The organism is Metapseudomonas resinovorans DSM 21078 (assembly GCF_000423545.1).
Lineage (GTDB): Bacteria > Pseudomonadota > Gammaproteobacteria > Pseudomonadales > Pseudomonadaceae > Metapseudomonas > Metapseudomonas resinovorans.
Genome location: NZ_AUIE01000025.1, coordinates 1 through 113690 on the forward strand (window position 1 = coordinate 1; position 113690 = coordinate 113690).

The following is a 113690-nucleotide window of genomic DNA, read 5'->3' on the forward strand; positions in this document are numbered from 1 at the left end:
CCATCCTGGCCCGCTTCATACACCACGACCACTCTGGCGGACGCCGGCAACGCCCAGAGCGCGCGCGTCTCCGCGATCGTTTGCACCACCTGCTCCAGGCGCGCCAGGGGCTGCGGTGCGTCGACTGTCTTCAGCCGGGGGTTGCGCCGGGCATCGCTCAGCGCCACTTTCCAACTGGCCTTGGCCAACTCCAGCGCCACTGCCAGGACCGGTTCATTCGCACTATGCTGTTCAACGTAGGCCGTTCGCATGTCGATTCCTCCTCTGGGCCAAACCTTCTATCCCCCGGATTAAGAATCGGCGTGCGGGCGGCCTTTGCATAGGATCTACGTACCGCATCGCCCTTTCTGCTCCCCCTTCGTCGGAACCCATGGCGGCACTCCGCCGTGCGACCTATGTTCCAGCGTGGGGCGCCTGCTTCGCCCCCCTGCCTGGTCGCGCAAGGAGGTGACGCCATGAACAGTGTCAAAGATGTTCGTCCCGCAGTCCTCGACCTGATCGGCAACACCCCGCTGGTGCGGGTCAGCCGCTTCGATACCGGGCTCTGTACGCTCTTCCTCAAGCTCGAATCCCAGAATCCCGGCGGCTCGATCAAGGACCGTATCGGTGTCGCCATGATCAACAGCGCCGAGCGCGATGGCCGGCTCAAACCCGGCGGCACCATTGTCGAGGCGACCGCCGGCAACACCGGCCTGGGACTGGCCCTGGTGGGCCGCGCCAAGGGCTACCGGGTGGTGCTGGTGGTGCCGGACAAGATGTCCACCGAGAAAGTGCTGCACCTCAAAGCCATGGGTGCCGAGGTGCACATCACCCGCTCCGATGTCGGCAAGGGCCACCCCGAGTATTACCAGGACCTGGCGGGGCGCCTGGCCGCGGAGATACCCGACGCGTTCTTCGCCGACCAGTTCAACAACCCGGCCAACCCGCTGGCCCATGAGAGCACCACCGGGCCGGAAATCTGGCAACAGACCGGACAGGATGTGGATGCCATCGTGGTCGGCGTCGGCTCGGCTGGCACCCTCACAGGACTGACCCGCTACTTCCGTCGGGTGCAGCCCGCCCTGGAAATGATCCTTGCCGACCCGGTAGGTTCGGTGATGGCCGAGTACGTGCGAAGCGGGACCTTGGGCGCGGTCGGTTCATGGGCGGTGGAGGGAATCGGCGAAGACTTCGTGCCATCCATCGCCGACCTGTCCAGTGTTCGTCACGCCTATTCCATCAGCGACGAAGAGAGCTTCGCCCACGCCCGCGAACTGTTGCGTGCCGAGGGTATTCCTGGCGGTTCCTCCACTGGCACCCTGCTGGCGGCGGCGCTGCGTTACTGCCGTGAACAGCAGACCCCGAAGCGCGTGGTCAGCTTCGTCTGCGATACCGGCACCCGCTACCTGTCCAAGGTCTACAACGACCAATGGATGACCGACCAGGGTCTGCTGGCGCGCAAGCGATATGGCGACTTACGCGACATCATCGCGCGGCGTTTCGAAGACGGCCGGGTGATCAGCGTGGGGCCGGACGACACCCTGCTCACGGCGTTCCAGCGCATGCGCCTGGCAGATGTATCTCAGCTACCGGTGCTCCAGGGCGACGACCTGGTGGGGGTGGTCGACGAGTCCGACATCCTGCTCGGTGTGCATGCTGACGCGACGCACTTCCGCCAACCAGTGGCGAGCGTCATGACCACGCGCCTGGAGACGCTGGCGCCGGACGCCAGCCTGGCTGAACTGCAGGCCGAGTTGGACCGTGGCCTGGTGGCCATCATCGCCGATGCGTCCGGTTTCCATGGCCTGATTACCCGTTCCGATCTGCTCAACCACCTGCGGAGGACCCTCGCATGAGCCAGCAGGACGATACCCTCCGGCGCGCCTTCGCCACCCGCGTGATCCATGCTGGCCAGGCCCCCGACCCTTCCACCGGGGCCATCATGCCGCCGATCTATGCCAACTCCACCTACGCCCAGGAAAGCCCCGGCGTGCACAAGGGCCTGGACTACGGCCGTTCCCACAATCCCACGCGCTGGGCCCTTGAACGTTGTGTCGCGGATCTGGAGGGCGGTGCCCAGGCCTTCGCGTTCGCCTCCGGGCTGGCTGCCATCGCCACGGTGCTGGAACTGCTGGACAGTGGCTCCCACATCGTCGCCAGCAATGACCTCTACGGTGGAACCTTTCGCCTGTTCGAACGGGTACGCCGGATCAGCGCCGGACACCGCTTCAGCTTCGTCGACTTCAGTGACATCGGCGCAATCGGTGCGGCGCTGACCGACGATACGCGCATGCTTTGGGTGGAAACCCCGAGCAACCCCCTGCTGCGGCTGGCCGATCTTGAGGCCATCGTGGAGCTTTGCCAGGCGCGCGGCATCATCCTGGTGGCGGACAACACGTTCGCCAGTCCCTGGGTGCAGCGCCCGCTGGAACTGGGCTTCGATGTGGTCGTGCACTCCACCACCAAGTACCTCAATGGCCACTCCGACGTGATCGGTGGCATCGCCATCGTCTCCGGCGAAAGTCGCTGCGACCTGTTGCGCGAGCGCCTGGGCTTCCTGCAGAACGCGGTAGGCGCCATCGCCGGTCCCTTCGACGCCTTCCTCACCCTGCGCGGGGTGAAGACCCTGGCGCTGCGCATGGAGCGCCACTGCAGCAATGCCCTCGAACTGGCCTACTGGCTGGAGCAGCAGCCGCAGGTGGCGCGGGTCTACTACCCCGGCCTGCAGTCCCATCCGCAGCACGCCTTGGCGCGGCGGCAGATGCATGGCTACGGCGGCATGATTTCACTCGATCTGCGGGCCGACCTGGCAGGCACCCGGCGCTTCCTTGAAGCGGTGCGCATCTTCACCCTGGCGGAGAGCCTGGGCGGCGTGGAAAGCCTGATCGAGCACCCGGCGATCATGACCCATGCCAGCATCCCGGCGGAGATCCGCGCCGAGCTGGGCATCGGCGATTCGCTGGTGCGGCTGTCGGTCGGAGTGGAGGATGTGGATGACCTGCGCGCGGACCTGGCGCAGGCGTTGGGGAGGGTTTGAAGGCTGCCATTCAGGATCGACCCCGCGCTGGCTGATGGCTTTCCCCCTCACCCCAACCCTCTCCCTCAGGGAGAGGGGGCAAGAGCGGTGCGCGTTGTTAGCCAGGTGCGGGTCACCCCCCCCTCCCGTTCAGGGAGAGGGGCAGGGCTTCAGTTCCCAGGCACCAACTTCAGCGTCTCTTGGCTATTGGCCTTCACCTCATCCGCGGCGAAGTGCATCGGCACGTACTCACCGCGCAGGTACGCCTCGGCCTGGTCTTTGTAGTGACGGTCGAAGGGCACGCCGCTCTGGCCCACCGGGTTGATGCCCAGGGCATGTTCGGCGTCGGCCAGGTCCACCAGGCGTCGCGTCGAGGGGCCATAGAACACCTCCCAGGGCGCCGGGCCGACGCGGTGGGACAGGTTGTTGGGTACCTCGTGGCCGCCCGGTGCGGCGAAGGGGCCGACATTGAACAGCAGGTTCAGCGGCTTCTGCTGGCCCAGCGGATGCGCGTGGGTCAGGGTGTGGCCGGTGCCCCAGAGCCATTTCGAGCTGTCTTCGCCGAGGGTCTTTTTCAGGTGCGCGAGGCTGGCCTGCCAAGCGACCTTGACCACCTCCGCGCGGCTTTCCTTCTGCGGCGTATCGCGCTTGTCCCACCAGGGCGAGCCGGCGTCGTCCGCCAGGCGCGGCAGGGCGGTGTCGAGCACGCGGGTCTGCAGCAGGCTGTCGAAGAAGGCGTCACCCAGTTCGTCGCGCATGGCCGCACTGGCCAGTTCAAAGGTGAGCTGGTTGAACAGGGTGGCGGCCACCGAGTCCAGCGCGTGGTCGCCGTCCCAGCCTGCCAGTTGTTCCACCAGCGCTTTCTCCCGGTCGTCGGCCGCCGCCGCGCGCAGCTCGTCGAGCAATGGCGCCAGCAGGCGCGGGCCGTAGCCGGTGCCGGTTTCCAGTTGCAGTGCCTGGCTGTTCTGCACATCCCACTTGACCCCGGGCTTGGCGAGGCGCTCGTTCAGGCGCTGACCGCGGTCCGGCAGGTTGTAGTAGCCGGGAATCGCCACGCCCGTGGGCGACAGAGGCTGGTAGTTGGCCGAGACAATGTAGCCACGCTCCGGGTTTTCCTCGTGCGGGTTGGCGCTGAACGGCAGATAACCGGGCTTGTCCGCCTCGTGGGTGCTGCCGTCGAGGATGAAGGTGGGGTTCACGCCCTCCGGCCGCTGGGGCAGCTTGGCCGAGGCCCACCAGCCGATGTCGCCACTGGCGTTGGCCCAGATGATGTTGAGGCCGGGCGAGTGGATTTTCTCGGAGGCGGCGCGGGCCTGGTCCAGGCTGCTGGCGCGGTTGAGGTCGTAGAAGGCGTCGAGGATGGGGTTCTCGGTTTCGAGGAAGGCCCACCACATCGCGATTGGCGTCTTGCCGGCAGCGGCGCCAAGAGCATCGTTGATGATCGGGCCGTGGGGCGAGCGACGCAGGGTCAGCTTTACGGGTTCGCCATCCTTGACCGTGATGGTTTCCTCGCGACTTTCCAGGTTCACCCACTGGCCCTGGTACCAGACCTGGTTGGGGTTGTCCGGGTTGCTCTTCTCGGCGATCAGGTCGAGGTCGTCGTTCTGGAACATGGTCAGGCTCCAGGCGAACTGCCGGTTGTGGCCGAGAGAGGCGACCGGATTGAGGGCCTGGTGGTGGCCGTAGAGCTCGAAGCCCGGATAGGCCAGTTGCGCCTCGTACCACACGGCCGGCACGGCGAAGCGGATGTGCGGGTCGCCGGCCAGCAGTGGCTTGCCGCTGGCGGTGTGGCTGCCGGACACGGCCCAGGCGTTGCTGCCCTCGAACTGCGGCAGGCCGGCTTCCACCAGCGCCTGCTGGCTGAGCTGGGCGAGGCGGTTGAGGTCCTGCCAGTCGGCGCTGGCCAGGGGCTGGCTGATCACGCCTTCGGGGTGCCAGTCGACATCGAAGGCGGTCAGGTAGTCGGCACCCAGCTCGTCGCGTACATAGGTCATCACCGGTTCGGTGCGGAAGGCGGCGGCGAAGCTGTAGGCCATGTAGCCGGCCACGGAGAGGGTGTCGGCGACGGTGAAGGGGCGCTTCTCGATGCCCAGCAGGTCGAACTCCAGCGGCGCCGGGCGGTTGTCCTGATACTGGTTGATGCCGTCGAGGTAGGCCTGCAGTGCCTTGGTCGCCGGGCTGTCCTTGTCCATCTTGAGGGCGTACTCGTCAGCGTGGGCGCGAATGCCCAGGGTGCGGAACAGGCGGTCGGTGTCCACCAGGCGGGCGCCAAGGATTTCCGCCAGTTCGCCACGGGCCAGGCGGCGCAGCATTTCCATCTGGAACAGGCGGTCTTGGGCATGGACGAAGCCCAGGGCGCGGTACATGTCGGCTTCGTTGGCGGCCTGAATGTGCGGCACGCCGCGCTCGTCGTAGTGGACGGTCACCGGAGCCTGGAGATGGGCCAGGGAAAGTTCGCCGTCGCGCACGGGCTTCTTGCTCTCGCTGTACCAGGTGGCGCCGGTGGCGGTCGCGGCGATGATGACGGCCAGGGCAGTCAGGGTGCGTTTCATGCACGAATCTCCTTGTTGTTATGGTCGCGGCATTCTCCCCAAGCCGACCTTCGCGGGCATTGACCGGCGACCTGCAAGCTGAAAGTCTTCGGTCAATTCCGAGGAGCCGCCATGTCCAACGCTGAGCCCGATGTTGCCAGCTTCGTTCCGCTGACCCATTCCGCCACCTTGCGCCGTCTGCTCTACGAGGCGCTGGCGGAGCTCGGCCTGGACCCGGGGAAGATCTATCTCGGCGTCAACCAGCACCGTCGCCTCGGGCCGCCGCCGGTGGACGGCCGCCTGCGCCACGACGATGCGCCGCAGTTCTGGCTGGCCGCGGACACGCTGATCGGCGACCCCGATATCGGCCTGCACCTGGGCGAGGTAATGAAGCCGCGCCTGCTCGACGTGGTGGGCTACCTGCTGCTGGCCAGCCGCGACCTGGGCGAGGCGCTGGCGAGCTTCCTGCGCTTCCAGCACATCCTTTCCGGTGGCTTCGTCGCCCAGTTGCAAGTAGCGGGGGCGCAGGCGCGCCTGGTGATCGACCTCAACTACCTGGGATTCTCTTCCCTGCGCCAGCAGATGGAATGCCTGGCGCTGTTGTTCACCAAGCTGTTGGGCTTCATCACCGACGGCGAATTTCGCCTGGAGGGCGTGCAGTTCCGTCATGGGCGACCGGCGCGGGTGAGCGAGCACCAGCGACTGTTTGGCCTGCTGCCGGCATTCGGTTGTGAGCATGATGCGTTGCTGTTCCCGGCGGCGTTGCTGAAACGCCCCTCGCGCACCGCCAATCCGGAACTGCATCAGGTGCTCTGGCAACATGCGGAGACGCAGCTGGATGCGCTGGTGGGCAACGACCTGCTCAACCGTCTGCGCTACCTGCTGGGTGTACGCCTCGGCCAGGCGGATTGCTCACTCGAAGCCTGCGCCGCCGAACTGGGCTTCAGCGGCGGTGCCCTGCAGCGGGCCTTGGCGGAGCAGGGCAGCAACCTGCGGCGGGTGCGGGAGTCGGTACAGCAGGTCCGCGCGGTGGAACTGCTGCAGGACGGCAAGGCGATGCGTGAGGTGGCCCGGGCCTGCGGTTTTTCCGAGCTGTCGCCGTTCTACCGGGCCTTCCGTCGCTGGTACGGGATGCCACCGGAGGCCTATCGGGAGCGTCTGCGAGCGGGTTAGGACGGGCTCCGCCAGGCACAGAAGCAACCTGCCGCCAGGGTGCTGCTGGCGCTCACCGGGCGGTTGTCGAGCAGGGCCTCGAGAATCGGCTCGATGAAGCTGTTGGCCGAATTGCACACGGCGCCTTCGCTGTAGGGGCCGAAGTAGGCCAGATGGCCGTCGCGGTCCCAGATGCCGACAGCGGGCACCGCCGGCAGTTGCCCGGCGCCGGGCACCTCGACCAGGGGTTGCAGGGCTTCCAGGCCAGGCGGCAGTTGGCCCTTGCTGCCGGGCTTTTGCAGCGCATGGAAGGTCACGCCCTGGGGGACGAAGCGCTGGATCAGCTCGGCCAGGTGTTGCTGGTTGCCGGCATTGCAGGGGCAGGCCGGGTCCCAGAAATGCACCAGGCGGATCGGTCCCGGTCCGGCGAGCTCGGCCGGCAGGCGCAGTTGCTCGCCGGAAAAGACCGTGGCCTGGGTATTGAAGGGGCGGACATAGCGCGACTCGTACCAGCGCAGGGCCAGCAGGATGGCGCAGACGCAGGTGAGGAGGACGAGGCTGGTGATCAGTGTCTTGGGCTTGGGTGCACGCATGGTGAAAGGCCTGTGCGGGGGCGCGTAGCTTGCCACGTTGCGCCGGGCAGCAGAATATCGGCAGCCGGCCAGGGACCCAGGTGGTCCTGTGGATAGCGTTGCTTCACTCAGGGAAAACCCGATGCCAGACCCGTTCCAGCCCGATCTCCTGCGTCCTCTGTTGCGACCCTTGGCCGCAGGCGCTGCCGACTTGCGCCAGGCGCAGAGCTATCGCGCGTTCTACCGGCTGGATTTCGCCACGCGCCATCCCGGCGTACAGAGCCGTCTGGGCTGTGTCGAGGTGGCCGGGTACTCCCTGGTCACCCAGCTCTGGCTGCCGCCCGAGCCCCGCGCCAGTCTGGTGATGCTGCACGGCTACTACGACCACATGGGGCTCTATGGGCATCTGGTGGACTGGGCACTGGGCATGGGCTTCGCGGTGATCGCCTGCGACCTGCCGGGCCATGGGCTATCCAGCGGCGCGCGAGCCAGCATTGGTGATTTCGCCGAGTATCAGGCCACGCTCCAGGCGCTGCTGGGAGAGGCTGCCGCCCTGAACCTGCCGCAACCCTGGCACCTGGCTGGGCAGAGCACTGGCGGTGCCATCCTGCTGGACTACCTGCTGACCGGTGCGCCGCGTCCGGAGCTGGGCGAGACCCTGCTGTTCGCCCCGCTGGTGCGGCCGCGCGCCTGGGGCTGGTCGAAGTTCAGCTACCAGCTGATGCGACATTTCGTCGAAGGCATTCCACGGCGCTTCAGCGTCAACTCCAGCGACGCCGAGTTCATCGAGTTCGTCCACCACAAGGACCCGCTGCAGCCGCAGACCCTGCCCACCGCCTGGGTGGGAGCTCTGGCGCGCTGGGTGCCGTGTATCGAGAACGCGCAACGCAGCACGCGCCGGCCCCTGGTGATCCAGGGGAGCGGTGACATGACAGTGGATTGGCGGCACAACCTGCGGGTGCTGGCGGATAAGTTCGATCGGCCGGAGGTGCTGATGCTGGAAGGGGCCGGCCACCATCTGGTGAACGAGGCGCCAGCCTATCGGGAGCGGTACTTCGGGTTCTTGCGGGAGCGGCTGAGCTAGCCCGGAGTCGTTGTCCGACGGCTCAGAGGCCCTGCTGTGCGGAGGCGTCCTGGCCGACGGCAAGGCCAGCGCGCACGGCAGCCAGGGCGGCCTGATAGTAGGCCTTGCCATCGGCGGATTCGGCGAAGGTGACGAACTCTTCCAGTTCCGGATCGGACAGTTCGCGGTAGACATAGAGCAGGGTGTTATCCAGGTCGTTGCCAATCTGCTCCATCAACCGCTGGCGCTGGCCGTCGATCATGCCCTGGGCCTGGCCGCTCCCCAGCAGGCCGGGGAGCATCTGGCTCAAGCTGTCAGCGGCGACGCCGGCCAGGGCAAGGCTGACTTCGGCGCCGGCTTCGCGGGCCGGCAGTGCCTGGGCCAGGTGGCGGATCAGCAGGCGTCGCGTGGCGTCGGCCTCTATGCGCGGCAGGCCGTTGACATGCAGGGCCAACTGGTCGCGTCGGGTGGCCAGGGTTTCGGCGGCGATGACCTTGCGTCCCAGAGGCGACTGGAAGAAGGCCAGGGCCGGGCGCGGGTCGTGCAACTGGCCGCGGAGGGCAGCCTGGGCGCGCTGGTCGATGGCCTCGGGCTGGAAGCGGCGGTTGCTGTTGTCCACAAGGGCCTGGTAGACCGCCGGCGGCAGGGTCTTCTGATAGCGCTGCTGAGCCGCTGCAAGGGCGTCGTTGAAGTGCGCACGCTGTTCTGGCCAGCCGGCCGCCTGGTAAAGGTTGGCGTGATCGTCGGCCAAGGCAGGCAGGCCGAAGAGGAGGAGGGTAACGGCGAAGAGCAGGCGCATGAAAACTCCTTGATGACGCAGTCCGCTGTTCGTATCGGACCCACTCGTACGGCATCGGTTCGGCGGGGGAAGGCGTTGGCGGTGGGCAGGTGAGGCGGGGTTGAGCGTGCGGCTATTCTCAGCGGACTTGGGCTTTATTGTCGAGGTGTCGGAAACTGCCGCAAGTCATGTAGGCGATGTCCTATGCGCTGGTAGAATGCCGCCATCATGACTGCACCTGCCGAATCCCCGCTGACCGCCCTTATCGTCGACGACCTGGCCAATCAGGGCTGGTCCCACCAGCACCTCGTGTTGCCTGCTGACCTCACTACCGCCTTGGCCGAAGAATGCCGCGCCCGCTCCGCTGCCGGGAGTCTTGCGCCGGCTTCGGTCGGCCGTGGCGAGGGACAGCAGATTCGCGAGGGGGTGCGTGGCGACCGTATCCACTGGCTGGAGCCCGGCCAGTCGGCCGCCAGCGACGCTTACCTGGCGCTGATGGACGAGCTGCGCCAGCGGCTCAACCGTGAGCTCTACCTGGGGCTGGAGGATTTCGAGTGCCATTTCGCCCTCTATCCTCCCGGCGCCTTCTACCAGAAGCACCTGGACCGCTTCCGCGACGACGACCGTCGTGCGGTGTCGGTGGTGGCGTACCTGAATGCCGATTGGCAGCCGGATCAGGGCGGCGCTCTGCGCCTGTACCTGGCCGACGGCGAACATGACGTGCAGCCCGAGGGCGGCAGTCTGGTGGTGTTCCTGTCCGCCGAGTTACCCCACGAAGTCTTGCCGGCGAACCGTGAGCGGCTGTCCCTGGCAGGTTGGTTCCGGCGGCGCGGCGGAGCGCTCTGAGCGCCGGGGGCTAGTGGCCCCAGACCCGGAAGTTGCCGCGCAGGTCGGTGATGTCGCGGATTTCCAGGCTGCCAAGCCGGCTCTCGCCAATGTGCATGTCGGCGGCGACCCGCACGCGGATGCGTTGGGCCGGGATGAAGCTGGCCTGCAGTTGTTCGTTGATGGTGGTCAGGTCGGGCAGCTCCAGACGGATCTGCTGGGTACCTGAAGCGGACTTGACCACGTCCAGCTTGAGCGTCGGCTGGTCGGCGCCCAGCGCAGGGACGGTCAGGCCCAGTTGCGCCGGACCCAGGGGGAAGTTGCCACCAGCTCCGTTGGGGCAATCGCCGGGTTTCAGGCAGCCGTTGTCGATGCGCACGTTGCGCAGCGACAGACTGCCGCCATCGTCGTTCCAGCTGATGCTGTCGATGCGGGCCATCACGTCCAGGCGCAGGTTGATCCCGGCCTGGCCACTGATCTCGCTGAGGGCCTGGTTGTCCAGGGATTCCAGGGCGGCCTGGCCGGTACCGCTGAGCAGGGCGGTGCCGCAAGCCAGGGCAAGGCGGAGGTTGTGTGTTGTTCTGCGCATGGCACGCTCCTGTGCAGGTTGCGCGCAGAGTCTGGAGCGCCGCGTGAGCCACAGCCAGTGACGCAGGGCGCTTCCCGTCTAAGGATGGGGAAGCTCGTCGGCTTCCCCAAGAAGTGGCTTGGCAGTTGTCCGCTCAAGGCCCTACCTTCGATCAGTGCCCGGTTCGCGCCAGCGGAATGGGTGTTACCCGGGGTGACCTCAAGTGTCGCCCCTTTGGAGAAGAGGATGCAGAAGATTCTGGTCAGCCGTTGCTTGTTGGGGCAGCGGGTGCGTTATGACGGCGGCACACACGGGCCGTTCGGTGTGCTGGAGCGCTGGCAGGTGGAGGGCCGCATCGTGCCGCTCTGCCCGGAGGTGGCCGGTGGACTGCCGACACCGCGGGCACCGGCAGAGATTGCCGGCGGCCGTGGTGCTGCGGTGTTGGACGGCGAGCTGCCGGTGCTTACCGACGACGGCCAGGATGTGACGACCGAATTCGTTGCCGGGGCGCGCATCGCCCTTGAACTGGTGGCCACCTACGGTATTCGCATCGCGCTGCTCAAGGCGCGCAGCCCCTCCTGCGGCAATCGCGAGAACTATGACGGCAGCTTCAGCGGCGTTCGTGTCGCTGGCGAGGGCGTCACCGCTGCGGCCTTGCGCCGCGTCGGTGTCGAGGTGTTCAGCGAAGAGGAACTGGCCGAGGCGGCAGCGCGCCTGGCCGAGTTGGACGACGCCTGAGGCTCAGCGCGAGGCAGCGGCCGGTGCCTGGCTGAGGTCCTTGCCCAGCCATTGCTCGGACAGCGCGCCGAGCCTGCGCTCGCTGCGGAGCTTGGTCAGGGCGCGGTTCAGGCTGTCGCGGAAGGCCGGGTTGCCCTTCTGGAAGGGAATCGTCATGGGGGCCGCGGCGCCGCTTTCGCCTACAGCTTCGGCCTGGGGGAAGAGGTAGGGCTCGCTGAATTCCAGGGTGTCCTGGCCTTCTTCCGACGGCTCGAACTGGTCCAGGGCAATGTCGTAGCGGCCGCTCTGCAGGCCGTCCGGCATCTTGCCGCCGTCGTCCACCACGAAGTCCGCCTCCACGTTCAGCTCCGTTGCCAGGGCGCGACCCAGTTCGACGTCGAAGCCGACCAGCTTGCCGCCCTCGCGGTAGCTGTAGGGCGGATTGTTGTCTTCCAGGGCGATGCGCAGGCTGCCGCGTTCCCAGATATCGTCGAGCAGTTCGGCCTGGGCGAGGGGGCTCAGCAGGGCGAACAGGGCGGGCAGGCAGTACAGCAGGCGCATGGGGAACTTCCTCGTTTCGTTATGATTTCTTCGGCTGGCGCGGGGTGCAGCGCATGCTCGGACAGCAAGTGAACCTATCTGGTTGCATAGGGTCTGGTGTCTGGTTCACAAAAACATGGAGATGTGTAATGAGGACTTCGTCTTTCCTGAGCCTTGGCGCCCTTCTGCTTGGCGCCGCTACCGCCACCCAGGCTGCCGTTCCACGTACCCCCTCGCCCGAAGGCGCGCAGGTGTACTTCATCGAACCGGCAAATGGCGCCACTGTCGGCCAGACCTTTACCGTCAAGTTCGGCCTCAAGGGCATGGGCGTCGCGCCCGCCGGCGTGGATGCGCCCGCCACCGGCCACCATCACCTGCTGATCGATCAGGACGCCGCGCCGGCGATGGACATGCCGTTGCCCATGACTGACAACCTCCGCCATTTCGGCAAGGGCCAGACGGAAACCCAACTGACCCTGCCGCCCGGCAAGCACAGCCTGCGGCTGCTGGTAGGCGACAGGAACCACGTACCGCTGGACCCGCCAGTGATTTCGGAAACGATCACGGTGACGGTCAAGTAACGACGTCGGAAACGAGAAAGGGAGGCCGAAGCCTCCCTTTTTCATGTCCGGCGAAGTATCGCCGATGCGCAGCGGCCCCTTGTTAGAAGAGGACGCGGCTGCGGATGGTGCCGTTCACGTGCTGCAGTTTCTCGAGGGCGAGGTCCGAGTACTCGGCATCGACGTCGATCACCACGTAGCCAACCTTCTCGTCGGTCTGCAGGTACTGACCGGAGATGTTGATGCCGTTGTCGGCGAACACCTTGTTGATCTCGCTCATCACGCCCGGCACGTTCTCGTGGATGTGCAGCAGGCGGTGCTTGCCCGGGTGGGACGGCAGGGCCACTTCGGGGAAGTTGACCGAGGACACCGAGGTACCGTTGTCGCTGTACTTGACCAGCTTCTCGGCCACTTCCAGGCCGATGTTGGCCTGGGCCTCGGCAGTGGAGCCGCCGATGTGTGGGGTCAGGATCACGCGGTCCAGGCCACGCAGCGGGCTCTCGAACTCTTCGTCGTTGGACTTGGGCTCGACCGGGAACACGTCGATCGCGGCGCCGATCAGGTGCTCGTCCTTGATGGCTTCGGCCAGGGCGTCCAGCTTCACCACGGTGCCGCGGGCGGCGTTGATCAGGATGCCGCCTTGCTTGATGGCGCGGATCTCCTTCTCACCGATCATCCACTGGGTGGACGGCAGCTCGGGCACGTGCAGGGATACGATGTCGGACATGCCGAGCAGTTCGTGCAGGTTGCCCACCTGGGTGGCGTTACCCAGCGGCAGCTTGGTCACGGTGTCGTAGAAGAACACCTGCATGCCCAGGGCCTCGGCCAGGACCGACAGCTGGGTGCCGATGGAGCCGTAACCGACGATACCCAGCTTCTTGCCACGGATTTCGAAGGAGTTGGCTGCGGACTTGATCCAGCCGCCGCGGTGGCAGGAAGCGTTCTTCTCCGGGATGCCACGGAGCAGCAGGATCGCTTCGGCCAGCACCAGTTCGGCGACCGAGCGGGTGTTGGAATAGGGGGCGTTGAACACCGCGATACCGCGCTCGCGAGCGGCACTCAGGTTGACCTGGTTGGTGCCGATGCAGAAGCAGCCGACGGCGATGAGCTTCTTGGCGCAGTCGAACACCTCGTCGGTGAGCTGGGTACGCGAGCGGATGCCGATGAAGTGGACGTCGGCGATCTTCTCTTTCAGTTCATCACCCGAGAGGGCGCCCTTGAGGTACTCGATATTGGTGTACCCGGCGGCCTTCAGGGTGTCCACGGCATTCTGGTGGACGCCTTCGAGGAGAAGGAACTTGATCTTGCTCTTTTCGAGAGAGGTCTTGCTCATCTGCGTACCTATGTATCCCGGTAAAAATGACAGAAGCGGGCCGTGGGGGGACTTGGCTGCTACCCGGAAAATCGGCTGGAGAGCACGATTCGCGGGGTGCGTATGCTAGCATGATCTCCTTTTCCCTTGCTCGGTTGCGACCTGAATCGTTCTCAGGGCGACCATGAATGATTTGAGAGTTCCGCTGATGACCAACGTTGCCCTGATCGAAGAGCTGAAGACCCTGGTTGAGCCCGGCAAGGTGCTGACCGACGCCGCGTCCCTGGAGGCTTACGGCAAGGACTGGACCAAGCATTTCGCCCCGGCCCCCAGCGCCATCGTCTTCCCCAAGAGCATCGAGCAAGTACAGGCCATCGTTCGCTGGGCCAACCAGCACAAGGTCGCGCTGGTCCCCTCTGGTGGCCGTACCGGCCTCTCCGCCGCGGCTGTAGCAGCCAATGGCGAAGTGGTCGTCGCCTTCGACTACATGAACCAGATACTCGAATTCAACGAGTTCGACCGCACCGTGGTCTGCCAGCCGGGCGTGGTTACCGAGCAGCTGCAGAACTTCGCCGAAGAAAAGGGCCTGTATTACCCGGTGGACTTCGCGTCTGCCGGTTCCAGCCAGATTGGCGGCAATATCGGTACCAATGCTGGCGGGATCAAGGTTATTCGCTACGGCATGACCCGGAACTGGGTAGCCGGCCTGAAGGTGGTCACCGGCGCTGGCGACCTGCTGGAACTGAACAAGGACCTGATCAAGAACGCCACCGGCTACGACATGCGCCAGCTGTTCATCGGCGCCGAAGGCACCCTGGGCTTCGTGGTGGAAGCCACCATGCGCCTGGACCGTGCGCCGAAGAACCTCACCGCCATGGTCCTGGGCTCGCCTGACCTGGACTCGATCATGCCGGTGCTGCACGCCTTCCAGAGCAAGCTGGACCTGACCGCTTTCGAGTTCTTCTCCGACAAGGCCATGGCCAAGGTCCTGGCCCGCGGCGACGTGCCGGCGCCCTTCGAAACCGATTGCCCCTTCTATGCGTTGCTGGAGTTCGAGGCCGCCAGCGAAGAGATCGCCAACGACGCCCTTGCCACTTTCGAACATTGCGTCGAGCAGGGCTGGGTGCTGGATGGCGTGATGAGCCAGAGCGAGCAGCAACTGCAGAACCTGTGGAAGCTGCGCGAGTACATCTCCGAGACCATCTCCCACTGGACCCCGTACAAGAACGACATCTCCGTCACGGTTTCCAGGGTGCCAGCGTTCCTGCATGACATCGACGCCATCGTCGAAGCCAACTATCCGGACTTCGAAGTGGTCTGGTTCGGCCATATCGGCGACGGCAACCTGCACCTGAACATCCTCAAGCCGGACAACCTGTCCAAGGACGAGTTCTTCGCCAAGTGCGCCACCGTGAACAAGTGGGTGTTCGAGACCGTGCAGAAGTACAACGGCTCCATCTCCGCCGAGCACGGCGTGGGCATGACCAAGCGTGACTACCTCGGCTACAGCCGCTCGGAGCCGGAGATCGCGGTGATGAAAGCGATCAAGGCGGTGTTCGATCCGAACGGGATCATGAACCCGGGGAAAATCTTCAATTGAGCAGACAGGCGGTGGAGCGATCCACCGCCTGTTTCGTATGGATACCGTTCAGGAGTCGGTAAATGAGCTACCAGCATCAGTATGTCGATGGCACCTCGATCCACTTTTCCCTGGGCAAGGTGGTCTGCGTCGGCCGCAACTACGCCGAGCACGCCAAGGAACTGAACAACCCCGTGCCCACCGAGCCGCTGCTGTTCATCAAGCCGGGCTCCTGCGTGGTGCCGCTGGCCGGTGGCTTCAGCATTCCCCAGGACCGTGGCGCGGTGCATTTTGAAGCGGAAATCGCCGTGCTGATCGGCAAGCCGCTGTCGCGCCACCCGGACGAAGAGGAAGTGCGCGACGCCATCTCCGGCTTCGCCCCCGCCCTGGACCTGACCCTGCGCGACGTGCAGGCGAAGCTCAAGGAGAAGGGCCTGCCCTGGGAAATCGCCAAGAGTTTCGACGGTGCCTGCGTGCTGGCGCCCTTCGTGCCGGGCGACGCGCCCGAACAGTTGGACGACATTGGCATTCGCCTGACCATCAACGGCGAAGTCCGCCAGGATGGCAACAGCCGTGACATGCTCAACCCCATCCTGCCGCTGATCCAGCACATGGCGGGTCACTTCAGCCTGCAACCGGGCGACGTCATCCTCACCGGTACCCCGGTGGGCGTCGGCCCGCTGAACCAGGGCGATGACCTGGTGCTGGAACTGGTTGGCCACAGCCGCTTCGAAAGCCGGGTCATCTGATCCGGCCGACCGGCGGAGATGCATTTCACGGAACTTTCACTGGCATATGGCTATCTCTTAGCCACCCTTTCGTTGAGTAGTATCCGATGCCGCTCCGCCTCCTGCCGTTCATCCGCCGCCGCAGGCTGATGCTGGGACTGGTCGCCGCCTTCGCCGGGACCACCGCCCTGACTAGTTACATGCACTGGGACGACCGCGCCCTGGTCTGGCTGGGTGAGCAGCAACTGACCCAGGAACAGCGCGCCGACAGCATCTGGCTGCCGGGCTACAGGGCCGTGCTACAGGGCAAGCCACTGGCTGGCCTGGAGAACGACGAAACCTCGGACCTGGCCTACAACCCGGTTACCGGTACCCTGTTCACCGTCACCGGCAAGTCACCGACCCTGGTGGAGCTGAGCCGAGACGGCGAGGTGCTGCGCAGGATTCCACTGAAGGGCTTCTCCAACCCCGAAGGTGTAGCCGTGCTGGAAGGTGGCCATGTTGCGGTGACCGATGAACGCCGCCGCACCTTGTCGATTTTCGAGCTGGACCCGGAAACCCGTGAGTTGAGCGCCGGTAGTACGCCTGAGTTCGACCTCGGTTTCCCCGACTCGGGCAACAAGGGCTTCGAAGGCATCGCCTGGGACCCGGCCCAGGGCCGGCTAATTCTCGGCAAGGAGCGTGGCCCCGTTGCGTTGTTCAGCCTCGGCAGCGACGGCAGCGAAGCCCACGGCGACGTACTTCGACCGCTCCCCAGTTATGGCCTGGGTATGCGCAATCTCTCCGCACTCAGCATCGATCCGCGCACCGGCCATCTGCTGGTGCTCTCCGCCCAGTCCAATCTGCTGCTGGAGCTGGACGAACAGGGCGAGCCTGTCAGCTTCATCAGCCTGCTCGGCGGCATGAATGGCCTGGAAAGCCGCATCCCCCGCGCCGAAGGCGTGGCCATGGACGAGAGCGGCGACATCTACGTCGTCAGCGAGCCGAACCTGTTCTACGTGTTCCGCAAGCAGCTGGTGGCCAGCGCCGATCCGAGTTAGGGCGCCCCACCGTTAAGCTTCGCTTAAGGCGCTTTTAAGCCTCGTTTCAGCCAGCCGCCCTAGCCTGATCCCGTCAACCAAAACCACACGGGATCACGTCCATGAAAACCAAATACCTCGCCCTGCTGGCCGCGCCGCTGTTCTCTACTGCCGTCATGGCCAGCAGCTACACCGGCCCCGGCGCCACGTCCCAGATCACCACTGTCGCGGCCGCGCTTGAGGCCGCCGATGATGCACCGGTGGTGCTGCAGGGGCAGATCGTCAAGCGCATCAAGGGCGACATCTACGAGTTCAAGGACGCCAGCGGCACCATGAAAGTGGAGATCGACGACGAAGACTGGCCGCCCATGTCCATCGACGACAAGGCCACCGTCAAACTGACCGGCGAAGTGGACCGCGACCTGATGGGCCGCGAAGTGGATGTGGAGTTCGTCGAGCGGGTGAACTGAGTCATAGGGCGAAGATCATGCTCGGGACCTGTAGGGGCGAATGAATTGGCTATGTCTGAGTTTTAGCTGTTGCGAGACGGCAACCGGCAATCGGCGAGCGTGAGTGCGGGTAGGAGCCAGCTTGCTGGCGAAAACGTCCGCATTCGCTAGCAAGCTAGCTCCTACAACAGATTCATTCGCCAAGGGCTGCAGCGCACCCCCCCCTACGGGAAACCCGGGCAGACCTTCGGCCTGCTTGGCGAATGAATTCGCCCCCCACACGAAAGCCTCTCACGCCACGCTTTCGAACCCCTGCAGCACATTGATCGCGTTAATGCCGATCTCCTCCACCGCATAGCCCCCTTCCATAACAAACAGCGTCTGCAGGCCGAGCTTGCCGATGATTTCGCCCATGCGCAGGTAATCCGGGCTGTCCAGCTTGAATTGCGAGATGGGGTCTTCCTTGAAGGTATCCACGCCCAGCGATACCACCAGCGCGTCCGGCGCGTATTCGGCGATCTGCCGGCAGGCGTCGGCAAGAGCCAGGCTCCATACCGACCAATCGATTCCCGAGGCCAGTGGGTAGTTGAAGTTGAAGCCCTCACCCGCGCCCACGCCTTTCTCGTCCGCGAAGCCCAGGAAGTAGGGGTACTCGAAGCGCGGATCGCCGTGGATGGAGGTGAAGAGCACGTCGGCGCGGTCGTAGAAGATGTCCTGGGTGCCGTTGCCGTGGTGGTAGTCCACATCCAGCACAGCAACCCGCTTCGCTCCGGCATCCAGCATGGCCTGCACGGCGATGGCCGCGTTGTTCAGGTAGCAGTAGCCGCCCATGTAGTCGGCGGCGGCGTGGTGGCCCGGCGGGCGGCACAGGGAGAAGATGCCGCGGGCGCCCTTGTGCAGCTCCGCCTGGCCGCTGAGCGCAACGTTGGCCGAGCTGGTGATGGCCTGCCAGGTGCCGGCGGTGATGGGGGCACCAGCGTCAAAGGAGTAGTAGCCCAGGCGACCGTCGATATCGGTGGGTTCTACCTGCCGAAGGCGCCGGGTCGGCCAGGCGATCGGCAGCATGTCATGACTACGGCCCTTGGCCTGCCAGTCGCCCCAGGCGTTCTTCAGAAAATTGACGAAGCCTTCACTGTGCACGCGCAGGATGGGCGATAGACCGAAGTCGGTCGGCGCCTGGATGGCGCCCAGGTTCACCGCCTTGGCGCGGTCCAGCACCATGTCGGCGCGGCTCGGCTTCTCGAAGCAGGGGGTGAACTGGCCACCGATCAGCTCGTGCTTGCCGTGGTGCAGGTGGTGGTCGTCGGAATAGATCGTCAGCATCAGCGTCTCCTTTCGGCTAGCGGGTCATCGGGTTCATTCGTGTTCGGAAAACTGCACCTGCGGCGCCTTGCGGCGGAAGCCGCCGGTCTGCACGGCGAGGTAGACAAGGCCAATGGCGAACCAGCCGAGGCCGATGGCCAGGGTCAGCCCCGACAGGCTGGTCCAGAGCCAGGCGATCAGCGCGAAGCCGATCAGTGGGACGAGCCCGTAGCGCAGCCAGTCGCCCGGCTGGCGCGGGCGGCCGTCGAACAGGTGGGTGCGGATCACCGCCAGGTTCACGGCGGAGAAGGCCACCAGGGCGCCGAAACTGATCATCGAGGCCAGGGTGGCGAGGTCGATCACCACGGCCAGCAGCGATACCAGCGACACGATCAGGATAGCCACGGTCGGGGTGTGGAAGCGCTCCGACAGGGTTCCGAACAGGCGACGCGGCAGGATGCCGTCGCGGCCCATGCTATAGAGGATGCGCGAAACCGACGCCTGGGAAGCCAGCGCCGAACCGGCAGCGCCTGCGACGTAGGTGGCGGTGAAGAAGGCGGCGAGGAACTGGCCACCAGCCTGCAGCATCACTTCGTTGGCGGCGGCATCCACATCCTTGAAGCTGCTGCCGGGGAACACCAGTTGCGCCATCAGCGACAGCACGAAGAACAGCACGCCGGCGCTGAGGGTGGTGATGATGATCGCGCGCGGGATGTCGCGCTTGGGGTCGCGGGCTTCCTCGGCCAGGGTCGAAACCGCATCGAAGCCGAGGAACGACAGGCAAAGCACCGCTGCGCCGGCCATCAACGGTGCCAGTCCGGGTTGGCTGCCGTCGCCGACGAAGGGCGCGGTGAAGTCGATGGGGGCGCCGAACAGGCTCTTGCCAGCCATGGCGAGGAACACCAGGACGAAGATCACCTGGGCGGCCACGATCAGGTTGCTCATGCCCGACACTGAGCTGATGCCGAGGACATTCAGCACGGTCACCAGGCCGATGGCGCTGACCACGAAGGCCCAGGCGGGCACCTCGGGGAAGGCGATATTGAGGAAGAGGCCGATCACCAGGTAGTTGATCATCGGCAGGAACAGGTAATCGAGCAGAAGTGACCAGCCGGCCAGGAAGCCCGCGCAGGGGCCGAAGCTCAGGCTGGTGTAGGAGTAGGCAGAGCCGGCAATGGGGTAGCGGCGGACCATGAAGCTGTAGGACAGGGCGGTGAAGATCATCGCCAGCAGGGTCACCACGTAGGCCAGGGCGGTGCGCCCGCCTGTCATTTCGGTGACCACGCCGTAGGTGGTGAAGATGGTCAGCGGCACCATGTAGACCAGGCCGAAGAACACCAGGGCGGGTAACCCGAGTATCCGGCGCAGGGCCGTGCCCTGGGCGCTGTGGGTGAATTCGTTGGGCAGGCTGCCGCTGTTGTCGAGGCGGGCGGACGGGCTGGACATTGTTTTCTCTCCGATTTACTGCGCGCCGCAGGGCGGCGCCTGGTTCGCAAGGCGAGCCATCCAGGCACGTGCTAGGCCGGGTCCGTTGCGCATCCGGCTGTGCGCGGGCAGTCAGTAAGGGTGGAGTTGGACGAAAGGTGGAGGGGCGGTGTGAAGCGCATGTGCACGGGACATTTGGGTATCTCTCTAGCCGTTGTTCTTGTTGGATCGGCACCCGCCTGTGGGGCACCTGCTAGCTGCATGCGCTTCGATTCTGTCAGCGGGGGGAGCGGGGTAGAACCCCGCAAAGGGTCAGAATGGGATCGAAATGGCCAACATGGTTGGCCGGTTGATTCAGTTGAGTAGGATGGGTGGAGCCTGCGATACCCATCACCATCGTCGATGGGTATCGCTTCGCTCCACGCCATCCTACGGGCTATGGCTGGCGACTTATTTCTTCAGCTTGGTCCACACCTTGCTGCGCAGGCTCAGGGCCTTGGGCGAGCAGAGCTTGAAGGTCCGCAGGCGGTCCAGCTTGTCCTGCGGGGTGTTGATGGCCGGGTCGTCGAATAGCTCTTTCTCCATGAACTTGTCCGAGCCGTCGATGGCGTTGTTGTACTTGGCGAAGTTGGAAGCGGCGGCGATGTTTTCCGGCAGCATCATCCAGTTGATGAAGGCGTGGGCTTCCTCGACGTTCACGGCCTCCTTGGGAATCACGAAGTTGTCGATGAAGACGTGGATGCCTTCCTTCGGATAGACGTAGACCAGGCTGTCGCGCTGGGCGTGGGCACGGTGGAAGGCGCCGTTCCACTGCATGTGCATCGCCACTTCGCCGGCCGCCATGCGCTCGATGGTGCCGTCGCTGTTGTACATGGCCAGCAACGGCTTCTGTGCCAGCAGCAGGTCCTGGATCTTCTTCGCGTCCTTCGGGTCCTCGGTGCACTGATCGATGGACAGGTAATGGGACGCGGCGATGTAAAGGTCTTCGATGGAGTTCAGCGCCACGACCTTGCCCTTCAGCTCGGCCGGCGGTTCGAAGAAAGGCTTCCAGCTCTCGTCGAGCTTGCCGCCCGGCACCTGCTTGCTGTCATAGCTGTAGCCGGTGGTGCCCCAGAGGTACGGCACGCTGTAGTCGTGGCCGGGGTCGAAGTCGAGGGTCTGGAAGTTGGTCTTGAGGTTTTTCAGGTTGGGCAGCTTGCTCTTGTCGAGTTTCTGCAGCAGTCCGTCGCCGGCCATGATCTGGATGAAGCTGTCCGAGGGCACCACCACGTCGTAGGCGCCGCCCCCGGCCTTGAGCTTGGCCAGCAGGGTTTCGTTGCTGTCGTAGGCGTCCAGGGTGGCCTTGATGCCGGTGTCCTTCTCGAACTTCTTCAGCAGCTCCGGCGGAAAGTAGTCCGACCAGTTGGCAAAGTGCAGGGTCCCTGCGGCCTGGGCGGAACCGGTCAGGCCGGTGGCGAGCAGTACAGCGAGTGCAAGCGGGGTACGGCGGGTCATGGTCAAGCTCCTTGCTGGTCGAAAGCGGGTCAGCGCTTGCGCTGCCCAACGTAGTAGGACAATGCAACGAAAGCTATGGAAATCACGAGGATGATCGAGGATATCGCGTTGATCTTCGGCGAAATGCCCATCCGGATCGAGCTGAAGATGTACACCGGCAGAGTCGTGGCGCCGGCTCCGGCGACGAAGTAGGTGATGACGAAGTCGTCCATCGAGATGATGAAGGCCAGCATGGCGCCGGAAAGGATGCCCGGCATCAGCAGCGGGAAGGTCACCTTCCAGAAGGCTTTCCAGGGCGACGCGTAGAGGTCGGCGGCGGCTTCGGCCAGGCGCGGGTCCATGCCCTCCAGGCGGGCACGGATCGGCAGGTAGGCAAAGGGGATGCAGAACACCACGTGGGCGATGAGGATGGTGAAGAGCGAGAGCTTCAGGCCGATGAAGGCGAAGAACATCAGCGTAGCCACGGCTGTGACGATCTCCGGCACCAGCAGCGGCAGGCCGAGTACGCCGCTCATCAGCGTCTGCCCACGGAAAGCGCGGCCGCGCATGCCGAGGGCGGCGAGGGTGGCCAGGGACGTGGCGATCAGCGTGGCGAAGGTGGCGACGATCAGCGAGTTCTTCGCTGCCCGGACGATTTCCGGATCGTTGGCCACCACCGAGTACCACTTCAGGCTGAAGCTTTCCCAGATGGTCGCCGACTGCCCGCTGTTGAAGCTGAGCGCCACCAGCACCAGGATCGGCACGTAGAGGAAGGCGAAGAACAGCCAGGCGGTGGGGCGTACGCCGGCGAAGCGCCAGAGCGGATTGCGCATGTTCATGGATGGCCTCCGGCGGCCTGCTTGAAGCGCAGGCTGTAAAACAGCATCGCCAGCAGCACGAAGCCCAGCAGGGCGAAGGACAGCGCCGCGCCCAGCGGCCAGTTGTGGGAGGCGCCGAACTGCAGCTGGATCAGGTTGCCGATCATCAGCGACTTACCGCCCCCGAGCAGCTCGGGAATGATGTAGTTGCCGAGCGAGGGGATGAACACCAGGATCGCGCCGGCGACTATGCCGGGCATGGCCAGCGGCACGATGACCCGGCGCAGGGCCTGGAAGCGGTTGGCGCCGAGGTCGAAGGCTGCTTCCACCAAGCGCCAGTCAAGCTTTTCAAGGCTGGTGTAGATGGGCAGCACCATGAAGGGCAGGAAGGTGTAGAGCAGGCCGATCACCACGGCCACGTCGGTGTAGAGCAGGCCCAGGGCGCCGTCGGATAGGCCGAAGACACCCAGTCCGCTGTCCACCAGGCCTCCGTTGCGCAGCAGCAGGATCCACGCATAGACCCGCACCAGCAGGTTGGTCCAGAAGGGCACGGTGACCAGGAACAGCAGCAGGTTGCGCTTGCGCTCGCTCTGCAGCGCCAGGTAGAGCGCAGTGGGGAAGCCGATCAGCAGGCAGCCTGCGGTTGTCAGGACCGAGAGCCAGAATGAGCGCTGGAAGATCTGCAGGTAGTCGGTGTTGAACACCAGGCTGTCGTCCAGGTCGCGCTCGTAGAGGAAGTTGACGTAGGCCTCCAGCGAGTACTGGTCCCACTTCACGCCACCGTAGTCGCCCGGCACAAGGATCGATACCAGGAACATGATCCCCAGCGGCAGCACCAGGAACACCAGCAGGGCGAGCATGGCCGGGCTGGTCAGCAACAAGCGCCGGCGCAACTGACGGCGTTCGGCCTGGGCGCGCAGGGTGCTCATTCGACCAGCACCCGGATGGCTTCGCTGGGCACCTGTACCCGCACCTTCTCGCCGCCGGAATAGGCATTCAGTGCGCCGTTGCGGTTCTGCTGGCGGACGCGGAAGCCGCTTTGCCCGGCAATGTTGAGGTGGTAGACGGTGTCGGTGCCGACATACACGACGTTCTCGATTTCGCCCGCCAGGTTGCCCTGCTCGTCCAGGCAAGTGCGTTCCGGGCGGATCGCCAGGGTCACGGTGCCACGGCGCGGGCTGAAGGCGCTGAGCAACTGACCGTCGGGCAACAGCACGCCGCGCTCCAGGGCTTCGCCTTCGAGGAAGTTGGTTTCGCCGATGAAGTCCGCAACCGTGCGGTTTAGCGGTGCTTCGTAGATTTCCGACGGGGTGCCGACCTGGAGGATGCACCCCTTGCTCATCACCGCGATGCGGTCGGACATGGTCAGGGCTTCTTCCTGGTCATGGGTGACGAAGATGAAGGTGATGCCCGTTTCATGCTGCAGGCGCTTGAGCTCGATCTGCATGTCCTTGCGCAGCTTCTGGTCCAGCGCCGAGAGCGATTCGTCCAGCAGCAGCACCTTGGGCTTGTTGGCCAGTGCGCGGGCCAGTGCAATGCGCTGCTGCTGGCCGCCGGAAAGCTGGTCGGCGCGGCGCTTGCCCACATCCGGCAGCTTCACCAGTTCCAGCATGCGCTGCACCGTCTGCTCGACCTCGTCGCGACCCAGGCCACGCATCTCCAGGCCGAAGGCGATGTTCTGCGCCACCGTCATGTGCGGGAACAGGGCGTAACTCTGGAAGACGGTGTTGACCGGACGGCGGAACGGCGGGAGGCCCTGCATCGGTTCGCCGTAGAGGCGGATGGCGCCGGAACTGGGTTGCTCGAAGCCCGCGATGAGCCGCAAGAGGGTGGTCTTGCCGCAGCCGGACGGGCCGAGGAGGGTGAAGAACTCGTTGGCGCGGATTTCCAGGGAAACATCGTCGAGGGCCTTCACGCCCTGCCCCGGATCACCGAACTCCATGCACACACGTTCGACGCTGATCGCGCTAGTCATGTTGATCACAAGCTCTAAGGGTTTGTTCTTATTGGGCTTTTCTTTTTCTGCTGGTGAAGCGGCCCTTGTTTGTCCCGATTCTGTCAGCAGCTCCGCTCCGAGAAGAACGATAGATCAGGTCAAAAGGAGATATTTTCGGCCAAGTTGCAGGCTGTGATGGACGTCGCTCTTGGCATATATCTGTAGGGGCGATTTCAATCGCCAAGCAGGCCGAAGGTCTGCCCTGCAGGGTCAGCCGGGACAGCTGCGCTGTCCTTGGTGAGTGAATTCGCTATGTCTGCATGACGAGTTGCAAGCAGCTGCATTGCCCGTAGGAGCTGGCTTGCCAGCGAATGGCCCGGTTTCGCTGGCAAGCCAGCTCCTACAAGGCTCTCGGCCCGCTGGCAAATCTCTCGCAACAGCTAACGCAGACATAGCTAATGAATTCGGCCCTACAAGATGAGTGGGCCTAGCGCCGATACAGGCTCGGCGTCTGCCCGCTCCAGCGCTGGAAGGCATGGCGGAAGCTCGCGGTTTCGCTGTAGCCGAGTTGCTCGGCGATCAGGTAGATCGGCAGGTCGGTCTGCACCAGCAGTTGGCGCGCCTTGTCGTAGCGCACTTCGTCCAGCAGGCGCTGGAAGCTGGTGTTCAGCTGCTGTAGGTGGCGTCGCAGGGTGCGTTCAGAGCGGTGCAACTGGCGCGCCACGCTATCCAGGTCGCAGGCTTCACGCAGATTGCCGGCCAGGTGTTGGCGAATCTGGTCGAGCACGTCGTGGCGGCTGTTGAGCTGAGCGTTCAGTTTCAGGCACTGCTGCATGCCGTAGTGGCAGGTCACCGGGTCACTCAGTGGCAAGGTCCGATCCAGCAGGACCGCGTCGAAACACAGGGCATTGCGAGAGGCGCCGAACTCTATCGGGCAGCCGAGCATTTTTTCGTAGCTCGCGGCGTGCAGGGGCGGTCGATAGGCCAGGCAGACCCGCGTCGGATGGATGCCTTCGCCAAGCAGGTCCTGCACTACGGTGAGGAGCGAGGTCAGGCAGAGTTCGCTGTTGAACACCGTCAGCTCTGGCGCGTAGCGATAGCCGCTGGCCGCCAGGCATGCCTCGTCGCCGTCCACGTCCAGGCTCAGCTTGAAGTAGGTGCCCAGCAGCGCTGGATGGCCGAGCGCCAGGGTGAGGGCGTCGCGCAGCGTGCGGCTGGCGAGCATGGTGTAGCCAAGCATGCCGTAGGCCGAAACATGCATGCGCAGGCCGAGGGACAAGCCCAGCGCCGGGTCCCGCGTGCAGGCCAGGGCGTTGGCGAAGACGCGTAATTCCTGGGCGTGGCTGATGAGCTTTTCGGGGGTGTCGAGGTCCGCGCAGGCGACACCGCTGCCGTCCAGCAGGCGCGCACGATCGATGCCGCTGCTAGCCAGGGTGGCCACGGCCAGGGCGATGGTGTGCAACGTGGTGAGTGCGCGCTCTTCCGGTAGCAGCGAGGTGGCCATGTCCGTCCCCTTTTGTAACGCCCGCTACATCTAGTTCGCGGGCTTTAAGCTTCAATTCAGGTAGTAGTCCCGTGCGCTCTGTATCCTTCGGCGCGTCCTGAACCCCAGAGTCCTGATCAATGCGCTCACTCCTGACCCCGTGGCGGCTGGTTGCCGCTGTTCTGCTCCTGCTGCTGGTGCTGCTTGGTGTTGCCGCCCAGCAGTTCCGACTCTTCGAGCGGGGTCTGTTCGTCCTGCAAGAATGGCGCCACGCCTCCGAATGGCGGGAGCGCTCCATCTGGCTGCCGGACTACCGGGTGGCCATCGAGGCCAAGCCTATCGAGGGGCTTTCGGACGACGTCTCAGCCCTGACCTACGATCCGGACCGCCATAGCCTCTTCACGGTCACCAACCAGCGACCGGAACTCATCGAGCTGTCCCTGGACGGGAACCTGATCCGCCGCATCCCACTGGTAGGGTTCGGCGACCCGGAGGCCATCGAGTACATCAGCAAGGGTGTCTACGTGATTACCGACGAACGCCTGCAACGCCTCATCAAGGTGCGCGTCGACGAGGGCACCACCACCATTGATGCCAGCGAGTCCCAGCAGCTTTCATTGGGCATCGGATTGTCCGGCAACAAGGGCTTTGAGGGCTTGGCCTACGATTCCATCGGGCAGCGCCTGTTCGTGGCCAAGGAGCGCGACCCGGTGCAAATCTACGAGATCCACGGCTTCCCCCATACCAATTCGGACAAGCCGTTCGCGGTGCATGTGGTGGACGATCCAAAGCGCGATGCCCGCCTTTTCGTGCGCGACCTTTCCAGCCTGCAATACGATGAGCGCAGCGGCCACTTGCTGGCGCTGTCGGACGAGTCGCGGCTGGTACTGGAGCTGAATGCCGATGGGCGCCCAATCAGTACGCTGTCGCTGCTGCGCGGCATGCACGGCCTGCAGCGGTCGGTGCCCCAGGCCGAAGGGGTTGCCATGGACAACGATGGCAACCTCTACCTGGTCAGCGAACCGAACCTCTTCTACGCGTTCCGCAAACAGGCCGGCGACTGATCAGCTCTCGTCGTTGAGGGCGGCATCCGGGGCGTTGTTCTTCACCGAGTCGATGCCTGCGCTGGCGCTGGCGGCACTGGCGTACATCTGGCTCTGGCCGACGACCTGGCCGTTGGTGGCCTTGAGCACGAAGTAGAACTTGCCGTTGCTGGCAGTCTTGCTTTCGAAGGCCCCCTCACGAACCGCGTTCTTGCGCACTGATTCGATGCCGTTCAAGGCAGAATCCTTGGCCTTGTACAGTTCGCTGGTGAGGATGGTCTCGCCGTTGCCGGCGTTGAGATTGAAGTGGAACTGGCCATCATTGGCCTTCTTCAGGTGGAATTTCCCGGCCATGGGGCGTCTCCTGATCCGGTGGCTGTGGACGGCGCCGAAGGGCGCCGTAGCCAACAAATCTAGACGGTTTCCCGCAGACCGGGAGGCGGCTCAGGCAGTGAGGCTCTTCACGCCATCCTTGGTGCCGAGCAGCAGCAGGTCCGCCGGGCGGGCGGCGAACAGGCCGTTGGTGACCACGCCGACGATGTTGTTGATCTGCTCTTCCAGCTTTACCGGGCTGTCGATCTGCAGGTTGTACACGTCGAGGATGATGTTGCCGTTGTCGGTCAGCACACCTTCACGGTAGACCGGATCGCCACCCAGCTTCACCAGCTGGCGGGCGACATGGCTGCGGGCCATGGGGATGACTTCCACCGGCAGTGGGAAAGCGCCGAGCAGCGGAACCAGCTTGCTCTCGTCGGCGATGCAGATGAAGGTCTTGGCCACTGCGGCAACGATCTTCTCGCGGGTCAGTGCGGCGCCGCCGCCCTTGATCAGTTCGAGGCGCTCGTTGCTCTCGTCGGCGCCATCGACATAGAACTCGAGGTCGCTGACGCTGTTCAGGTCGTACACCGGGATGCCATGGCCCTTCAGGCGCTGGGCGGTGGCTTCGGAGCTGGCGACTGCACCGTCGAAGGCCATCTTGTGTCGGGCCAGCAGGTCGATGAAAAAGTTGGCGGTGGAGCCGGTGCCGACGCCGACGATGCTCTTCTCATCGAGCTTGGGGAGGATGAAGTCGATGGCGGCCTGGGCGACGGCCTGCTTGAGCTGGTCCTGGGTCATGCTGTGGAGGTCCGGTTGGGGGAGAGTCGAAGGCGCGAATTATAGCCGGTCGGTGGGGCAAAACCCCGCATTCTCTGTGGTCGCCCGACGAATCCCTGCGGTAGACTCGCGGCTTCCGTGAAGCGCCCGCCAGTGAAGCCCGATGCTCGAAGAATACGTGAAGAAGACCCTGACCTCGCGCGTCTACGACGTCGCCGTGGAAACCCCGCTGCAGTCTGCCCGCCAGCTCACCGAGCGCCTGGGCAACCAGATTCTCCTCAAGCGCGAGGACCTGCAGCCGGTCTATTCCTTCAAGATCCGCGGGGCTTACAACAAGATGGCCCAGTTGACCCCCGAGGAACTGGCCCGCGGCGTGGTCACCGCATCGGCCGGCAACCATGCCCAGGGCGTGGCCCTGGCGGCTCGTGAACTGGGCATCAAGGCCACTATCGTGATGCCGCGCACCACTCCGGAGCTGAAAGTGCAGGGCGTACGCGCCCGCGGCGGCAAGGTGGTGCTGCATGGCGATGCCTTCCCCGACGCCCTGGCCCATTCGCTGAAACTGGTGGAGGAGAAGGGCTACGTCTACATCCACCCCTACGATGACCCGGAAGTGATCGCTGGCCAGGGCACCGTGGCCATGGAAATCCTCCGCCAGCACCCGGGGCGTCTGGACGCCATCTTCGTGCCGGTGGGTGGTGGTGGACTGGTGGCCGGCATTGCCGCCTTCGTCAAATACCTGCGCCCCGAGGTGAAGGTGATCGGCGTCGAGCCGGACGATTCCAACTGCCTGCAGGCCGCCATGGCCGCTGGTGAACGCGTCGTGCTCAGTCAGGTCGGGCTGTTTGCCGATGGCGTTGCCGTTGCGCAAATCGGCCAGCACACCTTCGACATCTGCAAACAGTACGTGGATGAAGTGATCACCGTCAGCACGGACGAGATCTGCGCGGCAATCAAGGATATCTACGACGATACCCGCTCCATCACCGAGCCCGCCGGCGCGCTCGCCGTTGCCGGGATCAAGCGCTATGTGGAGCGCGAAGGCGTGCGTGACCAGACCCTGGTAGCCATCGACTCCGGCGCCAACATCAACTTCGACCGCCTGCGTCACGTGGCCGAGCGCGCCGAACTGGGCGAGAAGCGCGAAGCCATTATCGCTGTGACCATCCCCGAGCGACCGGGCAGCTTCAAGGCCTTCTGCGAGGCCATTGGCAAGCGCCAGATCACCGAATTCAACTACCGCTACAACACCGACGCCGAGGCGCACATCTTCGTTGGCGTGCAGACTCACCCGGAAACCGACCCACGCGCGGTGCTGGTGGAGACTCTGCGCGGCCAGGGCTTCCCGGTGCTGGACCTGACCGACAACGAACTGGCCAAGCTGCATATCCGCCACATGGTCGGCGGCCATGCGGTACGCATCAGTGACGAGATGGTGTTCCGCTTCGAGTTCCCCGAGCGTCCAGGCGCGCTTTTCAACTTCCTCAACAAACTCGGCGGGCGCTGGAACATCACGATGTTCCACTACCGCAACCACGGTGCTGCCGACGGCCGCGTCGTCGCTGGCTTGCAGGTGCCGCTCGAGGAGCGTTCCCTGGTGCATGCCGCACTGGACGAGATCGGCTACCCCTATTGGGATGAGAGCGACAACCCGGCCTATCAACTCTTCCTCGGCTGAGACTGGCGCTGGGGCGCAGGAACGGGCTGCTGCTAGGCTTTCTGGCAGCCGCTCATGCTGACAAGGACCTGTTCCATGGAAAACTACCTTCTGTTCCGCATTCTCCACGGCCTGGCCACGCTGCTGTTCTTCGGTGGCCTGGCAGGGCTGGCCTGGTATGGCTGGCGCAGCTTCCGCTCCGGCGACTCCGCGCTGATCGGCCTGAGCCTGCGACGCATTTTGCTGATCGGCGTGCCGCTGCTGATCCTTGCTGCGGTTTCCCTGCCGGTCAGTGGCTGGTGGATGGTCAACTTGGCCGGACTGCCGTTGGGCCAGGCCTGGCTGCTGGGTGGGGCCATCCTCTATCTGTTTGGTTGCATTGCCTGGCTTCTGCTGTTCGGTCGCGTCGCGCGGCTGCGTGAGCAGGCCCTGGCCGAAGGGGGCGCGGCGTCGGCCGCAGTGCAGCGCAGCCTCAAGTTCGGCGCAGCCTATGGCCTGATCGGCCTGTTGCTGTTCTTGTCCGTGCTGGCGTTGATGCTGGCCAAGCCGCTCTGATGCGGTGCTCGCTCCGGGTATGACCCTCTATTTCCTGCTCAAGACCGCCCATGGCCTGCTGGCTGCCGTGCTGCTCGGTACGGCATTGGCTGGGCTGTTCTTCGCTTTTCGTGCGTGGAAAAGCGGTGAACTTCAGCAGTTAGCTGCCACCTTCGCCTCGCTGGTGAGGTTGGAGATCTGGTTCATCGGCAGCTCTGCCGTATTGCTGCCGTTGAGTGGCCTGGCCCTTGCCAAGGTGGGGGGCTGGCCCATGGGGCAGCTCTGGCTGCTTTGGAGTGCCGGGCTTTACCTGTTGGCGGCACTCTGCTGGCTGCCGCTGCTGTGGCTGCAGGTGCGCATCCGCAATCTGGCGCGCCGGGCGTTGCGAGACGGCGAACCCATCGCCTCGCAGGTTGCTGGCCATGTGGCATTGCGCTGCTGGCTGGCGATCGTGGCGCTGGTACTGCTGGTGGCGGTCTACGTGTTGATGGTGGTCAAGCCGCTCTAGCCGCGCAGGGACATCACAGGCCAGCCGCGTCGTTCGGCTTCGGCGCGTAGCTTCTGGTCCGGGTCCACGGCGACCGGATAGGTCACCTGCTCCAGCAGCGGCAGGTCGTTCAGCGAGTCGCTATAGAAGCAGCTGTCATCCAGATTGAGACGGTTCTCTGTGAGCCAGCGTGCCAGGCGGGTTACCTTGCCTTCGCGAAAGCAGGGCACGTCGGTGGTGCGCCCGGTGTAGCGGCCTTCGGCCATTTCGCACTCGGTGGCCAGCAGGGTTTCGACGCCCAGGCGCTGGGCGATGGGGGCGGTGACGAAGCGGTTGGTGGCCGTGATGATCAGCAGCTTGTCGCCAGCGGCGCGGTGCTCGGCCAGAAGGGCTTCGGCCTTGGGCAGGATGATGGGTTCGATGCAGTCGCGCATGAACTCGCGGTGCCACTGGTCGAGTTGGGCCATTTCGGTGCGGCCGAGGATTTCCAGGCTGAAGTTCAGGTAGTCCTGGATATTCAGGCGGCCAGCCAGGTAGTCCTGATAGAACTCATCGTTACGCGCCTTGTAGGCAATTCCGTCGAGGATGCCGCGCTCGCACAGGTAGTCGCCCCAGGCATGGTCGCTGTCACCGGCCAGCAGTGTGTTATCGAGGTCGAATAGAGCCAGGCGCACGTCGTGGTTCCTTACTGCAGAGCTTCGGAGGGCGGCCAGAATAGCTGCTTTCGCAGGGGCTGCCCATTGCGCGAAAGGCTCGCATTGCTGCGTTTGCGGCCTTTATGGAACAATGCCGGAACATGCGTTTGCGAGGTTGAGTGCCGTGATCGATTCCGATGGTTTTCGCCCAAATGTCGGCATCATTCTCGCCAATGATGTCGGGCAGGTGCTTTGGGCCCGGCGTATCAATCAGGATGCTTGGCAGTTCCCGCAAGGCGGGATCAATCCGCGGGAGACGCCTGAAGAGGCTCTTTTCCGGGAATTGAACGAAGAAGTTGGCCTGGAAGAGCAGGATGTGAAGATTCTTGCCTGCACTCGCGGCTGGTTGCGCTATCGTCTGCCCCAACGCCTGGTGCGCACCAACAGCCAACCGCTGTGCATCGGCCAGAAACAGAAGTGGTTCCTGCTGCGTTTGCAGTCGGACGAGAACAAGGTACGGATGGACCTGACCGGCAAGCCCGAGTTCGATGGCTGGCGCTGGGTCAGTTACTGGTACCCGTTGGGTCAGGTGGTGACCTTCAAGCGTGAAGTCTATCGCCGAGCCCTCAAGGAACTAGCACCGCGCCTCCTGGCGCAAGACTGACCCGGAGAAAGGCTGCCTAGCCATGCTCAACACGCTGCGCAAGATCGTCCAGGAAGTGAACGCCGCCAAGGATCTGAAGGCGGCGTTGGCGATCATTGTGCAACGGGTCAAGGAGGCCATGGGCAGCCAGGTCTGCTCGGTCTACCTGCTGGACCCGGAGACCAACCGTTTCGTGCTCATGGCCACCGAAGGCCTGAACAAACGCTCCATTGGCAAGGTCAGCATGGCCCCCAACGAAGGCCTCGTCGGCCTGGTGGGCACCCGTGAAGAGCCGCTGAACCTCGAGCACGCCGCCGATCACCCCCGCTACCGTTACTTCGCCGAAACCGGTGAAGAGCGCTTCGCCTCCTTCCTTGGCGCGCCGATCATCCACCACCGCCGGGTGATGGGCGTCCTGGTGGTGCAGCAAAAGGAGCGACGCCAGTTCGACGAGGGCGAGGAAGCCTTCCTCGTCACCATGAGCGCGCAGCTCGCTGGTGTTATCGCCCATGCCGAGGCCACCGGTTCCATCCGCGGCTTGGGACGCCAGGGCAAGGGCATTCAGGAAACCAAGTTTGTCGGTGTGCCGGGTGCTCCTGGCGCTGCCGTGGGCAAGGCCGTGGTGGTGCTGCCGCCAGCGGACCTGGAAGTTGTGCCCGACCGAACGGTCGATGACATCGAAGCCGAGGTCGAGCGCTTCAAGCAGGCCTTGGAGGCGGTGCGCGAAGACATGCGCCGGCTATCCAGCAAGCTGGAAACCCAGTTGCGCCCGGAAGAGCGCGCGCTCTTCGATGTTTACCTGATGATGCTCGACGACGCCTCCATCGGCATGGAGGTCAAGCGCGTGATCCGCACCGGCCAGTGGGCCCAGGGTGCGTTGCGCCAGGTGGTGATGGAGCACGTCACCCGCTTCGAGCTGATGGACGACGCCTACCTGCGCGAGCGTGCTTCCGACGTCAAGGACCTCGGTCGCCGGCTGCTCGCGTACCTGCAGGAGGAGCGCAAACAGAACCTGGTCTACCAGGAGAACACCATCCTGGTGAGCGAGGAGCTGTCACCGGCCATGCTCGGCGAAGTGCCGGAAGGCAAGCTGGTGGGGTTGGTGTCGGTACTGGGTTCGGGCAACTCCCATGTCGCCATCCTCGCCCGCGCCATGGGTATCCCAACTGTGATGGGTGTGGTCGACCTGCCGTATTCCAAGGTCGACGGCATCGAAATGATCGTCGACGGCTACCACGGCGAAGTCTTCACCAACCCCTCGACCGAGCTGCGCAAGCAGTACAGCGACGTGGTGGAGGAGGATCGCCAGCTGGTCAAGGGCCTGGAGGCATTGCGCAGCCTGCCCTGTGAAACCCTCGACGGTTATCGCATGCCTCTCTGGGTCAACACCGGCCTGCTCGCCGACGTCACCCGCGCCCAGGAGCGCGGTGCCGAGGGCGTAGGCCTGTACCGCACCGAAGTGCCGTTCATGATCAACGAGCGCTTCCCCAGCGAAAAGGAGCAGCTTGCCATCTACCGCGAGCAGCTCGCCGCTTTCCATCCGCTGCCTGTGACCATGCGTACCCTGGATATCGGCGGAGACAAGGCGTTGTCCTATTTCCCGATCAAGGAAAGCAACCCTTTCCTCGGCTGGCGCGGCATCCGCGTTACCCTCGACCACCCGGAAATCTTCCTGGTCCAGGTGCGTGCCATGCTCAAGGCAAGCGAAGGCCTGGACAACCTGCGCATCCTGCTGCCGATGATCTCCGGCACCCGTGAGCTGGAGGAGGCCTTGCACCTGATCCACCGAGCCTGGGGCGAAGTGCGCGACGAAGGCGTGGACATTCCCATGCCACCGATTGGCGTGATGATCGAGATCCCCGCTGCCGTCTATCAGACCAAGGAGTTGGGACGCCAGGTGGACTTCCTTTCGGTGGGCTCCAACGACCTGACCCAATACCTGCTGGCGGTTGATCGCAACAACCCGCGCGTGGCTGACCTTTACGACTACCTGCACCCGGCGGTGCTCCAGGCGTTGAAGAAGGTGGTGGATGACGCGCACGCCGAGGGCAAGCCGGTGAGCATTTGTGGCGAGATGGCCGGTGATCCGGCGGCTGCCGTGCTGCTGTTGGCCATGGGTTTCGACAGCCTGTCGATGAACGCTACCAACCTGCCGAAAGTGAAGTGGTTGCTGCGCCAGGTCACCATGAGCAAGGCCAGGGAATTGCTGGCGCAACTGATGGCCATCGACAACCCGCAAGTTATCCACAGCTCGTTGCATCTCGCCCTGCGCAACCTGGGCCTCGGTCGGGTGATCAATCCGGCGTCGACCATTCAGGCCTGAGGCCAGGACGCACGCGTTTGCAGTGCGCGGGCCACGGCCCGCACAGAGGTCCCAACCGGGTCGCTGACCCGCAGGAAGCTTATGGACAAGCTCGAGCCCCTCGACCACTGCTACGGCACCACCCGCGAAGAGATCGAGCGCACCCTGCGCTTCGCCCTGGATATCGTCAGCGATGGTATCTGGGACTGGAATATCCGCACCAACCACGTCAAGCGCAGTCCCGGCTGGTACTCCATGCTCGGCTATCCCCCGGACAGCTTGCCGGAGGATGTGGATACGTGGAAATCGGTGATTCATCCCGGCGATTTCGAGCGGGTGATGCGCAACTTCCAGGCCTACCTGGACGGCGCAAGCCTGATCTATGCCGAGGACTACCGCTGCCGCTGCCGTGATGGCAGCTATCTGTGGGTCAGCGATCACGGGCGCTTCGTCGAGTTCGACGAGACGGGCAAGCCGACGCGGATGATCGGCGCCCACCGGAATATCCACCGGCGCAAGATGGCTACCCTGGAATTGCAGCGCAAGAACGACGAGCTCCTGGACCTCAATCGCACGCTGGAGGCCCTGGTGGACGCGCGAACCGAGGCGCTGCGCCAGGCCAATGAAGCGCTGGCCCTGCAGGTGGCGACGGCTGTGCGTCTCAGCGAGACGGACCCCCTGACCCAGATTTCCAATCGCCGACACTTCGAACGCAACCTCCACAGCGAGTGGCAGCGTTTCCAGCGCCATGGGCATGTCACGGCGTTGCTGATGTTCGATCTGGATCACTTCAAGCGCATCAACGACAACCATGGCCACCAGATCGGTGATCGTGCCCTGGTTGCCGTCAGCCGCACCGTGCGCGCGGCGCTGCGGGAGGAGGACTGCTTTGCCCGTTGGGGCGGCGAGGAGTTCATCGCCCTCTTGCCAGACACAGACCTGGGCGCGGCGCTGCATCTGGCGGAGCGCCTGCGGCTGCTGGTGGGGAGCGCTGATCCGGGGCTGCCGTCAGGGCTGACCGCCAGTTTCTCGGTGGCCGCCATGCAGGCCGGGGAAGGTATCGAGTCCCTGCTCAAGCGCCTGGATGATGGTCTCTACCGTGCCAAGCAGCGGCGAAACTGCATCGAGTCGTGCTGACTCACTCATGCGCATAAGAAACAGCCCGCAGGGTAGCGGGCTGTTTCGTGTAGCGGGATCAGGCCTGGAAGATGACCCGGCCGTCCACCAGGGTGCAGCGCACCTTGCCCGGCAGGCAGTGGCCGATGAAGGGGCAGTTGTCGCCCTTGGAGTTCCAGGTTTCCCCGGCCAGGGTCGAGGCCTGGGGATCGAACAGCACCACATCCGCCGGGGCACCCACGGCCAGTCGGCCGGCAGGCAGGCGCAGGCTGCGGGCCGGGCCGGCGGTGAGGCGGGCGAGCAGGGTGGGCAGGTCGAGCAGGCCATCCTGAACCAGGGTCATGGCCAGTGGCAGCAGCAGTTCCACGCTGCTGATGCCAGGCTCGGTGGCGCCGAAGGGTGCGAGCTTGGCATCCGGCTCGTGGGGCTGGTGATGACTGGCGATGGCGGAGATCACGCCGCTCTTCACGGCTTCACGCAGGCCGTCGCGGTCGGCTCGGGTACGCAGCGGCGGTTGCACGTGGTAGAGGCTGGAGAAATCGATCAGCGCCTCATCGGTCAGGATCAACTGGTACATGGCCACGTCGGCGGTCACCGGCAGGCCCCGGGCCTGGGCCTGGGCGATCATCTCGGCGCCACGGGCACTGGTGATCTGGCTGAAGTGGGCACGCACACCGCTCTGTTCCACCAGCAGCAGGTCGCGGGCGAGGGCCACGGTCTCGGCGGTTTCCGGAATGCCGGCCAGGCCGAGGAAGCTGGCGGTAGGGCCCTCATGGGCCAGGCCGCCCTCGGCCAGGGAAGCGTCCTGGGAGTGGAAGACCACGGTCAGGTCGAAGGTAGCCGCGTATTCCAGCGCGCGGCGCTGGACGCGGTTGCTGGCGAAGGTGGCCAGGCCATTGCCAAAGGCCACGCAGCCCACGTCGCGCAGGGCCACCAGCTCGGATAGCTGCTCACCAGCCAGGCCCTTGGTCAGGGCGCCAATGGGGAAGACCTTGGCGTGGCCGGCTTCCTGGGCGCGGTCGAGGATCAGCTCGGCGACGGCGGGCGTGTCCAGCACGGGGCGGGTCAGGGGTGGGCAGCAGAGGCTGGTCACGCCTCCACTGACGGCGGCCAGGGTTTCGCTGGCGATATTGCCCTTGCGGCTGTAGCCGGGTTCGCGCAGGGCGACGGACAGGTCCACCAGGCCGGGCGCGGCCACGAGGCCCTTGGCGTCGAGGGTCTTGTCCGCCTCGAAGTTCGCTGGAGCCTGGCCGATGGCGGCGACCTTGCCACTTTCGAGGAAGAGGTCGGTGACCTGATCGTGGCCGCTGGCCGGGTCGATCAGGCGAGCGCCGAGGATATGGGTACGCATCAGTTCAGCTCCTCGGCTTCCTGGTTCATTTGGCGTTGCGCGGCCTGGCCGCTCATCGCCATGGAGAGCACCGCCATGCGCACGGCGATGCCGTAGGTGACCTGGTTGAGGATCACGGACTGGGCACCGTCAGCCACTGCGGACTCGATTTCCACGCCACGGTTGATCGGGCCGGGGTGCATGACGATGGCATCCGGTTTGGCCAGGGCAAGGCGCTGGGTACTCAGGCCGTAGAGCTTGTAGAACTCACCTTCGCTGGGCAGCAGGCCGCCCTGCATGCGTTCGCGCTGCAGGCGCAGCATGATCACCACGTCCACATCCTTCAGGCCTTCGGCGAGGTCGGTGTAGACCTTAACGCCGTACTGCTCGACGCCTACGGGGATCAGGGTCTTCGGCCCGATCACGCGGATGTCCGGGCAGCCCAGCGTGCGCAGGGCGAGCATGTTCGAGCGGGCCACGCGCGAGTGCAGGACGTCGCCGACGATGGCCACCGAGAGGTTCTCGAAGCTGCCCTTGTGGCGACGGATGGTGAGCATGTCGAGCATGCCCTGGGTCGGATGTGCGTGGCGGCCATCACCACCGTTGATGATGGCCACGTCCGGGCACACGTGCTCGGCGATGAAGTGGGCGGCGCCGGAGTCGGCATGGCGCACCACGAACATGTCGGCAGCCATCGCCTCCAGGTTGCGCAGGGTGTCGAACAGCGTCTCGCCCTTGCTGGTGGAGGAGGTGGAGACGTTGAGGGTGATGACGTCGGCGGACAGGCGTTGTGCCGCCAGCTCGAAGGTGGTGCGGGTGCGGGTGGAGTTCTCGAAGAACACGTTGCACACCGTCTTGCCGCGCAGCAGCGGGACTTTCTTCACCGCACGGGCGCCGACTTCGAGGAAGGAGTCGGCGGTGTCGAGGATTTCCGTCAGCAGCTCGCGGGGCAGACCGTCGAGCGAGAGGAAGTGGCGCAGCTGGCCCTGGTCGTTGAGCTGCAGCGGGCGCTTGGCGTCTGTCGGCATGGGGCAGGCCCTGAAAGGTTACGAGAAATCGAAAGGGTCAGGCGGGTGAAGCGAGGTCCTGACGCTCGAGGGTGAGCGGCGCGGGGCCGAGCAATTTTACCCGTTCCGTGGCGCCCAGGGACAGGGTTGCGCCAACCACGTCCGGGCGGACCGGCAGCTCCCGGGCGTTGAGGTCGAGCAGGCAGACCAGGGTTACGCTGGCTGGGCGGCCGTAGTCGAAGAGCTCATTGAGGGCTGCGCGCACCGTGCGCCCGCTCATCAGTACGTCGTCGATCAGCACCAGATGCTGGCCTTCGATCTCGAAGGGCAGTTCGGACGGTCGCACCTGCGGGTGCAGGCCGTTCTGTGTGAAGTCGTCGCGGTAGAAAGACACATCCAGGGTGCCCATGGGGCTCGACTCGCCCAGTTGCTCCAGCAGGGCCTGTGCCACCCATACGCCGCCGGTGCGGATGCCGATGTAGCGCGGCTCGGCGATGTTGCGGGACTTGAGGTGGGTTTGCAGGTCGCTGGCCATCCTCGGCAGCAGTTCGGCGGGGTTGGGCAGGGTCATCGGCGGTCCTCGCTTAAGAAGTTGCGGAGTTTTCGGCCAGCCAGCCTTCCAGCAGCAGCGCGGCGGCCAGGGCATCCACCGGGCGCTCGCGGTAGCCGTCGCGCTGGCCTTGGGCCAGGCGTTGGCCCTTGGCCTCGAAGGTGGTCAGGCGCTCATCGTGGGTGAATACCGGCAGATTGAAACGGCCGTTCAGGCGTCGGGCGAATTTCTCCGCGCGCGCGCTCATTTCGCTGGCGGTGCCGTCCATGTTCAGCGGCAGGCCTACGACGATGGCGTCGGGCTGCCATTCGCGGATCAGTGCTTCCACCTGCTGCCAGTCCGGCACGCCGTTCTGTGCTTTCAGCACTTTCAGCTCGCGAGCCTGGCCGGTTACCGCCTGGCCAACGGCAACGCCGATCTGTCTGGTGCCGTAATCGAAGCCAAGTAACAGGCGCAGGGGCTTGGATTCGGCCATCAAGCGTGCCCGGCCTGGGCCGTGAGCAGGCTGAGGTTCACGCCCAGTCGTGCCGCGGCAGCCGAAAGGCGCTGCTCGGTCGGCGTGTCGAAGAGGATGGCCATGTCTGCTGGGCAGGTCAGCCAGGCGTTTTCGCTCAGCTCAACTTCCAGCTGGCCAGCGTCCCAGCCGGCATACCCGAGGGCTACCAGGCTCTTCTGCGGGCCGCCGCCATCGGCGATTGAGAAAAGCACGTCCTGGGAGGTGGACAGGGCCAGCTCGCCCAGCTCCAGGGTGGCCTGGAACGTCTGTCCGCTGGGGTGCAGGACGAACCCGCGGTCGGTTTGCACCGGGCCGCCGGAGTAGATCGGCAGGCCCTGGCAGCGGGCCGGCGGGGTGTAGTCAGGTCGCAACTGTTCCAGTACGTCGCTCAGGCTCAAGCCGTTGGGGCGGTTGATCACCAGGCCCATGGCGCCCTGCTCGTTGTGTTCCACCAGATAGGTGACGGTCTGGGCGAAGTTCGGATCGGCCATGTGCGGCATGGCGATCAGGAAGTGGTGTTTGAGGTAGCTCGGTGCGCTTTTCATGTCGGCTAGTTTCAGTCTTAAGACGGCAGGCTTCAAGCGGCAAGGCGATGGCTTGAATCGGTGCCCCTTGGTTGAAGCCTAGAGCCGATTGTGCGCGGCCGCCCTCAATTGCTCGACAGGCGGTCGCCGCGCTCGAAGCGCCAGGTGCGAATGATCTCCAGGCGGTCGATGTCCGCGAGGTCGCCGGTGAAGGGCGCGAAGGGGGCCGCGAGGCGCACGATGCGCATGGCGCCCTGGTCCAGTACCGGCTGGCCGGAGGATTCCAGTACCTGCACTTCGAACAGGGTGCCGTCGCGGTTGATCGACACCAGCAGACGCAGGTTGCCGTAGATGCGCTGCCGGCGGGCCTCATCCGGGTAATTGAGGTTGCCGACGCGCTCGATCTTCTTGCGCCACTCCTCTTTGTACCAGGCGCCTTTGTCGCGCATGGTCGAGGCCGCGTTGAGGCGGTGTATGCGCGGGCGCTTGGCATAGAGCTGGCGCTCCTTGTCCAGTTCCGCTTCCAGGCTGGCGATTTCGGCGGAGAGCTGCGAGCTGTCAAAGGTCGGCGCGGGCGTGGTCTCGGGTTGCGGCTTGCTCTGTTCGCGCTTGATCGTGGTTTTCTGCGGCTGCGGGCTTTTGGTGGCCACGGCGGCCTTGGGGGCTTCTTTCTTCGGTGCCTGGGGCGGCGCGGCCGGCGGAGTGGCTTTGCGGATTTCCTTGTCCTGGAAGGGCGCCTGCTCGGTGGTCTTGGGCGTGGCCTTGTGTTCCAGGGTGCCACTGCCCTGCTGGTTGGCCTGGGCGAGGAAGTCGGCGTTCTTCGGCTTCTCCTCGCTCTTGAAGGTGGCGAGGGTGATTTCCAGGGTCTTGCTGATCTGCTGCGGGTCGCCAATGGTGAAGCCAACCCCGAGGATCAGCGCAACGTGCAGCACGGCGGCGAGGAACAGGGTAAAGCCCAGCCGATCCGCCGGGCGGACGCCGGCGGACAGTTGGGGCGGGGTGTTCACGGCTGCGTTCATCGCCAGTCAGCTTGCTTCAGATAGCGGCGCAGTCTGCCGAGCGTGCGCATAAAAGTCTATGAAGCACTCCGCGCCTCGAGCTTGATGGCGATCGCATCCATCAAACGTTCGCCGATGCGCGTGTCATAGGCCTTGTCGATCTCGCGGATGCAGGTAGGGCTGGTGACATTGATCTCCGTGAGGTGGTCGCCGATCACGTCCAGTCCGACGAACAGCAGCCCTCTTTCTCGCAGGGACGGGCCGACGATCGCGGCGATTTCGCGGTCGCGCTCAGACAGCGGTCGGGCCTCGCCACGGCCGCCGGCGGCCAGGTTGCCGCGGGTCTCGCCCTGGGCGGGGATGCGCGCCAGGCAGTAGGGCACCGGCTCGCCATCGATCATCAGGATGCGCTTGTCGCCGTCCTTGATCGCGGGCAGGTAGCGCTGCGCCATGATCTGCTGGCTCCCGTGGGCGGTCAGGGTCTCGAGGATCACCGAGAGATTGGGATCGCCGGCGCGGTGGCGGAAGATCGAGGAACCGCCCATGCCATCAAGGGGTTTGAGAATGATGTCACGCTGTTCTTCGGCAAACTCGCGCAGAATGTCCGCTCGTCGGCTGACTACGGTCGGCGGTGTGCACTCGGGGAACAGGGTGGCGAAGAACTTCTCGTTGCAGTCACGAAGGCTCTGCGGGCGGTTGACCACTAGCACGCCGTCCCGTTCCGCTTGTTCCAGCAGGTAGGTGGAGTAGACGAACTCGTTGTCGAAGGGCGGGTCCTTGCGCATCAGGATCACGTCCAGCTCGGCCAGCGGGATATCGGCCTCGGCCTCCAGCTCGAACCAGTGTTCGGGGTCGAGGAAAACCTTCAGGGGGCGCGTGCGAGCGCGAGCTTCACTGTTTTTCTGGTATAGGTCCTGCTGCTCCATGTAGAACAGCGACCAGCCGCGTTCCTGGGCGGCCAGCAGCATGGCCAGGGAGCTGTCCTTCTTGAAGGAGATTTGCGCAATGGGGTCCATGACGATCCCGAGGCGAACGCTCATGGGGGTTCTCCGCAACAGGTTTCAAGGGGCGCGCCACAGCGGGCGGGCCGGTTGGATAAGGCGCTCAGGGTGGCGCCGGCATTGATTGCGGTCAAGGAAAAATCCTTCCCCTAAAGGGGAAGAATCGCAGATGCGGGGGCCGTGTAGCTTGCGTCTGGAGACTGTGCTAAAAAGGCCCGACGATTGGGTCGCAGCCCGTCGGTTGTAGGGCCTCAGGCACATATATAAAGCAGAATAACGACTCACCGAGGCGATGGTAGGGCGAACATGGAACAGCATTCCGAGGGTTTGAAGGTCATGGTGATCGACGATTCGAAAACGATTCGTCGTACCGCCGAGACGCTGCTCAAGAAAGTGGGGTGTGAGGTCATCACTGCAGTTGATGGTTTCGACGCCCTGGCCAAGATCGCCGATTCCCACCCGAACATCATCTTCGTCGACATCATGATGCCTCGCCTGGACGGTTATCAGACCTGCGCCCTGATCAAGAACAACAGTGCTTTCAAGTCCACCCCGGTGATCATGCTGTCTTCCAAGGACGGCCTGTTCGACAAGGCCAAGGGTCGCATCGTCGGTTCCGATCAGTACCTCACCAAGCCTTTCAGCAAGGAAGAGCTGCTCGGCGCGATCAAGACTCACGTCCCCGATTTCACCCCGGTGGAGCAAGCCTCCTGAAGTCCGGCCTGATGGCCGGTGAAGCCTTTCCATATGGGGAACACCATGGCTCGTATTCTGATTGTTGATGACTCGCCGACCGAGATGTACAAGCTGACTGCCATGCTCGAGAAGCATGGCCACCAGGTACTCAAGGCCGAGAATGGCGCTGATGGCGTGGCCCTGGCCCGCCAGGAGAAGCCAGACGCCGTCCTGATGGACATCGTGATGCCCGGCCTCAATGGTTTCCAGGCAACCCGTCAACTGACCAAGGACGCCGAAACCAGTCATATCCCGGTGGTTATCGTTACCACCAAGGACCAGGAAACCGACAAGGTCTGGGGCAAGCGCCAGGGCGCGCGTGACTACCTGACCAAGCCGATCGAAGAAGACACGCTGATCAAGACGCTGAACGCGGTACTGGCCGGCTGATTGCCGCGCCGGACCCCGAACCATAACTATTAGAAACAGGCCAAGGCCGGTCGCCATGTCGGATTCGCAGACTCCCTTCCAGCTCCTCTACGAGATCGACCAGCGCTGTCGCGCGCTGGCGGCGGGCTTGCCTGCGCAACAACAGGTGGTGCAGAGCTGGAGCGGTATCGGCTTCCGCATGGGGGAACGCCTGTTCGTGGCACCCATGGGCGAGGTCAGCGAAGTGCTGCACGAGCCGCGCCACACGTTGCTTCCCGGTGTGAAGACCTGGGTCAGGGGCGTCGCCAACGTGCGCGGACGCCTGTTGCCGGTGATGGACCTGTGCGGCTTTTTCGGTGGCGACCTGTCGCCCCTGCGCAAGCAACGCCGGGTGCTGGTGGTGGACCACCAGGAAATCTTTGCCGGGCTGATCGTCGACGAAGTCTTCGGCATGCAGCACTTTCTGGTGGATGCCTTCAGCGAGGAGTTGCCCCCGCTGGAGGCCAGCATCCAGCCCTTCATCCATGGTGTTTTCCATCGCGAGCAGCCCTGGTTGGTGTTCAGCCCGCACGCGCTTGCACAGCACCAGGCGTTCCTCGAGGTAGCGATCTAGGTTCTACGCGGGGCGCCTGGCGTCCCGTACCGGTCCCGGGTTAGAGCTTCCGGGACCCTGGCTTCAAGGTTGGGCCGGCTTTGCCGGCCCTTTGGCGTTACATGGGAATAGAGTGGTTGGTCCAGGCGGGGGCCCGATAATGAAAAGACTAAACGCAGGCAATCTTTTTTCCGGGGTGCGTAGCACGTCGCTGATCGCCGGACTCTTCGTAGTCCTGATCATCGCCATCGTGCTGCTGTTCGCGAACTTCGCGTACCTCAACACCCAGGCGAACTACGACAAGGAATACATCAGCCACGCAGGTGAACTGCGCGTGCTGTCCCAGCGTATCGCCAAGAACTCCAGCGAGGCCGCGGCGGGCAAGGCCGAAGCCTTCGCCCTGCTGAAAGACGCGCGCAACGACTTCGAGAAGCGCTGGAACTTCCTGCTGAAAGGCGACGCCGCCACCGGCCTGCCGGCCGCGCCTGCCGCCGTGAAGGGCGAGATGGATGTCGTACAGAAGGACTGGGACAGCCTGCGCAAGAACGCCGACGCCATCCTCGCCAGCGAGCAGACCGTACTCTCGCTCCACCAGGTAGCCGCCACCCTGGCCGAAACCATCCCGCAACTGCAGGTCGAGTACGAGGAAGTCGTGGACATCCTCCTCGAGAGCGGCGCACCCGCCAGCCAGGTGTCGGTAGCCCAGCGCCAATCGCTGCTGGCCGAACGTATCCTCGGCTCGGTGAACAAGGTGCTGGCGGGTGACGAAGACTCCGTCCAGGCCGCCGACATGTTCGGCCGCGACGCCAGCCTGTTCGGCCGCGTACTCAATGCCATGCTCGAAGGCAACGCGGCGATGGAGATCTCCCAGGTCACCAACACCGAGGCCCTGGAGCGTCTGCAGGAGATTTCCGAACTCTTCGAGTTCGTGTCCGGCTCCGTGGACGAAATCCTCGAAACCTCGCCCGAACTCTTCCAGGTGCGTGAATCCGCCAACACCATCTTCACCGGCTCCCAGACCCTGCTGGACAAGGCCTCCGCCCTGACCACCGGCTTCGAGAACCTGGCAGGCGGCCGTGGCCTGAACACCCTGGCTGGCTACGTACTGGGCGCCCTGGCCCTTGCCGCGGTCATCCTGATCGGCCTTGTGATGGTGCAAAGCACCCGCAGCCGACTGGCCGAAACCGCCGCGAAGAACGAACGTAACCAGGCGGCGATTCTGCGTCTGCTGGACGAAATTGCCGACCTCGCCGACGGTGACCTGACCGTAGCCGCGACCGTGACCGAGGACTTCACCGGTGCGATCGCCGACTCCATCAACTACTCCATCGACCAGCTCCGCGAGCTGGTGGAAACCATCAACCTGACAGCCGTGCAGGTGGCCGCCGCCGCCCAGGAAACCCAGGCCACTGCCATGCATCTGGCCGAGGCTTCCGAGCACCAGGCCCAGGAAATCGCCGGCGCCTCTGCCGCGATCAACGAAATGGCCGTGTCCATTGACCAGGTATCGGCGAACGCCTCTGAATCTTCGGCGGTAGCGGAACGTTCCGTAGCCATCGCCAACAAGGGCAACGAAGTGGTGCACAACACCATCACCGGCATGGACAACATCCGTGAGCAGATCCAGGACACCTCGAAGCGGATCAAGCGCCTCGGTGAATCGTCCCAGGAGATCGGTGACATCGTCAGCCTGATCAACGACATCGCCGACCAGACCAACATCCTCGCCCTGAACGCCGCGATCCAGGCGTCCATGGCCGGTGATGCGGGCCGTGGCTTCGCCGTGGTAGCGGACGAAGTACAGCGCCTCGCGGAACGTTCCTCCGCGGCGACCAAGCAGATCGAGGCTCTGGTGAAGACCATTCAGACCGACACCAACGAGGCGGTGATCTCCATGGAGCAGACCACCTCCGAAGTGGTCCGGGGTGCCCGTCTGGCCCAGGACGCCGGTGTGGCCCTGGAAGAGATCGAGAAGGTATCCAAGACCCTCGCGGCGCTCATCCAGAACATCTCCAACGCCGCTCGTCAGCAAGCGTCCTCCGCTGGCCATATCTCCAACACCATGAATGTGATCCAGGAGATCACCTCGCAGACCTCCGCTGGTACCACCGCCACCGCGAAGAGCATCGGCAACCTGGCGAAGATGGCCAGCGAGATGCGCAAGTCGGTTTCCGGCTTCAAGCTGCCGGAAACTCAGGACATAGCCTGACCAGGGGAGGCGCCGCGGCCTGAGGTCGCGGCACGACGGCCATGAATCAAGGGCACGACAGCATGCAGCCAGGCGGTGTCTGGGCCTTGAAACCCCTGGCCGATATGACGACAGCGGAATTCCAGGACTGGCAGAAGCTGCTCGAGGAACGCACCGGCGTGGTGGTCAATGACCAGCGCCGCTCCTTCCTCCAGACCAATCTCAGTGCGCGTATGCGCGAACTGGGCGTGCAGGACTACGCCAGCTACTACCGCCAGGTCACCGATGGGCCGCGAGGCGCGGTGGAGTGGTCGACCCTGCTGGATCGCCTGACGGTGCAGGAAACCCGGTTCTTCCGGCACCCGGCCTCCTTCGAACTGCTCGCCGAGTACCTGTGCGGGCGCGTCGAACGGGACCTGGAGCGCCCCTTGGAAATCTGGAGCGTGGGCTGCTCCAGCGGTGAAGAGCCCTATTCCCTGGCCATGGTGGCGGCCGAGGCGCTCAGCGGTACCGAACAGCCGGCGTATTTCGGCGTGACCGGCACCGACATCAGCCTCAGCGCCCTGGCCAAGGCCCGCGAGGGCCTGTATGGCGCCCGGCGCCTGGAACAACTCGAAGCGGCGCTCGCCGAGCGCTACTTCGAGGCCCAGGACGATGGCCGTTACAAGATAGTGCCGAGCCTGGCCGCACGGGTGTGCTGTGCACGGCTCAATGTGCTGGAACTGGCCAAGGCGCCAATGTCCGGCATGGACGTAATTTTCTGTCAGAACCTGTTGATCTACTTCCGCCGCTGGCGCCGCCGGGAAATCCTCAATCGCCTGGCCGAACGCCTGGCGCCAGGGGGGCTGATGGTGCTAGGCGTGGGGGAAGTGGTGGGTTGGCAGCATCCGGACCTTGAGCCGGTGCCCAATGAACAGGTTCTGGCATTCACCCGGAAGGGATAGCAGACGGCTATGACTGATCGGCACGACTACGTCGCCCTCGAGTGGGTAAAGGGCGAGATCGCGGAAACCCTGAAGCAGGCTCGACAGGCCCTGGAGGCCTTCGTCGAGAACCCGCAGGACCCGACGCGCATGCGTTTCTGCCTGACCTATATCCATCAGGTCCAGGGCACGCTGCAGATGGTCGAGTTCTACGGCGCGGCCCTGCTCGCCGAGGAAATGGAGCGATTGGCCCAGGCGCTGATGGAAGGCCGCACGGCCAACCGTGGCGAGGCGCTGGAAGTGCTGATGCAGGCCATCCTGCAGCTACCGCCGTACCTGGACCGTATCCAGAGCGCCCGCCGCGACCTGCCGATGGTCCTGCTGCCGCTGCTCAATGACCTGCGTGCCGCCCGTGGCGACAACCTGCTGTCCGAGACCAGCCTGTTCGCTCCGGACCTCTCCGGCATGCTGCCGGCGCTGTCCATGGACACCCTGGCGCGCATGCGCACGGCCGAACTGCCGGTGCTGCTGCGCAAGCTGCGGCAAATGCTGCAGACCGCCCTGGTGGGCGTGATCCGCAACCAGGACCTGGCCGCCAACCTGGGCTACATGGCGCGCGTCTTCGCCCGTCTCGAGTCCCTCTGCCAGGACGCGCCGCTCGGCCCGCTCTGGCAGATCGCCTCAGGCCTGGTGGAGGGGCTTGCCAACGGCTCCGTGGTCAACGGCTCCTCGGTGCGCAACCTGCTGCGCCAAGTGGACAAGGAACTCAAACGCCTGCTCGAGCAGGGTGCCGATGGTTTCAACCAGGCGGCACCGGAAGAGCTGGTGAAAAACCTGCTGTTCTACGTGGCCAAGGCCCCGGCCCAGTCGCCGCGTATCCGCGCCCTCAAGGAGCGCTACCGCCTCGACGAAGCCCTGCCGGATACCGCCGTGGTGGATGAGGAGCGTGCCCGCCTCGCCGGCCCTGACCGCGACGCCATGCGTTCGGTGGTCACCGCCCTCTGCGAGGAACTGGTACGGGTCAAGGACAGCCTCGACCTCTTCGTGCGCAGCGACCGCAGCGGCGTCGCCGAACTGGATTCCCTGCTGCCTCCGCTCAAGCAGATTGCCGACACCCTGGCGGTACTGGGCTTCGGTCAGCCGCGCAAAGTCATTCTCGACCAGATCGACGTGATCCACGGACTCTCCCTTGGTCAGCGTGAGCCCAGCGATGCGGTGCTGATGGATGTCGCCGGTGCACTGCTCTACGTCGAAGCCACCCTGGCCGGCATGGTCGGGCCGGCGGAAGAGGGCGCGGCGGAAGAAAGCCACCTGCCCACCACCGACGTGGCGCAGATCCACCAACTGGTGATCAAGGAGGCGCGCAACGGTCTGGAGCAGGCCAAGGACGCCATCATCGAGTTCATCGCCTCGCAGTGGAACCACGAGCACCTGGCCCGTGTGCCGGAGCTGCTGACCCAGGCCCGAGGCGGCCTGGCAATGATCCCGCTGCCGCGCGCTGCCGCCCTGCTGGAAGCGTGCAACCGCTACATCCTGGAACAGCTGCTGGCACGCAAGGCCGTGCCCAACTGGCAGAGCCTGGACACCCTGGCTGACGCCATCACCAGCGTCGAGTACTACCTCGAACGACTGTCCGAAGACCATGCCGCCCAGGGCGACATGATTCTCGACGTGGCCGAGGAAAGCCTGGACACCCTGGGTTATCCGCTCAAGGAAAAGCCCTCCATCCTCGACCGCGTAGAAGAGGAGGAAGCCCCGGCGCCCCTGGCTGACCCGATACAGGAAATCGAAGTACTGGCCGCTGAAGAGTCGGAGTTGCACCAGCACCTCGATCCGGAAGACGAGCCGGAAGCCGTCATGCCCGAGGCGCTGGCCTTCGAGCCGGCCGCTGGGAGCCTCGACTTCGACCTGGATGCGCCGCTGGACTTGGCGGCAGCCCCCGAGGGCGAGCTGCTGGTTTCTGACGACAACTGGAGCCTGGGCGAGCCGGACGTTGAACCGGCTGCCGTAAGCATCGACCTCAGCCTGGACGCACCGCTGGAGGTTTCTACCGCCGCCGCTGCACCGGCTGCCGAGGGTGAGTTGCTGGTCTCCGATGACAACTGGAACCTGGGCGAGCTGGACGTTGAACCGGCTGCCGCAAGCATCGACTTCAGCCTGGATGCGCCGCTGGAGCCCGCAGCAGCAGAGAGCGAGCTGCTGGTTGCCGACGAGACCTGGAGCCTGGAGGCGCTGGACGCTGAACCCGCTACCGAAACCATCGATCTCAGTCTGGATTCCCCGTTCCAGCCCGATGCCGTCGCCGCCCTGGAACCCGAGCTGGAACCGGCGCTGCGAATAGAAGGTGAAACCCTGCCCAGCCTCGATCTGGATGAGCTGGACAGCCTGCCGAGCGTGACCGAAGTAGCCGGGGCCGAGGACGAACTGCTCGACTTCAGCCTGGATACCCCGCTGGAGTTCGGCGAGGGACAACCGCTACCGAGCTTCGACCTGGCCGATCTGGAAGAGCTGCCGCCAGCGCTGCCGGGCGACCAGCCCGCCCTCGACCTGTCGCTGGACACCTTCGATGCACTGCCCAGCCTTGATCTGGATGAGCTGGACAGCCTGCCCGCCGCCGAGCCGGTGGTCGAGCTGGAAGCCCTGAACCTTGAAGACCTGCCGGCCCCCCTGGAGTGGGACGAGGCGGCCCTCGCCGAACTCGGTCTGCCGGAAGTCGACCTGCCCAGCGCGCCGCTGGAAGAGCCGGTAATGGAACCTGCCGCAGAGCGACCGCTGTCCCTGGCCGACGTCATGGCGGTTCCGGTGCCGGCCTTCAATCCGCCGGCGCGCGACGTGCCGCCGAGCCTGCTGCCGCCGCCCGCCGACGAGGAACCGGTGGACGACGAGCTGCAGGAAGTCTTCATCGAAGAAGCCGGTGAAGTGCTGGAAACACTGGCCGACTACCTGCCGCGCTGGCATGCCGACAGCAACGACCGCGATGCCCTGGGCGAAGTGCGTCGTGCGTTCCATACCCTCAAGGGCAGTGGGCGCATGGTGCGAGCGCTGATCATCGGCGAGCTGTCCTGGTCGGTGGAAAACCTGCTCAATCGCGTGCTGGACCGTAGCATCGAGGCCGCCGAACCTGTGCACCAGGTCGTCCAGGATGTGGTTGACCTGCTGCCTGCCCTGGTCGAGGAGTACGCCGCGAAGGCCCAGCGCCAGCGCGATGACGTCGACCAGCTGGCCGCCACGGCCCATGCCCTGGCGAAGGGGCAGATCCTCCCAAAATCTGAAGCCCCGGGTTCAGAGCAGGCCATCGAGCCCGCGGGCGAGCCGCATGCTCCTGTCATCACGGAATCCGGTGAGGCCCTGGACCCGCAACTGCTGGAAATCTTCCGCAACGAGGCGGAGCTCCACCTGGATACCCTCGCCGGTTTCGTCAAGGCCTGCGACCAGGAACTGCCCCAGTCGGTCAACGATGACCTCCAGCGCGCCTTGCACACCCTCAAGGGCAGCGCGCACATGGCCGGCATCCTGCCGATCGCCGAAATCGCCACGCCCCTGGAGAAGCTGGCCAAGGAGTACAAGACCAACCTGCTCCGCATCGACCTCTCCGAGGCCGAACTGCTGCGCGAGGCACTGAACCTGCTGCGCAAGGGCGTGGATCAGCTGGACAGCACGCCGCTGGCCTCGATCCCGGGTGCCGGGGCGTTGCTGGAGCGCATCCAGCAACTGCATCAGCACCGCCTGGACGCCGCCAATGCCGCACGCCGCGACGACAAGGGCGAGACCCGCGACCCGCAGATGATTTCCCTCTTCCTCGCCGAAGGCATGGATATCCTGCTGGACGCCGAGGACCTGCTGCGCCGCTGGCGTGAGCACCCGTCCGAGCGTCAGGAACTGGGGGCGTTGCTGGAAGAGTTGAGCACCCTCGGCCGTGGCGCCGAGATGGCCGAACTACCGCAGATCGAAGAGCTTTGCGAAGCGCTGCTGGATGTCTATGGCGCTGTGGACGAAGGCAGCCTGCCGGTCAGCGAACGCTTCTTCAGCGAAGCCGAGGCAGCCCATGAAGCCCTGATCGGCATGATGGATCAGGTGGCGGCAGCCCTTGAAGTGACCCCCCAGCCCGAGCGTGCCCAGGCCCTGCGCAACCTGCTGCAGGACGTCGTCGACCCGCTGGCCCTGTCCCTGTTGGAACCCGGTATCCCTGACCTCGAAATCGAGGAGCTGGACGCGGGCTGGCCACACGCCGAAAGCCGCCCGCTGCAGTCTGATCGGGTGGAAGAGCCCCAGGCGCTGCAGGACGTGGCGCTGCCCGAACTGGCGTCCTTCGACCCCGACGAAACGTCCGAGACCGAACGGCTGGACGAAGTACCTGCTGCCCTGGACGAGGAGATGGTGTCCATCTTCCTCGAAGAGGCGGTGGATATTCTCGACAGCGCCGGCAAGGCCTTGGAACGCTGGCTCGGCGAGCCGGAGAACAACCCGGCGCTGCTGGCCCTGCAACGTGACCTGCACACCCTCAAGGGCGGTGCGCGTATGGCTGAGATCCGTCCAATCGGCGACCTCGCCCACGAACTGGAGTCGCTTTACGAAGGTCTGGTAGACCGCCGCTACAGCCACTCGCCGCGCCTCGCCGGCCTGCTGCAGCATAGCCATGACTGCCTCGCCTCGTTGCTGGAGCAACTGCAGGCGCGCCGATCCCTGAGTGATCCGTTGCAGCTTATCCAGGACATTCGCGGCTTCCGCCAGGGTGGCGCGCAGAGCCTTTCGGCCGCCGTGGTGCAGCCACTGCCCACGTTCGATGCATTCGACGACGAAGATGCCGGGGACGACGACATTGTCGAGCTGTGCGAGCCCTTTGACGCAGCCAATGACGAGATGGAAGAGGCGGCGGACGACGTCGCCACGGAACACCTCACCGAGTTGTCCCTGGCCGAGCTGCTGGACGTCCGGACTGACGAACAGCCGGTGACCCAGGCTGCACCGCTGCCCGAGGTCCAGGTCTTCAACAGCGACCAGGACCCGGAGCTGGTGGAGATATTCCTCGAGGAAGGCTTCGACATCCTCGACAGCGCCGGTGCCGCCCTGCAGCGCTGGATCGATGACCCGGACAACAGTCTCGAGATAGAAGCCCTGCAACGGGACCTGCATACGCTGAAGGGCGGTGCCCGGATGGCCGAAATCGGTCCCATCGGCGACCTCGCCCACGAACTGGAATTCCTCTACGAAGGCCTCTGTGGTGGCCGTCTGCGTGCCAGTCCGACGCTGTTCAACCTGCTGCAGGCTTGTCAGGACCGCCTGAGCGAAATGCTCGACGCGGTGCGTGCGCGTCGCCCGTTGCCGGACGGCCAGGCACTGATCGAAGCCATCCAGCGCTGGCGCGCCAATCCCAGCGAGCAGCTGAGCATGCCCAGCGCCGTGCATCTGCAGCCGGCAGTCGAGGACGACCGTGATGCCGTGGCTGAGGCGGACATCCTCGATATCTTCCTGGAAGAGGCAGACGACCTGCTGGAGGCCATGGAAACCGCCATTGGCCGCTGGGAAGAGGCACGCGAGGACGGTGCCCAGATCGATGAGCTGCTACGCGTGCTGCACACGCTCAAGGGCGGTGCGCGACTGGCCGGGCAGAAGCGCCTGGGCGACCTTGCCCACGACCTGGAACACCACCTGATCGAGGCGCAGCAACAGGGGGCGCCCTGGCCGGAAAGCCTCTTCCTTGACGTGCAGTCCGGCTATGAAGGCTTGCAGGCTGAATTGGATGAACTGCGTCAGCAGCTCGACCAGAGCCTGGCCGAAGACCTGCCGACGCCGCCCCAGGCGCTGACCCTGACAGAAGCGCCGCAGTTGGCCAGCCCAATTGTCGCGGCCAGCGTTCTACCGCGGGTTGTCAATGAAGAGCGCGTCCTGCCCTTCGTTCGTCGAGCCCGGGAAGCCGCCCAGGACGCCGCTGCTCGTCGTGCGCCCCAGGAACTGGTAAAGGTGCCGGCGGAGTTGTTGGAGGGGCTGGTCAACCTGGCCGGTGAAACCTCCATCTTCCGCGGCCGGGTGGAGCAGCAGGTCAGTGACTTCAGCTTCACCCTGAGTGAGATGGAAGCGACCATCGAGCGGGTGCGTGACCAACTGCGCCGTCTCGACACCGAGACCCAGGCGCAAATCCTCAGCCGTTATCAGGCTGAGGCGGAGCGCGCCGGCTACGAGGACTTCGACCCGCTGGAAATGGACCGTCACTCGCAGCTGCAGCAGCTGTCGCGTGCGCTGTTCGAGTCCGCATCCGACTTGCTCGACCTCAAGGAAACCCTGGCGGCGAAGAACCGCGACGCGGAAACCCTGCTGCTCCAGCAGGCACGGGTGAACACCGAGCTGCAGGAAGGCCTGATGCGTACCCGCATGGTGCCCTTCGACCGCCTGGTGCCGCGCCTGCGTCGTATCGTCCGGCAGGTGGCCAGCGAGCTCGACAAGCAGGTGGAATTCGTCGTCGGCAACGCCGAGGGCGAGATGGACCGCACCGTGCTCGAGCGTATGGTGGCGCCGCTGGAACACATGCTGCGCAATGCCGTCGACCACGGCATCGAGGTTCCCGAGGCACGTCGCGCCTCCGGCAAGCCGGAAAGCGGCACCATCCGCCTGAACCTTGGTCGCGAGGGTGGCGACATCGTCCTGACCCTGGCTGACGACGGCGCCGGTATCAAGCTCGAAGCCGTGCGCCGCAAGGCCATCGAGCGCGGCATGATGGATGCCGAGTCCGACCTTTCGGATTACGAGGTTCTGCAGTTCATCCTCGAACCGGGCTTCTCCACGGCCGACAAGGTCACGCAGATTTCCGGCCGGGGCGTCGGCATGGACGTAGTGCACTCCGAGGTGAAGCAGCTCGGCGGCACCATGAGCATCGACTCCACCCCTGGCGAGGGCAGCCGTTTCCTCATCCGCCTGCCGTTCACCGTGTCGGTGAACCGTGCGCTGATGGTGCTTTCCGGCGAAGACCTGTATGCCATCCCGCTGAACACCATCGAAGGCATCGTGCGGGTCTCCCCTTACGAGCTCGAGGCCTACTACCAGCCCGATGCACCGCGATTCGAGTACGCCGGCCAGAACTACGAGTTGAAGTACCTGGGCGATCTGCTGGGCAACGGCCAGCACCCCAAACTGGTGGGCCAGAGTCTGCCGCTGCCGGTGATCCTGGTGCGCTCCAGCGAGCATGCCATGGCCGTGCAGGTGGACTCCCTGGTGGGTTCCCGCGAGATCGTGGTGAAGAGCCTTGGCCCGCAGTTCGCAGGGGTCCACGGCATCTCCGGCGCCACCATCCTCGGCGATGGACGCGTGGTGGTGATTCTCGACCTGCTGGCGACCATTCGCTCGCGCCACGCCCACCTGGTACAACCGCAACTGCGCTCGGCCAGCGCCAACCTGCTGCCGGCCGACGTGGACGTGGAGCGTCCGCCGCTGGTGATGGTCGTGGACGATTCGGTGACCGTACGCAAGGTCACCAGCCGTCTGCTGGAGCGCAACGGCATGAACGTGCTCACCGCCAAGGATGGGGTCGATGCCATCGGCCTGCTGCAGGAGCAGCGGCCGGACATCGTGCTCCTGGATATCGAAATGCCGCGCATGGACGGCTTCGAGGTGGCTACCCTGATCCGCCACGACGAGCGCCTGAAAGACCTGCCGATCATCATGATCACCTCGCGTACCGGTGAGAAACACCGCGAGCGCGCCATGGCCATCGGCGTCAATGACTACCTGGGCAAGCCCTACCAGGAGTCGCTGTTGCTCGAAACTATCCAGCATCTGGTCAAACGGACATGACAGAGAAGACATCCGCACGCATTGCCGTGCTCGCCGACACCTCGCTGCAGCGCCATGTGTTGCAGCAGGCCCTGACCGGCAACGGCTACCAGGTCGTGCTCAACAGCGATCCGGCCCGCCTGGACGAAGCGGCGCTGAGCGCCTGCGAGGCGGATCTCTGGCTGGTGGACCTGGCCCTGTCCGAGGATTCGCCCCTGGTGGACAGCCTGCTGGAGCACGCCAGTTCTCCCGTGCTGTTCGGCGAAGGCCATGCCCCCGAGCGCCATTCAGAGCATTACCCGCGTTGGGAACGGCGTCTGTTCGGCAAGCTGAAAAAGCTGGTGGGCGATCCGGCGGTGGCCGTGGGGCCGAGCCTGGAAACCCTGCTGGCCGAGGCCCAGCGCCCGACACGCCTGGAACTGCCCAAGGTGCTTGCCGATACCCCGCTGGTGGCGGGGGAGCCCGCGCGCCAGGTCTGGCTGCTGGCTGCCTCCCTGGGGGGGCCGGCGGCGGTCAAGGCGTTCCTCGATGCCTTGCCCGGTGGCCTGCCGATCGGCTTTCTCTACGCCCAGCACATAGACCCCAGTTTCGAGGGCGCGCTGCCGCAGGCCGTGGGCCGCCATAGCCAGTGGCACGTCAACCAGGCCCGCCACGGTGATACCGTGCGCTGCGGCGAAGTGGTGGTGGTGCCCATCAGCCGTGAACTGAATTTCTCCGACGACTGCCGCATGCAGATGGGCGAACGCCCCTGGCCGGAACCCTACAGCCCGTCCATCGACCAGGCCATGCTCAACCTGGCCCAGCATTACGGCGCCCAGTGCGGCGTGATCGCCTTCAGCGGCATGGGCAGCGATGGCAGTGCCGCAGCCGCCTACCTGCGCCGTCAGGGCGGGTTGATCTGGACCCAGAGTGCCGATACCTGCGCCTGTTCAAGCATGCCGGACAGCCTGCGTGAAGGCGGCTACAGCACCTTCGGCGGCGACCCGCGCGAGCTGGCCGCCAAGCTGGTCGAACATCTGGCTGCGCAGTGCAGCTAACCCAGGAATTCTCATGAGCCAAGCCGTTACCACCCAGAACAGCACCGCCAGCCTGACCGGGCTGCTGCTGCCGCTGTCCGACCGTACCCTGCTGGTGCCCAACGTGGCCCTGGCTGAGCTGATTCCCTACCGCGCCCCCCAGTCGAGCTCGGGGTTGCCCGCCTGGCTGCTGGGCCAGGTAGCCTGGCGCGACCTGCGCCTGCCGCTGCTGTCCTTCGAAGGCGCCGCCGGCGGCGAGGTGAAGATGGGCTCAGGCGCGCGGGTCGCGGTACTCAATGCCCTCGGCGGCCGCCCTCACGTGAAGTTCATCGCCTTGCTGCTGCAGGGGATCCCGCGTTCACTGAAGCTGGAAGCAGACCTGCGCCGGGCCAACGCGCCGCTGTCGGTGCTGGAGCTGGATGCGGTGCAGCTGGGCACTGATGTGGTGAAGATCCCCGACCTGGCGGGACTGGAGCAGATGCTGGCGGATGCCGGCCTGATCTGACTCGGACGAGCAGGGGCGGTTCGTAGGAAGTGGCGGGGCGGCGCTCCGCTTGAACCTGCGAAACCCACCAGCAGCGGTCGATGGATTCGCTGCGCGCTACGCCGTCCTACGGGCGCTCCGATTCAGAAATCGCCCCAGAGCTGCTGCGCCACGCTGAGCGCCACCACCGGCGCCGTCTCGGTGCGCAGTACCCGCGGCCCCAGTCGTGCCGGGTGGAAGCCCGCCGCCTTCGCGGCATCCACTTCGGCCTCGGACAAGCCGCCCTCTGGGCCGATCAGGAAGGCCAGGCTGCTCGGCCTGCCATGGCCGGCCAGGGGCTCGGCCACCGGATGCAGGACCAGCTTGAGATCCGCCTGCACGTCGCGCTGCCAATCGGCCAGCGTGACCGGTGAATGGATCACCGGCAGTACCGAGCGGCCGCACTGCTCACAGGCGCTGATAGCCACCTGACGCCAGTGCGCCAGGCGCTTGTCGGCGCGTTCGTCTTTCAGGCGCACTTCGCAGCGCTCGCTGACGATGGGGCTGATCTGGGCGACACCCAGTTCGGTGGCCTTCTGGATCGCCCAGTCCATGCGCTCGCCGCGCGACAGGCCCTGGCCCAGATGCACCCGTAATGGCGATTCGGCCATGCCGGTAAAGGCTTCGCGCAGCTCTACCCGCACCGTCTTCTTGCCGACCTCGATCAGCTCGCCCAGGTATTCCTGGCCGGAGCCGTCGAACAGTTGCACGGGGTCACCGGAGGCAAGCCGCAGCACGCGGCCGATGTAGTGGGCCTGGGCTTCGGGCAGGTTGTGTTGGCCGAGGGCGAGTGGAGCGTCGATGAAGAAGCGGGAGAGGCGCATGGGCGTTCGGGCAAAGGGAGGACAGGCGCGCAGTTTAAGGCCTGGCGCGCCGTCCGTGTTACCCGTCAGCCCGGATCGCGATGGTTCGGGTGGAGGTCGGCGGCAACGTGCACGCTCACCGACTCGCGGGTGGCGATGTCGATGCCTTCACTGGCCACCTCGGCGAGAAAGTCGATCTGCTCCTCGGTGATCACGTAGGGCGGCAGGAAGTACACCACGTTGCCCAGGGGACGCAGCAGGGCGCCGCGCTCCAGGGCGTGCTGGAAGACCTTAAGGCCGCGGCGTTCCTGCCAGGGGTACGGCGCCTTGCTGGCCTTGTCCTGGACCATCTCGATGGCCAGCACCATGCCGGTCTGACGCACTTCGGCCACGTGCGGGTGGGCCGCCAGGTGCGCGGTGGCGGTGGCCATGCGCATGGCCAGTTTGCGGTTGGCGTCGATCACCCGATCCTGCTCGAAGATATCCAGCGTTGCCAGGGCGGCGGCACAGGCCAGTGGGTTGCCGGTGTAGGTGTGGGAATGTAGGAACGCGCGCAGGGTCTGGTAGTCGTCGTAGAAGCCCTGGTAGACGGCTTCGGACGTGAGCACGGCGGCCATGGGCAGGTAGCCGCCGGTCAGCGCCTTGGACAGCACAAGGAAGTCCGGTGCGATGCCGGCCTGCTCGCAGGCGAACATGGTGCCGGTTCGGCCGAAGCCGACGGCGATCTCGTCGTGGATCAGGTGCACGCCGTAGCGGTCGCACGCGTCGCGCAGCAGCTTGAGGTACACCGGGTGGTACATGCGCATGCCGCCGGCGCCCTGGATCAGTGGCTCGACAATCACCGCCGCGACTTCTTCATGGTGTTCGGCCAGGGTGCGCTCCATATGGGCGAACATGGCACGGGAGTGTTCTTCCCAGCACATGCCCTCGGGCCGCAGGTAGCAGTCGGGGCTCGGCACCTTGAGGGTGTCCAGCAGCAGCGACTTGTAGGTTTCGGTGAACAGCGCCACGTCGCCCACCGACATCGCCGCCACGGTTTCGCCGTGGTAGCTGTTGGTCAGCGTGACGAAGCGCTTCTTGCGCTCCAGGCCCTGGTTGCGCCAGAAGTGGTAGCTCATCTTCAGGGCCACTTCGATGCCGGAAGAACCGTTGTCGGCATAGAACACCCGGTCCAGCCCCTTCGGCGTGAGCTTCACCAGCCGCTCGGACAGCTCCACCACCGGCTGGTGGCTGAAGCCGGCGAGGATCACATGCTCCAGCTGGTCCACCTGGTCCTTGATGCGCTGGTTGATGCGCGGGTTGGCGTGGCCGAAGACATTGACCCACCAGGAGCTGACGGCGTCCAGGTAGCGCTTGCCCTCGAAGTCCTCCAGCCAGACGCCTTCGCCGCGGCGGATCGGCACCACCGGCAGGCGTTCGTGATCTTTCATCTGGGTGCAGGGGTGCCAGAGCACGGCGAGGTCGCGTTGCATCCAGTCGGCATTGAGGCCCATGGGTCGTTCTCCTGTAGCGATCGGCGAAGCCTATGCAATGAGGCCGGCCCGGACAAGCAGGACGCACCCAACCGCCCGGAAGGCACGTCTGGCCCGGCCGTTGGGGCTGGCGTATCCTGCGCGCCAATTTCGTACAACGCTGTTTCACCGGGGGAATCTTCATGCCTGCAGCCTGGCGCGTCTTGGCGCTGATCATCGTGGGAGGGCTCAGCGCGACGGCGCTGGCCAAGGACAAGCAGCCGACGGCCATCGTCATCGGCGGTGGCATGGCGGGCCTGACCTCGGCCTACGAGCTGCAGCAGAAGGGCTGGCAGGTCACCGTTCTGGAGGCCAAGCCGAGCATCGGTGGCCGCTCGGGCCTGGCGGCCAGCGAGTGGGTCGGCAGCGCCAAGTTGCAGCCCAGCCTCTACCGCTACCTGGACCAGTTCAAGCTGAAGGCCGTGCCCGCGCCGGATTACGTGCGCAATCCGGGCTACCTGGTGAACGGCCGTTACTTCTCCGAGGCCGACCTGCTCAAGGAATCCCCGAGCACGGTGGAGGGCCTGAAACGCTTCGACAAGAGCCTGGACGACCTGGCCGCCTCGATCGAAGACCCACTCAAGCCGCTGGTCAATCACACGCTGCAAACCCTCGACTCCATCAGCGTCGCCCGCTGGCTGGAGAAGCTGAGCCTGCCACCCACCGCGAAGGCCCTGGTGGAGCAGCGCATCCGCTCCCGTTATGACGAACCCTCGCGCCTGTCGCTGCTCTACCTGGCCCAGCAGGCCCGCGTCTATCGCGGCCTGCCGGATACCGAGATGCGCGCCGCGCGCCTGCCCGGCGGCAGCCAGGGCCTGGCCCAGGCCATGGCCAAGCAGATCAAGACCATCAAGACCAACGCCCGCGTCTCGGCCATCGTGCAAGAGAAGGACGGCGTCGCCGTCAAGGTCGGGGGTGCCGGCTACCACGCCGATTACGTGGTGCTTGCCGTACCGCTGCCGGCCCTGGGCAGGATCAGCATGACGCCGTCCCTCTCGGCCCTGCAGCTGCGCGCGCTGAAGGACATCAACTATGGCTGGCGCGACCAGATGCTGCTGCAGTTCAAGAAGCCGGTCTGGGGCAAGAGCCGACTTTCCGGCGAGGTCTACAGCGACCAGGGGCTGGGCATGCTCTGGGTCGAACCGGCCCTCAAGGGCGGCGCCAACCTGCTGATCAACCTGTCCGGCGACAACGCGCGCCTGATGCAGGCCTTCGGCGACCGGCAGATGGTCGACCAGGTGCTGATCCGCTTCGACAAACATTTCCCAGGCGCCCGCGAGCAATTCAAGGGCTTCGAGGTGCGTCGCTATGGCAAGGACGCCCTGGCGGGTGGCGCCTACCTGGCTTACGGCCCCGGCGAAATCAGCCTTTACTGGCGCATGTGGGAGAAGCCCCTGGGCCGCGTGGTATTCGCCGGTGAGCACACCGACGCGCTTTATCCAGGCACCCTCGAAGGCGCCCTGCGCAGCGGCCAGCGCGCCGCCGCCCAGGTCATCGACCTCAAGGCCGGCAAGGCCGTTGGCCCGGTGGAAGCAGAAACCGAGAGCATGCCCGAAGCGACACCCAAGACGCTCACCAAGGACGAGAAGAAAGGCTTCTTCTCCCGTCTGTTCAACTGAGTTGTATCCCCGGTGGCGAGCTCATCGCCGCCGGTCCCCCCCTCCTCATACCGTTCGGTCGCGGCTGACGAGCTATCAGGCTTTTCTTTCGACAAAAGTCTGCAAAGTCCCACTCGTTATAAAGATCGTTTTACTCGATATTTCAAAGCAAAATTTTCCGCTTTAATTCGATAGATTTACCGCTAGGCTTTATCACTCGCTTTTACCCAGCTTGTGTTTTCCAAGGATGTCCTCCATGCAATGGCGTAATTCCCCGTCCCGCTTCGGCCTGGTCAGCATTCTTCTGCATTGGGGGGTGGCCATCGTCTTCGTCGGCCTGTTCGCCCTGGGCCTGTGGATGGTCGGTCTGAACTACTACAGCAGCTGGTACAAGACCGCCCCGGACATTCACAAGGGCGTCGGCATCCTGCTCTTCCTGGTGATGCTGGCACGCATGGCCTGGCGCTTCATCAGCCCGCCGCCGCCGGCCCTGCCGAACCATGGACCGATGACTCGCCTGGGCTCCAAGGTCGGCCACCTGGTGCTTTACGTCGGTCTGTTCGCCCTGATGATTTCCGGTTACCTGATCTCCACGGCCGAAGGTCGTGGCATCGCCGTATTCGGCCTGTTCGAAGTACCGGCCACCCTGACCGCCATTCCCGATCAGGAAGATGTGGCCGGCGCCATACACGAATACCTGGCCTGGGGGCTGCTCATCTTCGCAGGCGTCCACGCCCTGGCCGCCCTCAAGCACCATTTCATCGATCGCGACGCGACCCTGACCCGTATGCTCGGTCGCGCCGCCAAATAACGCTGCAACCTCTCAACAAGGAGATTCACCGATGCTGAAGAAAACCTTCGCTGCGCTCACTCTCGGTGCCGCACTGTTCGCTGGCCAGGCCATGGCCGCCGACTACGTGATCGACAAGGAAGGCCAGCACGCCTTCGTCAACTTCAAGATCGGCCACCTGGGCTACAGCTACATCTACGGTACTTTCAAGGATTTCGACGGCACGTTCAGCTTCGACGAGAAGAACCCTGAGGCCAGCAAGATCAAGGTCACCTTGAAGACCGCCAGCGTTGATACCAACCACGCCGAGCGTGACAAGCACATCAAGAGCGGTGACTTCCTGAACGTCAGCAAGAACCCCACCGCCACCTTCGAGTCCACCGCGGTCAAGTCCACTGGCCAGGGCACTGCCGATGTAACCGGCAACCTGACCCTCAACGGTGTGACCAAGCCGGTCGTCATCAAGGCCAAGTTCGTCGGCCAGGGCGACGACCCGTGGGGCGGCTACCGCGCCGGCTTCGAAGGCTCGACCACCATCAAGTTGAAGGACTTCGCCATCCAGAAGGACCTCGGCCCGGCCTCCCAGGAAGCCGAGCTGATCATCTCCTTCGAGGGCGTGCGTTCCTAAGCGCGCTTTCCCGCAGTACCAGAACGCCGGCCTTGAGCCGGCGTTCTGCTTTGTGGGCAGAAAACTGACCTTGCGGGAGATTCCATGTCAACGCCTTGGCCACGTAGGGTGGATGACGCCTTTCCATCCACCAGCGGCGTTATGCCGAACGGCTGAAGCTCATCCTTCGGCGTCGGGGGGCCTGTGAGCGAATTCATTCGCGACTGAAATCGCTCACACGGGGGAATGCGCTCCTCACGGAAACGAAAACGCCGGCACTGGGCCGGCGTTTTCATGAGCAGCTGAAACTCAGCGATTGCGGGTCAGCAATGCCGGTTTCTCGCCGCGCGGGCGGTTGCTCTGTTGCAGTTCGTCCAGTTGCTCCGGCGTTGGAAAGCGGTCGGTGCGGGACTCTTTCATGATGATCTTCGGTGCCGGCTTGTTGGCCCGTGGGTCCTGCACGGCCGGCTCGTCGCGACCACGAGACACCAGTTGATCTTCGCCACGGCGCGGGCCGTTGCCACGGCCTTTGGCGGGCTTGCCCTGGCGCTGCTGGCCTTGTTTCTGGCCCTGCTTCTGGCCACCACCACCCTGGCGCGGAGCCGGGTTGCTGCCCTGGCTACGGCTCTGACCGCCGCCGCCACTGCGGCCCTGACCCTGACCTTGGCCCTGCGGACGCGGTGCCTGGCCTTGGCCCTGACCGCCACGGCGCTGATTGCGGCCCTGGTTCTGGCCCTTGGGTGGGTAGGGGCTGACGTAGTCGACGCGGTTACCGAAGTTGTCCACCTCGTCATCGAGGAACTCTTCCGGATCGCGATCTGAGTTGGACTGCTGCGGACGTGCCTGCTTGGGCTGTTGAGGCTGGGGCTGGGGCTGTCGTTGGCCGGCAGCCTGTTGGCCTTGCTGGCCTTGCTGGCCTTGCTCCTGGCCTTGGCCCTTACCCTTGCCACGGCGGCGATTGCGGCTCTTGCGCTCCTTGCCTTCGGCACTTTCGCCGGTGGCGTCCTTGGACTCACCGGCAGCCTGGTGTGCCGGTGCCTTGCCTTCGCGCTTGGGCTTGTCGGCGCGCGGCTGGCGTTCGGGGCGCGATGGGCGCGCTTCGGGGCGTTCGGCTTCGACTGTCGCCGGGTCGAAGCCCTGGGTGTCGCCGTCCGGGATCTTCTGCTTGGTCAGGCGCTCGATGGCCTTCAGCAGTTTCTCTTCATCCGGTGCTACCAGGGAGATGGCTTCACCGCTACGGCCGGCACGGCCGGTACGACCGATACGGTGCACGTAGTCTTCTTCGACGTTGGGCAGCTCGAAGTTGACCACATGGGGCAACTGGTCGATGTCCAGGCCGCGGGCGGCGATATCAGTGGCGACCAGGATGCGCACGTCGTTGGCTTTGAAGTCCGCCAGGGCCTTGGTGCGCGCGTTCTGGCTCTTGTTGCCGTGAATCGCGGCAGCGGCCAGGCCGTGCTTGGTGAGGTATTCGGCGAGCCGGTTGGCGCCGTGCTTGGTACGGGTGAAGACCAGTACCTGCTCCCAGGCGCCGACCGTGATCAGGTGCGCCAGCAAGGCGCGCTTGTGGCTGGCGGGGAGATGGAACACGCGCTGCTCGATGCGCTCCACCGTGGTGTTCGGCGGGGTTACCTCGATGCGTTCGGGGTCATGCAGCAGCTTGTTGGCCAGGTCGACGATGTCTTTCGAGAAGGTCGCCGAGAACAGCAGGTTCTGGCGTTTGGGCGGCAGCTTGGCGAGGACCTTCTTCACATCGTGGATGAAGCCCATGTCGAGCATCCGGTCGGCTTCGTCGAGCACGAGGATTTCCACATGGGAGAGGTCGACTTTGCCCTGTCCGGCCAGGTCGAGCAGACGGCCGGGGCAGGCCACCAGCAGGTCCACGCCCTTGGACAGGGCCTGCACCTGGGGATTCATGCCGACACCGCCGAAGATGCAGGCACTGGTCAGGCTCAGGTCACGGGCGTAGAGCTTGAAGCTGTCGTGTACCTGGGCCGCCAGTTCGCGGGTGGGGGCCAGTACCAGTACGCGCGCCTGGCGCGCGCCGTGGCGCTGGGATTTGTCATGGTGACCGTTGGGGAACAGCAGTTCCAGAACGGGCAACGCGAAACCGGCAGTCTTGCCGGTACCTGTCTGGGCAGCAACCATCAGGTCGCGGCCTTGCAACACGGCGGGAATGGCCCGCTGTTGCACGGGGGTGGGCTGGGCGTAGCCGGCAGCTTCGACGGCGCCGACCAATGCCTCGGAGAGACCGAGGGAAGCAAAGGACATGGGAAATCCTGTGTAGTTCTAAGGGGCTGGCCCAATAGGGTGATCGTGTCTGGCTAGAATCGCGGCGATGGCGCGCGGTCCCGACCGGTCCTGCTGGCCGAAGGGATGGCTCAGCGTCCGGGCGTATGCCTGACGGAGCGCCGAGTATAACAGCTCCTCGACAATGTACAGCCCTTGTGGTGCTCAACGGTTACTGGAGATGTCTCCACCGGGCTCCTGGTAGCGGGCTATCAGCTGTGCATATTCGGGTTCCTGCTTGAAGCGCCGCAGCGCTTCGCCGAAGCGCTCGGCCAGGCCTTCCAGGCGCGGCAGACGGCGAAATGCGAGGTACAGGTGGTCGCGGCTGATCACTTTGGCGTGCTGACCGACCTCGTCTTCGAGCCCCATCTGGCGGAGCAGGAATTGTCCTGCCCGGCGGTCGTTCACCACCAGGTCGACCCGGTCGCGCACCAGCTTGCCGAGGTTGGCCTCGTGGGTGGGGGCTGGCTCGCGGATGAACAACGGCGAGGTGCGGAAGGCCTGGTCGGCGTACCAGTAGCCGGGGGAGACACCTACTTTCAGACCCTGAAGATCGGCCAGGCGCTGGAAGGGATAGGGCCGTTGCCGGGCGTAAAACAGCACGAACTCCACCTGCGACAACGGCTCGCGGGGAAAGGCCATCTGCTTCTCGCGTTCCCGGTTCTGGAAAATATCCAGCACCGCATCGGCCGACCCGCTCTCCAGCTCCACCAGGCAGCGCTTCCAGGGCATCAGACTCCATTGCACCTCGATTCCCAGACGCTGGAACACGATGGCGCTGGCCTCGTAGTCCAGGCCGCGGGGCTGGCCGTTCTCCTCGTAGATATAGGGTGCCCAGGGCTCGCTGACGATGCGCAGGGGCTCGGCCTGGACGGCTGAGCCGAGGCTGGCGAGCAGGGTGAGGAGGAGCATGCTGAGTAATGGCATGTGGCCAGATTACGTGGCCGCAAGCGCCGTGGGTAGTACGGCAAGGGTCAAAGAACCGAAGCTGTGACCGCCTTCGCGACCCCATCGCGCAGGCGGATACAGCCGCCATCAATCCAGTGGACTGGCCAACCCGGCCAGGGTCTGGTCCATCACCTCGCGTGCCTGACCCAGTACCGCTCGTTTCCAGCCGTCCTGTTGTGGGTAGAAAGCGCCACGCAACCGTTGCTTGATGCGTTCGCGTGTCGTGTGGGCGGCGTCCGGGTGGTTCTGCAACCACTGCTCGGCGCGCAGCGCGTACAGGACTTTGCGTCCCGGTAGCGTGCCGTACTCCAGGGTCAGGCCGTTGTATTCGGCCTGTTCGCACTCGCTCATCACCATCTGGTCGAGGGTGCCATTGAGCTTCGCCGATACCGAGGTGCCTTCGGCGCTGTTGGTCACCTGGGGGCCCCACCAGCGGCGGGCGCGGGCGATGGCCGCGGCCTGTTGATGTCCTTTGTAGATGCGTTCGCCCACCCCGTGAGGGCCGAGCCCGGTGTGCACGTCGATCCAGGCGATGCGCCGACATTGCCGTCCGTATTCGCGCAGGACGCGGCGCAGCGTGAGGTTGCTCCAGGTCGGCCGGGTTCCGGCGAAGAACAGCCCATGCGGGTCACTGTGCTGGCCGCGAGAAATGGCGCTTTGCAGGCTTTTCTTGCCATGGCGCAGGGCATAGCCGAGCAGGCGCAGGTCGTTCAGCAGGTTCGGTCGCAGCAGCCAGGGTGCTACGGCGCGGTAGTCGGGGTTATCGGCCAACGGCTGGGTGAAGTCGAGGAAGTTGCGGTTCAGGTCGACGTTGTCCTCGTTCACCCGGCGCAGCCAGGAAAAGCCGTAGGGGTTGAGGGCGTGAAGGTAGAGCACGGCGAGATCGTCTCGCCGGCAACGCGCGGCCCAGGCCTCGTCGCGCAGGCGGTCGACCTGGATCGCCGAGCCGCAGAATCCCTCGACGCCGTGACAGCCGCTGCTGAGCACCAGCAGGTTGGCGGCATCTCGCGGGCCACTGTAGGCCAGGTCCAGGGCCAGATGCTCGTTGTCGAAACCGCGCATGGGGTGGAGGTGGGACTCTACGGCGAGGCCGCGCTGGTCACAGCTTTCGAGGAATTTGCGGCGGGCTTCGGCGTAGTCGCGGGAGAAACAGGTCAGGTCCATTTCAGGTTCCGTGTCATGCGCCCGTGGTCGTTCACGGGCGCGGCCGTGCCCGGGCACTGGTTTGTGGCCGGTGCCTGGCGACGGCAATGAGGGCAGGGGAGCGGTTGGCGACCGGATGGGCCACCGCGCTGGGCGCCGGTCGGCGCGGGTCAATCAGGCTGCCGGGATCACCACCCGGCCGACGCTGGTGACGCGTTGGCCGAGTTCCACCGTGTCGATCTCGATCTGCGTGCCGAACTCGGCGGACAGTGTCTGCAGGCGCTCGAGGATGCGCCGCGCCTGCTGCTGGTTGTCCGCGCTGTCGAAGGCCAGGCGCGGGATGCCGCGTTCGGCGTCACGTCCGTCGAAACCCAGTTCGATGGGGTGCAGCAGCAGTTCCTTGAGGCGGCCATCCGTATTGAAACGGCATTCGGCGACCACGCTTTCGAACCAGATCGGCTCGCTGAAGATGCCCACCACACGCTTCCACTCGAGGAACTCGGCCGGGGTGGAGATCCGCGGGTTGGTGATGCCCTTGGGGCCGACGATGGCTTCGGCGGCCATCCATTCCATCTCCTCCCACTCGTCGCGGGCCACGACCTGCTGGCTGTTGTCCATGAAGCAGAAGTTGCCCAGGGAGTAGAGCAGCGGTTTGCCGTTGTAGACCTCGATGCCGCGAATCTGGTGCGGGCCGTGGCCACAGAGCATGTCGGCACCGTTGTCCACCAGGCTGCGCGCCAGGGTCGGCAGGTAGTTGGGCACTTCGGTGGTGAAGTTGTCCGGCTCGTGGGTGTGCTGGGCGACGATGGTGAAGTCGGAGGTCTGTTTGGCCTGGCGCAGGTTTAACAGGATTTCGGCCTGGTCGCGCTTGTCGCACTCATGGTGGATGCGCAGCGAGCCGGCGGCGGCGTTCGGATCGACGCGATAGTGCAGGGCCATCCCCAGGTGCACGCTGTGCTGGCCGTAGAGGGCTTTCAGCAGGTAATGGTCCTGGAAGGCTTCCTGGTCGTTCAGGCGCTTGAGCACGGCGAAGTCTTCAGCCGACACCAGGCGATGGGGCGTGGTGCGCAGCGGGTTCAGGCCGGGGCGCGGCGGCACGACGCCCAGCCCGTCGTTGGCCGGCGAGTTGGCTTCGAAAGTGGTGGCGTAGGAGATCAGCGACACCCGCGCCCGGTCGGTGTTGACGAAAGCCGGCGCCCGGGCGGCCGCTAGGCTGGCGCCGGTGCCGGCGTGGGTAATGCCGGCGGCATCCAGCAGTTCGTTGGTCATGCGCATGCCGGCTGTCCCCCAGTCCAGGGCGTGGTTGTTGGCGCGGGCCATGAGGTTGAAGCCCAGCGAGGCGAGGTCCGCCGGCGCGTCCGGGTCGCTGATCAGCCAGGCGAAGCCGGACTCGGCTTCCGGGTGGCCGTCGTAGGTCTTCAGGTCGATGGCCGAGCCTTCGTAGTTGCCGACCACCACATCGCCGCGACTGAGGATGTCCAGCAACTCGGGGGACTTGCGCTTGAGCTTATGGGCGATGGCGTGGGTGATGATGATGTCGCCCACGGCGATCACGCAGAAGCCGTCCTCGACCTCGGCTTCCCGCCAGGAGGGTTGCAGTTCCAGGGTGGCCGGCCGCTGCTGCGGAGCGCTGATACGTTGATGCATGAAGCGTGATTCCTGACTTAGGCCTGGCACGGGGCCGGCGTGATGGCGGATTCAGTGGAGTGGGTGGCGATCTTTGCGCGGCTGCGTTCCGGGTCGATCAGGCGCAGGCCGAGCAGGCCGCCGGCGATCAGGGCCAGGCCGAACAGCCCGACAGCCAGTTCGAAGCCCCTGGCGATGTCGCCGCCCTCCCAGCCGACAGCCTGGCCGACCACGTGGGGCGCGAGCATGCCGGCGCTGGTCATCAGGCCAATGTGAATGGCCAGCATGCTGCCGCGCTGACGGGGCGGGGCGATGAAGGCGACGATGCTGTTGGCGAAGGCCGGCAGCAGGTTCACCAGGATGCCGCCGACCAGGTACAGCGCCAGGGTCGCGGTCAGGCCCTGCTCAACGAAGCCCATCAGGCTCATGGCGAGGCCGGCGACCAGGCAGGCCAGCATGGGTGGGGCGACCATTGCCAGGCGTACGCTGGCGCCGCGCTTGAGGGCGCGCTGCGAGAGGCTGGAAACCGCCAGATTGAGGGCAATCACGCCGACGGTGGCGGCCATCACCACGTAGCCGGACTGCATTGGCGTCATCGCGAGGCCCTTCTGCAGGTACACCGGCACCCAGCTGTAAATCAGCGCAGTGGGCAGGTAGCTGCAGAAGCCGGCCAGGGTAATGAAAACGAAGGTGCGGTTGAGCAACAGGTGGCGATAGGGGGCGGTGCCGCCGGAGGCTTCGCCCTCGGCATCGTCATGCTGGCCTTCGCGTCCGTACACCAGCCACAGCACCAGCCACACCAGGCCGATGGCGGCCAGGATCAGGTAGCCCACGCGCCAGCCCAAGTGCTGGATCAGCAGCGGCAGCGACAATGCGCCGGCAATCGCGCCGAGCATGATCGCCACCTGGATCAGCGCCGAAGGCAGTACCCGCTCGCGCGGTGCGTACCACTTGAAACAGGCGTGCTGGGTCACCGCGGTGCCCGGCCCGCAACCGGCGCCAAGCAGCATGCGGCTGGCCACCAGGGCGAAGAAGCTGCTGCTGAGGGCGGTCAGCAGCTGGGCCACCATCCACACCACGGACATGCCGGCCAGGATGCCGCGACTCGGCAGGCGGTTGGCGAGAAAGCCCACCAGCACGCCGGAGATGGAGTAGAGGAAGAAGAACGCGCTGCCGATGAAGCCGAACTGCTCGGGACTGAGTTTCAGCTCGTCGATGATCTGCGGGCCGGCGAAGGCGAAGATGCTCTTGTCCAGCACGCTGATGACCATCACGGCCATCAGCAGGGCCACCACCAGGGGGCGGCGGCTGTCGGAAGGGACGCTCATGCTCGGGTCTCACTCAGGTAGGTTTCCACCAGACGCGCCCAGAGGCTGGCGCCGAAGGGGATGGCGGAGTCGTTGAAGTCATAGCCGGGGTTGTGGACCATGCAGCCGCTCGGGCCGCTGTTGCCATTGCCGAGCACCATGTAGCAACCCGGGCGCGCCTCTAGCATGGAGGCGAAGTCCTCGCTTCCCAGGTAGCCGCTGGGCACGCTGGTGAGCACCGCCTTTTCGCCCACAAGGCCGCGTGCTACCTGCTGCAGCAGCGTGGTCTCGGCCGGCGTATTGACCAGCACGCCGATGCGCTCGTCGTAGTCCAGGTCCAACTCGATGCCATGGGCAAGGGCGACGCCCTGGCTGATTTCGGTGATGCGTCGGCGCAGCAGGGTGCGGATGTCCGGGCTGGTGGAGCGCACGCTGAGTTTCAGGGTGGCCACATCCGGGATCACGTTATGGGCTTCACCGCCCTGGATGGCGCCGATTGTGATGACGCCCACCTCGCCGGCCGGCACGTTACGCGCGACGATGGTCTGCAGCGCCAGGACCAGTTCGGCGGCGGCGACGATCGGATCGCGGGCCTTGTGCGGCATGGCACCGTGGCCGCCGACACCGATCAGGCGAATGGTCGCCACGTCGGACGAGGCGCTCATGGCCCCCGGCTGGCTGACGAACATGCCCACCGGGAGCCCCGGCATGTTGTGCAGGGCGTAGACCGCATCGCAGGGAAAGCGCTCGAACAGGCCGTCTTCGATCATCCGCCGGGCGCCGCCCAGGGTTTCCTCGGCGGGCTGGAAGATCAGGTTGAGGGTGCCGTCGAACTGGCGCGTCTCGGCCAGGTAGCGGGCAGCGCAGAGCAGGATGGCGGTATGGCCGTCATGGCCGCAGGCGTGCATCTTGCCGGCTTCGCGGCTGGCGTGGGGCACGCCGCTTTCTTCCTGGATCGGCAGGGCGTCCATGTCCGCGCGGATGCCGATGCTGCGGTTGCCACTGCCGTGCTTGAGGGCACCGACGACGCCCGTGCCGCCGATACCCTCGAAGACCTCATAACCCCATTGGCGCAGGTAGCCGGCCACCAGCTCGCTGGTGACGTGCTCCTCGAAACCGAGCTCGGGGTGCTGGTGGATCCGTCGCCGAATCTGCGCGAATTCATCCTGCCAGGCCAGGATCTGTGGGATCAGCTGCATGGTTTGCCCTTGTTGTCGTGATCAGCATGGCGCGCAGCATGCCGCAGCCCGGGGTGGCCGGGATAATCACCTCTGGGCATGCGTATCGGCTTTGGTTATGCACGCGTTGCCAACGGGCAGCGCAGGTCACGACGGGGCCGGCGGGATTCAGGGGGCGGGGTTGAGCAGCAGGCTGGCCTTGGGCGCATGGGGGTTCTTGTAGGCGTAGACCAGCTCATCGGTGAGGGCCTTGGCTTCGCGGGTCATCAATTCCTGGTCACGGCACACCAGGGAGATGTTCATCGGCGGCACCTGCTCCACCAGGTCGAGCGTCTCCAGTTCCTGGCCGAGCGTGCGCACATGGTCGAGCACGCGCAGTGACCAGTAACTCACCGCGTCGGTGTTCAGCGCCAGTTCGGAGAACAGCACCACCGAGGCGCATTCGATGACCCGTTCCGGCGGCTCCACCTGATAGGTTTCGAACATCCAGCCGACCCGCGACTGCTCCAGCGAGTCCTGCAGCAGCCACTCCTGGTCGCGCAACTCGCCCAGGGAGCGGGCATGGCGCAATGGGTGGCCCTTGCGCACGGCGAGCACGGTGGGCTGGGTGAACAGCTCGGTCCAGTGGAATCCATCGCTGCTGCGGGAAGCCGGCAGTGAGGTGAGCACCAGGTCGAGTAAACCTTCGCGCAGGCCTTCCATCAGCTTCGACGGGCGCAGTTCGTGAATCTTCACCTGCACCTTGGGGAAACGCTTGCGGTAACGGTTGAGGCTGGCGATGAATTGCGCCCCCGGGGTCACCGGCGAGACGCCAATGGAGACGTTGCCGTCCATCACACCCTTGAGGGTTTCGATCTCATCGCGGGCGCGACGCACTTCTTCGAGAATCAGCCGTGCGCGGCGCACCAGGCGTTCGCCGTACTCGGTCAGGGTGATGCCGCGGTTGGAGCGCACCAGCAGCGGTACGCCAAGCTCGGCCTCCAGCTCCTTGATGCCCTTGGACAGGGCGGGCTGGGAAATATGGAGCAGCCGCGAGGCTTCCTGGATGCTGCCACTCTCGCAGATCGCGACGATGGCGCGGAGCTGGTGCAACTTCATGAACGGGCCCGGGTGGTTGGAGAGTGGGCCGACTTTAAGGCAAGAAGTGGGCCTGGTGCTGTAAAGAGAAGTTTCAGCGGTGCGACGGTGCCGGGAATTTCCGGACTCCATCCGGGTGATGAAATGCTTCTCCTGTGGGGGGCGATATCAATCGCCAAGGGCGGCGTAGCTGCCCCTGCGGGTTCCAGGGGCAGACCTTCGGCCTGCTTGGCGATTGAAATCGCCCCTACAAGGTGGCCGTGGGCCGATCCAGCTTCGAAAAAGGCGGCCCGAAGGCCGCCAAGGTGGAGCGCGATGCGATCAGCGGATACCGGTGGCACGCAGGGCGTTGGGGGTGAACTGCTTGCGGCTGTAGTTGATGTCGAACTGGTAGGCGTTCTTTTCCTCGTTGTAGAGGGCGTTCACCGCGTAGCGACCGGATTGCACGTCGTAGTGGGTTTCGGCGTTGAACAGCGGCATCTGCTGGTCGTAGAAGAAGCTGGTGTGGCCTTCGGAAACCCGCCACAGGTTGCCGCGACCGTCGTAGGCGTCGGCTTCGGCGGCTTGCCAGCTGTCCTCGTCGATGTACAGGTCGCGCCGCGAGTAGATGTGGCGCTGGCCTGGCTTCAGGGTCGCGGTCACGTGCCAGACGCGGTGCAGCTCATAGCGGGTGTGCTCGGGGTTGAGGTGGCCGGGCTTGATGACGTCGCTGTATTTCAGCTTGGACGAGCCCAGCTTGTAGGCGTTGTAGGGGATGTACAGCTCCTGCTTGCCTACCAGTTTCCAGTCGAAGCGGTCCGGCGCACCGTTGAACATGTCGAAGTCGTCCAGGGTCCGCATGCCTTCGGCGCCGGGGCTGTCGTAGGCGATCTGTGGGGCACGGCGCACGCGGCGCTGACCGGCGCTGTACTGCCAGGCCATGCGTGGTTCCCGGACCTGGTTGATGGTCTCGTGGATCAACAGCACGCCGCCCGCCAGGCGAGCCGGGGAGAGGAATTCCTCGCGGTAGAAGTAAAGGATGTTCTCCATCTCCTGCGGCGAGTAGTCCGACAGGCCCACCGGATAAGCCAGCTGCTGCTTCACCAGGCTTGGGGTGAAGGCGCCGTTGGCCTGGGGCGAGGCCTGCACCACCTGGCGCTGCAGGGAAAGACCGCGGTAGCGGCCGATGTGGTTCCAGATCACCTCCAGGCCGTCCTTCGGGATGGCGAAAGGCAGGCCGCCGCTCTTGTAGTGCTGCAGGCCGTTGCCGCTTTCCGCCAGTTGGGTGTTGCCGGCGTTTTCGCGGGTGGTGTCCAGGTAGCCCTGGGGCAGGTTGATGGAGCGGCGAGTCGGGTAGACCGGAATGCGGTAGCTGTCCGGGTAGCGCTTGAACAGCGCCAACTGGCCGGGGGTCAGCTTGTCCTTGTACTGCTCGACATTCTGCGCGGTGATGGTGAACAGCGGTTGGTCGGCGGCATAGGGGTCGGAAAGGAAGCCGTCGGCGTCACGCTGGCCGGCGTCCTTGGCCAGGCCGCCGGTCCAGGCCGGGATGCTGCCCTCGGCATTACCGGCTTTCTCGGCCCCCATCGGGGTGAGGTCGGCGCCAAGGCGCGCAACCTGGTCGGCCGGCACCGCGGCCAGCGCCTGGGTGGCGAGCAGGCTGAGGCCGATGCAGCCGGCGCGCAGGAGTCGTGAATCGATCATGTTCAGTTTCATGTGCAGGGACCTCAGAAGCTCGCGCCGACGCTGAAGGCGAGGAAGTCGCGGTCGGTATTGGTGTTGAAGTCGCCGCCGAAGTAATCGGTGTAACTCAGGCTGGCGGTGTAGGTGGACAGGTAGTCGGCATCCAGGCCGACGCTCACCGACTTGTTGTCTTCGGTGAAGGTCGGGCCGAAGCCGTCGACGTCATGGGCAAAGGCCAGGTTGGGCTTGAGGTTGACCCCGGCGATGGCGTCGTTGAACTCCAGCTGCGCGCGCAGGCGGTAGCCCCAGGAGTTGTCGGTGTAGAAGCCCTTGTCGGTGCACTGGTCCGGGTTGGTGGTGTTGAGCAGGGCGGTGCATACCCTGTTGCCGGTGCTGCCCAACGCGGATGCCGAACTCGGCAGGGCGCCGTTGCCGAACACGCTGCTGCGGCCGAAGCGCAGGTCCGAGCCATCGCTGGAACCGAGGTCGCCGATATGGCTGAAGCCCACTTCGGCCACCAGGTTCAGGCGGTCGGCGGCCAGTATCTGGTCGAAGGTGTGCACCGCGGTGACCTGGGCCTGGCTGAAGGGCATGCGCTTGTAGCCCTGTACCAGGCTGCCGGCGCTGGTGTCGGCCCAGTCGGTGTCGAAGATCGCCAGGCCATCGAGGTTCAGCAGACCCACCAGGCCGCCGACGCTGGCGGCGGTGGACACGTCCGTGCCGTTGAGCGACAGCGGCATGTTGGGTCGGTGACTGATCTCGCCCGAGAGCGCGGTGCCATCCGGCAGGGTTGTGGCGAAGCTGATGCCGTAAAGGCGGATGTCCTCGGGGTAGGCCAGCTGGTAGCGCGCGGTGGCCGGGCCGGGGGCGCCGCTGATCGCCGCCAGACTGGGCGCGCCAACCGTCCAGACGCTTTCCGGCGTACGGCTGTGGTAGTTCATGGCGTAGAAGCCGAACTCGGTATCGTTCAGCGCCGGTACCAGCCAGCGCATGGCCACGCCGAACTGGCCGCCGTCGCGGGCTTCGTCATCCGGAAGGCGCGGCACCCAGCCGTAGCGGGCCGGGTCGCGGTCGAAGTCGGTGCCGAAGGTGGTCATGCCGAGATCGCAGCCCTTCGGCGCGGTATCGCTGCCGAAGAAGGTGCCGCAGTTGTCCAGTACGGTCTTGTCCCACTCCAGTTGGTAGAAGGCTTCCACCGAGAGGTTCTCGGTCAGGCCCTGGGTGGCGTAGAGCATGTTCACCGGGATCAGGCCTTCCTTGATCTCCGAGCCGGGGCGGCGGAACGCGGCGACGTCGGTCGGGTTGATGGCGTTGATGCCATTGGCGATGAAGGTGCTTTCGCCCCAGCTCACCACCTGTTTGCCGGCGCGCGCGCTGCCGGGCAGGTCGCCGAGCAGGTAGTTGTGGTAGACGAAGGCGTCCAGCAGTTGGGCGCCGGACGACTTGGCGGCGTTATCGCGGCCGCTGTCGTCGATGTCATAGAGCGGGCGGTGTTCGTCCTTGAGCTCGAAGTCGTACCAGTACTTGCCACGCAGGAAGACGCCGGTGTCGCCGTACTTGAGTTCGAGGTCGTGGATGCCCTTGAAGATCTTCGAGAAGGTCTCGCCCTTCTTGAAGTTCAGCCGGCCGTCGTCGCTGGTGCGGGTCGAGGCGGTGCCGCCATTGGCCTTGCCGATGAAGGCCTTGTCGGCATCGTCCATGGCCCAACTGGCGCCGATGGACAGCGACGAATCGAAACGGCCCTCGATCTCCCCGATGTTGAAACTGGCGGCCTGTGCCGGTAGCGCGCTGGACAGCGCTACAGCCAGGGCCAGGGCGCTGGGATACATGGCCCCCACGCCTGTTGTTGTTCTTTTCATGATGCTCTCCGCCTGGTCAAAGAAGGCCCGCGGAAAGACCCGCCGGGCTCACGCTTCTTTGCAGCCTGATGACAGGTGCGGGGGCATCCTAGGTAAGGGGACGGCCTCCTGACTTCTGAATAATCCTTATGCCCATAGCCAAAGGTGAGGATGGCGACGGTGCAGTTGGCGGCGAGGCGCAGGCGGGAGCCGGGAAAATGCTGCTCCGTTAGGCGCTGGTCGCGCATAACCCGGAGTTATCCCGATAAACAGGATTAAAGACGGATGCGGCGTTCCGGGCAGAGTCAGCGCTTGTTGTGGGAGCGAGCTTGCTCGAGAAGGCCGTGCCCGGGGCTGTTCGCGAGCAAGCTCGCTCCTGCGCGGCCATGCAGATGCGGAAAAGAAAAAGGCCGGGACAACGCCCGGCCTTCTTGTCTTCTACAAGGTACTCAACGCGGCAGATTGAGGTTCTTCCAGATTGCCAGGCTCGGTTCGGCCTGGTTCAGGGTGTAGAAGTGCAGACCGGGAGCACCGCCCTGGAGGAGCTGTTCGCTCATCTCGGTGATCACCTGCTCGCCGAAGGCCTGGATGCTCTGCGTGTCATCGGCGTAGGCCTCCAGTTGCTTGCGTATCCAGCGCGGGATTTCCGCGCCGCAGGCGTCGGAGAAACGGGCCAGCTTGCTGTAGTTGGTGATCGGCATGATGCCCGGGACTACCGGGATGTCCACGCCCAGCTTGCGTACGCGCTCGACGAAGTAGAAGTAGCTGTCGGCATTGAAGAAGTACTGGGTGATCGCGCTGCTGGCGCCGGCCTTGACCTTGCGCACGAAGTTGGCGAGGTCGGACTCGTAGCTGCGCGCCTGCGGGTGAACTTCCGGGTACGCGGCGACTTCGATGTGGAAGTGGTCACCGGTTTCGGCGCGGATGAATTCAACCAGTTCGTTGGCGAAGCGCAGCTCGCCGCTGGCCATGCCCATGCCCGACGGCAAGTCGCCACGCAGGGCGACGATGCGCTGGATGCCGGCATCCTTGTAGTGGGCCAGCAGGGCGCGCAGTTCGGCCTTGCTGTCACCGACGCAGGACAGGTGCGGTGCGGTCGGCACCTTCACCTCGCCGTCCAGCTGCAGCACGGTCTGCAGGGTGCGGTCGCGGGTGGAGCCGCCGGCACCATAGGTGCAGGAGAAGAAATCCGGCTGGTAGCTGGCCAGGGTGCGGGCGGTGGCCATGAGTTTTTCGTGCCCGGCTTCGGTCTTGGCAGGGAAGAACTCGAAGCTGTAACGGCGTTCTTGGGACATTGAAGATTTCCTTCAGTGGCAGACCTCAAGCTGCGGGAAGAACCTTCCCCGCAGCTTGCTGCCCATGGCTCTTAGTAGCGGTAGGTGTCCGGCTTGAAGGGGCCTTCCACGGTCACGCCGATGTAGTCGGCCTGCTGCTTGGTCAGCTGGGTGACCACGCCACCGAAGCCCTTGACCATCTCCAGAGCCACTTCTTCGTCCAGCTTCTTCGGCAGTACTTCGACGGTCAGGCGCGCGGCCTTGTCGGCGGCCGACAGGTCGGCGAACTTCTGCTCGAAGAGGTGGATCTGCGCCAGCACCTGGTTGGCGAAGGAGCCGTCCATGATCCGGCTCGGGTGACCGGTGGCGTTGCCCAGGTTCACCAGGCGGCCTTCGGCCAGCAGGATCAGGTAGTCGTCGTTGAGCGGGTCGAAGCCGTCGTTGCCGGTGCGGTGGATCTTGTGCACCTGCGGCTTCACTTCTTCCCAGGCCCAGGTCTTGCGCATGAAGGCGGTGTCGATCTCGTTGTCGAAGTGGCCGATGTTGCAGACCACGGCGCGCTTCTTCAGGGCCTTGAGCATGTTGGCGTCGCAGACGTTGACGTTACCGGTGGTGGTGACGATCAAGTCGATCTTGCCCAGCAGCGCGGCATCGACGCTGGCTTCGGTGCCGTCGTTCAGGCCGTTCTTGTACGGGGAAACGACTTCGAAGCCGTCCATGCAGGCCTGCATGGCGCAGATCGGGTCGACTTCGGAGACCTTCACGATCATGCCTTCCTGACGCAGGGACTGGGCCGAGCCCTTGCCCACGTCGCCGTAGCCGATCACCAGGGCCTGCTTGCCGGACAGCAGGTGGTCGGTGCCGCGCTTGATGGCGTCGTTCAGGCTGTGGCGGCAGCCGTACTTGTTGTCGTTCTTGCTCTTGGTCACCGAGTCATTGACGTTGATCGCCGGGACTTTCAGGGTGCCGGCCTTGAGCATGTCGAGCAGACGGTGCACGCCGGTGGTGGTTTCTTCGGTGATGCCGTGGATCTTCTCCAGCATCGCCGGGTATTTCTTGTGCAGGATCTCGGTCAGGTCACCGCCGTCGTCCAGCACCATGTTGGCGTCCCACGGCTGGCCGTCCTTGAGGATGGTCTGCTCGATGCACCACTCGTACTCTTCTTCGGTCTCGCCCTTCCAGGCGAATACCGGGATACCGGCGGCGGCGATGGCGGCAGCGGCCTGGTCCTGGGTGGAGAAGATGTTGCACGAGGACCAGCGCACTTCAGCGCCCAGGGCGGTCAGGGTTTCGATCAGCACGCCGGTCTGGATGGTCATGTGGATGCAGCCGAGGATTTTCGCGCCTTTGAGCGGCTGCTGGCCAGCGTACTTGCGGCGCAGGGCCATCAGGGCCGGCATCTCGGATTCGGCGATGATCAGCTCGCGGCGGCCCCAGGCGGCCAGGGAAATGTCGGCGACCTTGTAGTCGGTGAAATCGGCAGGCGTCATGACAGCGCTCATGCGTGAGTCTCCATTCGTAGTGTGCGAATGGGCGCCGTTGATGCGTTTGTCGATCAGCTGGCTGCCGACCGGGTCTACGCCCCTTCCGAGCCTGACAGGCGGAACCTGATTCGAAACAGGCACCACGTGCTGCAGCGCCCCTCGGAAGGGAGGCGGGAACGACCGGGCTGTGCCGGTCGTTTGAAAAACCTGCGGATTATAGCGGTGCTGGCGGGCAAGCCCAAGGTTTTCCGTCGCCCGGACGGGTGCCTATCGCAGCCATTGAAACCCTTGTTGCGACAAGCCTTAGTCGCGCGTCCATGATTCATCCCATCTCACACAAGGAGGACGCTGCATGAATTTCCATACGCGCAAATGGATCAAGCCCGAAGACCTCAACCCCAACGGCACCCTGTTCGGCGGTAGCCTGCTGAAGTGGATAGACGAAGAAGCGGCCATCTACGCCATCATCCAGCTCGGCAATCAGCGCGTGGTCACCAAGTTCATCTCCGAGATCAATTTCGTCAGTTCGGCGCGCCAGAGCGACATCATCGAGCTGGGCATCACCGCCACCGAGTTCGGCCGCACCTCCATCACCCTGTGTTGCGAGGTGCGCAACAAGATCACCCGCAAGAGCATCCTGACGATCGACAAGATGGTGTTCGTGAACATCGGTGAAGACGGCCTTCCGGCGCCGCATGGCAAGACCGAGATCACCTTCATCAAGGACCAGTTCAAGGAATAATCATGCATTGGCCCGGGCGCGTTTCGCTCGGGCAGGCCTGCGATGGCTGGCGATGGCGCGACATCTCTCCACCGCCACAGCCAAGTTCACCGGGGGCGATTTCGGCCTGCGCCAGAACCACGACCCCGGTCGGCGCACGTGGGGATTCAGCGCAGCAGCGCCTGCTCGGCTGCCTGCAGCTCGGCGCGGGTCGCCACGGGTAGGATAAAACGTCTGTTCATCGGTTTTTCCGCCAGTCGCGGGGGCTACATTCTGGCGGGAAACGCCGGCTGGTGCGGGCTGGATGGCCTCTTCATTGATCTGCGACAAACTGTCGCCAGGCTTGGTATTTGCCGGACAGGTGGGGATACTGTCGCCCGCCTTCAGCCCTACCCGTGATCCTGCCGATGAATGCCAAGACGCTTCTGATCGTTGTCGCCGCCTGCCTGGGCCTTGCCGCCTGCGGTGGCGTGGACCCCAATTCGCCGCTGGGCAAGCGCCAGGCGATCTTCAAGGACATGCTGCGTACCAGTGAAGACCTCGGCGGCATGCTGCGTGGCCGCATCAGTTTCGACGAGCAGCGCTTCGCCACTGGCGCGACCAAGCTGGACCAGCTCTCCCGTCAGCCCTGGCAGCACTTTCCACAGGTACAGGAAGGCGACGCCGACAGCGCCGCCCGCGATGAGGTCTGGCAACGCGAGGAGCGTTTCCAGACACTCGTGCGCGAGCTGGAAGCCAGCACCGGCCAGCTCGCCAGTGCCGCCCAGGCCCGCCCGCTGACCGCCCAGGGCATGGCGCCCCTGGTGCAGAAGGTGGAAGACAGCTGCGAGGCCTGCCACAAGGAATTCCGCGCTTACTGAGGCGCGGCGAATCCGTCTACCCCGGCGCTGCGGAGCCGCTCTGCCAGCGCCTGAACGTCCGGATGCTGAAAGAAGGCTTCCAGCCTGGCAGCCTTGATCGGCCCCAGGCCCTCGCGCGTTTGCCAGTCTCGTGCGGTCCTGCTGCTGAGCGTCGCCCAGTTGCCCTCCAGCCGTGCTGCGCCCGTGGGCGGCATGCCCAATGCGGCCAGCCACCGTGCGAACGGTCTTGCGCGGGCATCGTTGAAGCGCTGTGCCAGTGCGCTGGCGCGTAGTGCGCCGATGCCCGGCCTGGCTTCCAGTGCCGCCAGGTCGAGGTCCAGCCAGTCCAGTAGTCCGGTCAGTTGCAGGCGTGCCCAGGTGCCGCGCCCCATTCCTTGCAAGGCCAGTCCCTTGCGGCCGCCCAGCCATTCCAGTCGCGAAAGGAACTGCTCGCGGCAGTCAGGTTCCGGGCGAAAGCAACTGAGGGCGTGATACTGGCCAGCCGCTGGCGCCTGCACTTTGGGACGCTCGGCGGCACGCAGTACCACGGAATCCAGCTGCGGAATCGTCAGGCCGGCCAGGGCGATGGCCACCTGGTCGCCGGGGCGGATGTCCAGTGCTCGCCAGCGTTTCAGGGAGCCCAGCCCGACGCGCTGGATGCGCCGGCCATCCAGTTCGACCGGCGCCAGCTTCAGCAGTGGCGTGACCCGACCGGTGCGACCGACCTTGAACTCCACCGCGCGGACTTCCGCCAGGGCCTTGGTGAACGGGTATTTCCAGGCCACCGCCCAGTTCGGCGGTTGCGGTTTCCACCGTCGTGCCGCCGGTCGTATGCCCTGGCGAATGACGATGCCGTCGCTGGCAAACGGCAGTGGCGCGCGATACCAGCGTTCGCGCCAGGTCGCGATGTCCTCGGCGCTGGCGACGGGGTGGGTAAGTTCTAGGGCATCTTCGAACCCCATTGCCCCCAGGCCTTGCAGGCGCTTTTCCATCTGCGCGGGGCCGTCTGGCCAGTCCCAGACGAAGAGGCCGATGCCGAGGGCGTCGCGTTCTTCCAATTCGCGACGATTGAGCAGCCCGGCCACTTTTCCGCGCGCGCCCTGACCGCCATGTTCCGCCTGCACGTGAGCGTCCAGTCGCCAGTAGAGTTCGCCCTGCAGTACGCCATCGCCGATGCCGGCCAGCTGCGCCGGAATGGCGGCGATGCGCCGTGCCTTGTCAGTCCAGTCCTGTCCGTGGTCACCGTCGCCCCGGCTGATGGCCTGCGCCAGCCGCCCCTGGCGGTACACCAGGGTGACGGCCACGCCATCCACCTTGGGCTGGACCCACAGGTCGCGGCGTTGTCCAAGCCAGCGGCGCAGTTCGTCGATGTCCCGCAGCTTGTCCAGGCCGGTCTGGGACACCGGGTGGCGGGCGCGGCCGGAAGCGCCGGCAAGGGGATCGCGGATTGGCGGTGCCTCGGCGGGAAAGCAGTCGCGCAGTAGGCCCAGGCGTGCGCGGCTCTGGTCGTAGAGCCCGTCGTCCACCGGCGAACGGCCCTCGCGGTGGTACTGGACGTCCCAGTCGGCGATGCGCGTGTCGAGGGCGGCGAGCTCGGTGCTGGCGCGTTCGCTTGGCCAGTCCGGGCAGGCGTCGGCCAGGGCGAGGCAAGGCAGGAGGAAGGGAAGAAACATCCAGGTTTTCATGGCGAGCCTCCGTGCTCGTGGGGGAGGCGGCCAGTCTAGGCAGGGTGCTTGTCGGCGGGAGCTGAATTGCGTGTCCGTCCGGGCGCGGTTCGTTGTGAGGGAAAGCGCACTGCTGTGAAGCGCCCAACAAAAAGCCCCGCACAAGGCGGGGCTCTTTGTCGATCGGTCAGGGCTTAGAGGCCAGCGGCAATGCGCAGGGCTTCGGCCTTGTCGGTCTTTTCCCAGGTGAACGCGGTGAAGGTGTCTTCGCCGTAGCTCATCTCGTAGGGATTGCGGCCGAAGTGACCGTAGGCCGCAGTCGGCTGGTACATCGGGTGCAGCAGGTCGAGCATCTTGGTGATCGCGTACGGACGCAGGTCGAAGTGCTCGCGAACCAGCTGGACGATCTTGTCGTCGCTGATCTTGCCGGTGCCGAAGGTGTTGATCGAGATGGAGGTCGGCAGGGCCACGCCGATGGCGTAGGACACCTGGATCTCGCAACGCTCGGCCAGACCGGCGGCGACGATGTTCTTGGCCACGTAACGGCCGGCGTAGGCAGCGGAACGGTCAACCTTGGACGGGTCCTTGCCGGAGAACGCGCCGCCACCGTGACGGGCCATGCCGCCGTAGGAGTCGACGATGATCTTGCGACCGGTCAGGCCGCAGTCGCCCACCGGGCCGCCGATCACGAAGTTGCCGGTCGGGTTGATGTGGAACTGGGTGTCCTTGTGCAGCAGCTCGGCCGGCAGCACGTGCTTGACGATCAGCTCCATCACGCCTTCGCGCAGGTCGGAGTACTTCACGTCCGGGTTGTGCTGGGTGGACAGCACGATGGCGTCGATGCCGACGACCTTGCCGTTCTCGTAGCGGCAGGTGACCTGGCTCTTGGCATCCGGGCGCAGCCACGGCAGCAGGCCGGACTTGCGGGCTTCGGCCTGGCGCTCCACCAGACGGTGGGAGAAGCAGATCGGGGCGGGCATCAGCACGTCGGTTTCATTGCTGGCGTAGCCGAACATCAGGCCCTGGTCACCGGCGCCCTGGTCTTCCGGCTTGGAGCGGTCGACACCCTGGTTGATGTCGGGGGACTGCTTGCCAATGATGTTCAGGATGCCGCAGGTGGCACCGTCGAAGCCGACGTCGGAGCTGTCGTAGCCGATGTCGATGATGACCTTGCGCACCAGCTCTTCCAGGTCGACCCAGGCAGAGGTGGTGACTTCACCGGCGATGATCGCAACGCCGGTCTTGACCAGGGTTTCGCAGGCAACGCGGGCGTGCTTGTCCTGGGCGATGATGGCGTCGAGGACGGCATCGGAAATCTGGTCGGCGATCTTGTCCGGATGGCCTTCGGACACGGATTCGGAGGTAAACAGGGAGTATTCGCTCATCTATCGGTTTTCCTATTCGTTACCGGTGGGTGAGTTCGCTTCGTGAGTCCGGTTTGGCGAAGTGCCGAACCTGAATCTGAAAGCCGTTTCGCAAGCCAATGTAGAGGCTCTCGCCGGGCGTGAGCCCCGCGGCATTGGCCCAACGGGCCAGGTCGTCCTGTTCGAAGCCCAACCATAGATCGCCGCAGGCCTCCCTGGCCCAACTCTGGTTGTGGCTGCACAGCTCGGTTACCAGCAGGGCGCCACCTGGCTGCACCCGCTGGGCCAATTGTTTCATCGCATCGGCCGGTGCCGCGAAGTGGTGCAGGACCATGTTCAGCACCACGCAGTCGGCGGCCGCCTGCTCGTCATTCAGGGCATCGGCCAGTCGCAGTTCGACGTTGCCGAGGCCTTTTTCGCTGCAGCGCATCCGCGCCAGTTCCAGCATGGCCGGGCTGTTGTCCAGCGCCGTGACCTGGCGGAAGCGCCGCGCCAGGTCCGGCAGGAAACCGCCGTCACCAGGCCCGACCTCCAGTGCCGTGGCGCCGGTTTCGAAACCCAGTGCGTCGAGCAATGCCAGCACGCTGTCACGGTATTGCGGCAATCCTGCGATCAGGTCTTGCTGCGCCTGGAATTTTTCCGCCGCGCGGGCGAAGAAGTCGCGGCTGACCGCTTCGCGCTGGGCATGCACTTCGGCGATGCGCCCGGCGATCTCGGCCGGTAGCTCCAGTTCGTCGACTTCGGCCAACAGGGCTGCGTGCAACATGCCGCCGACCCGCTCGTTCTGCGCCAGGGCACGACGGTAGAAAATCGCATTGCCTTCGCGCCGGGTCGCCACCAACCCCGCCTGCGCCAGCACCTTGAGGTGATGGCTCATGCCTGATTGGCCGGTGGCGAAGATCTGTGCCAGTTCCAGCACGCCGAAGGAGTCGTTGGCCAGTACCCGCAGCACGTTCAGGCGCAGTGGGTCGCCGCCGGCCTTGCACAGGGCGGCCAGCTCGTCGCTGTCGTCATGGCGGATCTGGGGTACGCGCAGGCTCATAGGGGGCGCAGTCTAGCCCCCGTCCCCGGGTGTCGCAATGCCAATATCAAAAAGTTTTGATATTGGGTGATCGGCGGTTAGCCGGGTTTCCGCGTCAGTTCGAGGAACGCGGCCGGTGCCGGGCTCAGGCTCTGCCCTGGCCGCCATAGAGCGTGGAGTTCGCGTTCGATGCGCAGGTCGCTTACCTCCAGGCGCACCAGGCGGCCGCTGGCCAGTTCCGCGCGGACCATGTGCGGCGATAGCCAGGCGATGCCGCGGCCGTCCTGCACCAGGCGTTTCAACGCTTCGGTGCTGCCGATGGACATCCGCACGCGCAGTTCGATGCCCCGTTCGCGGTACGCCTGCTCGACGCTCGCGCGCGTGGCCGAGCCCTGTTCGCGCAGGTAGTGGTCCTGCCCGGCGAGATCCCGGGCGCTGAGTTCGCCGTGTCCAGCCAGCGGGTGCGTCGGGCCGACCACTGCCAGCAGGCGGTCGCGGTCCAGCAGGTGGCTGGAAAAGGCCTGGCGGTCGAACGCGCCTTCGACGAAGCCGAGGCTGATGCGGCCATCTTCCAGCTGGGCTGCCACCTCGCGGGTATTGCTGACGGCGAGGTCCACCGCCACGGACGGATGCACCTGGTGGAAACGTTCGATCAGTTCCGGCAGCAGGTAGCTGCCCAGGGTGGCGCTGGCGCCAAGGCGAAGCTCACCGTCATCGAGGCTGGCGAAACCGCGCAGGTCGCGCTCGGCGGCGGCTTCCAAGGCGAAGATGCGCTGGGCGTATTGCAGCAGGCGCTGGCCGCCCTCGGTCAGGTTGACCCCGCGTGGCCGGCGGTCGAACAGGGTGAGGCCGATGCTGGCTTCCAGATCGCGGATTTCCCGGGTTACCGCCGGCTGACTGATGAACAGACGGCTGGCGCCGGCACTGATGCTGCCGCTCTCGGCGACGGCAAGGAAGACCTTGAGGTGGTGCAGATTCATAAATGAAAGGCATGCGTTAGATGCTGAATATGTATTTTTCATATAGCACGGCTCGGCCTAGTCTGGCTCGGTCTTTCCCGCTGCGGGATCACCCGACCGGAGTCCACGATGCCACGCCCCTTTACCCGCCTCGCCGAGCCCTTGGCGTTCGTTCGTCAGTTCACCCCCAGTTGGTTCGCCGTGACCATGGGCACTGGTGCGCTGGCGTTGGTCGTGGCGGCGTTGCCCTGGGGCGGGGAGCTGGAGGCGCGGCTGGCGGAGGCGCTGTGGTTGTTCAATGCCGCACTCTTCGTGGGCTTCGCCCTGTTGTTCGTTGCGCGGGTTCTGCTGTTTCGCGACACCGTGCGACCGATGCTGCTACACCCGGTGCAGTCGATGTTCCTCGGCGCCATTCCCATGGGGCTGGCAACCCTGATCAACGGGCTGGTGCTGTTCGGCGTGCCGCGCTGGGGCGATGGGGTGCTCGCCGTTGCTCATGGGTTGTGGTGGCTGGATGTGATGCTGGCACTGGGTGTCGCCCTGTTGGTGCCTTATTTGATGTTCACCCGGCAGGACCACGCCCTGGAGAAGCTCACGGCGGTCTGGCTGCTGCCCATCGTCGCCCCCGAAGTGGCGGCATCCTCGGCCGGCGTGTTGGCGCCGCACCTGGCGCCGGAGCTGGCGCGGCAGATGCTGGTTGTGGGCTACCTGCTCTGGGGCGTCTCCCTGAGCCTGGCCTTCTCCCTTATCACGCTGGTGCTGCTGCGCCTGGCCCTGCACAAATTGCCGGGCAGCGAGTTCGCCGCGACCAGTTGGCTACCGGTCGGCCCGTTAGCCACGGGCTGCCTGGGGCTGCTGAGTCTGGGCAAGGCGATGCCGGCCGCCTTTGCCGGCACCGCGCTGGCGGGTGTGGCGGAACTCGCCCGCGATGTCGGTTTGCTCGGCGGCCTGCTGCTCTGGGGGGCTGCGGCCTGGTGGCTGGTGATGGCGCTGTTCTGCACCCGCCGCCACTTGCGCCAGGAGATGCGCTTCAATCTCGGCTGGTGGGGTTTCACCTTCCCGCTGGCGGTATTCACCCTGGCCACCTTCGAGCTCCAGCGGCGCACAGGGATGGGTTTCTTCGGCCCGGCGGGCGCGGCGCTGGCCCTCGGACTGGCGCTGATCTGGCTGCAAGTGATGGCGCGGACACTGGGCGGACTCTGGCACGGAGAACTGTTCCAGGCGCCCTGCCTTGCGGCTGCGGAGGGACTTTCGCGCAACTGACCGGCGAACTGCGACCATCTGTGATTGCCCGCGACCTGCCGGCTGGGCGAAAATAGCGGCCTTTTTTCGATTAGCCGTCTATTCAGACCTGCAGGAGATAAGCGATGCCCAGCCGTCGTGAGCGTGCCAATGCCATTCGTGCCCTGAGCATGGATGCTGTGCAGAAAGCCAACAGCGGCCACCCCGGCGCCCCCATGGGAATGGCCGATATCGCCGAAGTGCTCTGGCGGGATTACCTGCAGCACAACCCGAACAACCCCGAATGGCCCAACCGTGACCGCTTCGTGCTGTCCAACGGCCACGGCTCGATGCTGAACTACTCGCTGCTGCACCTGACCGGCTACGATCTCACCATCGAAGACCTGAAAAACTTCCGCCAGCTCGGTAGCCGCACGCCGGGTCACCCGGAATACGGCTACACCGCCGGCGTGGAAACCACCACCGGTCCGCTGGGCCAGGGCATCGCCAACGCCGTTGGCTTCGCCATCGCCGAAAAGACCCTGGCTGCCCAGTTCAACCGTGAAGGCCACAACATCGTCGACCACAACACCTACGTGTTCCTCGGCGATGGCTGCATGATGGAAGGCATTTCCCATGAAGTCTGTGCCCTGGCCGGTACCCTGGGCCTGGGCAAGCTGGTCGCCTTCTACGACGACAACGGCATCTCCATCGACGGCGAAGTCCATGGCTGGTTCACCGATGACACCCCGAAGCGCTTCGAAGCCTACGGCTGGCAGGTGATCCGCAATGTCGACGGCCATGACGCCGACGAGATCAAGACCGCCATCGAGACCGCGCGCAAGTCCAGCGACCGTCCGACCCTGATCTGCTGCAAGACCGTGATCGGTTTTGGTTCGCCGAACAAGCAGGGCAAGGAAGAGTGCCACGGTGCGCCGCTGGGCAACGACGAAATCGCCCTGACCCGCGCTGCGCTGGGCTGGAACCATGCGCCCTTCGAAGTCCCGGCCGACATCTACGCCGAGTGGGACGCCAAGGCTGCCGGTGCCGCCCGTGAGGCCGCGTGGAACGAGCGCTTCGCCGCCTACGCCGCCGCCCATCCGGAACTGGCTGCCGAGTTCCAGCGCCGCATCAAGGGCCAACTTCCGGCCGACTTCTCCGCCAAGGCCGATGCCTACATCGCTGAAGTTGCCGCCAAGGGCGAAACCATCGCCAGCCGCAAGGCCAGCCAGAACGCCCTGAATGCCTTTGGTCCGCTGCTGCCGGAATTCCTCGGTGGCTCGGCTGACCTGGCCGGCTCCAACCTGACCCTGTGGAAAGGCTGCAAGGGCGTGTCCGCTGAAGATGCCTCCGGCAACTACCTGTTCTACGGCGTTCGCGAATTCGGCATGAGCGCCATCATGAACGGCATCGCCCTGCACGGCGGCTTCATTCCTTACGGCGCCACCTTCCTGGTGTTCATGGAATACGCCTGCAACGCCGTGCGCATGGCCGCGCTGATGAAGAAGCGCGTGCTGTTCGTCTACACCCACGACTCCATTGGTCTGGGCGAAGACGGTCCGACCCACCAGCCGGTCGAGCAGCTCGCCAGCCTGCGCTGCACCCCTAACCTGAACACCTGGCGTCCGGCCGACGCGGTGGAATCCGCCGTGGCCTGGAAGTCCGCCATCGAGCGCAATGACGGCCCGAGCGCGCTGATCTTCTCCCGCCAGAACCTGCCTCATCAGGCGCGCGATGCCGGCCAGATCGCCGACATCGCCCGCGGTGGCTATGTGCTGAAGGACAGCGATGGCGAGCCGGAGCTGATCCTGATCGCCACTGGTTCCGAAGTCGGCCTGGCCGTTCAGGCCTTCGACAAGCTGACCGCCGCCGGTCGCAAGGTGCGCGTGGTGTCCATGCCGTCCACCAACCTGTTCGACCAGCAGGACGCCGCCTACAAGCAGGCCGTACTGCCGGTGCAGGTTGGCGCGCGCATCGCCATCGAGGCCGCCCATGCCGACTTCTGGTACAAGTACGTCGGTCTGGAAGGCCGCGTGATCGGTATGACCAGCTTCGGTGAGTCGGCCCCGGCCGCCGCGCTGTTCGAGCACTTCGGCTTCACCGTCGACAACATCGTCGGCACCGCCGAAGAGCTGCTGGACGTCTGAGTAGGATGAGTTGAGCCCGCGATACCCATCGGTATGCAGCATGGGTATCGCTGCGCTCCACCCATCCTACGGTCCGCCCTCCCGCGTTGCGCGGGAGTGGCTTTTCGATCCGAGACCGCCCCATGCCTAGCAATCGCCCCTTCAAAGTCGCCCTCAACGGCTACGGCCGTATTGGCCGTTGCGTGCTGCGCGCGCTCCATGAGCGCAGTGGCGGGGCGAGCTTCGAGATCGTCGCGCTGAACGACCTGGCCGACCAGGCCAGCATCGAGTACCTGACCCGTTTCGACTCCACACACGGGCGCTTCCCCGGCGAAGTGCGTGTGGATGGCGATTGCCTGCATATCAACGGCAACTGCGTGAAAGTGCTGCGCAGCGCCGAACCGGAGGGCATCGACTGGGCCGCCCTCGACGTGGACCTGGTGCTGGAATGCTCCGGCCAGTACACCCATCGTCAACAGGCCGAGCGTTTCCTGGCTGCCGGCGCGCCCCGGGTGCTGCTGTCGCAGCCGATGAGCGGCGAAGCGGACATCGACGCCACCATCGTCTACGGCGTCAACCAGGACAGCCTGACCGGCTCCGAAAAGCTGGTGTCCAACGCCTCCTGCACCACCAACTGCGGCGTGCCGCTGCTGAAACTTCTCAACGAGTCCGTGGGTCTGGAGTACGTCTCCATTACCACCATCCACTCGGCGATGAATGACCAGCCCGTGATCGACGCCTACCACCACGAAGACCTGCGCCGCACCCGCTCCGCCTTCCAGTCGGTGATTCCGGTATCCACCGGACTCGCCCGGGGCATCGAGCGCCTGCTGCCGGAACTGACCGGGCGCATCCAGGCCAAGGCCATCCGCGTGCCGACGGTGAATGTGTCCTGCCTGGACATCACCCTGCAGACCGCCCGCGATACCTCGGCCGCCGAGATCAACCAGGTGCTCCGCGAGGCCGCGGAAAGCGGCCCGCTGAAGGGCCTGTTGGCCTACACCGAGCTGCCCCACGCCAGCTGCGATTTCAACCACGATCCCCATTCCGCCATCGTCGATGGCAGCCAGACCCGCGTGTCCGGCCCGCGCCTGGTCAACCTGCTGGCCTGGTTCGACAACGAATGGGGCTTCGCCAACCGTATGCTCGACACCGCAGACCACTATCTGCGGGTTTCCGCTGTTTCTCGTTAACAACCAGCCCCCGTGAAGGACTGACCCCATGACCGTGTTGAAAATGACCGACCTCGACCTCCAGGGTAAGCGCGTACTGATCCGTGAGGATCTCAACGTGCCGGTGAAGGACGGCGTCGTGAAGAGTGATGCGCGCATCCTCGCCTCCCTGCCGACCATCAAGCTGGCACTGGAGAAGGGCGCGGCGGTAATGGTCTGCTCCCACCTGGGCCGTCCCACCGAAGGCGAGTTCTCCGAAGAGAACAGCCTCAAGCCAGTCGCCGACTACCTGAGCAAGGCCCTCGGTCGCGAAGTGCCGCTGGTGGCCGACTACCTCGGTGGTGTTGATGTGCAGCCCGGCCAGGTCGTGCTGTTCGAGAACGTGCGCTTCAACAAGGGCGAGAAGAAGAACGCCGACGAGCTGGCCCAGCAGTACGCCGCCCTGTGCGACGTCTTCGTGATGGACGCCTTCGGTACCGCCCATCGCGCCGAGGGATCGACTCACGGCGTCGCCAAGTTCGCCAAGGTCGCCGCTGCCGGCCCGCTGCTGGCTGCCGAGCTGGATGCACTGGGCAAGGCCCTGGGCAACCCGGCCCGTCCGATGGCCGCCATCGTTGCCGGCTCCAAGGTGTCCACCAAGCTCGATGTGCTGAACTCCCTGTCGCAGATCTGCGACCAACTGATCGTCGGCGGCGGCATCGCCAACACCTTCCTCGCCGCGGCGGGCTACAAGGTGGGCAAGTCCCTGTACGAGGCTGACCTGGTCGACACCGCCAAGGCCATCGCCGCCAAGGTCAGCGTGCCGCTGCCGGTTGATGTGGTGGTTGCCAAGGAGTTCGCCGAGAGCGCCGCCGCTACCGTCAAGGCCATCGCCGATGTTGCCGATGACGACATGATCCTGGATATCGGCCCGCAGACCGCCGCCCAGTTCGCCGAGCTGCTGAAGTCCTCGAAGACCATCCTCTGGAACGGTCCGGTGGGTGTGTTCGAGTTCGACCAGTTCGGCAACGGCACCAAGGTCCTGGCGCTGGCCATCGCCGAAAGCCCGGCCTTCTCCATCGCTGGCGGCGGCGACACCCTGGCGGCGATCGACAAGTACGGCGTGAACGAGCAGATCTCCTACATTTCCACCGGCGGTGGCGCATTCCTCGAGTTCGTTGAAGGTAAAGTGCTCCCGGCCGTAGAGGTTCTGGAGCAGCGCGCCAAGTAAAACGACCTAAACCATGGCAGGCACCCGTGGTCCCTTGAAAGGGGATGCAAAAAGGAGTGTCTGCCATGCGCTACGCTGCGATTCTGCTGTTTCTAGGTGCCGGGTTGCTCGGCTGTTCCGGCGGTAAGCCGTCCAGCACCTGTGAAGTGATGAGCCCGCCCCAGGTGATAATCCCGAGCAATCAGGACGACCAGCGGGTCGAGGCGCAAAGCAGTGGTGACCCCACTGAGAGCAACGAAGGACAACAGCATTGCCCGTGACGGCGCAGTGCCCGGATGGCCGGAGCCATCCCCAAGGAGACGTGGATGAAAGGTTGGTTCGCCCTCGCGGGCTTCGCGCTCCTGGCTGGTTGCGCCGGTCAGCAGGCTCCCGGCGACGACTGGACCCGCTGGGTCTGCGACAGCCAGGCCGAAGTGCTCTGGCGCGTTGCCGGCGCCGACAAGGAGGGTGTCGATCTGCGCCTGGGCGGTGGCGATATCGTCCATCGCCTGAAGCGGGAACCCTCAGGCTCCGGCGCGCTCTACAGCGACGGCAACCTGGCCTTCCACAGCAAGGGTGACGAAGGCCTGGTCTACTGGGTGGCTACCGATGATCTGATCGGTCGCGGCTGCAAGGCACTTTGATCCGTTTCTGATTTATCCCGGGGTTGGCGGATGACCGCTCCTCTCCGGGAACTTGAACCCGGCCTGCCCCTGCGGCAGGCTTTGTAATTTGACAGCCCACCCACTTGGGAGACTGAAACACCATGGCACTCATCAGCATGCGCCAGATGCTGGATCACGCCGCCGAATTCGGCTACGGCGTACCGGCTTTCAACGTCAACAACCTGGAACAGATGCGCGCCATCATGGAAGCGGCCGACAAGACCGACTCCCCGGTGATCGTGCAGGCTTCCGCCGGTGCCCGCAAATACGCCGGCGCGCCCTTCCTGCGTCACCTGATCCTGGCTGCCATCGAAGAATTCCCGCACATCCCGGTGTGCATGCACCAGGACCACGGCACCAGCCCTGACGTCTGCCAGCGCTCCATTCAGCTGGGCTTCTCCTCCGTGATGATGGACGGCTCCCTGCGTGAAGACGGCAAGACCCCGTCCGACTACGAATACAACGTCCGCGTCACCCAGCAGACCGTTGCCTTCGCCCACGCCTGCGGCGTGTCCGTGGAAGGCGAACTGGGCTGCCTGGGTTCACTGGAAACCGGCCAGGCCGGCGAGGAAGACGGCGTTGGCGCCGAAGGCATCCTGGACCACAGCCAGATGCTGACCGATCCGGAAGAGGCTGCCGACTTCGTCAAGAAGACCCAGGTGGACGCCCTGGCCATCGCCATCGGCACCAGCCACGGCGCCTACAAGTTCACCAAGCCGCCGACCGGTGACATCCTCGCCATCGACCGCATCAAGGAAATCCACAAGCGCATCCCCAACACCCACCTGGTGATGCACGGTTCCTCCTCGGTACCGCAGGATTGGCTGGCGATCATCAACGAGTTCGGCGGCGACATTAAGGAAACTTACGGCGTGCCGGTCGAAGAAATCGTCGAAGGCATCAAGTACGGCGTGCGCAAGGTGAACATCGACACCGACCTGCGCCTGGCGTCCACCGGTGCCATCCGTCGCTTCCTGGCCCAGAACCCGGCCGAGTTCGATCCGCGCAAATACTTCGCCAAGACCGTCGAAGCCATGCGCGACATCTGCATCGCCCGTTACGAAGCCTTCGGCACCGCCGGCAACGCCTCCAAGATCAAGCCGATCTCCCTGGATGGCATGTACGCGCGCTACGCCAAGGGCGAGCTGGTCGCCAAGGTCAACTGATCGTAGCGACTTGCACGAGGAGCCCCGCAATGCGGGGCTCTTTCGTATCCGGTAACAGGAGTTTCCAATGCGCCTGCCCCTGATGATGGGTTTCGCCTTGCTGCTCGCGGGCTGTGCCGGCCAGCCGCCGACGGCTCCCGCGCCACCGCCTGAGCCGGTTTCCAGCGATCCGCAGCAGTGCCTCGATCGTACCGACTGCACCACCAAGACCTCGCGCACGCTGATGTTCGTCTTCGACTACGCCGAGGCGGGTGGCGCCCTGGTGCAGCGCAAGGGCGCCTGGCTGTTCACGCCTTCGGCGGCGAAACCCTCTGGCTGGCCGTCGCTGAAGATCCGCCTGGCGGACCCGTCCGCCGGGCGCTTCGAGTTCGCCAGCCAGTGCCCGGCAGGGAACTGCCGGATCAGCGAGGAGGACCTGCTCAGGGTCTACCGGAGCTACTTGGCGGGTGAGCCCTGTTCCCTGCTGGAGCCGCAGGCATTGGTGCGGTGTGTCGAGCCTTCGCCGTCCGGCCCCTCTCCCTGAAAGGAGGCGGACGATGGGCAGGTTCACGGCGCCCGATGCTCGATCTTCAGATCGTAGAAGGTCGCGGCACCGGCTTCGGTCTCGTACCCGGTGTTGTCCTGAACATAGGTTCCGGCCTTGAAGTACAGCGGCTTGGGTGCCCAGGCCGTGGAAAGTTGCTGGCTCCACAGATTGCCGTTGACCATCACGCTGAGCAGGCCATTGGGCGAGAGATTGATCACGTAGCTGAAACGCTGGTTGAGCGGTATGCCGCCGAGCAGCGGGATCACGACGCTGGTTTCGTCATCCGGCGCGTTGCGCACCTTGGCCACGATGTTGGCGGTCTGTGTCTTGGTCTTGAACTGGTACTCCACTTTCAGCATCGGGCTGGTGCTGCCGTAGGCGTGGATCTGACCGATGACGATCTTCCCGGTCGAAGGCACCTGGCTCACGCTGAGGTTCGCGCTGAGGTAGTTATCCGTGCTGGGGTAGGTCCAGTTGCGCAGCTTGCCGTCGGCGTAGGTTTCGCGCAGCTCGGTGCGTGGGTAGGTTGCGTTCGCGGTGGTGGTGCCATTCACCGGTACCCAGAAGAACAGGCTGTCGGGCGTGGACTGGAAATACGGGTCCTGATAGCCGCCCATCAACAGCGGGGTCTGGATGGTGACAGCAGGTACGCCAACGGGGAGGGTCAGGTTCCAGGTAGAGAGGTCGATCATGGCGGAGTTCTCGAAGGCAACTTCCAGTTGGGCGCTGCGAATCCGCGTCACACATGTGCAGGACGGCGTTCCGGACATTCGCGCTCGGACCAGAAGTGAAGGGTGCAGATGGCAGTTGCCTGCCGTGTCGTCCGAAGGCGTTTGCGCCGTCTCGCGAGGGTCTTATACGGAGGCGATGGGGGCGTTGTCAGTTACCGATTGTCGGCATGTTGGCGTCAGAAATTCGTCTATTTTGAGCTTGGCCAGTATTGCGCCATCGCTTTGTCGGGGCCCCGGGAAACGGCCGGAAATGACCGGCCTTGTTCGATAAGGAGTTTTTCCTGCAGGCCGCGCCGGTTTTTTGAAAGGCTCTGGCGCGGTGCTATCAGCGGTAGGGGCGGCAAGCCGGTTGGAGAATGTGCTCAAAAATTGAACTGGGTCGCAAAGCCTCGGCACAGGAATGCGCGGCGCACGGGTCGGCCGGTCCGACCGTCGCTCGTAGACCTTCACCCTCAGGTAGACTGTCGTCCCTTTCCACCCTCGACCGCTTTGCCATGAACAGTCTCAAGTACCTCCGCGGCTATCCGGCCAGCCTCCAGGAGCAGGTGGCGCAGATGATCGCCGCCGGCCGTCTCGGCGAGTACCTGGAGCGCCGCTATCCGGGCCGCCATGAGGTGCAGAGCGACAAGGCGCTATACAGCTACGCCATGGCGCTGAAGCAGGAACACCTGCGCAACGCCCCGGCGCCGGACAAGGTGCTCTACGACAACAAGCTCGACGTCGTGCACAAGGCCCTGGGGCTGAATACCGCCATCTCGCGGGTGCAGGGCGGCAAGCTCAAGGCGAAGAAGGAAATCCGCGTCGCCTCGCTGTTCAGAGAAGCCGCCCCGGAGTTCCTGCAGATGATCCTGGTCCACGAGTTGGCGCACTTGAAGGAGCGCGACCACACCAAGGCCTTCTACCAACTCTGCGAGCACATGCTGCCCGGCTACCACCAACTTGAGTTCGACTTGCGCGTCTATCTCACCTGGCGTGAGCTGCCCGCCTGACCGGAACTGACACAGGATCACGCTTCATCGATCCACCGTCGGTACTCGGCTCGAGCGCCGGTGGACATGAAAAGCGAAGTCGACCCAACTAGGCTCATGGATAGCAGCTGACTGAGGCCCGCGGGCATGCGTCCGAGTTTTCGCACCCTCTGCGTCATTCTCTGGGTGCTGGGCCTGGTCCCCTTCGCCAATAGCCGTGAATTGCTCGCGGTCGGCACCGAGTTCCCCGGAATCTATGTCCTCGACCCGAAGGGTGAGCCACGCGGGCTGGGAGTGGACGTGATGCGCGCGATTGCCCGGGAGCTTGGCGATGAGGTGCGCTTCGAGATCTATCCCTGGGCCCGTGCGCAGAAGTTGGTGGAGGAGGGGCGCGCCGATGTGCTGGTCGGCCCCTACCGCACGGCGGCTCGGGAGCGCCGCTTCCAGTTTGCCGAGCCGGGTTTCTACCGCGACCGCGTGGTCTTCTATGTCCGCAGCGAATCCGACCTGTCCTGGGATGGCAGTCTGGCCAGCCTGATGGGGCAACGTATCGCCATCATCCACGGCTGGATCTACGGAGAACGCTTCGAAGCCATGCGCGGGCAGCTCGACCTGCACGTCGCGCCGTCGGTCGAGTTGGCCTTCAAGCTGCTGATGGCGAATCGCGTCGATCTGGCGGCGAGCAACGAGCGCGATTCCCTGCCGCGCATCGAGGCACTCGGCATCGCCGACAAGGTGCGTCGCATTGCCCCCGTGATCGATACCCAGATCGGCTACTTCGCTCTGCCCAAGGGCGAATCCCACCGCCAGTTGCGCGACGACATCGGCCGGGTAGTGCGGCAAATGCGTGCCGATGGCCGCTTGGCGAAGCTCGCCAGGTCCTACGGTGTAACGCTGCCCTGAGCGGGTCGTCCGATCATTTCTCGACGCCCATGGGCGTAGCGGCCGGGCATGGCTACACTGCCGCCACAAGAATCAGGGGGAAGCGGATTGAGCGCAGCAGAATCGGACTATTCGATCTACCGCAAGGTGGTCACTCAATTGATGAATGGCGAGGAGCAACTGCCCAGCCTGCCAATGATCACCCTGGACATCCGCCGCGCACTGGCCGACCCGAATGTCACTGTGGCCCGCTTGAAGCAGGTCATCAGCAAGGACCCGGCCCTCAGCGCGCTGTTGATGAAGCACGCGTCCAGCATCATGTTCCGCTCCAGCCAACCGCCCAAGACCCTGGAGGATGTGATCCGCAAGCTCGGTCTGCAGGAAGTGGATCGCGTCACCCTGGTGCACAGCCTGAAGAGCCTCTTCACCCTCCACAGTGCCGCCCACAAGCAGCTGTTCATCGGCGTCTGGGGACGACTGACCCGCCAGGCCGCCATCAGCGCGGTACTGGCGCGCCCGCTGGGGTTCTCTTCGCCGGACCATGCGATGCTCGCCAGCCTGCTCTGTGATGTGGGCGAGCTGGCGGTGCTTTCGGCCTTCAAGGACGCCAGCCAGGTGCCGACGCCGGAGGTCTTTGCGCGGCTCTGCCGCGAGTACGGCCAGTCGCTCGGCGTGATCGTGCTGCAGAAGTGGTCAGTGGACCAGGGCTACATTGAGATCGTGCGCGGCGCCAGGCGCTGGGACCTCGACAGCGGTGGTCGGCTCGGTCTGATCGACCTGGTGAACCTGGGGCTTTACCACGCTCAGCGCGATGAGGGGCGGATCACCCAGTTACCGGCCATCGACCAGCTTGCCGCCTACCGAAAACTGGCGCCGCCACTGGATTCCCTCGACGCCGGCGGCGGCCTGGCCCTGGTTGGGGCCCAGCAGGACGCCATTCAGCGCATGGCCAGCCTGTTGCGCTAGGACGCGCACCTATACTCAGGCGCATCACTTCCGCGCGGGTGATCCATGCGCCGACTTCCGCTGCTTTGCTTCAGCTTGTGCCTGGCCTGGGCGCCTGCCGCAACGACGGCCGAGCAGTGGCGGGTGGCGGTTGCCGAGGTGCCGGGGCTGGCGGAAGCGAACGGCACCGGCCCTTTGCCAGACCTGCTTCGCGCTCTGGACGAGCAATTGCCGGATGTCGAATTCGACCTGCAAGTCATCCCCTTCGCCCGCACCTTCCACCTGCTGCAAAACGGCCAATGCGAGTTCCAGGTGCCGTTTCTTGGCAACCTGCCACGCCTGCCAGCCGGCTTGCGCTATGGCTCGGGCCGCCTGTGGCAGGTGCGCTTCGGCCTCTTCACCCGGCGCGACAATGCTCTCGGTGTCGCCCAGTTGCTCGATCCGGCGCATGTGCTGAGCGCCGAGCGAGTCGCCGCGAGCGGCCTGGCGGCGGATCAGCAGGCGCAACTGCAACCCTTGCTGGGGCGTAGCTGGCGCCCGGATGAATTGCAGGAACAGCTCGCCGCGCCCACTGTGAGCGCGGCCCTGCGCAATCTGGCCTATCCCTACCGGGTCGAGACCGACCGCGCCCATGCACCCTGGCTGGGCTTTCCGGCGTTGTCCGGCAACAGCATCGAGAGCAGCCTGCAGAAGCTGGTGCGCGGCCGCATCGACGGTTACGTCTTCGCCGTAAACGAGACCGAACACGAGATCGACCGCCTGGGCCTGCGCGAGCAGCTCCGCGCCCAGGACTTCGGCCTGTATCCGGTGCGCTGGTTGGTACCCGACAACCCCCGTGGTGCCCACGTGGACCAGCGCCTGGCCGGCGCCCTGCACAAACTCCAGGCGCAGCCAGGTTTCCAGCGATTGCAGGCGCCGCTGGACAAGCCGTCCAGCGACTGGAAACCCTGGCCTTGATACAGCCAGGCGACATCCTGAGTCGAGATCAGGACCGTCCCCTTCTGCGGGGTAGCACAAAGCTACTATTCTCCAGCGGCTGATTCCCCGGCCGGGGAGGCTTCCACCAAATAAGAATGGCCGGACACTTCGCCCGGGAGATCGCCGCCCGCCTGGCAAGGATGACCGGAAGCACACGAGGGGTCGCGATGACAGCTTTGCTCACGCCGGGGGTGCGTCTACTCGAGCGCTTCAGTTTCGCCCGCAAGTTCCAGTTGCTCTTCCTCCTGTTCATCTTGCCCCTGGGCTATGCCCTGTCGGTGATAGTCGGCGACTACCGTGAACGCCTTGGCGTGGTGGACAACGAGCTGAGTGGCCTGCGCGTGGTGGCAGCGCTGTCAGCCGTACAGCAGGAGCTGGATAGCCAGCGCTTGCTACTGGCGCGCTTGAAGGGTGGCGATGACAGTGCCCGGCCCCTGCTGGAGCAGCGCGCTCAAGCGCTGGAGAAGACGCTGGCGCAGGTGACCGTCCAGCTCAAGGTGGAAGGCATCGCGGGTCAGAGCCAGGTACTGTTCGACGAACTCCAGGGACGTTCCGGCCAGGTACGTCTGGAGAGCGTACTGGGCCTTGCGCTGCCGGACGGGCTGGAGCGCTACCAGGGTATGTTGCAAGTGCTCCAGGCCCTGCGCGAGCAAGTCGCAACCGATTCCGGGCTGATCCTCGATCCCTGGCTCGACACTTACCTGATGATGGACCAACTGACCAGCGTGCAGCCGCGTCTGCAGGAGACCCTTGGCAGCTTCGCCAGCAATGGTCACGGCGCCCTGGTGGCGCAGCATTTCACCCTGCAGAGCCGCGTGGCCCTGCGCGACCTGCGCCGCGCGCTGGACGACACCGCTCGCCAGCTGCGCAAGGCCCGCAATGCCCTGGCCCAGGCGCCGGGTGACATGAGTGATCTGGAAGGGCCCTTCGCCGCGGCGGACGAGGGCATGGCCAACTTCCTCGTCCAGGTGGACAAGCAGGTCTTCGAGTCGACGCCCTTCACCCTGACGCCGGCCCAGTTCGTCAGTCTGACCGAAGGCCTGAGCGGACGCCTGCAAAGCCTGCAACAGGCGCTGGCTACGCGCATGGCGTCCCGCCTGGGCGAGTACCGTGACCAAGCGCTGGGCAGCATGGCCGAAGTGATCGGCGGGTTCGTCGTCCTGACCCTGCTGGCGCTGTACATGCTCTTGTGCCTGAACCAGTCGATCCGCCGGGGTACTGCAAGCATCACCGAGGCGGCCGAAGGGCTGCGTGGCGGCGACTTGCGCGTGACGGCGCGGGTCCATGGCCGCGATGACCTGGCGGGCATCGCCGAAGCCCTGAACGCCGCCCTGGCGCAGTTGCGCGAATCCCTGCTGGGGGTCAATCGCGAGAGCGAGCAGTTGGGCGGTACGGTCGAGCAGCTCAGTAGCCAGGCGCGGGACACCCTGGTGTCGGTGGAGCAGCAGCAGGGCCAGGTCAGCCAGATTGCCGCCGCGGCCAATCAGTTGGCCGCGACCGCCCAGAGCGTGGCGGAAAGCTGCGAGGACGCCGCCCGCGATGCGTTGCACACCCGCGAGATCGCCATCCAGAGCAACCAGCGCAGTGCGCGCACCAGCGCCAGCATGAACCAGCTCAGCAGCAACCTGGGCAACAGCGTCGCCGCGCTCCAGCAACTGCGCGACCAGACGCAGCAGATCAACCAGGTGGTGGATGTGATCAAGGGCATCGCCGAACAGACCAACCTGCTGGCGCTGAACGCCGCCATCGAAGCGGCACGGGCCGGTGAGCAGGGGCGTGGGTTTGCGGTGGTCGCCGACGAGGTGCGCAACCTGTCCCGGCGAACCCAGGATTCCACCAGCGAAATCGGCCAGACGGTCAGTGCCCTGCAGGCGGTGGTGGGCGAGACCGTGGCACAGATCGAGGCAGCCTTCGGCCAGGCCGCGGCGGATGTCGATAACGTCCTGGCCATGGGGGCCGACCTGTCCGGCATCGCCGAGGCGGTGCAGCGGGTCAGCGACCGCCTGGCCCAGATCGCCACGGCTTCCGAGCAACAGGCCGCTACGGCGGACGAGGTGAGCGGCAGCATCCAGCAGGTGGACCAGGCCGCCACCCTGTTGCTGCAGGGGGCTCAGTCGGTACAGGTGGCTGCCGTGCAACTGCAGCAGGGCAGCCAGGCCCTGAACCAGAACACCGGTCGCTTCCGCCTCGCCTGAGGCGGCGACCGGCGTTTCTTGGGGCTAGACCTTCCAGAAGGGTTTCAGGGCTTCTTCCAGCGCCTGTGCGCGGTTGAGGCCGATGTCCTTCAGGGCGTGCTCGTCCAGCTCCAGCAACTGGCGGCGGGTATGCAGACGCATCCAGAAGCGGCTCCAGAGATTACCTGGCCAGGCCGGTGCCAGGGAGACAGAGGTGTGCTGCTCCTGTTCCAGTTCCCGTGCTTGGAGAGTCAGGCGTACATCGCTCAGGCCGTTCATCATTGCGTTCCTCATGCCCTGTGGTGGATCGGGGTGGAACCATGATGTCCGTCGGAAGAATCTCAATACAGATTCACGATCTGTATATTTTTTTAATACAGATTGCGTGGTTTCCTATCTGAATCCTGTATTTCTGAATAATCTGTACTGGTTCTGATGCCGGTTCGAATAGAACCTGGAGACTGTCATGAAGCTCTATATCAAGCTGGCCGAGACCCTTGGCGAACGCATCGAGCAAGGCTACTACCGCCCCGGCGACCGCCTGCCTTCAGTGCGCGCCCTGAGCCTGGAACACGGTGTAAGCCTGAGTACGGTGCAGCAGGCCTACCGGATTCTCGAAGACGGCGGTCTGGCCGAGCCCCGGCCGAAGTCTGGCTACTTCGTCCCGCCACGCCGGCAGACGCCTGCCTTGCCTGTGGTGAGCCGGGCCCCGCAGCGACCGGTGGACGTGTCCCAGTGGAACGATGTGCTGGACCTGATCAAGCGCAGCGCCAAGGACAACGTGCTGCAGCTCGGCCGCGGCATGCCGGACATTTCCAGTCCGACGCTCAAACCCTTGCTGCGCAGCCTCGGCCAGATCAGCCGACGCCAGGACGGCAGCGGCCTCTACTACGACAGCATCTACGGCACCCAGGCCCTGCGCGAGCAAGTGGCGCGGCTGGCGCTGGATTCGGGCTGCCAGCTGTCTGCCGACGACGTTGTCATCACCACCGGCTGTCACGAGGCGCTGTCGGTGGCGATTCGCTCGACCTGCGAGCCCGGTGACATCGTCGCGGTGGACTCGCCCAGCTTCCACGGCGCCATGCAGACGCTCAAGGGTTTCGGCATGAAGGCTCTGGAACTGCCGACCGACCCGCTCAGTGGCATCAGCCTGGAGGCGCTGGAGATGGCCCTGGAACAGTGGCCGATCAAGCTGATTCAGCTCACGCCCAACTGCAACAACCCACTCGGCTACATCATGCCGGAGGCGCGCAAACGCGCCCTGGTGACCCTGGCCCAGCGCTATGACGTGCCGATCCTGGAGGACGATGTCTACGGCGACCTCGCCTACCAGTACCCGCGCCCGCGCACCATCAAGTCATTCGACGACGACGGTCGCGTGCTGCTTTGCAGTTCGTTCTCCAAAACCGTGGCACCGGGCATCCGCGTCGGCTGGATCGCCCCCGGCCGCTATCTCGACCGGGTGCTGCACATGAAGTACATCTCCACCGGCGCGACCGCCACCCAGCCGCAGCTGGCGCTGGCCGACTTCGTCGGCAATGGCCACTACGAACCTCACCTGCGGCGCATGCGCAGCCAGTACCAGCACAGCCGCGACCAGATGATCGACTGGGTGATGCGCTACTTCCCCGAAGGCACCCGCGCCAGCCGTCCCCAGGGCAGCTTCATGCTCTGGGTTGAACTGCCCGAGGATTTCGACACCCTGCGCCTGAACCGCGCGCTGCTGCCCAAGGGCGTGCAGATCGCTGCCGGCAGCATCTTCTCCGCTTCCGGCAAGTACCGGAACTGCCTGCGGATGAATTACTCCTCCAAGCCGACCCCGGCGATCGAGGCGGCGGTGAGGAGGGTAGGGGAGACGGTGATGGAGTTGATGCGGGAGTAGGTACGGGGAGACCTGCTTCTTTGTGGGAGCGAATTAAGCCTCGGCAACTTCTCGCTTCAGGATCATCCATTTCACCGTCAAGCCAAGCCCAGCTCTTGCCGCTCGGGTCATAGAGTCATTGCCTTTCAATCAAAGAGGGCAAGGGACATGCCGAGCGATGATCTCCTCAAGGGCCGAGTTTCACGAGCCGGCCAGATCTATCACATCACCACAACCACCGAAGACCGTCGGCCGTTGTTCAGGGACTTCCAGTGCGCCCGCATCACCGTTGCCGAGCTGCGCCGATTGCATGAGCAGAACGTGGTCAATTCCCTGGCCTGGGTTCTGATGCCGGATCACTTGCACTGGTTGGTTCAGCTCAACGGCCCCATCGGACTCGCTACTGTGATCAAGGTGTTCAAGGGACGCTCCGCCAGACAGTTGGGTTTGCACATGGAAACCGGTGGGGCGGTCTGGCAACCGGGCTTCCACGACCACGCGCTGCGACGTGAGGACGACATCCGCAAGGTTGCGCGTTACATCGTGGCCAATCCATTGCGGGCCGGCCTGGTGGAGCGAATTGGCGATTACCCGTTCTGGGATGCCAAGTGGATCTGATTCATCTGTAGGGGCGGATTTATTCGCCAAGCAGGGCGAAGGCCTGCCCCTGGACTCGAAGGGCGGCTTTACCGCCCGAATGAAGTGATTTCGCTCTTGCTACGCCACTTTCCGCTCATTCACCAGATGCGCCGCCAACGTCCGCAGCGCCCCCAGCTGCCGGCAGATCAGCCCCAGCTCCGTCTGCACCAGGCGCGGGCGGTCGTCCATGTCTTCGGGCAGTTGTGCCAGCGCCCTGGCGAGTGATTCCTCCTGGTCGCAGTGAATGCTCACCGAGCCCTTCTCGGCCAATCCCAGGGCGATTTCGTCGAGGCTGCCGGCGATGCGTTCGGCGGCGTCTTCGATCGTCGGGGTCAGCGCTTCCCCCGGGGTTTCGCTGCGGTGCGCGCCAAGCGCGGAGAGGTAGCTGAGCAGGGTGTGGGAGAGCACCAGGAAGCGGAAACCGATGTCGGCCTCCTTCCGGAAGTGCCCCGGCTCCATGAGCATGTTGGAAAGCGTGGTGGACAGTGCTGCGTCGGCGTTGTGGGCATTGCGTCGTGCCAGGCGGTAGGCCAGGTCGTCGCGCTTGCCGCTGACGTACTGCTGCATGATCTGGCGCAGGTACCGGCTATTGCAGGCCAGGGTGTTGGCCACCACCTGGTTGAGCCGGCGGCCCTGCCAATCGGGAAGCACGAAGATCACCGCCAGGCCGGCGATCAGCGCGCCGAGCAGGGTGTCCACCAGGCGCGGCAGGAACAGGCCGTAGCTGTCGCCGATCTGGTTGAAGCAGAACAGCACCAACAGGGTGATGGCGGCAGTGGCCAGGGTGTAGCGGGTGGCGCGGGTGGCGAAGAACACCACCCCGGCGACCACGGCGAAGGCCGACTGCACGAGGGCGCTGGGGAACAGGTCGAACAGGGCCCAGCCCAGCGCCAGGCCGAGCAGGGTGCCGGCGATCCGCTGTACGAGCTTGCGTCGCGTGGCGCCGAAGTTGGGTTGGCAGACGAATACCGTGGTCAGCAGGATCCAGTAGCCCTGTTCGGGATGGATCAGGTGCAGCACGCCGTAGCCGGTCGTGAGTGCCAGGGCCATGCGCAGGGCGTGGCGGAATACCAGGGACGTCGGCGTGAGGTTCTGTTTTAGGCGTTCCCAGACGTCCTTCAAGCCTTTTGGGGAGCGATCCAGCAGGCTGGTGTCCTGGGCTTCGGCGAGGGCGTCGGGGTTGCTGGCATCGATGAGCAGGCGGTCGAGGGTAGCGAGGTTGCGCGCCAGGGCGTTGAGCGAACGCAGCAGTCCGCGCCAGGCGGGGTTGCTCTGGATGCGCAGGTGCTCCAGGGATCTGTTGAGGTCTTCCAGGGCCTGGGTGCCGTCCAGGTAGTCGAAGGGCTGGCGCATCTGGAGGGCGCGGCCCAGCGCCTGGCAAGCGCCGCCTTGCTGGCGCAGCAGACGCTGGCAGCGGAACAGCACGTCACTGTGGAAAAAGGCTTCGGCCAGTTCGTTGTAGGCGTAGTGGGAGGAGCTGGCGCGCTCGTGGATGTCCTGAGCCAGGAAGTACAGCTTGAGGTAGCGGTTCACCTTGGGACCCGGCCGGCCGTTGCCGACCCGGTGCAGGATGATTTCCTTGGTGGCGTTGAGCGCTGCCACCACCTTGCCGTTCTGTCGCGCCAGTTCCAGCCGCCGGGCTTCCACGTCGAGATGGCGGACCGGCTCCAGCAGCGCGGATTTCAGCTTGAGGTATTGCCCCAGTTCACGGAACAGCCTGGCCAGGCTCTGCTGCACCGGCTGGTGGGTGAAGAGCGCCTGCCAGAGCACCGAGAGCAGTCCGTACCAGGCGGCGCCGGCTACCAGCAGGGCGGGCTCCTGCCAGAGGTTGGTGGGCGTGCCGTCGCGCTGGTCGACACCGATCATGGTGTAGATGGAAAGGATCAGCGTCGCCGAAGCGATGGTGGCGTAGCGCTCGCCGAGGGCGCCGAGCATGGTCAGGCCGAAACTGGCCAGCGCCAGGGCGCCGACGAAGATCCAGGGATAGGGGAACAGCAACTCCACTGACAACGAGGCTACGCTGAAGCAGCCGAGGGTCACCAACAGTGCGGTGAGACGCCCCTGCCAACTGTCGTCGGTTTCCGCCAGGGCGCTGGCGATGATGCCGAGGAAGAGCGGGATCAGCAGGTCCATGCGGTCCTGCTGCCAGCACAGCGCCATGCTCCCGGTCAGGGCGATGAAGACGCGCAAGCTGTAGCTGAACTTGTCCAGCGCCCAGAGGCGGCGCAGCGTTTGGGTAAATCGAGTCGAGGGCATAGGGGCCTTGTGGGCGAATGTCCGTATACGGCTGGGCTGCCGGGTACAGCCTAAGGGCAGCCGAGGGCGCTGTCAGCCACCCTGTCGCATTCGATGCCCGGGGATGACGGGAGTCACATGGAGCAGGATGGAAAATCAGGTACGGAGGTACCTGGTCACACTGGTGGCTGCCGAAATTTTGGTGCAGTCTTGACTGCCTGCTGGCCAAACCTGTTCTCGGATGCCCCCGCATGAGACGACGTTGTGGTTTTGCCCTGTTCGCCCTGCTGATCGTTACGCTGAGTGCCCATGCCGAAACCTTGCGCATGGCCGCCGACGTCTGGCCGCCTTTCACCGATGCGAGGCTGGCGAGCAACGGCCTGGCTGCGGAGCTGGTGAGCACGGCGCTGAAGCGCGCCGGGTTCCGGCCGGAATATGTCGAAGTGCCCTGGGCCAGGGCCTTGCGTGGAGTGCAGACGGGCGACTACGACCTGATCGTCAGTGCCTGGCACAGCGAAGAGCGCGCGACCTACGGCCAGTTCTCCAAACCCTACCTGACCAATCGCATTCGCTTTCTCAAGCACAAGGGCAGCGATGTGGACTTCCAGGCCCCCGAGGACCTGAAGCGCTACAGCATCGCCGTGGTGCGCGGCTACAGCTATCAGCCGGCCTTCGATGCCGATACGAGCCTGAAGAAGGTGCCAGTCATGGGCTTCCTGATGGGCGCGCGGATGCTCGCCGCCGGGCGTGTGCAACTGACCCTGGAAGATGAGCTGGTGGCGCGCTTCTACCTCAACCGCGAGCTTGCGGGCATTCGCGAGCAGCTGGAATTCCTGCCTCGGCCACTCAGCGAGAACGGCCTGCATATCCTGGTGCGCCGCAGCCACCCGCGGCACCAGCAACTGGTGGAAGACTTCGATCAGGCGATGCAGGCCATGCGCGAAGACGGCACCTATCGGGCCATCTTCGCCCGCCACGGGCTATCCGAACCCTGAGTCAGAGGATGCGGACCTTGTAGGTGCGCCCTTTGATCTTCCCTTCGCTGAGGCGCTTGAGCGCCTGCTTGGCGATGCCACGTTCGACGGCGACGAAGGCCTGGAAGTCGAAGATGGCGATCTTGCCCACCTGGCTGCCGGGTAGCCCGGCGTCACCGGTGAGGGCGCCAAGGATGTCGCCGGGGCGCAGCTTCTCCTTGCGACCGCCGCTGATGCACAGGGTGGCCATGGGTGGCAGCAGCGGCTCGCGGTTCTTCACGATCAGTTCGTCGATGCGCTGCCAGTTCAGCGGCGCCTGCTGCAGGTCCTCGATAGCCTGCGCCCGGTTGGCTTCGGCCGGCGCCACCAGGCTCAGGGCCAGGCCTTTCTCGCCCGCACGGCCACTGCGGCCGACGCGGTGGATGTGTATTTCGGGGTCGCGGGACAGTTCGACGTTGATCACTGCTTCCAGGCCGGCGATGTCCAGTCCGCGGGCGGCGACGTCGGTGGCCACCAGCACGCTGCAGCTCTGGTTGGCGAACAGCGCCAGTACCTGGTCACGCTCGCGCTGTTCCAGATCGCCGTGCAGCGATTGGGCGGAGACACCGTTGTCGCGCAGGTAGGTTTCCAGTTCCTGGCACTGCTGGCGGGTGTGGCAGAAGGCGACGCAGGACTGCGGACGGGTGCTCTGCAGCAGACGCAGCACGGCGTCCATGCGCTGGCGCGGATCGATTTCGTAGAAGCGCTGCTCGATCTGGCTGTCGTCGTGCAGGGCTTCCACCTTCACCTGTTGCGGTTCGCGCATGAAAGTCTTGGCCAGTTGGGCAATGCCCGCCGGGTAGGTGGCGGAAAACAGCAGGGTCTGCCGACGCGCCGGGAGCTGGCCGATGATGTCGGCGATGCTGTCGTAGAAGCCCATGTCGAGCATGCGGTCGGCTTCGTCCAGCACCAGGGTGTTGAGGCCGTCCAGCACCAGGGTGCCCTTGCGCAGGTGCTCCTGGACCCGGCCCGGTGTACCGACGATGACGTGGGCGCCGTGTTCCAGCGAACCCACCTGCGGGCCGAAGGGTACGCCGCCGCAGAGGGTCAGCACCTTGATGTTGCCGTGGCCACGGGCCAGGCGGCGGATTTCCTTGGCGACCTGGTCGGCCAGTTCGCGGGTGGGGCAGAGCACCAGGGCCTGGCAGCCGAAGAAGCGTGGGTTGAGCGGCTCGATCAGGCCGATGCCGAAGGCGGCGGTCTTGCCGCTGCCGGTCTTGGCCTGGGCGATCAGGTCCCGGCCCTTGAGGATCAGCGGCAGGGCCTGGGCCTGGATGGGTGTCATGTCGAGGTAGCCCAGGGTCTCCAGGTTGGCCAGGGTGGCCGCGGAGAGGGGCAGGGAAGAAAAGGCGGAGGTGGTCACGGGACGGGCCTGTAAGTCGAAATGGCGCGCAGTTTAGCAGGCCCGCGTGCGCCACCCCTGTCACTCGTCGAGTTCGCGGTCTACCCGGCTCACGGCGCGGCCGCTTTCCCGTGGCAACTGGAAGAAGATGCCCGCAGCCAGCCAGGGCAGCAGGCGCGCGGTACGGGCATCGAGGGAGGTGGGCTCGGCCATGATGATCCTTGCGTGGTCGACCCTGCACACTTTGGGTGTCGGTCTATGTCGTTTCCAACTGATGTAGAGCAAGGTGTGCTGGTATCCGCCTGCTAGGCTTGCCACTATCCAGATTTCCCTACCCTTGCCATGGAAGGACTCTTCCGATGCGGACCCTCTGTGTCTTGCTGCTGAGCTGGCTGAGCGCTGCCTCCTGCGCCGCAGCGGAGTGGTATCCGTTGCAGGTCGAAATGGATGGCCGCTCAGCGAGCTACCGTCCGCTGAGCGGGGCAAGCAAACCCTGGCGCATCTGCGCCCTGTTGCCTCATGGCATGGACCGTTACTGGTGGGGCGTGGCCTGGGGCATGGACGAGGAAGCGCAGCGCCAGGGCGTGCGGCTGGGCATCTACGAAGCGGGCGGTTACCAGTACGAGGACATGCAGCGTGCCCAACTGACCCGCTGCATCCAGTTGGCGGCCGATGCCTATGTGATCGGAGCCATCAGCGCCAAGGGGCTGTGCGACGAGATCGCCCTGCTGCACCGCGACAAGGTGCCGGTGATCGATCTGGTCAACCGCATCGACTGCCCTGGCATCACTGCCCAGTCCCAGGTGGATTTCGCCGACATGGCCCTAGCGGCCATGGCCTACATCCGCGAACACAGCCAGGGGCGGCCGGTGCGAGTGGGTTGGCTGCCGGGGCCCCGGGACGCTGGCTGGGTGTTAGACGCCGAGCGCGGTCTGGCAGAGCTGAATGCCGATGGCAAGATTACCTTGGTCACTGCAGGATATGGCGCTGTGGACCGCTCTACCCAGGCGGTGCTGGCGCGCCAGCTGCTGGCCCGCGAGCCGGAGCTCGACTACATCCTTGGCAACGCCGAGGCCGCCGCCTTCGCGGGCCAGTTGGTGCGCTCCGGCGGAGGTCGCTACAAGGCCAAGGTGGTCTCGCTCTATGCCACCGAGCGGGTGTTGGAGGCGATTGCCGATGGCACCGTCCTGGCTTCGCCCACGGATTCGCCGGTGATCCAGGCACGGGTCGCGGTAGACCTTGCCGTGCGCGTGCTGGAGGGCAAGCCGTCACCGAAACGGGTCAGCCCGCGAATCGAGGTGATTGACAGGGACAACCTCAAGCATTTCGACATCAGCCACCTGATGCCGCCCAGTGGGCACTGGATGATCCGGCAAGAACTGCCGGAGTAGACGCACAGAATTTTCTTGTTGTAGAAGGGGCGAATTCATTCGCCAGGCAGACCGAAGATCTGCCCTGAAGTGCACCGCGACAATGAAAAGGCCCCTGACGCATCGCGTCAGGGGCCTTTTTCGTTCAGGCGTTTGCCTTACAGCTTGCGCGTCGGCTGGCCACGCACCGGCTTGTCACCGGCAACGTAGTAGCTGGCGGTGCTACGTGGCAGCGGTTTGCGGCCACGGATCCGGTCGGCGATCTTCTCGGCGATCATGATGGTGGTCGCGTTGAGGTTGCCGGTGATGATCTCCGGCATGATCGAGGCGTCCACCACCCGCAGGCCTTCCATGCCGTGCACGCGGCCCTGGCCGTCGACTACCGCCATGTCATCGCTGCCCATCTTGCAGGAGCAGGAAGGGTGGAAGGCCGTTTCGGCGTGGGTGCGGATGAACTCGTCCAGCTCGGCGTCGCTCTGCTGGTTCGCGCCCGGGCTCAGCTCGCGGCCGCGGTACGGGTCCAGCGCAGGTTGCCCCATGATCTCGCGGGTGATGCGGATACCGTCGCGGAACTCCTGCCAGTCCTGTTCATGGGACATGTAGTTGAACAGGATGCTCGGATGCTGGCGCGGGTCCTTGGACTTCAGGTGGATACGGCCACGGCTCGGCGAGCGCATCGAACCCATGTGAGCCTGGAAGCCGTGTTCCTTCACGGCGTTGCTGCCGTTGTAGTTGATCGCCACCGGCAGGAAGTGGAACTGGATGTTCGGCCACTCGAACTCGGACCGGGTGCGGATGAAGCCGCCGGCTTCAAACTGGTTGCTCGCGCCGAGGCCGGTGCCGAGGAACAGCCATTCGGCACCGATGGCAGGCTGGTTCCACCATTGCAGGGCGGGGAACAGCGACACGGGCTCCTTGCAGGCGTACTGCAGGTACAGCTCCAGGTGGTCCTGGAGGTTGGCGCCTACGCCCGGCAGGTCATGCACCACCGGCACATCGAGGTCGCGCAGCAGGGCCGCCGGGCCGACGCCGGAGCGCTGCAGCAGTTGCGGCGAGGCGATGGCACCGCTGCAAACCAGTACTTCGCGGCGAGCATGCACGGTGATCCGGTTGTCGCTGTTGCCCTTCAGGTAGGCGACGCCGATGGCGCGCTTTCCACTGAACAGGATGCGATCGGACAGGGCGTGGGTGACGATGGTCAGGTTGGGGCGATTGCGCGCCTGGTCCAGGTAACCGCGACCGGTGGCGGCACGACGGCCTTTCGGGGTCACGGTGCGGTCCATGGGGCCGAAGCCTTCCTGCTGGTAGCCGTTGAGGTCGTCGGTACGTGGGTAACCGGCCTGCACGCCGGCCTCGACCATGGCATGGAACAACGGGTTGTTGCCGGTCTTGGGCGTGGTCACGCTCACCGGGCCGTCACCACCGTGGAAGTCGTTGGGGCCGATGTCGCGGGTTTCCGCCTTGCGGAAGTAAGGCAGGCAGTCCAGGTAGCTCCAGTCTTCCAGGCCCGGGGCCTTGGCCCAGCTGTCGAAGTCCAGGGCGTTGCCGCGGATGTAGCACATGCCGTTGATCAGCGAGGAGCCGCCGATGCCCTTGCCGCGGCCGCACTCCATGCGGCGGTTGTTCATGTAGGGCTCCGGATCGGTCTCGTAGGCCCAGTTGTAGCGGCGGCCTTGCAACGGGTAGGCAAGGGCGGCGGGCATCTGGGTACGGAAATCCAGGCGATAGTCCGGACCGCCGGCTTCCAGCAGCAGGACGCTGACATCCGGATCTTCGGTCAGGCGGGTGGCCAGCACGTTACCGGCGGAACCGGCGCCGACGATGATGTAATCGAATTCTTGGGACATGTGACTTACCTGCTAGATAACCCGGATGACTCCGGGGCGCGGCAAACTTCGTTCCCGGATTGCATCCGGGCTACCGGGGTGGTGTTGCGTCGTGGTCCGGAGGAAATCCGGGAGCGCCCGTGCGCTTCCGGTTTCCTCTCGAGGCCACGTCGGTCAGAACACCGAGTAGTAGTCGCCCATCTCGACCTGCACCGATTTGATGCGGGTGTAGTGGGCCAGGGTGGTCAGGCCGTTTTCGCGGCCGACGCCGGACTGCTTGTAGCCGCCCACCGGCATTTCGGCGGGGGATTCGCCCCAGGTGTTGATCCAGCAGATGCCGGCTTCCAGCTTGTGGATCACGCGGTGGGCGCGGGCCAGGTCGCGGGTGACGACGCCGGCGGCCAGGCCGTAGTCGGTGTCGTTGGCGCGGCGGATGACTTCTTCTTCGGTGTCGTAGACCAGGATGCTCATCACCGGGCCGAAGATTTCCTCGCGGACGATGGTCATGTCGTCGGTGCAGTCGCTGAACACGGTTGCGGCCACATAGGCGCCCTTGGCGAATTCACCCTCGGTGACGCGCTCGCCGCCGATCAGCAGGCGCGCGCCTTCCTTGCGGCCGGCCTCGATGTAGCCGAGCACGCTTTCCATGTGGGCGAAGCTGGTCAGCGGGCCGAAGTTGGTGTTGGCGTCTTCCGGGTTGCCCAGGCGGATGCGCTTGACGCGTTCGATCACCTTGTCTTCGAAGCGGGCTTGCAGGGCGCGCGGCACGAACACGCGGGTGCCATTGGTGCAGACCTGGCCGGAGCTGAAGAAGTTGGCCATCACGGCGATGTCGGCCGCGCGGTCGAGGTCGGCATCCTCGAAAATGATCAGCGGCGACTTGCCGCCCAGTTCCATGGTCACTTCCTTCAGCGAAGAGCTGGAGGCGCTGGCCATGACCTTCTTGCCGGTGGAAGTGCCGCCGGTGAAGGAGATCTTCTCGATCTGCGGGTGCTCGGTCAGCCACTGGCCGACTTCGCGGCCGCTGCCGGTGAGCACGTTGAACACGCCGTCCGGTACGCCGGCCGCGGTGTAGATCTCGGCCAGTTTCAGGGCGGTCAGCGGGGTGACTTCGCTGGGCTTGAAGATCATGGCGTTGCCGGCGGCCAGGGCCGGGGCGGATTTCCACATGGCGATCTGTACCGGGTAGTTCCAGGCGCCGATGCCGGCGACCACGCCCAGGGGCTCGCGACGGGTGTAGACGAAGCTGGTTTCGCGCAGCGGGATCTGCTCGCCTTCGATGGCGGGGATCAGGCCGGCGTAGTACTCGATCACGTCGGCGCCGGTGACGATGTCCACGGCGCGGGTTTCGGCCAGCGGCTTGCCGGTGTCCAGGGTTTCCAGTTCGGCCAGCTCGTCGTTGCGCTCACGCAGGATGTCGACGGCGCGGCGCAGGATGCGCGAACGCTGCATGGCGGTCATCGCGGCCCAGACCTTCTGGCCTTCGATGGCACTGGCGACGGCACGCTCGACGTCTTCCTTGCCGGCGCGCTGGACGTTGGCCAGGACTTCACCATTGGCCGGGTTCACGGTCTCGAAGGTGGCGCCGCTGGTGGAGTCGACGTAGCGGCCGCCAATGTAGAGCTTCTGTTCTTCGAATCGGGCCATGGTGGTTGTCCTCTCTAGGTCTTGTGTTCGCAAGGCTGCAGGGCGGCTCAAGCCGCTTGCTTGGCCAGTTGTTGATCAAGGAATTCGTAGGCGAGCCGGCGGGCTTGCGCGGTATCGAAGGCTTCGCCGGACAGGGCGCCGCGCAGCCACAGGCCATCGATCAGGGCGGCCAGGCCGCGGGCGGCAGTGCGGGCGCTTGGTACGTCGAGTTCGCGGCGGAACTGACAGCAGAGGTTCGAGTAGAGGCGCAGGTCGTTGATGCGCTGCAAACGGCGCAGGGACGGCTGGTGCATGCTGCTGGCCCAGAACGCCAGCCAGGTCTTCATGGCCGGGCCGTTGACCTGGGAGTCGTCGAAGTTGCCGTCGATGATGGAGCGTATGTAGCCACGCGCACTGTCGTCGCGCATGGTCTCGCGGCGCTTGCGCACCGCGTCCTGCAGGTCGCTCATGAGGAAGCGCATGGTGGCTTCCAGCAGTCCGTTCTTGTCCTGGAAGTAGTGGCTGATGATGCCGTTGGAAACCCCGGCCAGCTTCGCGATGTAGGAAATGCTGGCGTCGCCCATGCCGACCTGGTCCACCGCCTCGAGTGTGGCGTGGATCAGTTGGGTGCGCCGCAGGGGCTGCATTCCGACTTTTGGCATGGGGTTTCCTCCTCTTCCGGAACCATTCCGGGCGGGTTGAAATCCAGCCTACTTTATTTTTATTGAACGTTCAAACAACAAAGAATAAGCTGCGCACCATGGAACGGGATGCGGCAGTTCGCCGCACCCGATTTCAGGCCTTCGGCCGGCGGATGCCACCCGTCGCCGGCCGCTGGCGCGGGTCTGTCGTTGCGTCCATGAGGCGCCTGCTTTCACTGCCCTGGAATTTCCAAATGAGTAAAGCTCCTACAACAACAAGCCATGGGAAGGTGCGCCTGAACCCGGTCGTGTTCTTCGGATCCACCGCGCTCATCATGCTTCTCACGGTTGCCTTGATTGCGTTCCCCGAGAGTGCCGGCAGCGTGCTCGGCAAGGCCCAGGCCTGGCTGTCGCGCAGCTTCGGCTGGTACTACATGCTGGCCATCGGCGCGTATCTGTTCTTCGTCCTCTATGTCGCCTTCTCCCGATACGGCCACTTGCGCCTGGGGCCCGATGACAGCCGTCCTGACTTCAGCTACGGCGCCTGGGCCGGCATGCTGTTCTCCTCGGGCATCGGCATCTCGCTGCTGTATTTCGCGGCGTCCGAGCCCATCGACCACCTCTACAATCCGCCGGAAGGCGAGCCCGGCAGCCAGTCCGCCGCGCGCCAGGCACTGCAGCTCACTTTCCTCCATTGGGGCGTGCATGGCTGGGCCATCTACGCGCTGGTGGGCCTGGCCGTGGGCTATTTCGCCTACCGTCACAACAAGCCGCTGGCGCTGCGTTCGGCGCTCTATCCGCTGTTCGGCGAGCGCCTGATGAAGGGCTCCGTGGGTAATGCGGTGGACTGCTTTGGCATCTTCGTGACCCTGCTGGGCCTGGTGACCAACCTTGGTATCGGGTCGCTGCAGGTCTCTTCCGGTCTGGAATACCTGTTCGGCCTGCCCCACAGCCAGGGCGCCTTGCTGGCGGTGATCCTGGTGATGAGCGCGGTGGCCACTCTGGCCGCGGTGTCCGGGATCGAGAAGGGCATTCGCCGCCTGTCCAACCTCAACATCATCCTGTTCAGTGGCCTGCTGGTGTTCGTGCTGCTGGCTGGCGAGACGCTGCACCTGCTCAATGGCTTCGTGCAGAACCTGGGTGATTACCTCAATGGCCTGGTGTTGAAGACCTTCGACCTCTATGTCTACACCGGCCAGTCCGGCAAGAGCGAAGAGTGGATGGGCCTGTGGACCCTGTTCTACTGGGCCTGGTGGATCTCCTGGGCACCCTTCGTGGGCATGTTCGTAGCCCGTATTTCCCGTGGTCGCACCGTGCGCGAACTGGTCAGCGGCGTGCTGCTGATCCCGCTGGGCTTCACCCTGGCCTGGTTGTCGGTGTTCGGTAACAGTGCCATCGACCTGGTGATGAACCAGAACGCGGCGGACCTCGGCAAGGCGGCGCTGGAACAGCCGGCGATGTCCATCTACCTGCTGCTGGAACACTACCCTTGGTCCAAGGCCGTGATCGGTCTGTCGATCTGCGTCGGGTTCGTGCTCTTCCTCACGCCGGCCGACTCCGGTTCGGTGATGTTGGCCAACCTGTCCCGTGAGGAAGGCGACCTGGACGAAGATGCGCCCAACTGGCTGCGTATCTTCTGGTCGGTGGTCGTGACACTGGCCACCATCGGCCTGCTGTTCGCCGGCAACTTCACCGCCATGCAGACGGTGGTGGTGCTGGCCGGCTTGCCGTTCTCGGTGGTGCTGCTGCTCTACATGTTCGCCCTGCTCAAGCAAATGAAGGCGGATGTGGCAGCACAGGAGCAAGTGCCGAAGCACCCGAAAGTCGTCCAGTTGCAAGGCGAGGCGGCCTGACAGCCCATCAGCCTGAAATGAAAAAGCCCGGTCGCGTGACCGGGCTTTTTCGTTCCTGGGTAGGTGGTGTCCTTGTAGGGGCGAATGAATTCGCCCCTACAGTGAAGCCTTGGCCAGCTGCTGATCCAGGTAGTCGTAGGCGATGTGCAGCGCCTGCTCGACGTTGAAGCCATCACCCGACAGGGCACCGCGCAGCCACAGGCCGTCAATCAGCGCCGCCAGGCCGCGGGCCGCGGAGCGGGCCTGGTCCAGGGGCAGGGTACGACGCAGTTCGCAGCAGAGATTGGAGTACAGCCGGTGGTCGTTGATGCGCTGCAGGCGACGCAGGGACGGCTGGTGCATGCTGGCGGCCCAGAAGGCCAGCCAGGTCTTCATGGCCGGGCCGCTGACCTGGCTGTCGTCGAAGTTGCCGGCGACGATGGCCCGCAGGTGCGCGCGTGGAGTGTCTTCGCGCAGGGCGGCACGGCGCTGGCGCACGCCGCTGCTGAGGGCACTCATCAGGTGGCGCATGGTGGCTTCCAGCAGGCCGTTCTTGTCCTGGAAGTAGTGGCTGATGATGCCGTTGGATACGCCTGCGATTCGGGCGATGTAGGCAATGCTGGCATCGCCCAGGCCAACCTGGTCGACGGCTTCGAGGGTCGCCTGGATCAACTGCGAGCGGCGGATCGGCTGCATTCCGACCTTGGGCATCAGGTAATTCCACCAGTTTGTGCGGGATTCGGGAGCGCGCAGTCTAGGGGGAATTTGATTGATCGATCAATCGACGCAGTTTGTCGAATAGCTGCAGGGGCAGGCGCCGCGAAAACAAAACCCCCACGGACCCGAAGGCCGGTGGGGGCTGGGTAACGCGCGAGGGGCTTACTTCAGCCAGCCTTCCACGCGCTCCGGGTTCTTGGCGATCCAGTCCTTGGCGGCCGCTTCCGGCTTGGCACCTTCGCGGATGGCCAGCATCACCGCACCCACTTCCTCGCCGCTCCAGGAGAACTTCTTCAGGAAGGCGGTGGCGTCGGCAGCCTTGGCTTCCAGGCCAGGGTTGACCACGGTGTCGACGTGCTCGTCATCGCCATAGACCTTTTTCGGGTCTTCCAGGAAGCGCAGCTTCCACTTGGCGAACATCCAGTGCGGAATCCAGCCGGTGACCACGATCGGCTTCTGGGCTTTCTCGGCGCGGGTCAGGGCGGTGGCCATGGCCGGACCGGAGCTGGGCATCAGCTTGATGTCCAGGTTGTACTGCTTGATGGCGTCTTCGGTGCGGCGCATTACGCCGGCGCCCGCGTCGATACCGGTGATCTTGCCGTCGAAATCAGCCTTGTAGGTGTTCAGGTCTTCGATGGACTTGGCTTGGACGTAGTCAGGGACGATCAGGCCGATTTTGGCGCCTTTGTAGTTGGAGCCCAGCACCACGACCTTGTCCTTCAGTTTCTCGTAGTACTCGCCGTGGGTGGCGGGCAGCCAGGCGGAGAGGGTAGCGTCCAGGTCACCGCG

Annotated in this window: 100 protein-coding genes and 1 riboswitch (1 of these 101 running past the window's edge); of the genes, 49 read left to right on the forward strand and 51 right to left on the reverse strand. The window is 65.0% G+C overall.

The genetic code is table 11. The features are described 5' to 3' along the window. The coding region (locus tag G559_RS29060) for a hypothetical protein (RefSeq protein WP_036997547.1) at positions 1-251 on the reverse strand (251 nt) is incomplete at its 3' end. A 204-nt stretch (positions 252-455) separates the two neighbouring features. On the opposite strand from G559_RS29060, the gene G559_RS0117665 reads away from it, so the two are divergent. Beyond that, positions 456-1835 carry a pyridoxal-phosphate dependent enzyme gene (locus G559_RS0117665; RefSeq protein ID WP_028629511.1) on the forward strand — a complete coding sequence of 460 codons (1380 nt, stop codon included), beginning with the start codon at positions 456-458 and terminating at the stop codon, positions 1833-1835. Further along, complete coding sequence (locus G559_RS0117670; protein ID WP_028629512.1) at positions 1832-3016, forward strand: trans-sulfuration enzyme family protein; 1185 nt, start codon at positions 1832-1834, stop codon at positions 3014-3016. Before G559_RS0117665 ends, G559_RS0117670 begins: the two co-directional genes overlap by 4 nt. Positions 3017-3165: 149 nt before the next feature. Here the strand turns inward: G559_RS0117670 and G559_RS0117675 are convergent, their stop codons facing one another. Then, positions 3166-5547 (reverse strand): penicillin acylase family protein, encoded by a 2382-nt coding sequence (locus G559_RS0117675; protein ID WP_028629513.1) that lies wholly within the window; start codon positions 5545-5547, stop codon positions 3166-3168. A 111-nt stretch (positions 5548-5658) separates the two neighbouring features. On the opposite strand from G559_RS0117675, the gene G559_RS0117680 reads away from it, so the two are divergent. Beyond that, the gene (locus G559_RS0117680; protein ID WP_051246745.1) at positions 5659-6699 is read left to right on the forward strand and encodes an AraC family transcriptional regulator; all 1041 of its coding nucleotides are present in this window, start codon (positions 5659-5661) and stop codon (positions 6697-6699) included. Here G559_RS0117680 and G559_RS0117685 read toward each other — a convergent pair. After that, positions 6696-7271: a DUF6436 domain-containing protein gene (locus G559_RS0117685; protein ID WP_051246748.1), complete on the reverse strand. Its 576-nt coding sequence runs from the start codon at positions 7269-7271 to the stop codon at positions 6696-6698. The two genes, G559_RS0117680 and G559_RS0117685, sit on opposite strands and share 4 nt — an antisense overlap. 121 nt (positions 7272-7392) lie before the next feature. On the opposite strand from G559_RS0117685, the gene G559_RS0117690 reads away from it, so the two are divergent. Next, positions 7393-8334 carry an alpha/beta hydrolase gene (locus G559_RS0117690; protein ID WP_028629516.1) on the forward strand — a complete coding sequence of 314 codons (942 nt, stop codon included), beginning with the start codon at positions 7393-7395 and terminating at the stop codon, positions 8332-8334. A gap of 22 nt (positions 8335-8356) precedes the next feature. Here the strand turns inward: G559_RS0117690 and G559_RS0117695 are convergent, their stop codons facing one another. After that, the gene (locus G559_RS0117695; RefSeq protein WP_028629517.1) at positions 8357-9112 is read right to left on the reverse strand and encodes a DUF2059 domain-containing protein; all 756 of its coding nucleotides are present in this window, start codon (positions 9110-9112) and stop codon (positions 8357-8359) included. Positions 9113-9319: 207 nt separating this feature from the next. Between G559_RS0117695 and G559_RS0117700 the strand changes: the two genes are divergently transcribed. Further along, positions 9320-9937 carry a 2OG-Fe(II) oxygenase gene (locus G559_RS0117700; protein ID WP_028629518.1) on the forward strand — a complete coding sequence of 206 codons (618 nt, stop codon included), beginning with the start codon at positions 9320-9322 and terminating at the stop codon, positions 9935-9937. 10 nt (positions 9938-9947) lie between these two features. On the opposite strand, the gene G559_RS0117705 is transcribed toward G559_RS0117700, so the two are convergent. Continuing rightward, the gene (locus G559_RS0117705) at positions 9948-10505 is read right to left on the reverse strand and encodes a DUF6160 family protein (RefSeq protein ID WP_036997549.1); all 558 of its coding nucleotides are present in this window, start codon (positions 10503-10505) and stop codon (positions 9948-9950) included. A gap of 225 nt (positions 10506-10730) precedes the next feature. Here G559_RS0117705 and G559_RS0117710 point away from each other — a divergent pair, with 225 nt between their 5' ends. Beyond that, positions 10731-11222, forward strand: a complete 492-nt coding sequence (locus tag G559_RS0117710) for a DUF523 domain-containing protein (RefSeq protein WP_028629520.1) — start codon at positions 10731-10733, stop codon at positions 11220-11222. Between the two features lie 3 nt (positions 11223-11225). On the opposite strand, the gene G559_RS0117715 is transcribed toward G559_RS0117710, so the two are convergent. Beyond that, a complete protein-coding gene (locus G559_RS0117715) occupies positions 11226-11762 on the reverse strand; it encodes a transporter substrate-binding domain-containing protein (RefSeq protein WP_028629521.1) in 537 nt (178 codons plus the stop codon). A gap of 128 nt (positions 11763-11890) precedes the next feature. Between G559_RS0117715 and G559_RS0117720 the strand changes: the two genes are divergently transcribed. Continuing rightward, positions 11891-12322, forward strand: coding sequence for a DUF4399 domain-containing protein (locus G559_RS0117720; protein ID WP_028629522.1), 432 nt, complete (start codon positions 11891-11893; stop codon positions 12320-12322). 82 nt (positions 12323-12404) lie between these two features. Here the strand turns inward: G559_RS0117720 and serA are convergent, their stop codons facing one another. Continuing rightward, positions 12405-13634: a phosphoglycerate dehydrogenase gene (gene serA / locus G559_RS0117725; RefSeq protein WP_028629523.1), complete on the reverse strand. Its 1230-nt coding sequence runs from the start codon at positions 13632-13634 to the stop codon at positions 12405-12407. A gap of 187 nt (positions 13635-13821) precedes the next feature. Between serA and G559_RS0117730 the strand changes: the two genes are divergently transcribed. The 4 genes from G559_RS0117730 (at position 13822) to G559_RS0117745 (ending at position 17409) form a co-directional block, all read left to right on the forward strand. Then, positions 13822-15213, forward strand: coding sequence for an FAD-binding oxidoreductase (locus G559_RS0117730; protein WP_028629524.1), 1392 nt, complete (start codon positions 13822-13824; stop codon positions 15211-15213). A gap of 62 nt (positions 15214-15275) precedes the next feature. Then, positions 15276-15941, forward strand: coding sequence for a fumarylacetoacetate hydrolase family protein (locus G559_RS0117735; protein ID WP_028629525.1), 666 nt, complete (start codon positions 15276-15278; stop codon positions 15939-15941). 86 nt (positions 15942-16027) lie between these two features. Continuing rightward, complete coding sequence (locus G559_RS0117740; protein WP_028629526.1) at positions 16028-16960, forward strand: SdiA-regulated domain-containing protein; 933 nt, start codon at positions 16028-16030, stop codon at positions 16958-16960. Between the two features lie 101 nt (positions 16961-17061). Beyond that, positions 17062-17409, forward strand: a complete 348-nt coding sequence (locus G559_RS0117745) for a NirD/YgiW/YdeI family stress tolerance protein (RefSeq protein ID WP_028629527.1) — start codon at positions 17062-17064, stop codon at positions 17407-17409. 270 nt (positions 17410-17679) lie between these two features. Here the strand turns inward: G559_RS0117745 and G559_RS0117750 are convergent, their stop codons facing one another. The 7 genes from G559_RS0117750 to G559_RS0117780 all read right to left on the reverse strand — a co-directional run bounded on the left by G559_RS0117750 (position 17680) and on the right by G559_RS0117780 (position 25846). Beyond that, positions 17680-18711, reverse strand: a complete 1032-nt coding sequence (locus tag G559_RS0117750; RefSeq protein WP_028629528.1) for a histone deacetylase family protein — start codon at positions 18709-18711, stop codon at positions 17680-17682. Positions 18712-18744: 33 nt separating this feature from the next. Continuing rightward, positions 18745-20136: an APC family permease gene (locus G559_RS0117755; RefSeq protein ID WP_028629529.1), complete on the reverse strand. Its 1392-nt coding sequence runs from the start codon at positions 20134-20136 to the stop codon at positions 18745-18747. Between the two features lie 429 nt (positions 20137-20565). Continuing rightward, complete coding sequence (locus G559_RS0117760; RefSeq protein WP_028629530.1) at positions 20566-21609, reverse strand: ABC transporter substrate-binding protein; 1044 nt, start codon at positions 21607-21609, stop codon at positions 20566-20568. A gap of 29 nt (positions 21610-21638) precedes the next feature. Then, complete coding sequence (locus G559_RS0117765) at positions 21639-22427, reverse strand: ABC transporter permease (protein WP_028629531.1); 789 nt, start codon at positions 22425-22427, stop codon at positions 21639-21641. Beyond that, entirely contained in the window at positions 22424-23335 is a 912-nt protein-coding gene (locus G559_RS0117770; protein WP_028629532.1) for an ABC transporter permease, read from the reverse strand. Before G559_RS0117770 ends, G559_RS0117765 begins: the two co-directional genes overlap by 4 nt. Then, the gene (locus G559_RS0117775) at positions 23332-24381 is read right to left on the reverse strand and encodes an ABC transporter ATP-binding protein (protein WP_028629533.1); all 1050 of its coding nucleotides are present in this window, start codon (positions 24379-24381) and stop codon (positions 23332-23334) included. Before G559_RS0117775 ends, G559_RS0117770 begins: the two co-directional genes overlap by 4 nt. A 448-nt stretch (positions 24382-24829) precedes the next feature. After that, a complete protein-coding gene (locus G559_RS0117780; RefSeq protein ID WP_028629534.1) occupies positions 24830-25846 on the reverse strand; it encodes an AraC family transcriptional regulator in 1017 nt (338 codons plus the stop codon). Positions 25847-25965: 119 nt separating this feature from the next. Between G559_RS0117780 and G559_RS0117785 the strand changes: the two genes are divergently transcribed. Next, positions 25966-26889, forward strand: coding sequence for an SdiA-regulated domain-containing protein (locus G559_RS0117785; protein WP_028629535.1), 924 nt, complete (start codon positions 25966-25968; stop codon positions 26887-26889). On the opposite strand, the gene G559_RS0117790 is transcribed toward G559_RS0117785, so the two are convergent. After that, positions 26890-27222, reverse strand: coding sequence for a YegP family protein (locus G559_RS0117790; protein WP_028629536.1), 333 nt, complete (start codon positions 27220-27222; stop codon positions 26890-26892). Positions 27223-27312: 90 nt separating this feature from the next. Next, positions 27313-27984: a ribose-5-phosphate isomerase RpiA gene (gene rpiA / locus G559_RS0117795; protein WP_028629537.1), complete on the reverse strand. Its 672-nt coding sequence runs from the start codon at positions 27982-27984 to the stop codon at positions 27313-27315. A gap of 142 nt (positions 27985-28126) precedes the next feature. Between rpiA and ilvA the strand changes: the two genes are divergently transcribed. The 3 genes from ilvA (at position 28127) to G559_RS0117810 (ending at position 30662) form a co-directional block, all read left to right on the forward strand. Beyond that, positions 28127-29641 carry a threonine ammonia-lyase, biosynthetic gene (gene ilvA, locus G559_RS0117800; protein ID WP_028629538.1) on the forward strand — a complete coding sequence of 505 codons (1515 nt, stop codon included), beginning with the start codon at positions 28127-28129 and terminating at the stop codon, positions 29639-29641. 75 nt (positions 29642-29716) lie between these two features. Then, positions 29717-30175, forward strand: coding sequence for a DUF2269 family protein (locus tag G559_RS0117805; protein ID WP_028629539.1), 459 nt, complete (start codon positions 29717-29719; stop codon positions 30173-30175). 19 nt (positions 30176-30194) lie between these two features. Further along, positions 30195-30662, forward strand: coding sequence for a DUF2269 domain-containing protein (locus G559_RS0117810; protein ID WP_028629540.1), 468 nt, complete (start codon positions 30195-30197; stop codon positions 30660-30662). Here G559_RS0117810 and G559_RS0117815 read toward each other — a convergent pair. Continuing rightward, the gene (locus tag G559_RS0117815) at positions 30659-31315 is read right to left on the reverse strand and encodes a histidinol-phosphatase (RefSeq protein WP_028629541.1); all 657 of its coding nucleotides are present in this window, start codon (positions 31313-31315) and stop codon (positions 30659-30661) included. The genes G559_RS0117810 and G559_RS0117815 overlap by 4 nt on opposite strands. A gap of 145 nt (positions 31316-31460) precedes the next feature. On the opposite strand from G559_RS0117815, the gene G559_RS0117820 reads away from it, so the two are divergent. The 3 genes from G559_RS0117820 (at position 31461) to G559_RS0117830 (ending at position 35358) form a co-directional block, all read left to right on the forward strand. Next, positions 31461-31940, forward strand: coding sequence for an RNA pyrophosphohydrolase (locus tag G559_RS0117820; RefSeq protein ID WP_028629542.1), 480 nt, complete (start codon positions 31461-31463; stop codon positions 31938-31940). Positions 31941-31962: 22 nt separating this feature from the next. Beyond that, positions 31963-34242: a phosphoenolpyruvate--protein phosphotransferase gene (ptsP, locus tag G559_RS0117825; protein ID WP_028629543.1), complete on the forward strand. Its 2280-nt coding sequence runs from the start codon at positions 31963-31965 to the stop codon at positions 34240-34242. 81 nt (positions 34243-34323) lie between these two features. Further along, positions 34324-35358 (forward strand): sensor domain-containing diguanylate cyclase, encoded by a 1035-nt coding sequence (locus tag G559_RS0117830; RefSeq protein ID WP_028629544.1) that lies wholly within the window; start codon positions 34324-34326, stop codon positions 35356-35358. A 58-nt stretch (positions 35359-35416) separates the two neighbouring features. On the opposite strand, the gene G559_RS0117835 is transcribed toward G559_RS0117830, so the two are convergent. The 7 genes from G559_RS0117835 to gshB all read right to left on the reverse strand — a co-directional run bounded on the left by G559_RS0117835 (position 35417) and on the right by gshB (position 41282). Continuing rightward, on the reverse strand, positions 35417-36688 hold the full coding sequence (locus G559_RS0117835) for a dihydroorotase (RefSeq protein WP_028629545.1): 1272 nt from the start codon (positions 36686-36688) through the stop codon (positions 35417-35419). Further along, on the reverse strand, positions 36688-37695 hold the full coding sequence (locus G559_RS0117840) for an aspartate carbamoyltransferase catalytic subunit (protein ID WP_028629546.1): 1008 nt from the start codon (positions 37693-37695) through the stop codon (positions 36688-36690). The genes G559_RS0117835 and G559_RS0117840 overlap by 1 nt, the downstream gene beginning before the upstream one ends. 37 nt (positions 37696-37732) lie before the next feature. Beyond that, positions 37733-38245 carry a bifunctional pyr operon transcriptional regulator/uracil phosphoribosyltransferase PyrR gene (gene pyrR, locus G559_RS0117845; protein ID WP_028629547.1) on the reverse strand — a complete coding sequence of 171 codons (513 nt, stop codon included), beginning with the start codon at positions 38243-38245 and terminating at the stop codon, positions 37733-37735. Between the two features lie 13 nt (positions 38246-38258). Continuing rightward, the gene (gene ruvX, locus G559_RS0117850) at positions 38259-38699 is read right to left on the reverse strand and encodes a Holliday junction resolvase RuvX (protein WP_028629548.1); all 441 of its coding nucleotides are present in this window, start codon (positions 38697-38699) and stop codon (positions 38259-38261) included. Further along, on the reverse strand, positions 38699-39265 hold the full coding sequence (locus tag G559_RS0117855; protein WP_028629549.1) for a YqgE/AlgH family protein: 567 nt from the start codon (positions 39263-39265) through the stop codon (positions 38699-38701). The genes ruvX and G559_RS0117855 overlap by 1 nt, the downstream gene beginning before the upstream one ends. A gap of 104 nt (positions 39266-39369) precedes the next feature. Further along, positions 39370-40263: an energy transducer TonB gene (locus tag G559_RS0117860; protein ID WP_028629550.1), complete on the reverse strand. Its 894-nt coding sequence runs from the start codon at positions 40261-40263 to the stop codon at positions 39370-39372. A 56-nt stretch (positions 40264-40319) separates the two neighbouring features. Next, the gene (gene gshB, locus G559_RS0117865) at positions 40320-41282 is read right to left on the reverse strand and encodes a glutathione synthase (protein ID WP_028629551.1); all 963 of its coding nucleotides are present in this window, start codon (positions 41280-41282) and stop codon (positions 40320-40322) included. Positions 41283-41549: 267 nt separating this feature from the next. On the opposite strand from gshB, the gene pilG reads away from it, so the two are divergent. From pilG to G559_RS0117905, 8 genes are all read left to right on the forward strand, one after another. Continuing rightward, the gene (gene pilG / locus G559_RS0117870) at positions 41550-41957 is read left to right on the forward strand and encodes a twitching motility response regulator PilG (protein WP_003455569.1); all 408 of its coding nucleotides are present in this window, start codon (positions 41550-41552) and stop codon (positions 41955-41957) included. A 45-nt stretch (positions 41958-42002) separates the two neighbouring features. Next, positions 42003-42368 carry a twitching motility response regulator PilH gene (gene pilH / locus G559_RS0117875; protein WP_028629552.1) on the forward strand — a complete coding sequence of 122 codons (366 nt, stop codon included), beginning with the start codon at positions 42003-42005 and terminating at the stop codon, positions 42366-42368. A 55-nt stretch (positions 42369-42423) separates the two neighbouring features. Beyond that, positions 42424-42960 (forward strand): chemotaxis protein CheW, encoded by a 537-nt coding sequence (locus G559_RS0117880; RefSeq protein ID WP_028629553.1) that lies wholly within the window; start codon positions 42424-42426, stop codon positions 42958-42960. A 139-nt stretch (positions 42961-43099) separates the two neighbouring features. Then, positions 43100-45148: a methyl-accepting chemotaxis protein gene (locus G559_RS0117885; protein WP_028629554.1), complete on the forward strand. Its 2049-nt coding sequence runs from the start codon at positions 43100-43102 to the stop codon at positions 45146-45148. Positions 45149-45210: 62 nt separating this feature from the next. Continuing rightward, positions 45211-46071 (forward strand): protein-glutamate O-methyltransferase, encoded by an 861-nt coding sequence (locus G559_RS0117890; RefSeq protein ID WP_028629555.1) that lies wholly within the window; start codon positions 45211-45213, stop codon positions 46069-46071. 9 nt (positions 46072-46080) lie between these two features. Beyond that, complete coding sequence (locus G559_RS0117895; protein WP_028629556.1) at positions 46081-53835, forward strand: Hpt domain-containing protein; 7755 nt, start codon at positions 46081-46083, stop codon at positions 53833-53835. Then, positions 53832-54851, forward strand: a complete 1020-nt coding sequence (locus G559_RS0117900; protein ID WP_028629557.1) for a chemotaxis protein CheB — start codon at positions 53832-53834, stop codon at positions 54849-54851. The genes G559_RS0117895 and G559_RS0117900 overlap by 4 nt, the downstream gene beginning before the upstream one ends. A gap of 13 nt (positions 54852-54864) precedes the next feature. After that, a complete protein-coding gene (locus G559_RS0117905; protein WP_028629558.1) occupies positions 54865-55335 on the forward strand; it encodes a chemotaxis protein CheW in 471 nt (156 codons plus the stop codon). Positions 55336-55457: 122 nt separating this feature from the next. On the opposite strand, the gene G559_RS0117910 is transcribed toward G559_RS0117905, so the two are convergent. Beyond that, complete coding sequence (locus tag G559_RS0117910) at positions 55458-56177, reverse strand: 16S rRNA (uracil(1498)-N(3))-methyltransferase (protein WP_028629559.1); 720 nt, start codon at positions 56175-56177, stop codon at positions 55458-55460. A 65-nt stretch (positions 56178-56242) separates the two neighbouring features. After that, positions 56243-57649, reverse strand: coding sequence for an adenosylmethionine--8-amino-7-oxononanoate transaminase (locus G559_RS0117915; protein ID WP_028629560.1), 1407 nt, complete (start codon positions 57647-57649; stop codon positions 56243-56245). 161 nt (positions 57650-57810) lie between these two features. Here G559_RS0117915 and G559_RS0117920 point away from each other — a divergent pair, with 161 nt between their 5' ends. From G559_RS0117920 to G559_RS0117930, 3 genes are all read left to right on the forward strand, one after another. Continuing rightward, a complete protein-coding gene (locus G559_RS0117920) occupies positions 57811-59286 on the forward strand; it encodes a flavin monoamine oxidase family protein (RefSeq protein ID WP_028629561.1) in 1476 nt (491 codons plus the stop codon). A gap of 235 nt (positions 59287-59521) precedes the next feature. After that, complete coding sequence (locus G559_RS0117925; protein WP_028629562.1) at positions 59522-60076, forward strand: cytochrome b; 555 nt, start codon at positions 59522-59524, stop codon at positions 60074-60076. 31 nt (positions 60077-60107) lie between these two features. Next, a complete protein-coding gene (locus G559_RS0117930) occupies positions 60108-60683 on the forward strand; it encodes a YceI family protein (protein WP_028629563.1) in 576 nt (191 codons plus the stop codon). Positions 60684-60971: 288 nt separating this feature from the next. On the opposite strand, the gene G559_RS0117935 is transcribed toward G559_RS0117930, so the two are convergent. From G559_RS0117935 to ahcY, 11 genes are all read right to left on the reverse strand, one after another. Continuing rightward, a complete protein-coding gene (locus G559_RS0117935) occupies positions 60972-62933 on the reverse strand; it encodes a DEAD/DEAH box helicase (protein WP_028629564.1) in 1962 nt (653 codons plus the stop codon). 183 nt (positions 62934-63116) lie between these two features. Then, positions 63117-63878 (reverse strand): substrate-binding periplasmic protein, encoded by a 762-nt coding sequence (locus tag G559_RS0117940; protein WP_028629565.1) that lies wholly within the window; start codon positions 63876-63878, stop codon positions 63117-63119. A gap of 108 nt (positions 63879-63986) precedes the next feature. Continuing rightward, positions 63987-65063, reverse strand: coding sequence for a M14 family metallopeptidase (locus G559_RS0117945; RefSeq protein WP_028629566.1), 1077 nt, complete (start codon positions 65061-65063; stop codon positions 63987-63989). Positions 65064-65216: 153 nt separating this feature from the next. Further along, on the reverse strand, positions 65217-66689 hold the full coding sequence (locus G559_RS0117950; protein ID WP_028629567.1) for a CapA family protein: 1473 nt from the start codon (positions 66687-66689) through the stop codon (positions 65217-65219). 17 nt (positions 66690-66706) lie between these two features. Next, entirely contained in the window at positions 66707-67996 is a 1290-nt protein-coding gene (locus G559_RS0117955; protein ID WP_028629568.1) for an MFS transporter, read from the reverse strand. Further along, the gene (locus G559_RS0117960; protein WP_028629569.1) at positions 67993-69174 is read right to left on the reverse strand and encodes a M20 aminoacylase family protein; all 1182 of its coding nucleotides are present in this window, start codon (positions 69172-69174) and stop codon (positions 67993-67995) included. Before G559_RS0117960 ends, G559_RS0117955 begins: the two co-directional genes overlap by 4 nt. Before the next feature lie 147 nt (positions 69175-69321). Then, complete coding sequence (locus tag G559_RS0117965; protein WP_028629570.1) at positions 69322-70251, reverse strand: LysR family transcriptional regulator; 930 nt, start codon at positions 70249-70251, stop codon at positions 69322-69324. Between the two features lie 300 nt (positions 70252-70551). Continuing rightward, the gene (locus tag G559_RS0117970) at positions 70552-71925 is read right to left on the reverse strand and encodes a DUF1329 domain-containing protein (protein WP_036997552.1); all 1374 of its coding nucleotides are present in this window, start codon (positions 71923-71925) and stop codon (positions 70552-70554) included. 11 nt (positions 71926-71936) lie between these two features. After that, on the reverse strand, positions 71937-73751 hold the full coding sequence (locus G559_RS0117975) for a DUF1302 domain-containing protein (protein ID WP_036997554.1): 1815 nt from the start codon (positions 73749-73751) through the stop codon (positions 71937-71939). A 428-nt stretch (positions 73752-74179) separates the two neighbouring features. Beyond that, on the reverse strand, positions 74180-75025 hold the full coding sequence (gene metF, locus G559_RS0117980) for a methylenetetrahydrofolate reductase [NAD(P)H] (protein ID WP_028629573.1): 846 nt from the start codon (positions 75023-75025) through the stop codon (positions 74180-74182). Positions 75026-75096: 71 nt separating this feature from the next. Next, a complete protein-coding gene (ahcY, locus tag G559_RS0117985; protein WP_028629574.1) occupies positions 75097-76506 on the reverse strand; it encodes an adenosylhomocysteinase in 1410 nt (469 codons plus the stop codon). Between the two features lie 22 nt (positions 76507-76528). Beyond that, positions 76529-76655, reverse strand: a riboswitch (S-adenosyl-L-homocysteine riboswitch). A 185-nt stretch (positions 76656-76840) separates the two neighbouring features. On the opposite strand from ahcY, the gene G559_RS0117990 reads away from it, so the two are divergent. Then, positions 76841-77230 (forward strand): acyl-CoA thioesterase, encoded by a 390-nt coding sequence (locus tag G559_RS0117990; protein WP_028629575.1) that lies wholly within the window; start codon positions 76841-76843, stop codon positions 77228-77230. A 386-nt stretch (positions 77231-77616) separates the two neighbouring features. Then, positions 77617-78069 carry a c-type cytochrome gene (locus tag G559_RS0117995; RefSeq protein ID WP_028629576.1) on the forward strand — a complete coding sequence of 151 codons (453 nt, stop codon included), beginning with the start codon at positions 77617-77619 and terminating at the stop codon, positions 78067-78069. Here the strand turns inward: G559_RS0117995 and ligB are convergent. From ligB to G559_RS0118015, 4 genes are all read right to left on the reverse strand, one after another. Further along, positions 78063-79733 carry an NAD-dependent DNA ligase LigB gene (ligB, locus tag G559_RS0118000; RefSeq protein ID WP_028629577.1) on the reverse strand — a complete coding sequence of 557 codons (1671 nt, stop codon included), beginning with the start codon at positions 79731-79733 and terminating at the stop codon, positions 78063-78065. The two genes, G559_RS0117995 and ligB, sit on opposite strands and share 7 nt — an antisense overlap. A 173-nt stretch (positions 79734-79906) precedes the next feature. Continuing rightward, positions 79907-81097 carry a methionine adenosyltransferase gene (metK, locus tag G559_RS0118005; protein ID WP_028629578.1) on the reverse strand — a complete coding sequence of 397 codons (1191 nt, stop codon included), beginning with the start codon at positions 81095-81097 and terminating at the stop codon, positions 79907-79909. Between the two features lie 19 nt (positions 81098-81116). Continuing rightward, positions 81117-82118 carry an ArsR/SmtB family transcription factor gene (locus G559_RS0118010; RefSeq protein WP_028629579.1) on the reverse strand — a complete coding sequence of 334 codons (1002 nt, stop codon included), beginning with the start codon at positions 82116-82118 and terminating at the stop codon, positions 81117-81119. A 77-nt stretch (positions 82119-82195) separates the two neighbouring features. Continuing rightward, positions 82196-83077, reverse strand: a complete 882-nt coding sequence (locus G559_RS0118015; protein WP_028629580.1) for a LysR family transcriptional regulator — start codon at positions 83075-83077, stop codon at positions 82196-82198. Between the two features lie 108 nt (positions 83078-83185). Between G559_RS0118015 and G559_RS0118020 the strand changes: the two genes are divergently transcribed. The 8 genes from G559_RS0118020 to G559_RS0118055 all read left to right on the forward strand — a co-directional run bounded on the left by G559_RS0118020 (position 83186) and on the right by G559_RS0118055 (position 91118). Further along, a complete protein-coding gene (locus G559_RS0118020; protein ID WP_028629581.1) occupies positions 83186-84319 on the forward strand; it encodes a TDT family transporter in 1134 nt (377 codons plus the stop codon). Positions 84320-84423: 104 nt separating this feature from the next. Next, positions 84424-86424, forward strand: a complete 2001-nt coding sequence (gene tkt, locus G559_RS0118025; RefSeq protein ID WP_028629582.1) for a transketolase — start codon at positions 84424-84426, stop codon at positions 86422-86424. A gap of 122 nt (positions 86425-86546) precedes the next feature. After that, positions 86547-87596, forward strand: a complete 1050-nt coding sequence (gene epd / locus G559_RS0118030) for an erythrose-4-phosphate dehydrogenase (RefSeq protein WP_028629583.1) — start codon at positions 86547-86549, stop codon at positions 87594-87596. Positions 87597-87624: 28 nt separating this feature from the next. Continuing rightward, the gene (locus G559_RS0118035; protein WP_028629584.1) at positions 87625-88785 is read left to right on the forward strand and encodes a phosphoglycerate kinase; all 1161 of its coding nucleotides are present in this window, start codon (positions 87625-87627) and stop codon (positions 88783-88785) included. A 65-nt stretch (positions 88786-88850) separates the two neighbouring features. Continuing rightward, the gene (locus G559_RS0118040) at positions 88851-89045 is read left to right on the forward strand and encodes a hypothetical protein (protein WP_028629585.1); all 195 of its coding nucleotides are present in this window, start codon (positions 88851-88853) and stop codon (positions 89043-89045) included. 45 nt (positions 89046-89090) lie between these two features. Continuing rightward, positions 89091-89408 carry an MliC family protein gene (locus G559_RS0118045; RefSeq protein WP_028629586.1) on the forward strand — a complete coding sequence of 106 codons (318 nt, stop codon included), beginning with the start codon at positions 89091-89093 and terminating at the stop codon, positions 89406-89408. A gap of 122 nt (positions 89409-89530) precedes the next feature. Continuing rightward, positions 89531-90595: a class II fructose-bisphosphate aldolase gene (gene fba / locus G559_RS0118050; RefSeq protein ID WP_028629587.1), complete on the forward strand. Its 1065-nt coding sequence runs from the start codon at positions 89531-89533 to the stop codon at positions 90593-90595. A 67-nt stretch (positions 90596-90662) separates the two neighbouring features. Continuing rightward, positions 90663-91118: a hypothetical protein gene (locus G559_RS0118055; RefSeq protein WP_028629588.1), complete on the forward strand. Its 456-nt coding sequence runs from the start codon at positions 90663-90665 to the stop codon at positions 91116-91118. A gap of 23 nt (positions 91119-91141) precedes the next feature. On the opposite strand, the gene G559_RS0118060 is transcribed toward G559_RS0118055, so the two are convergent. Next, positions 91142-91813 (reverse strand): polysaccharide lyase family 7 protein, encoded by a 672-nt coding sequence (locus G559_RS0118060; RefSeq protein ID WP_028629589.1) that lies wholly within the window; start codon positions 91811-91813, stop codon positions 91142-91144. 533 nt (positions 91814-92346) lie between these two features. Between G559_RS0118060 and G559_RS0118065 the strand changes: the two genes are divergently transcribed. The 5 genes from G559_RS0118065 to G559_RS0118085 all read left to right on the forward strand — a co-directional run bounded on the left by G559_RS0118065 (position 92347) and on the right by G559_RS0118085 (position 97820). Next, a complete protein-coding gene (locus G559_RS0118065) occupies positions 92347-92841 on the forward strand; it encodes a YgjP-like metallopeptidase domain-containing protein (protein WP_028629590.1) in 495 nt (164 codons plus the stop codon). A 126-nt stretch (positions 92842-92967) separates the two neighbouring features. Continuing rightward, a complete protein-coding gene (locus G559_RS0118070) occupies positions 92968-93723 on the forward strand; it encodes a substrate-binding periplasmic protein (protein WP_028629591.1) in 756 nt (251 codons plus the stop codon). 87 nt (positions 93724-93810) lie between these two features. Further along, entirely contained in the window at positions 93811-94668 is an 858-nt protein-coding gene (locus G559_RS0118075) for an HDOD domain-containing protein (RefSeq protein WP_028629592.1), read from the forward strand. A gap of 45 nt (positions 94669-94713) precedes the next feature. Then, entirely contained in the window at positions 94714-95604 is an 891-nt protein-coding gene (locus G559_RS0118080) for a type 2 periplasmic-binding domain-containing protein (protein ID WP_028629593.1), read from the forward strand. Between the two features lie 188 nt (positions 95605-95792). Continuing rightward, positions 95793-97820, forward strand: a complete 2028-nt coding sequence (locus G559_RS0118085; protein WP_028629594.1) for a methyl-accepting chemotaxis protein — start codon at positions 95793-95795, stop codon at positions 97818-97820. Positions 97821-97844: 24 nt separating this feature from the next. Here G559_RS0118085 and G559_RS0118090 read toward each other — a convergent pair whose 3' ends face one another. After that, on the reverse strand, positions 97845-98078 hold the full coding sequence (locus G559_RS0118090) for a DUF1127 domain-containing protein (protein ID WP_028629595.1): 234 nt from the start codon (positions 98076-98078) through the stop codon (positions 97845-97847). 187 nt (positions 98079-98265) lie between these two features. Between G559_RS0118090 and G559_RS0118095 the strand changes: the two genes are divergently transcribed. Continuing rightward, entirely contained in the window at positions 98266-99681 is a 1416-nt protein-coding gene (locus tag G559_RS0118095) for an aminotransferase-like domain-containing protein (RefSeq protein ID WP_028629596.1), read from the forward strand. Between the two features lie 147 nt (positions 99682-99828). Beyond that, positions 99829-100278 (forward strand): REP-associated tyrosine transposase, encoded by a 450-nt coding sequence (locus G559_RS0118100; protein ID WP_028629597.1) that lies wholly within the window; start codon positions 99829-99831, stop codon positions 100276-100278. 99 nt (positions 100279-100377) lie between these two features. Here the strand turns inward: G559_RS0118100 and yccS are convergent, their stop codons facing one another. Next, positions 100378-102555: a YccS family putative transporter gene (yccS, locus tag G559_RS0118105; protein WP_028629598.1), complete on the reverse strand. Its 2178-nt coding sequence runs from the start codon at positions 102553-102555 to the stop codon at positions 100378-100380. Between the two features lie 230 nt (positions 102556-102785). Between yccS and G559_RS0118110 the strand changes: the two genes are divergently transcribed. Then, the gene (locus G559_RS0118110; RefSeq protein WP_028629599.1) at positions 102786-103529 is read left to right on the forward strand and encodes a substrate-binding periplasmic protein; all 744 of its coding nucleotides are present in this window, start codon (positions 102786-102788) and stop codon (positions 103527-103529) included. Position 103530: 1 nt separating this feature from the next. Here the strand turns inward: G559_RS0118110 and dbpA are convergent, their stop codons facing one another. After that, complete coding sequence (gene dbpA, locus G559_RS0118115) at positions 103531-104910, reverse strand: ATP-dependent RNA helicase DbpA (RefSeq protein ID WP_028629600.1); 1380 nt, start codon at positions 104908-104910, stop codon at positions 103531-103533. A gap of 60 nt (positions 104911-104970) precedes the next feature. Further along, on the reverse strand, positions 104971-105102 hold the full coding sequence (locus G559_RS31120) for a hypothetical protein (RefSeq protein ID WP_256658164.1): 132 nt from the start codon (positions 105100-105102) through the stop codon (positions 104971-104973). 146 nt (positions 105103-105248) lie between these two features. Here G559_RS31120 and torT point away from each other — a divergent pair, with 146 nt between their 5' ends. Then, positions 105249-106280: a TMAO reductase system periplasmic protein TorT gene (gene torT, locus G559_RS0118125; RefSeq protein ID WP_028629601.1), complete on the forward strand. Its 1032-nt coding sequence runs from the start codon at positions 105249-105251 to the stop codon at positions 106278-106280. Between the two features lie 137 nt (positions 106281-106417). On the opposite strand, the gene betA is transcribed toward torT, so the two are convergent. From betA to betI (G559_RS0118140), 3 genes are all read right to left on the reverse strand, one after another. Next, positions 106418-108106, reverse strand: coding sequence for a choline dehydrogenase (betA, locus tag G559_RS0118130; RefSeq protein ID WP_028629602.1), 1689 nt, complete (start codon positions 108104-108106; stop codon positions 106418-106420). 153 nt (positions 108107-108259) lie between these two features. Further along, entirely contained in the window at positions 108260-109732 is a 1473-nt protein-coding gene (betB, locus tag G559_RS0118135) for a betaine-aldehyde dehydrogenase (protein WP_028629603.1), read from the reverse strand. Positions 109733-109779: 47 nt separating this feature from the next. Continuing rightward, complete coding sequence (betI, locus tag G559_RS0118140; protein WP_028629604.1) at positions 109780-110373, reverse strand: transcriptional regulator BetI; 594 nt, start codon at positions 110371-110373, stop codon at positions 109780-109782. 287 nt (positions 110374-110660) lie between these two features. Between betI (G559_RS0118140) and G559_RS29065 the strand changes: the two genes are divergently transcribed. Beyond that, complete coding sequence (locus G559_RS29065) at positions 110661-112205, forward strand: BCCT family transporter (RefSeq protein WP_036997557.1); 1545 nt, start codon at positions 110661-110663, stop codon at positions 112203-112205. A 96-nt stretch (positions 112206-112301) separates the two neighbouring features. On the opposite strand, the gene betI (G559_RS0118150) is transcribed toward G559_RS29065, so the two are convergent. After that, positions 112302-112895 carry a transcriptional regulator BetI gene (gene betI, locus G559_RS0118150; protein ID WP_028629605.1) on the reverse strand — a complete coding sequence of 198 codons (594 nt, stop codon included), beginning with the start codon at positions 112893-112895 and terminating at the stop codon, positions 112302-112304. 168 nt (positions 112896-113063) lie between these two features. Then, positions 113064-113690: the 3' portion of a glycine betaine ABC transporter substrate-binding protein gene (locus tag G559_RS0118155; protein WP_028629606.1), read on the reverse strand. 231 nt of this gene lie beyond the right edge of the window; the window shows 627 of its 858 coding nt (coding positions 232-858); the start codon falls outside the window, past its right edge; the stop codon is at positions 113064-113066.

Coding starts and splice junctions, on each gene's coding strand:
- G559_RS0117665 (WP_028629511.1), top strand. CDS start 456: ATGAACAGTGTCAAAGATGTTCGTCCCGCAGTCCTCGACCTGATCGGC.
- G559_RS0117670 (WP_028629512.1), top strand. CDS start 1,832: ATGAGCCAGCAGGACGATACCCTCCGGCGCGCCTTCGCCACCCGCGTG.
- G559_RS0117675 (WP_028629513.1), bottom strand. CDS start 5,547: ATGAAACGCACCCTGACTGCCCTGGCCGTCATCATCGCCGCGACCGCC.
- G559_RS0117680 (WP_051246745.1), top strand. CDS start 5,659: ATGTCCAACGCTGAGCCCGATGTTGCCAGCTTCGTTCCGCTGACCCAT.
- G559_RS0117685 (WP_051246748.1), bottom strand. CDS start 7,271: ATGCGTGCACCCAAGCCCAAGACACTGATCACCAGCCTCGTCCTCCTC.
- G559_RS0117690 (WP_028629516.1), top strand. CDS start 7,393: ATGCCAGACCCGTTCCAGCCCGATCTCCTGCGTCCTCTGTTGCGACCC.
- G559_RS0117695 (WP_028629517.1), bottom strand. CDS start 9,112: ATGCGCCTGCTCTTCGCCGTTACCCTCCTCCTCTTCGGCCTGCCTGCC.
- G559_RS0117700 (WP_028629518.1), top strand. CDS start 9,320: ATGACTGCACCTGCCGAATCCCCGCTGACCGCCCTTATCGTCGACGAC.
- G559_RS0117705 (WP_036997549.1), bottom strand. CDS start 10,505: ATGCGCAGAACAACACACAACCTCCGCCTTGCCCTGGCTTGCGGCACC.
- G559_RS0117710 (WP_028629520.1), top strand. CDS start 10,731: ATGCAGAAGATTCTGGTCAGCCGTTGCTTGTTGGGGCAGCGGGTGCGT.
- G559_RS0117715 (WP_028629521.1), bottom strand. CDS start 11,762: ATGCGCCTGCTGTACTGCCTGCCCGCCCTGTTCGCCCTGCTGAGCCCC.
- G559_RS0117720 (WP_028629522.1), top strand. CDS start 11,891: ATGAGGACTTCGTCTTTCCTGAGCCTTGGCGCCCTTCTGCTTGGCGCC.
- serA (WP_028629523.1), bottom strand. CDS start 13,634: ATGAGCAAGACCTCTCTCGAAAAGAGCAAGATCAAGTTCCTTCTCCTC.
- G559_RS0117730 (WP_028629524.1), top strand. CDS start 13,822: ATGACCAACGTTGCCCTGATCGAAGAGCTGAAGACCCTGGTTGAGCCC.
- G559_RS0117735 (WP_028629525.1), top strand. CDS start 15,276: ATGAGCTACCAGCATCAGTATGTCGATGGCACCTCGATCCACTTTTCC.
- G559_RS0117740 (WP_028629526.1), top strand. CDS start 16,028: ATGCCGCTCCGCCTCCTGCCGTTCATCCGCCGCCGCAGGCTGATGCTG.
- G559_RS0117745 (WP_028629527.1), top strand. CDS start 17,062: ATGAAAACCAAATACCTCGCCCTGCTGGCCGCGCCGCTGTTCTCTACT.
- G559_RS0117750 (WP_028629528.1), bottom strand. CDS start 18,711: ATGCTGACGATCTATTCCGACGACCACCACCTGCACCACGGCAAGCAC.
- G559_RS0117755 (WP_028629529.1), bottom strand. CDS start 20,136: ATGTCCAGCCCGTCCGCCCGCCTCGACAACAGCGGCAGCCTGCCCAAC.
- G559_RS0117760 (WP_028629530.1), bottom strand. CDS start 21,609: ATGACCCGCCGTACCCCGCTTGCACTCGCTGTACTGCTCGCCACCGGC.
- G559_RS0117765 (WP_028629531.1), bottom strand. CDS start 22,427: ATGAACATGCGCAATCCGCTCTGGCGCTTCGCCGGCGTACGCCCCACC.
- G559_RS0117770 (WP_028629532.1), bottom strand. CDS start 23,335: ATGAGCACCCTGCGCGCCCAGGCCGAACGCCGTCAGTTGCGCCGGCGC.
- G559_RS0117775 (WP_028629533.1), bottom strand. CDS start 24,381: ATGACTAGCGCGATCAGCGTCGAACGTGTGTGCATGGAGTTCGGTGAT.
- G559_RS0117780 (WP_028629534.1), bottom strand. CDS start 25,846: ATGGCCACCTCGCTGCTACCGGAAGAGCGCGCACTCACCACGTTGCAC.
- G559_RS0117785 (WP_028629535.1), top strand. CDS start 25,966: ATGCGCTCACTCCTGACCCCGTGGCGGCTGGTTGCCGCTGTTCTGCTC.
- G559_RS0117790 (WP_028629536.1), bottom strand. CDS start 27,222: ATGGCCGGGAAATTCCACCTGAAGAAGGCCAATGATGGCCAGTTCCAC.
- rpiA (WP_028629537.1), bottom strand. CDS start 27,984: ATGACCCAGGACCAGCTCAAGCAGGCCGTCGCCCAGGCCGCCATCGAC.
- ilvA (WP_028629538.1), top strand. CDS start 28,127: ATGCTCGAAGAATACGTGAAGAAGACCCTGACCTCGCGCGTCTACGAC.
- G559_RS0117805 (WP_028629539.1), top strand. CDS start 29,717: ATGGAAAACTACCTTCTGTTCCGCATTCTCCACGGCCTGGCCACGCTG.
- G559_RS0117810 (WP_028629540.1), top strand. CDS start 30,195: ATGACCCTCTATTTCCTGCTCAAGACCGCCCATGGCCTGCTGGCTGCC.
- ptsP (WP_028629543.1), top strand. CDS start 31,963: ATGCTCAACACGCTGCGCAAGATCGTCCAGGAAGTGAACGCCGCCAAG.
- G559_RS0117830 (WP_028629544.1), top strand. CDS start 34,324: ATGGACAAGCTCGAGCCCCTCGACCACTGCTACGGCACCACCCGCGAA.
- G559_RS0117835 (WP_028629545.1), bottom strand. CDS start 36,688: ATGCGTACCCATATCCTCGGCGCTCGCCTGATCGACCCGGCCAGCGGC.
- G559_RS0117840 (WP_028629546.1), bottom strand. CDS start 37,695: ATGCCGACAGACGCCAAGCGCCCGCTGCAGCTCAACGACCAGGGCCAG.
- pyrR (WP_028629547.1), bottom strand. CDS start 38,245: ATGACCCTGCCCAACCCCGCCGAACTGCTGCCGAGGATGGCCAGCGAC.
- ruvX (WP_028629548.1), bottom strand. CDS start 38,699: ATGGCCGAATCCAAGCCCCTGCGCCTGTTACTTGGCTTCGATTACGGC.
- G559_RS0117855 (WP_028629549.1), bottom strand. CDS start 39,265: ATGAAAAGCGCACCGAGCTACCTCAAACACCACTTCCTGATCGCCATG.
- G559_RS0117860 (WP_028629550.1), bottom strand. CDS start 40,263: ATGAACGCAGCCGTGAACACCCCGCCCCAACTGTCCGCCGGCGTCCGC.
- gshB (WP_028629551.1), bottom strand. CDS start 41,282: ATGAGCGTTCGCCTCGGGATCGTCATGGACCCCATTGCGCAAATCTCC.
- pilG (WP_003455569.1), top strand. CDS start 41,550: ATGGAACAGCATTCCGAGGGTTTGAAGGTCATGGTGATCGACGATTCG.
- pilH (WP_028629552.1), top strand. CDS start 42,003: ATGGCTCGTATTCTGATTGTTGATGACTCGCCGACCGAGATGTACAAG.
- G559_RS0117880 (WP_028629553.1), top strand. CDS start 42,424: ATGTCGGATTCGCAGACTCCCTTCCAGCTCCTCTACGAGATCGACCAG.
- G559_RS0117885 (WP_028629554.1), top strand. CDS start 43,100: ATGAAAAGACTAAACGCAGGCAATCTTTTTTCCGGGGTGCGTAGCACG.
- G559_RS0117890 (WP_028629555.1), top strand. CDS start 45,211: ATGCAGCCAGGCGGTGTCTGGGCCTTGAAACCCCTGGCCGATATGACG.
- G559_RS0117895 (WP_028629556.1), top strand. CDS start 46,081: ATGACTGATCGGCACGACTACGTCGCCCTCGAGTGGGTAAAGGGCGAG.
- G559_RS0117900 (WP_028629557.1), top strand. CDS start 53,832: ATGACAGAGAAGACATCCGCACGCATTGCCGTGCTCGCCGACACCTCG.
- G559_RS0117905 (WP_028629558.1), top strand. CDS start 54,865: ATGAGCCAAGCCGTTACCACCCAGAACAGCACCGCCAGCCTGACCGGG.
- G559_RS0117910 (WP_028629559.1), bottom strand. CDS start 56,177: ATGCGCCTCTCCCGCTTCTTCATCGACGCTCCACTCGCCCTCGGCCAA.
- G559_RS0117915 (WP_028629560.1), bottom strand. CDS start 57,649: ATGGGCCTCAATGCCGACTGGATGCAACGCGACCTCGCCGTGCTCTGG.
- G559_RS0117920 (WP_028629561.1), top strand. CDS start 57,811: ATGCCTGCAGCCTGGCGCGTCTTGGCGCTGATCATCGTGGGAGGGCTC.
- G559_RS0117925 (WP_028629562.1), top strand. CDS start 59,522: ATGCAATGGCGTAATTCCCCGTCCCGCTTCGGCCTGGTCAGCATTCTT.
- G559_RS0117930 (WP_028629563.1), top strand. CDS start 60,108: ATGCTGAAGAAAACCTTCGCTGCGCTCACTCTCGGTGCCGCACTGTTC.
- G559_RS0117935 (WP_028629564.1), bottom strand. CDS start 62,933: ATGTCCTTTGCTTCCCTCGGTCTCTCCGAGGCATTGGTCGGCGCCGTC.
- G559_RS0117940 (WP_028629565.1), bottom strand. CDS start 63,878: ATGCCATTACTCAGCATGCTCCTCCTCACCCTGCTCGCCAGCCTCGGC.
- G559_RS0117945 (WP_028629566.1), bottom strand. CDS start 65,063: ATGGACCTGACCTGTTTCTCCCGCGACTACGCCGAAGCCCGCCGCAAA.
- G559_RS0117950 (WP_028629567.1), bottom strand. CDS start 66,689: ATGCATCAACGTATCAGCGCTCCGCAGCAGCGGCCGGCCACCCTGGAA.
- G559_RS0117955 (WP_028629568.1), bottom strand. CDS start 67,996: ATGAGCGTCCCTTCCGACAGCCGCCGCCCCCTGGTGGTGGCCCTGCTG.
- G559_RS0117960 (WP_028629569.1), bottom strand. CDS start 69,174: ATGCAGCTGATCCCACAGATCCTGGCCTGGCAGGATGAATTCGCGCAG.
- G559_RS0117965 (WP_028629570.1), bottom strand. CDS start 70,251: ATGAAGTTGCACCAGCTCCGCGCCATCGTCGCGATCTGCGAGAGTGGC.
- G559_RS0117970 (WP_036997552.1), bottom strand. CDS start 71,925: ATGAAACTGAACATGATCGATTCACGACTCCTGCGCGCCGGCTGCATC.
- G559_RS0117975 (WP_036997554.1), bottom strand. CDS start 73,751: ATGAAAAGAACAACAACAGGCGTGGGGGCCATGTATCCCAGCGCCCTG.
- metF (WP_028629573.1), bottom strand. CDS start 75,025: ATGTCCCAAGAACGCCGTTACAGCTTCGAGTTCTTCCCTGCCAAGACC.
- ahcY (WP_028629574.1), bottom strand. CDS start 76,506: ATGAGCGCTGTCATGACGCCTGCCGATTTCACCGACTACAAGGTCGCC.
- G559_RS0117990 (WP_028629575.1), top strand. CDS start 76,841: ATGAATTTCCATACGCGCAAATGGATCAAGCCCGAAGACCTCAACCCC.
- G559_RS0117995 (WP_028629576.1), top strand. CDS start 77,617: ATGAATGCCAAGACGCTTCTGATCGTTGTCGCCGCCTGCCTGGGCCTT.
- ligB (WP_028629577.1), bottom strand. CDS start 79,733: ATGAAAACCTGGATGTTTCTTCCCTTCCTCCTGCCTTGCCTCGCCCTG.
- metK (WP_028629578.1), bottom strand. CDS start 81,097: ATGAGCGAATACTCCCTGTTTACCTCCGAATCCGTGTCCGAAGGCCAT.
- G559_RS0118010 (WP_028629579.1), bottom strand. CDS start 82,118: ATGAGCCTGCGCGTACCCCAGATCCGCCATGACGACAGCGACGAGCTG.
- G559_RS0118015 (WP_028629580.1), bottom strand. CDS start 83,077: ATGAATCTGCACCACCTCAAGGTCTTCCTTGCCGTCGCCGAGAGCGGC.
- G559_RS0118020 (WP_028629581.1), top strand. CDS start 83,186: ATGCCACGCCCCTTTACCCGCCTCGCCGAGCCCTTGGCGTTCGTTCGT.
- tkt (WP_028629582.1), top strand. CDS start 84,424: ATGCCCAGCCGTCGTGAGCGTGCCAATGCCATTCGTGCCCTGAGCATG.
- epd (WP_028629583.1), top strand. CDS start 86,547: ATGCCTAGCAATCGCCCCTTCAAAGTCGCCCTCAACGGCTACGGCCGT.
- G559_RS0118035 (WP_028629584.1), top strand. CDS start 87,625: ATGACCGTGTTGAAAATGACCGACCTCGACCTCCAGGGTAAGCGCGTA.
- G559_RS0118040 (WP_028629585.1), top strand. CDS start 88,851: ATGCGCTACGCTGCGATTCTGCTGTTTCTAGGTGCCGGGTTGCTCGGC.
- G559_RS0118045 (WP_028629586.1), top strand. CDS start 89,091: ATGAAAGGTTGGTTCGCCCTCGCGGGCTTCGCGCTCCTGGCTGGTTGC.
- fba (WP_028629587.1), top strand. CDS start 89,531: ATGGCACTCATCAGCATGCGCCAGATGCTGGATCACGCCGCCGAATTC.
- G559_RS0118055 (WP_028629588.1), top strand. CDS start 90,663: ATGCGCCTGCCCCTGATGATGGGTTTCGCCTTGCTGCTCGCGGGCTGT.
- G559_RS0118060 (WP_028629589.1), bottom strand. CDS start 91,813: ATGATCGACCTCTCTACCTGGAACCTGACCCTCCCCGTTGGCGTACCT.
- G559_RS0118065 (WP_028629590.1), top strand. CDS start 92,347: ATGAACAGTCTCAAGTACCTCCGCGGCTATCCGGCCAGCCTCCAGGAG.
- G559_RS0118070 (WP_028629591.1), top strand. CDS start 92,968: ATGCGTCCGAGTTTTCGCACCCTCTGCGTCATTCTCTGGGTGCTGGGC.
- G559_RS0118080 (WP_028629593.1), top strand. CDS start 94,714: ATGCGCCGACTTCCGCTGCTTTGCTTCAGCTTGTGCCTGGCCTGGGCG.
- G559_RS0118085 (WP_028629594.1), top strand. CDS start 95,793: ATGACAGCTTTGCTCACGCCGGGGGTGCGTCTACTCGAGCGCTTCAGT.
- G559_RS0118090 (WP_028629595.1), bottom strand. CDS start 98,078: ATGAACGGCCTGAGCGATGTACGCCTGACTCTCCAAGCACGGGAACTG.
- G559_RS0118095 (WP_028629596.1), top strand. CDS start 98,266: ATGAAGCTCTATATCAAGCTGGCCGAGACCCTTGGCGAACGCATCGAG.
- G559_RS0118100 (WP_028629597.1), top strand. CDS start 99,829: ATGCCGAGCGATGATCTCCTCAAGGGCCGAGTTTCACGAGCCGGCCAG.
- yccS (WP_028629598.1), bottom strand. CDS start 102,555: ATGCCCTCGACTCGATTTACCCAAACGCTGCGCCGCCTCTGGGCGCTG.
- G559_RS0118110 (WP_028629599.1), top strand. CDS start 102,786: ATGAGACGACGTTGTGGTTTTGCCCTGTTCGCCCTGCTGATCGTTACG.
- G559_RS31120 (WP_256658164.1), bottom strand. CDS start 105,102: ATGGCCGAGCCCACCTCCCTCGATGCCCGTACCGCGCGCCTGCTGCCC.
- torT (WP_028629601.1), top strand. CDS start 105,249: ATGCGGACCCTCTGTGTCTTGCTGCTGAGCTGGCTGAGCGCTGCCTCC.
- betA (WP_028629602.1), bottom strand. CDS start 108,106: ATGTCCCAAGAATTCGATTACATCATCGTCGGCGCCGGTTCCGCCGGT.
- betB (WP_028629603.1), bottom strand. CDS start 109,732: ATGGCCCGATTCGAAGAACAGAAGCTCTACATTGGCGGCCGCTACGTC.
- betI (WP_028629604.1), bottom strand. CDS start 110,373: ATGCCAAAAGTCGGAATGCAGCCCCTGCGGCGCACCCAACTGATCCAC.
- betI (WP_028629605.1), bottom strand. CDS start 112,895: ATGCCCAAGGTCGGAATGCAGCCGATCCGCCGCTCGCAGTTGATCCAG.